Origin of the sequence: Oceaniovalibus guishaninsula JLT2003 (assembly GCF_000299575.1) — a bacterium.
In the GTDB taxonomy this organism is placed as follows: Bacteria; Pseudomonadota; Alphaproteobacteria; order Rhodobacterales; family Rhodobacteraceae; genus Palleronia; species Palleronia guishaninsula.
In genome coordinates, this window is the sequence record NZ_AMGO01000068.1 from 55,134 (window position 1) to 168,151 (window position 113,018).

Genomic DNA, 113,018 nt, shown 5'->3' on the forward strand with positions numbered 1-113,018 from the left:
CGCGCACCAGATCCATCGCCGTCATCCCGTCGAAGCCCGCCAGCGGTTCGGACCGATACCAGGCATAAGCGATGGCGGCGGTGCCGAAGCGGGGCGTGGCCAGATTGACGATCTCGACCATCTCGCGCAGGCGGCGCTGGGTGGCGGGCGAGCGGACCCTTTCGCGGCGCGAGACGGCATCGCGGCCCAGCCCCACGGTGCGCGCGATCTCGTCGCGGGTGGTCAGCAGCGTGGCGGCGATGCGTTCGGGCAGAAACACGCCGTCGGACTGGTATTCGAGGATGGCCATGGCGATACTCCGTTCCAGATGACAGATAACGCGTCAGGCGGTGTGGGGCAAGGGCGGGCCTAGTCCAGGGCCGATGCGCCCAGCGGCCCGCAGGCGGACAGGTCGGAGGCTTCGGCCGGCGGAAGCTGTTTCGCGATCTGGCGCAGGGCCGTGCGCATCCCTTCCTCCAGCGTCGGATGATAGAAGGGCATTCGCAGCATGTCGGCCACGGTCAGGCCGCGATCCAACGCCAGTGCCAGGATATGCGCCAGATGCTCGCCCTCGGGGGCGGCCATTTCGGCGCCCAGCAGGCGGCCGGTATCGGGTTCGGCATAGATCCGCAGCAGGCCGTAATTCTGCTGCATCATCCGCGCGCGGCCCTGATTGGCGAAATCGACCTCGCCGGTCAGGCGGCCGGCGTCCAGATCGGCCGCGCGCCGGCCGATTGTCGCCGTCTGCGGATCGCAGAAGCCGATGGTCAAGGGCGTGCGCCGCCGCAGCCGAAGCGGCCCGCTCTGGATGGCGTTCAGACCGGCGATATGGCCGTCATCGGCGCTTTCGTGCAGCACCGCGTCGATGCCGTTGGCGTCCCCGGCCAGATGGACCGGCGTGTCGGCAATGCGCATGGTATGCGGATCGACCGGCGGCATCCCGCGATCGTCCAGCGGCACGTCCAGCGTTTCCAGCCCCAGACCGGCGATACTGGGCCGCCGCCCGACCGCGGCCAGCACACGGTCCACCGTGACGGTGCCGCCGGGCCAGCGCATGTCGATTCCGCCATCCGTTTCGGCCAGCGTCACGTCCGCGCCGAGGTGAATGGCGAATTCCGCGCCGAGGGCGTCCCGCAGCGCGTCCGAGACCTGCGGATCGGTCAGGCCGCCGATCCTGTCGCGCTTGTTGAAGGCGTGGACGGTCAGCCCCAGCCGGGCCAGCGCCTGCGCCATTTCGATCCCCACGGCGCCCAGCCCGATCACCCCGATCCGGCGCGGCAGGTCGCGCTGTTCGAACAGGGTGTCGGTGGTCAGCACCCTGTCGCCGAGCGCGGTCCACGGATCGGGCATGACGGGGCTGGAACCGGGGGCCAGCACGATGCGCCGCGCCTTGATCCGGCGGCCGTCCACGATCAGGGCGTTCGGGCCGTCCAGCCTCGCGCGCCCGACAATACGGCGGTCGCCCAGATCGTCCGTCGCCTTCAAAACTCCGGCGACGAAATCGTCGCGCAGGGCGCGGACGCGGGCCAGCACCGCCGGGATGTCGGGCGTCAGCGCGTCGCCGCCCGCGATCCCGAAAGCGTCCAGCCGGGTGCGCGCGTGATAGGCGTTCGCGGCGGCGATCAGCGCCTTGGACGGCATGCAGCCGACGCGCGCGCAGGTGGTGCCGTGCGGCGGCGCGTCGATCAGCACGAAATCGTCGGTATGGCGCCGCACCTCGCGCAGGGCGGCCAGCCCCGCCGTGCCGGCGCCTACGATCGCGACCTCGACCCTGTCGTTCATTCCCGTCCCCTTCATGGCCCCCGGCCCAAGCTGCGGCGCGGGGCCGGCAAGTCAAGCGGCGGCCATGCGGTTCGATCGGTCGATCAGGTCGATGCCGAGCTGGTGGAAAAGATCCATGTAATCCAGCAGCACCCAGTTTTCCGCGATCCGTCCGCCGGCGCAGCGATAGAAATCCATCACCCGCAGCGTCAGCGCCCGCCCGGTCGCGGGCACGCCCAGATAGTCGCCCCGGTGGGTCATGGTCATCGACGGCCAGCCCGACACGGCGGCATAGTTCCCGTCGCCGATGCGGCAGTAATGGTTGCCGCCCTTGCGGTCGGGGAAGGCCGTCAGGAAGGGCGCGCGGTGGTCCTTGACGAAGCCCTTCCAGCGATAGTTCGACCCGATGCCGCCCGGTCCGTACCACAGCATGTCCTCGTCCCAATAGCCCGTCGCGCCGGTCTGGTCGCGGCTTTCGAAGGTGGCGGGGTCGAAGGCGTGCAGATCGGCCAGCATGCCTTCGACCACATCCAGGCTGCGGTCGCCGCCATCGGGGTCGGGCAGCACGCCGTCATGGGTGGCGGGGGCGGGAAACAGCATCTCGGTCCCCGAGACGGGGGGCAGGGGGAAGCGGCCCGCCTGACGCATCAGGTCGGGCAGGTCGAGGACGATACGCGACTGGACGATGCGCCCGTCCTCGATCCGGTGAAATTCGCCCGAACGCAGGAAGGCGAGGCGATCCGAGGGGCGCAGTCCGGCCAGCGGGGCGGCGAAGGTGCCGACGTAATGCGTCACGCTGGCGACCCATGCGCCGCCCGTCTGCCGCCGGTTCGCGCCACCGATGAAGATCTCGTCCCGCCGACGCATATGCGACAAGGCACGGCCCAGCGGGCGGATCAACCCGTCGATCGCCGCATCGCGCCCCCGGAACGTGCCGAACGGGTGAGAGGCGTCGACGACGACATCCTCGGCCAGGATATCGGCATCGATTCGGTCCGTTCCAGCCGTCCGCGCCAGGTCGATCAGTCCGTCGCGGATCGGTTTTCTGTAGTCGGGCAAGGCGCTTTCCTCCTCGGATGCAATCGTGTGCAGAAAATGCTTGCCATAACGTAAAGCAGGATTCTAGGCTTATGCAATCGAGTGCACGGGTCGCCCCGGCCTCGGCATCTGCGGGAGGGCATGGATGGCGAAGATCGAACTTCGGAACGTGTCGAAGCGCTGGGGCAGTTTCATCGGCGTGGACAGCTTCGACCTGACCATCGAGGACCGCGAGTTTCTCGTGCTGCTCGGCCCCTCGGGCTGCGGCAAGACCACGACGATGCGGATGATCGCCGGGCTCGAGGATGCGACCGAAGGCGAGATCTGGATCGGCGACCGCAAGGTGAACGACCTGGACCCCAAGGACCGCGACGTGGCGATGGTGTTCCAGTCCTACGGCCTTTACCCCAACCTCAACGTCTATGAGAACATCCGCTTCCCGCTGAGGGTGCGCAAGGTTCCCGAGGGCGAGCATGACGAACGCGTGCGCCGGGCCAGCGCGATGGTCGAGCTTGACGATTTCCTGCACCGCAAGCCCGCCGAACTGTCGGGCGGCCAGCGGCAGCGCGTGGCGCTGGCGCGCGCCATCGTGCGGCGTCCGGCAGTGTTCCTGATGGACGAGCCGCTGTCGAACCTCGACGCCAAGCTGCGCGTCAGCACCCGCGCGCAGATCAAGAACCTGTCCCACGAACTGAAGGTCACGACCGTCTATGTGACGCACGACCAGATCGAGGCGATGACCCTGGCCGACCGCGTGGTGGTGATGAAGAAGGGCGTCGTGCAGCAGGTCGGCACCCCGACCGAGATCTACGACAACCCGGCCAACACCTTCGTCGCGGGCTTCATCGGCAGTCCGGCGATGAACCTGATGGACGGCACCGTGACGGGCGGCGTGTTCCAGGGGCGCGACGTGCGGATCGGCGGGCTGGATCACGCCGACGGCGACGTGACGCTGGGCTTTCGCGCCGAGGATGCCAGCGTCGCGGGGCCGGGCGAGGAGGCGCAGATCGCCGCGAAGCTCTATACGATCGAATTGCTGGGCGATGCGGTGATGCTGACCGTGCGCGCGGGCGGCGCGCTGGTCAGCGTCAAGGCGCCCAAGGATTTCCGCGCCGAGATCGGCGAGCCGGTGGGCTTTGTCGTGCCGACCGAATGCTGCCACCTTTACGACCGCAAAAGCGGTGAACGGACCGGCGCGTGGCACCGGCCGCAGGGCGACGGCGTGCCGTCCGCATCGGATGCCGAACGCATCGCCACCACCCCGGCCGGCCCGATGTGACGGGCCGCCGCAATCGCCCGGACGAGCGGGCATCCATGACCAACAGGGAGAGACGCAGATGAGGACCACATTCGCCCTGGCCGCGACGGCCATCCTTGCGGGCAGCGCGGCGCAGGCCGATTGCGCCATCGAGAACGAGGTCGAGGTCAAGATCCTCGCCGCCGCGTTCGAGGCCTGGAAGGCCGTGACCGACGCGATGGCCGAATGCGGCAACGTGCAGGCCGAGCTGGACCAGCAGTTCCGCGTCAAGCAGCCGTCGGCCTTCGCCGCGAACCCCGCGCTCTATCAGGTGGGCGGCGTGTCGAACGGCACGATCACCCCGCTTCTGAACGAAGGCACGATCCGGCCGCTGGACGATCTGGTCGAGAAATACGGCCAGCACCTCAAGCCCAACCAGCTGATCCGCATCGACGGCAACATCATGGCCGTGGCGATGATGGTGAACACGTTCGAGCTGGCCTATCGTTCGGACCTGTTCGAGGAACACGGGATCGAGGTGCCGACCGATTACGACGCACTGATCGCCGCGGCGGAAAAGCTGCAAGGTGCCGAGGGGATCGACTATCCGCTGGGCGCGATGACCAAGTCGGGCTGGGATCTGGCGCTGGATTTCGTGAACCTTTTCCAAAGCTCGGGCAAGCCGCTGGTCAACGACGACAGCACCCCCAACGTGAACAACGAGACGGGCATCGCCACGCTGGAACTGATGAAGACGCTGAGCGGCTTCATGGACCCCGAATACCTGGTCAGCGATTCCACCTATGTCCAGCAGCAGATGCAGCAGAGCAAGATCGCGATGGCCAACATGTGGGCCAGCCGGGCGGGCGCCGTGGACGACGAGACCGAAAGCCAGGTCGTCGGCAAGGTCGAGACGGCGATGTCGCCCATCGCCCCCTTCGGCGACCGTCCGGTGGCGACGATCTGGTGGGACGGCATCGTGATCGCCAAGAACATCCCCGACGACGAGGCCGAGGCCGCGTTCCGCGTCGCCATGGAAGGCATGGATACCGAGATGGTCCAGGCCAACAACGACGCGGCGGTGTGGCTGATCGACGGTTATCAGCCGGGCCGTCTGGCGCAGGGGGCCATCGCCACGGCGACCCACGATCCCGCGCCGCTCAGCTATCCGTCCACGGTCGAGATGGGGCTGATGCACACCGCGCTCGGCAACGAGGTGTCGGCCTATCTGACCGGAAGCCGCAGCGCCGAAAGGACGCTGGAGGCGGTCGAGCAAAGCTATCTGACCGCCGCGCGCGAGGCGGGCGTTCTGAACTGACGCAGTCCGACCGGGCCGGGCGCATCGCGCGCCCGGCCGCCCCGGCCCCAACGGAAAAAGGACGAAGCCCGTGAAATTCCGCACCTTCGCCGCCTTCGTCGGCCCGTCGGTCTTCATGATGGTGGTCTTCATCGCGCTGCCTTTGATCAGCGTCTTCGTCCAGTCGTTCCAGGTGACGCAGCCGGTGATCGAGCGGATCGAAGTCGAGACATGCTCGGCCGGGTTTTTGGAACAGACCTGCACCACGCGCGTCACGACCCGCCCGCTGCTGGACGAGAACGGCCAGCCGCAGACCACGACGGAATGGGTGGGGCTGGAAAGCTATGCCAACCTGCTGCAACTCGACCGGGTGAGGAACGCCATCGCCGCGGGCGTGCCGGAGCGGATCCTGCAAATCGACTTCTGGCAGGCGTTGCGGTTCACGCTGACCTTCACGCTGCTGACGCTGCCGCTGGTGGTGGGGCTGGGGCTGGCCATCGCGCTGGCGGTCAACAACGCGGCGCGGTCGATCCGGGGGCAGGTGATCTTCGTGTCGCTGCTGCCCTTCATCATCACCCCGGTCATCGGCGCGCTGTCGATCCGCTGGCTGTTTTACGGCGACGGCATCGTGACATCGTGGCTGGAGGCGCTGATGGGCACCGACATCTCGGTCGCGGCAAACGGCTGGGCGATCGAGGCGCTGATGATGTTCTATCGCGTCTGGCACGTCGCGCCCTTCGCCTTCGTCATCTTCTATGCCGGATTGCAGACGGTGAACCAGGACACCCTGGAATCCGCGATCATCGACGGCGCGAACCGCTGGGAGCGGCTGAAATTCGTCATCGTGCCGCATCTGATGCCGCTGATCGTGTTCATCGCGCTGATTCACCTGATGGACGCCTATCGCGCGTTCGAGGAAGTGGTCGGCTTTTCCAGCCAGGCGCAGCGGATCACGCTGCAATGGCTGACCTATGACCTGCTGCAACCCGACGATGCCGGCAACCGGTCGATCAGCCGGGCCAGCGCCTCGGCCATGCTGACGATGATCGGCATCGTCATCATCCTGCTGCCGCCGCTGCGCCGCACCTGGCGCGATCACAAGGGGGTTTCGTGATGGCAACCTCGCGCGCCCTGCGCCAGCCTGCATCCCTGCGCATCGGATCGGCGGCGTTCCTGACCTTCTGGTGCCTGCTGGCGGCGTTCCCGCTGTTCTGGATCCTGGTGATGAGCTTCAAGTCGCCGGTGGATGCGTTCGACGCCAGCGCGCTGGCGGTGATCTTCGGCCCCCGCACCATCGCCGAGGGCAAGGGCCTGAGCGTCATCGACATCGCGGTGGGGCTGGTCTTTCTCTACTTTGCGGTGCGCCTGGCCTTCACGCGGCTGCCGGGGCTGGTGTGGGCGCTGACGCCGCCGGAGCTGGCGGTTCTGGGGTGGCTGATCGGGTGCCTTGCCTATGCGGCGGTGTTCGTGGTGCTGCTGTTCGGCGTGCTGCCCCCCGTCCTGGGCATCATCGACAGCGTCGCGGGGCCGCTGGGCCAGCCCGTTCTGGGGATGACGACCGAACATTACCGCGCCGTCTGGGTCGAGAACGGGTTTTACCGCAACTTCATCAACTCGATGATCGTCACCGGCGGCGTCGTCACGATCAGCCTGACGGTGGGCACGCTGGCGGGATACGGTCTGGCGCGGTCGGGGTCGAACCTGGCCTTCTGGCTGCTGATCGCGGCGCTGATCTTCCGCGCCCTGCCCCATTCGGTGCTGGTCGCGGGCTATCTGCCGGTCTTCATCAATTCGGCCGAGATCCTGCGCCCCATCCTCGGCGACGCGGCCCCCACGCTTTACGGCCAGCCCTTGGCGGTCATCATGGTGCTGGTGGCGATCAACCAGCCCTTCACGATCTGGATGCTGCGCAGTTTCTTCCAGTCCATCCCGATGGAGCTGGACGAGGCCGCGCGCGTCGATGGCTGCACCCATTTCCAGGCCTTCCGCCGCGTCATCATGCCGGTGATGTGGCCCGGCGTCATCACCACGGGGCTGTTCAGCTTCCTTCTGGGCTACAACGACTTTCTGGTGACTTCGCTGCTGCTGGATTCGCAGAACCAGACGATGGTTCCGGCCATAGCCGGCTATTTCAACCGCGAGACGACGACCACCGATCAGGTCGAGGCGATCGCTGCCGCCGTCAGCATCACCGCGCCGCTGTTCCTGCTGGTCATGGTGTTCCAGCGCCAGATCGTCAGCGGGCTGACGGCGGGCGCGGTCAAGGGATGAAAAGGGAGAGACGAATGAGATACGCAACGATCCTTGGCGCGGGGCTGATCGCCGCCGCGACGGGCGCGCAGGCGGAAACCACCATCCGCATCGGCCATGCCACGCCCGAAACGTCGCCCATCCATCAGGCGCTGACCTATTTCGAGGAGGAGCTGGAAAAGCGGTCGGACGGCGAGATGCAGGTCGAGATCTTTCCGGGCGGCCAGCTTGGCAGCGTGCAGGAGATGACCGAGCTGGTCCAGTCGGGCAACATCACCATGACCACCGGCGCGTCGGTGCTGCTGTCCTCGACCGTGGACCAGTTGGCGATCCTCGACCAGTTCCTGCTGTTCGACGATGTGGATCAGGCCCGCGCGGTGCTGGACGGCCCCGCCGGCGACGCGCTGAGCGCGGCGATGGAGGAACGCGGCCTGAAGAACATGGGCTTCATGGAGCTGGGGTTCCGCAGCTTCACCAACAGCCGCGCGCCGCTGGACAGCTATGACGCCTTCGCGGGCCTGCGGATGCGGTCCGCCGACAACCCCATCGCCATCGCCGCCTGGCGGTCCGTCGATGCGGTGCCGGTACCGCTGGCCTGGGGCGAAATCTATTCCTCGCTTCAGCAGGGGCTGATCGACGGGCAGGAAAGCGCGCTGAGTTCGATGGTGGTCGAACGGTTCTACGAGGTGCAGGATTACGTTTCGCTGACCGAACACATCTATTGGCCGGAATTGTGGCTGGCAGATCTGAACTGGTTCAACGGCCTGACCGAAGACGAACAGGCGCTGGTGATGGAGGTTGCCGCCGAGACGGTCGAGCGCCAGCGCCAGATCGCGGCCGACCTGAACGCCGCGACGCTGGAGCAGCTGAGGGCCGAGGGGGTGGAGGTCAACGAGCTGCCTGCCGAAGACAAGCAGAAGCTGGGCGAGACGATGAACGCCGCGATCGAGCCGGACATCCGCGCCAAGGTCGGCAATGCGTTCTACGACGACTTCATGTCCAACCTGAACCGCTGACGGAAGGGCGAAGCGTTGCGCGCGTTGGAAAAATGGTTCGAACCGACAGTGATCGTCGCCATGCTGGGCGCGATCATCGTGCTGGTTTTCGCCGACGTGATCGCGCGCTTCGCCTTCTCGACTTCCATCGCCGTCGCGAACGAGCTGGCGCGCCTGTCCTTCGTCTGGATGATCTATTTCGGCGTCAGCTATGCCATCCGCGAACGCCGCCACATGCGGGTGACGGTGATCCTCGACATGCTGCCCCAAGGGCTGCGGCGCTGGGTCTTCGCATTGTCCGAGGCGGTGTTCCTGATCTATTCGGTGGCGGTCTGCTGGCTGGGCATCGTCATCACCCAGCAATCGCTGGACCGGGGCAAGATCCTCAGCTCGACCGAATGGCCCACGGCGGTGCTTTACGCGGCGATCGTCTTTTCGGGCGGGCTGAGTGCCGCGCGGCTGGTCCATTCGCTGTGGCGGGTGCTGGCGCGGGGCGATCTGCGCCTCGGGCCGCAGACGGATGTCTAGGCGATGACGACCGCGATCCTTTTCGGCAGCTTCTTCCTGCTTCTGGCCATCGGGGTGCCCATCGGCATCGCGCTGGGATCGGCCAGCCTGCTGGCCATCGCCTATATCCCGTTCCTGTCCTTCGATCTTTACGCGTTGGGGCTGGTTTCGGGGATCGACAGTTTCACGTTGATCGCGGTGGTGCTGTTCACGCTGGCGGGCAGCCTGATGGCGCAGGGCGGCATTTCGCGACGGCTGGTGGCGGTGGCCGACCGCGCCTTCGGCCGCGCGCCGGGCGATCTGGGGACAGTCACGATCATGGCGTGCCTGTTCTTCGCCGCGATCTCGGGCACGGGCAGCGCCACGGTGGCGGCCATCGGTCTGGCGATGATCCCCGCCCTGGTCGAACGCGGCTATGACCGCGCCTATGCCGGGGCGATGGTGGCCAGCGCGGGCGGTCTGGGCGTGATGATCCCGCCATCGGTGGTGATGATCGTCTATGCGGTGGCGGCGGGCGTGTCGGTGACGGCACTGTTCATGGCCGGCATCGTGCCGGGCTTCGTCATCGCGCTGTCGCTGATCGCCTACAACGTCTGGAAGCGGCGCGGCATCCCCCCTTCGGACACGGTGCTGACCGCCGCCGGGGGCAGCCTGTGGTCCGCGCTGAACCAGGCCAAGCTGGCGCTGGCCATGCCCATCGTCGTGCTGGGCGGCATCTATTCGGGCATCGTGACGCCGACCGAAAGCTCGGCCGTGGCGGTCGTCTATGCGCTGATCGTCAGTTGCTTCGTCTACCGCGAATTGCCGTTCCACGCGATCCCGCGGATGATGCTGGATTCGGCGCTGCTGGTTTCGGCGGTACTGGTCATCATCGGCGCGTCGGTCGCGTTCGGGCGCATCATCGCGCTGGAGCGGATCCCCACGGAATTGGCGCAATTCGTGCTGTCGCTGACCGACAGCCGCCATGTCGTCCTGCTGGCCGCCATCGTGCTGCTGCTGATCGTCGGCACGTTTCTGGAAACGCTGGCCGCCATCGTCATCCTGACGCCGGTGCTGCTGCCGATCATGCTGAGCCTGGGGGTCGATCCGGTGCATTTCGGCATCGTGATGATCGTCGCGCTGGCCATCGGCTTCGTCACGCCGCCCCTGGGCGCCAACCTGTTCATGGCGGCGCAGGTGGGGCAGATCCCCTTCGACCGGATCGCGGCCCGCATCCTGCCCTGGGTCGTGACGATGATCGTGGCGCTGCTGGTCATCGCGTTCGTGCCGTGGCTGACGCTGGTGCTGCCGCAACTCTTTCTCGACTATGGAGGCTGACATGAAGGGCGCCCGCCCCGAACAGGCCGTGCTGACGCGCGACGCCGACCTGACCAAGACCGACGAGACGCGCCGCGTGATCGAAGGCATGGTGGACGGTCTGAACGACCACCGGATCGACGATATCGGCCAGTTCTTCGCCGACGATTTCCGCTGGATGGGCAATCAGGGCTGCGGCACCAAGACCGGCCTGCGCGAGTTTCAGGAAAACTGGCAGCGGCCCTTTCAGGCGGCGTTTTCCGACAAGGTCTGCGTGGACGAGGCGCGGCTGTTCATGGGCGAATGGGCCGCCGCCTTCGGCCGTCAGGAGGCGACCCATTCCGGCCCCTTCATGGGGCTGGCCCCCACGGGCCGGCGCGTGACGATCCGCTACATGGATTTCTGGCGCGTCGAGGACGGACGCATCGCCGACAACTGGGTGATGGTCGATTTCCCGCATGTGCTGGCCCAGCTTGGCCACGACGTCTTTGCCGGCGAGGGCTGGGAGGCCTTCGACCGCGGCGAGCGCACGCCGCCCCGGCCCGAACCCCAAGGAGAAGCGCGATGACCGTCGAATACCTCAAGCGCGGCAAGTCCGAAACCGAACGCGGCGAGGACGATGCCAAGACCCGCAAGATCGTCGAGCAGACGCTGGCCGATATCGAGGCGCGCGGCGATGCCGCCGTGCGCGCGCTGTCGAGGAAGTTCGACGATTACGAACCCGACAGCTTCCGCCTGACCGAGGCCGAGATCGAGGCGCTGATCGGCAAGCTGTCCCGGCAGGAGCTGGCCGACATCCGCTTCGCGCAGGCACAGGTCAAGGCCTTCGCCGAGGCGCAGCGCGCGTCGATGACCGATATCGAGGTCGAACCGATCCCCGGCGTGATCCTGGGCCACCGCAACATCCCGGTGCAATCGGTGGGCTGCTATGTGCCGGGCGGCAAGTTTCCGATGGTCGCCAGCGCGCATATGTCGGTGGCCACGGCGGCGGTCGCGGGCGTGCCCCGCATCGTCGCCTGCACGCCGCCCTTCCGCGGCGAGCCGAACCCCGGCGTGATCGCCGCCATGCATCTGGGCGGCGCGCACGAAATCAACGTGCTGGGCGGCATCCAGGCCATCGGCGCCATGGCCATCGGCACCGAGACGTTGGCGCCGGTGCACATGCTGGTCGGTCCCGGCAACGCCTTCGTGGCCGAGGCCAAGCGGCAGCTTTTCGGGCGGGTGGGGATCGACCTGTTCGCCGGGCCGACCGAAACCATGGTGATCGCCGACGATACCGTGGACGGCGAGATCTGCGCGACCGACCTGCTGGGGCAGGCCGAACACGGATACAATTCGCCCGCCGTCCTTGTCACCAATTCGCGCCGGCTGGCCGATGAGACGCTGGCCGAGATCGACCGCATCCTGACGATCCTGCCCACCGCCGACACCGCGTCGGTATCCTGGCGCGACTACGGCGAGGTGATCCTGTGCGACACCTATGACGAGATGCTGGCCGTCGCCGACGACATCGCGTCCGAGCATGTTCAGGTGATGACCGACCGCGACGACTGGTTCCTGGACAACATGACCAGTTACGGCGCGCTGTTCCTGGGGCCGCGCACCAACGTGGCCAACGGCGACAAGGTGATCGGCACCAACCACACGCTGCCCACCAGCAAGGCGGGGCGCTATACCGGCGGGCTGTGGGTCGGCAAGTTCCTCAAGACCCATTCCTATCAGAAGATCACCACCGACGCGGCGGCGGCGAAGATCGGCGCCTACGGCTCGCGGTTATGCATGCTGGAAGGGTTCGTCGGCCATGCCGAGCAATGCAACCTGCGCGTCCGCCGCTATGGCGGGGTGAACGTGCCCTATGGCCAGGGCGCCCCGGCGACGGAGGCGGCCGAGTGACCGACCGGCATACCCGGATGAAGGCGGCCTTCGCCCCGGTCGGGGCGGCGATGCGCGACTTCGACGAAAACGGGGTGCGCGCGGCGCTGGATGCCGTGGCGGCACCGGCCGCGGTGTTCCGGCTGGCGCATCCGTTCGGCACGGTCGAGGGCGCAGGCGCCTTCTATGACGCGGCCCTTGCGCCGCTTTTCGCGGCGTTCCCCGATCTGGAACGGCGCGACTGGATCGTCATGGCCGGGACCACGCCCGAAGGGGCGGACTGGCTGGGCTGCTGCGGCTGCTATACCGGGTTGTTCGCGCGCCCCTTCCTCGACATTCCGCCGACCGGACATTTGGCGCGGATGCGGTTTCACGAATTCTTCCGCTTCGAGGACGGGCGCGTCACCGAGATGCAGGCTGTCTGGGACATTCCCGAACTGATGATGCAAGCGGGCGCCTGGCCGATGGCGCCGTCGCTGGGGCGCGAGGGCATCGTGCCCGGCCCCGCGACGCAGGACGGGCTGGTGCCTGGTCCGCGCGACGCGGCCCGGTCGGATGCCAGCCGCGATCTGGTATTGGACATGCTGGCGCATATGATACGCCACCCGGCCCAGGGCGGACCCGAGGCGATGGAGATGCCCCGCTTCTGGCATCCGCGCCTGTCGTGGTACGGCCCGGCGGGCATCGGCACGGCGCGCGGGATCAGGGGGTTCCGCGACTGGCACCAGATCCCGTTCCTGCGGGCCATGCCCGACCGCGGGGCGGACCGCGCGGGGCTGGATTTTCACGCCTTCGGGGACGGCGATTATGCCGCCGTCACCGGCTGGCCCAACATGCGCCAGACCGTGACCGGCGACGGCTGGCTGGGCATCGCGCCCGCGGGCCAGACGGTCGCGCTGCGCAGTCTGGACTTCTGGCGGATCGAGCGCGGCCTTATCCGCGAGAACTGGGTGCTGGTCGATCTGCTGGACATGTGGCGGCAACTGGGCGTCGACGTGCTGGCGCGGATGCGCGCGTTCAACAAGGCGCGCGGCGGTTTCGACACCGAAACCGGGCGGGCTGCGGCATGACCTTGCCGCGCACACCGTCGTTCCGGCTGGACGGCCGCCGCGCGCTGGTCACGGGCGCCTCGTCGGGCATCGGGCTGGGCTGCGCCGTGGCGCTGGCCGAGGCGGGGGCGGACGTCACCTGCGTCGCCCGCCGCGACGGCCCGCTTAACGAGGCGGTGCAGGCGATGCGTGCCGAAGGCTGGCAGGCCCGCGCCCAGGCGGCCGATGTGACCGATCCCGAAGCGCTGGACGCGCTGTTCGCCCGGCCTTTCGACGTGGTGGTGAACGCGGCCGGCATGGCGCGCCACGCCCCGGCGATGGACACCGATCCCGCCGATTTCGACGCGGTGATGTCCGTGAACCTGCGCGCGGCCTATTTCCTGTCGCAACGCGCGGCGCGGACGCTGCGGGATGCGGGGCGGGGCGGGTCGATCGTGCATGTGTCCAGCCAGATGGGCCATGTCGGCGGGCTGGACCGCGCCGTCTATTGCGCGTCCAAGCACGGGGTCGAGGGCATGGTGAAGGCCATGGCGATGGAATGGGGGCCGCTGGGCATCCGCATCAACACGGTCTGTCCGACCTTCATCCGCACGCCGCTGACGGAATCCACCTTTCAGGATCCCGGCAAGCGGGCCTGGCTGGAACAGAAGATCAAGCTGGGCCGTGTCGGCCGGGTCGAGGACGTGATGGGCGCGGTGCTTTATCTCGCGTCGGATGCGTCGGCGCTGGTGACGGGATCGGCGCTGATGGTGGACGGGGGCTGGACGGCGGGATGAGGGGCGGACAGGTCACGGCAAGCGACGTGGCCCGGCAGGCGGGGGTCAGCCGGTCGGCGGTCAGCCGCACCTTCACCCCCGGTGCGCCGGTCTCGGACGCGACGGCGCAAAAGGTCCGCGCGGCGGCGGCGGCGCTGGGATACCGCCCCAACGCGCTGGCCCGGTCGCTGATCACCGGGCAAAGCCGGATCGTCGGGCTGGTCGTCGCCTATCTGGAAAACTTCTTCTATCCGCAGGCGCTGGAGAAGCTGTCGAATGCCTTGCAGGCGCAGGGCTATCACGTGCTGGTCTTCCTCGCCTCGCAGGATCGCGGGCATATCGACGACGTGGTGGACGAGATCCTGGATTATCAGGTGGCGGGCATCATCGCCGCGTCGGTGGCCATGACCTCGGATCTGGCGGTGCGGTGCCGGGCGGCGGGCGTGCCGGTGGTGCTGTTCAACCGCGGGCAGGACATCGACGGGGTGGCCAGCGTCACGTCGGACAACGCCGAAGGGGGCCGCGTGCTGGCCCGGTTCCTGGCGGCGGGCGGGCACAGGCGCATCGGCCATATCGCGGGATGGGACGGCGCCTCGACCCAGCGGGACCGCGAGGCGGGCTTTCGCGCCGGCCTGGCCGAGGTGGGGCTGGACCTTTTCGCGCGCGAGGCGGGCGAGTTCAACGCCGACGAGGCGCGCCGCGCCGCCCGTGCCATGTTCGCCGGGCAGGCCCGCCCCGACGCGGTGTTCGTCGCCAACGACCATATGGCCTTTGCGGTAATGGACGTGCTGCGGTTCGAACTGGGCCTGTCGGTGCCCGACGACGTGTCGGTGGTGGGGTTCGACGATGTGCCCCCCGCCGGCTGGCCCGCCTATGCGCTGACCACGATCCGCCAGCGCGCCAACGCGATGGTCGAAAGGACGGTCGAGATCCTGTTGCAGCAGATCGCCGCCCCGACCGCCCCCGCCACCCGCGCGATCATCGACGCGCCGCTGATCATACGCCGCTCGGCCAGGATACCGGAAGGATGGACACAATGACGATGCAGGGCTTCGACCCGAAATTCCGCGATTTTCCCGACTACATCATCGGCATCACCAAGGAGATCTGGGAAGATCGCGGGGTCGCCACGCTGCACGACTATTACGGCAAGAACATCGTCGTGCGCTCGCCCGCGTCCGTGGTGGTGGGCAACCGGGGCGTGATCGCGGCGACGCTGGCGACGCTGGCCGAGTTTCCCGACCGCACCCTTTACGGCGAGGACGTGATCTGGTGCGGCGCGCCCGAACAGGGCATGCTGAGTTCGCACCGCATCATGTCGCATGCCACGCATCTGGGCGACGGCGTATTCGGGCGCGCGACCGGCACGCGGCTGCGCTATCGGATCCTCGCCGATTGCCATGCCAGGGACAACGCCATCGACGACGAATGGCTGATCCGCGACCAGGGCGCCATCGTGCGGCAACTGGGATGGGATCCGCGCGACTTCGCCCGCGACCTGATCGCGCGCGAGGGGGGGCCGGACAATTGCGTGCGCCCCTGCACCCCCGAGACGGACATGGCCGGTCCCTACGGGGGACGCGGCAACGACGACGAATGGGGCGCGCGCTATGCCGATATCCTGACGCGCATCATGGGGGCCGACCTGACGGTAATCCCGCGCGAATACGACCGCGCCGTGCAGTCGCATTATCCCGGCGGCAGGGAGGATCATTCGCTGCAACCCGTCGATCGCTTCTGGATCGGCCTGCGCGCATCCTTTCCGTCCGCCCGGTTCGAGATCCATCACCGGATCGGACGCGAGGATGCCATGATGCCCCCCCGCGCCGCCCTGCGGTGGAGCCTGACGGGCGCCCATGACGGCTGGGGCGCGTTCGGCCGCCCGACCGGCGCGCAGGTGCATGTCATGGGCATCAGCCATGCCGAGTTCGGGCCCTGGGGCCTGCGGCGCGAATTCACGCTTTACGACGAGGTGGCGATCTGGAAGCAGATCCTGCTGGCCACCGGCGCCGCCGACGCGACCCATTCCTGACGCATAACGAGGAGAGACGACGATGACCCCGCAGGACATGAGCGCCCGGATCGTGCGCTATGGCGAATTGCAGCCCTGCAAGACCGCCTTCATCGACGCGCATACGCCCGGTTCCAACCAGAAGGAAAACTTCACCATCATCGGCGGTGGCGTGTCCGAAAGCGCCGACCAGCACGTTCACATCACTATCCCCCACGGCTTCAACATCGGGGCGGCGGGCCAGCCGCCGCGCTGCCGCAACAGCCTGCATTCGCATCGCACGGCCGAGGTGTTCTATGTGCTCAAGGGCCGCTGGCGGTTCTTTTGGGGCCGCTGGGGCGATGCGGGCGAGGTGACGCTGGAGGAAGGCGACATCATCAACATCCCCACCGGCATCTTCCGCGGGTTCGAGAATACCGGCACCGATTACGGAATGATCATGGCGGTGCTGGGCGGCGACGATGCGGGCGGCGGCGTGATCTGGGCGCCGCAGGTGATCGAGGACGCACGCGATCACGGGCTGGTGCTGGGCGAGAACGGCAAGCTTTACGACACCAAGAAGGGCCAGTCGCTGCCCGAGGGCGTCAAGCCCATGCCGGTGCTGACCGACGAGGAACTGCGCGACTTTCCCGAGCCCACCCCGGCCGAGGTGGTGCCGAACTTCGTGGCGCGGTATTGGGACATGATGAGCCTTGCCGACAAGGCGCCGGTGCAGGTCATCGGCGAAAAGGGGATGCTGCGCGACCGGCCCGGATTCGAGGTGGGATTGCTCAACCACAATTCGGCCACGTCCGACATGCACAGCCACGATCGCCCGTCGGTCCTGATGCCGATGCGCGGACATTGGCGGGTGACGTGGGAAAACGGCGAGAGGGGCGAGGCGATCCTGGCGCCCGGCGACACGATGAGCGTGCCCGAAAACCTGCGCCACACGGCCCAGCCGTCGATGACAGGCGAGGCGTCGCTGTTCCATGTCATCGCCACCGACGATCCCGCCGGCCCGACCCGGTGGACGGCCGAGAAGGACCGGCGATGATCCGCACGACGCATACAGGCTCGCTCCCCCGGTCGCAGAAGGTGGTGGATTTTCTTTTCGCGCGGGAACGGGGGCAGGATTACGACCCGCGCGCCTTCGACGCCGCCATGACGCAGGCGGTGTCGGAAACCGTCCGCCGGCAGGTCGCGGCGGGCATCGACATCGTGTCCGACGGCGAAACGTCGAAGATCAGCTATGCCACCTACGTCAAGGACCGCTATACCGGGTTCGACGGCGACAGCCCGCGCAACGCCCCCGCCGACCTCAAGCTGTTTCCGTCCTTCCTGAAGCGGATCGCCGACGAGGGCGGCACGCCGCAATACGCGCGCCCGATGTGCGTGGGCGAGGTGCGGTCGAAGGGGCAGGGCGAGCTGCAAAAGGACATCGCCAACCTTCGGGTGGCGATGGACGCGCACGGGGCCGGACGGGGCTTCATGAACGCGGCCAGTCCCGGCGTGATCTCGCTGTTCCTGCAAAACGACTTCTATCCGACGCGGGACGCCTATCTGGCGGCATTGGCGGATGCGATGCGCGACGAATACCGCGCCATCGTCGATGCGGGGCTGGATCTGCAACTGGATTGTCCCGACCTGGCGCTGTCGCGGCACATGCTGTTCGCGGATCTGTCGGACGATGCATTCCTCAAGGTCGCCGCGTCGCATGTCGAGGCGCTCAATCACGCGCTGGACGGGCTGCCGCAGGACCGCATCCGCGTGCATATCTGCTGGGGCAATTACGAAGGCCCGCATGTCTGCGACATCCCGATGGAAAAGATGTTCGACACGCTGATGTCCACCCGGTCGCGCTATGTCCTGTTCGAGACCTCCAATCCCCGGCACGGCCATGAATGGACGGTGTTCCGCGACCGCCGCGCCGACATCCCCGACGACAAGGTGCTGGTGCCGGGCGTGGTGGACACGACGACGAACTTCGTCGAGCATCCCGATCTGGTGGCCCAGCGTCTGCGCCATTTCACCGATATCGTCGGGGCCGAGCGGGTCGTCGCCGGGTCCGATTGCGGGTTCGGCACCTTCGCGGGCTTCGGCGCCGTCGATCCCGAGATCGCGTGGGCCAAGCTGTCGTCGATGGCCGAAGGGGCGGCGCGCGCGGCATGATCCCCCTTGTCCTTCTTCCCGGCATGATGTGCGACGCGCGGCTGTTCGGGCCGCAGATCGCGCGCTTCTCGCGCAACAGGGCCGTGCATGTGGCGCCGGTGACGGGCTTTGACGACATGGGCGCGCTGGCGGCCGATGTTCTGGCCAATGCGCCGCCCCGTTTCGCGCTGGCGGGCCTGTCGATGGGCGGCATCGTCGCGATGGAGGTGCTGCGCCAGGCCCCCGACCGGGTGGACCGTATCGCGCTGCTCGACACCAACCCCAAGGCCGAGCCGCCCGCCTTTGCCGAGGCGCGCGAACCCCAGATCGCCCGCGTGCAGGACGGCGATCTGGCCGCCGTCATGCGCCACGAGATGATGCCGCATTATCTGGCGGACGGATCGGTCGAGGGCGCGATCCCCGATCTCTGCCTCGACATGGCGCTGGCGCTGGGGCCGCAGGTCTTCGTCCGCCAGTCGCGCGCGCTTCAGGCCCGACCGGACCAGCAGGCGGTGCTGGCCGCCGCGCGGCTGCCCGCGCTGATCCTGTGCGGGCGCCACGACCGGCTGTGCCCGTTGCACCGGCACGAACTGATGCAGTCGCTGATGCCCCATGCGCGGCTGCGGGTGATCGAGGGGGCGGGGCATCTGCCGACGCTGGAAGCGCCCGAGGCGACCGGCGACGCGATGCAGGACTGGCTGGAGGAACGATGACGCCCGACCTACTGGACCTGCTGCGCAAGGTCGACACGCCCACCGTCTGCAACGCCATCGAGATCGTGCAGGGCCGACGCGGCTTCGACCGGTTCACCCGCGGCACGATGCTGTCGAGCGCGCCCGAAGCGGGTGCTATCGTCGGCCGCGCCCGCACCGCGCAGATCGCGGCCCTTGCCCCCAGCGACGAGCCGGCCGAGACGATCCGCGCCCGGCGCATGGCCTATTACCGCCACATGGCCGAAGGCGACGGTCCCGCTGTCGCGGTGGTCGAGGATCTGGACGGCGCGGACGCCATCGGCGCCTTCTGGGGCGAGGTCAATACATGGGTGCACAAGGCGTTCGGCCTGTCGGGCACGCTGACAAACGGCGTCATGCGCGATCTGGGCGATCTGGCCCCCGGATATACCGTCATCGCGGGGTCGGTCGGACCCAGCCACGGCTTCGTCCATGTGCGCAGCGTGGCGCAGCCGGTGACGGTGTTCGGCCTGACCGTCGCGCCCGGCGACTGGGTCCATGCCGACCGGCACGGCGCGGTCGTCATTCCCGACGACGTGCTGCCCGGCCTCAAGGACGCCATAGCGACGCTGTGGCGCACCGAAGCCATCGTTCTGGACGCCGCCCGCGACCCGCAATTCGACCTTGCCCGGTTCGAGAAGGCCTGGGCCGCGTTCGAGGCTGCGCGGACGTAAGCGCCCTTCGATCTTCCGCGCCGCGGTGCTACGGATGCGGCGATCGGGGGTGGTCGCGCGGTGGCGGTGTATCTGGGCGTCGATATGGGCGGCACCGCGTCGCGGTGGGTGGCGCTGGACGAAAGCGGCGGGGTCGCGGCGCGCGGGCAGGGGCGCGGGGCAAGCGGGCTGATCCATGACGCGCCCGGCCTTGCGGCCTTCGACGGCGCGCTGGCCGACATCCGCGCCGCGCTGCCGGACCGGGCGATCGCGGCGCATCTGGGCATCACCGGCGCGGGATTTTCGCCCCATCCGCTGATCGAGGAACGGGTCGGCGCGGTGTTCGGCCTGCCGCGCGCGCGGTTCGGCTATTCCACCGACATCGTTCTGGCCTGGCACGCGGCCTTCCCGCAGGGCGGGGGCTGTCTGGTGTCGGCCGGGACCGGATCGGTCGGCATCTTCATCGATGCGGGCGGCGCGGCGACGGTCGTGGGCGGGCGCGGCGTTCTGGTCGATGACGGCGGATCGGGCGCTTGGATCGCCCTGCGCGCCATCGCGCGGCTGTTCCGTGTCATCGACGATCACGGGCATCCCGAGGGGGCGGAACGCCTGGCCGCCGCATTGTTCACGGGCATCGGCGGCAGCGACCGCGACGCCCTGCGCGCCTTCGTTCATGGCGGGGATCGCGGCCGGATCGGAATGCTGGCGGTGCCCGTCGCCCAGGCGGCGCGGGCGGGCGATCCGCTTGCCCTTGCCGTGATCGAGGATGCGGGCGGCGAGCTGGTGCGCCTGGCGCGCGCGCTGCTGGGGCGCGGCGGCCCGGCGCCCGTCGCGTTCGTCGGCGGCGTTCTGGGGCTGCACCCCGCCATCCGCCGGCGGATCGAGCGCGACCTGGCCGGGACCGTCGCCTTCCCCCGCATCGACGCCGCGCTGCATGCGGCCCATATTGCCCGCCAGAAGGATCTGACTGCATGACCACGACCGAAACCGCCTCGTCCCGTTTCCGCGAGATCGAGACCTGGGACAGTGCCGAGATGATGGATGCCATGATCGAGGGGCAGCTTGCCGCCATCGCCGCCGTCCGGTCGCAGGCGGCGATCATGGCGCAGGCGGTTGATGCGGCGGCAGCGCGGCTGGAACAAGGCGGCCGGCTGATCTATCTGGGCGCGGGAACGTCGGGGCGCATCGCCACGCTGGATGCCGCCGAATTGCTGCCGACCTTCGCCTGGCCGCCCGAACGGGCCGTGTCGCTGATGGCCGGCGGCAGCGCGGCCTATACCCAATCCATCGAAGGGGCCGAGGACGACACCGAGGCGCCGGTCGAACGCCTTGCCGCGTTGGGGCTGACCGGCGACGACGTGGTGATCGGCGTCGCCGCGTCCGGGCGCACCCCGTTCGTGCGCGCCGGTCTTGCCCATGCGCGGGCGCAGGGCGCGCTGACCGTCGCGGTTGTGAACAACGCGGGCACCGCGGTGGCGGGCGCGGCCGAGATCGCCATCGTTCCCGAAACCGGCCCCGAAGTTCTGGCCGGATCGACCCGGATGAAGGCCGGAACCGCGCAGAAGGCCGTGCTGACCTGCCTTTCGACCGGCATCTTCCTGAAGATGGGCTATGTGTATCGGGGCCGGATGGTGGAAATGGCGCCCTCGAACGCGAAGCTGCGCGAACGCGCGGTCGAGATGATCGCCGACCTTGCCGATGTCGCGCCGGACATCGCGGAAGCGGCGCTGCGCGACGGCGGCGATTCGATCAAGCGCGCGGTGGTGATGCTGAAACGCGGCGTCACGCCCGACGAGGCGGACGCGCTTTTGGTGGATGCCGGCGGGCGGCTTCATCGGGCGATCGCGCCGGGGTTTCAGGCCCAGTCGGCATCGGACGCATAGACCGGAAGGTCGAACGGATCGAGCACGGCGCGGAGGCGCGCGATGTCGCGGTCGCTGAACGCCGTTTTCCAGCTTCGGATGCGGTCGGACGATTTGCGGATCGTGGCCGTGGCGGGGGCATCCGACCTTGTCCGTTCGCCGATCCAGCGTTCGGTCCCGGCGCTCCATTCCAGGCCGAGGGCGTCGTAAAGCATGCGAAACTCTGTCACGGGATTGCCGGCCAGGTCTTCGTAGCGGATCACGCGCCAGTCGGGATGGCGCTGGCGGCGCGCCTGCATCACCGTGCGGGTGCGGATCGCCCAGCTTGCGGCGATGGCCCCCAGCGGATCGTCGATGCCGGCCAGGTGGTCATGCAGATCCGCCAGCGGACCGGCCCGAAGGTACGGATCGGCGCGCAGGCGCTGAAAGCGCGTCATCTCCTGGCGGTTCTGGTCCATCGCCTGCACCGACGCGGCATAGGCGGCGGGATGGCGCAGGATGATCAGAACCTCGGGATCCCAGCGGGCGACGACCCATTCCAGCGAGACGAAGCTGGCCACTTCCTTAATCAGGATCCGGGGACGCGTCACCGTGCGGCGCAGGATCGTGCCGGGCTTCAGGCCGCTGCCGTGCCAGGCATGGCCGCGAAAGGCGGCGTCGAGCCGCTGTTCGAAATAGGGGTCTCGTCCGTCCGGCGGCAGGTAACGGGACCAGATCGGGTCGATGCGGTCGGGCGGCATCCTGTTGCGCTCGGGATGGCAGGGTTCGCGGTAGTAAAGAAGGCCCGGCGCGCGGGCCAGCGTCTCGCCCAGCCAGGTCGTGCCGGAACGCCCGTTGCCGGTCACGAAGATCGGCCGCCCCGTTATCCGGCCCCCGCCGACGACGCCGTTGGAAACCCTGCATCCCAGGGAATAGAGGGCCGACGATGTGTTCATGCCATCCTTTCGGGTGCGCGTTGGGCCGTTTCCTAGCACAGAACCCGGCGCCACGCATCGCGGAACCTTTCGGGCGTGAATCGGGTGATCGCCTGCGAAAGGTCGCTGCGCCGCCGGGCCTTTTCCGCCGCGGTCATCGCGGCAAGCGCCGACATCTGCCGCGCGATCCCCGCTTCGTCGCCGGGATCGGCCGTCAGCGCCGCCGGGCCTGCAACTTCTTCCAGCACGCCACCGGCGGAGATGAGCGGCACCAGATCGCGCGCGATGGCTTCGGCCACCGGCATTCCGAACCCTTCCAGCCGGCTGACCAGCACGAATCCGGCCGCGTTGTCGTAAAGCCATGCAAGAACCTCGTCGCTGACATGGTCGAGCAGGACCACCCCCGGCGTCGCGGCCGCCGCCTTCGCCACATCCTCGCAACCGGGTTCGCGGCTGCCGCATAGGACGTAGCCGACGCCCCGGCCCGCAAGACCCGATGCGGCATAGGCACGGATCGTCGCCGCCTGGTTCTTGCGCGCGCCGATACTGCCCACGGTCAGCAGGAAGGGCCGTCCGACACCGCGCGGGGGATCGGGGGGATCGCCGGCCGGCCCCCCGCTTGGAAAGCGGATCGGAGGATAGATGATGTCCGACCGTCGAAGCGGGCCATAGACGTCCCGATACGCGCGGCGCGACGCTTCGCTGACGAAGATCGTGCGGGGGCCGATATCGGCAATCGTCGCAAAGGCCCGCCGGTAGAGGCTCACGACTTGGGGGGTGAAAAGGCCGGGATGGGTGATCGGCCCCATATCGTGACAAAGCACCATGTCGTCCGGCGTCAGCGCGTGGATCGTGACCGTGAACGGGTCGAGATGCAGAACCGGACGCCCGGTGCGGATGCGGGCGGGCGCGGCAAGGCGCGGGTCGGCGCGAAGGCGGATCTCGGTCTGAAGAAGCTTGCCGATAACCCGCGCCCGGAGGCCCGAAGGGATATCGGCGGCGGCCAGGCGCCAGTAATATGTCCTGGCGATCAGGTCGGCATGGTCGGCGAGAATGGCGCGGCCGATCTGGTACTTGCCGGTGCGATTGTGCAGCGCCAGCGAGAATTCGACGTTCCACAGCGTCACGGCGGCTGATCTCCTGCGCTGTCGTGGATGAGGCCGTGGGTCGTCAAGAGGCCTGCCCTTCCGATGACGCTGCCGGCCCTACCCTTCGGCAACTGGCACCCGGCGAACCCCCGAGGGAGTGTGATCGGTCGAAGGCGCTTCGCCAAGCCCCTTACCGGATGACGTGTCATGTGCGACAAAGGATGCAGGGCGCGGACCCGCCGGGTTTCGGGCCTGCACGGGCGCGTTCCAGCGAAGAAGGTCATGATCCTGCCCCCGATCCGTCGAAAACAAGCAGGGCAAAGTCGGTCATGGCGATGAAGATCGTCCAGTTCGGTGTCGCCTTTAGCCCCAACATGGGCGACGGAATCATCTCGGATTGTCTTGAATTCGCCTTGAAACGTCTTGTGCCGGATCTGGACTTCGCGCGGATCGACCTTTCGGGCCGCACCGCGCCGGGGGATGTCGCTGTCGGCAACCGCCTGCTGATGCTGCGGATCCTGGCCCTGATGCCCGGCACGCTGCGGCAGCGGGTCGTCTCGCTGCGGTTGCGGCAGCTTCTGGATGCGGCCACCCCGCGATGGCGCGCGACGCTCGACCGGGCCGATCTGGCAGTCTTCGGCGGCGGTCAGATCTTTTCGGACGCCGATCTGAATTTCTGCCTCAAGATCGCGCGCGCAAGCGATCTGGCCGTCGAGGCGGGCGTGCCCACGGTCGTTCATGCCGCGGGGGTGGCGCGGAACTGGTCGCCACGGGGCCGCGTGCTGTTTTCCCGCGTGCTGGAGACGGATCTGAGGATGATCGGGCTGCGCGACGACCGCTCGATCGCCGCTTGGAACGATCAGATGCCCGCCGGGCAGAACGCGCCCGCGCCGGTGCTGACGCGGGATCCGGGGCTTCTGGCGGCCGCCTGTTACGGCGCCGTCGCGACGACGGGCGAGATCGGCATCGGCGTGACAGCGCCCGAAATCCTGGCCTACCATGCCAACATTGCGGTTCGCAGCGATGGCGGGGCACTGTTCGCCGCCGCGGCGGCGGCCCTTTGCGCGCGCGGTCATCGCGTCGCGCTGTTCTGCAACGGCGCGGCGGAAGACGAGGCGCTGCTGCGGCGTCTGGGCAGGCGCGCGAACCTCGCCGGACACGTGGCGGACGGTCTCCTGCGGCTGGCGGCCAGGCCCGACAGCCCGGCCGCGCTGGCCCGCCTGATCGGCGGTTTCGACGCAATCGTGGCGCACCGGCTTCATGCCTGCATCGTCGGCTATGCCTATGCGAGGCCGGTGGTGGGTCTGGGATGGGACCGCAAGGTCGAGAGTTTTTTCGCGTCGATCGACGGTGCCGACCGTTTTCTGGGCGCGGACGCCGTTTCAGCCGACGCAATTGTCGCGGCGGTCGAGCGCGGGTTGGCGGCAGATATCGACCCGGCGACCCATGCGCGCGTCCTGGACGAGACATGGCGCGGCGTGGGGCGAATGCTGGCCAGCGTCGCGGACGGCACCGACCTGACCTGAAGAACGTCACGTCCCACCGTGACCCGACAAATTCTCGCCGGTTCTCGATCGGATTCCTAGCGAGAATTTGCCGACAAAGGCCGGTCCTGCCTGCAACAGTGCGATAATCGGCCGCAAATCGGCAATGTCGGGCAGGCGAATAGGCTTCTGTCATCGGCCTGTCGAACCTGCGCCGCCCGCTCTGGAATGACAGCAAGCTTCTGGATCCCAATCCATTCCCGGCCAGCGGGGGGCGTTCGCTAAGGGCCGATGGCGCGCCGACAGGGTCCGGCGCTTCCGCATTTCCGCGCGTTTGCGGTTAACGAATTATTAACCTAAGCGGACGACTGACCACCACGCGCGGAAAGAATTGCCCTGAACCGGGTCGGCAGGCGTCCTGCCGGACAGGCTGTCAGGTGATTGCCCCGCGCGTTCACTGCGTCGGTCTGAAACGATTTTATGGATGTCAGAACAAGGATAGCGGATATGGGAAATGGAACGGACGCCCACGATATTGGAAACGCGATCTGGTCCCATGGCCGGCAAAGCGGCAAGGCGGCTGTATTGGACCACGATGCCGGCTGGAATATTTCGCAAGGCACGGTCGCGCTGAATTTCACCACCGCCGATGCCTCGTCCCGGCAGGGTCTTCTTTCAAGGGATGCCAGGCAATTCGGGGATGGCGGACATATGACGATCATGATCGAGAAGGGCCATGTGGTGGCCCGCCTGCAATCGGAGGACGGATCGCACACGGTCGCGGGCGGCCGGGTCCAGAATGGCCGGGTACACGACATCGCGCTGACATTCGGGGATGACGGCATGACGCTGTGGTTCGACGGCGACGAGGTCGACAGCAACGGCTATCGGGGCGGACTTGACGGCAATGACGAGAAGATCGTCGTCGGGGCCAACAACTGGGCGTCCCCTTCGGGAACGACGGGCCGTCTGAAGCATGATCTCGACGGATCGGTTGAAAACGTCCGGCTGTTCGATACCGCCCTGCCCGATGAAAGCATCCGCGCCCTGCATGGCGGCGCGCCGGACAAGGCCCAACCCGAGCCCGCACCGACGCCGACCGTCCCCGGCAACAGCGCCCCCGAAGCCCTTATCGACGGGCGCGGCCTGTCCATGGCGGAAGGGCAGCGCAAGGGAATGGAACTGAGCCGCTACTTTTCGGACGCCGACCGGGACACGCTGGTGTTCAAGTTCGAGGACGATCCGTCATGGGCGACGATCGCAGGCAACAAGATCAAGTTCGCCCCCGGCGCGGATGACAGCGGCAGCCATACCTTGCGGGTCAAGGCATTCGATGGCCAAGCGTTCAGCGATTACATCGACATCCAGGTGGACATTGCAGACGTTCTTGGCGGGAGCGGTGGCGGTGACGATGCCGGGGGCGGCAACGGTCACGGGGCCAGCGGGAAGGGCGACAGCAACACCGGCGGTCCGGGCGGACACGACGGCGGCGCCAGCAGCGGCGGCAGCGGCAACGACAGCGGCAGCGGCGGGTCGCCTGGCAAGACGGTCACACTGGTGGCCGGGCAGGGCGTCCTTTCGGGCCCGGTGGGCAACCAGACATGGGGCGATGGCGTGACGCTTGTCGGCTACAACCTCAAGGGTCGGCCGGCCGAGGTGGCGTGGGGCAACCAGCACCGCGACGACAGCTTCGGGATCAAGGGCGGACGCTGGGACGGCCAGATCGACTTTTACGAAGGCGACGGGGGCAAGAGCGAGAAGCTGGTCATCGACTTCGGCGGCGCGGTGACGGACGTGGTGCTGGACGTGGCGCTGATGGGCATTCACGAAGGCCCCCGCATCAAGGGCGAAAAGGGATCCGAGACGGGCAAGTGGACCGCCCTCGACGATCAGGGCCGGATCGTGGATTCGGGGCTGATCGGCCCCGAGCTGAGCATGCTGGGCCGCGACAAGGCGGCGGCGGGCAGCTACGGCACCTATCCCATCGACATCGACGCGGATGCCTATTTCTCGCAACTGGTGATCGAGGCGACGCAATTCGAGCATGGCCGCGGCCATTCGACCGAGCGGTCTTACGGCGAAAACAACTCGGACATCGCCATCGCCGAAGTGACCTATACCCGCATCGACGATTTCGACTTCGGGTGATCGCGCGTCCCGCCGCAAGGCGGGACCGCATGACACGGCCCCGATGAACGAAAAGACCCGGCCCCGACCATGCGTCCTGCATGCGGGCCTTCCCTTGCAGCGCGACGACAGGAGATGACGGATTGCAACTTGGCGCGGTAACTCACTTCAATCAGGGCTGGCCGATCTCGATCCTGCCCTTTGCCAAGGATATCGGTATCGACCTGGTGCGCGACGGCGTAAGCTGGAGCAACATCGAGGTCAGGGCCGGCATCTACGAGTTCGACCGAGGCTCGATGCGTTATCCCGACAAGCTGGCGGAGGCGGGCGTGCCGCAGATCATGGTGTTCGGCCGCCCGAAGGCGCATGTGGACGGGGGGCGCACGCCCTATACGGACGCCGGGCGCGAAGCGTTCGCAGATTTCGTCGCCGCCATGCTGGACGAGTTTCCCAGCATCGGCGTGATCGAGATCGGCAACGAATTCAACGGCCAGAACTTCGTCAGCGGCCCGGTGAGACGGGCCCGGCTGGACGACCGCGCGGATTATTACGTCGATCTGCTGAAGGCGGTGCATGACCGGCTGGAAGACGACCATCCCGACGTCACGATCCTGGGCGGCGCGACCCATTCCATCCCGGTCGGCTATCTGAGCGCGACGTTCGATCGGGGCGCGCTGGACTATTCCGACGGTCTAGCCATCCATCCCTACACCTCCCGGCCCGAGCATGTGGGCGACCACCTGGATATTCTCAGGCAAGCGATGGGCGACAGGGTGCAGCCGATCCATGCGACCGAATTCGGCGCGAACTTCGCCGCGCCGGACGAGGCGCCGGGTTATCTGGTGCGCATGGTCTCGGCCATGGCCGGGGCCGGGGTCGAGACCGCCACCTGGTATGCCCTGCGCAAGCAGAAGGCATATCCGCATATGGAACTGATGGACGAAAAGGGCGTCCTGACCCCTGGCGGAGACGCGTTCGAGATCATGGCGACGGTTCTCGACCGCGGGGAGGCCCGCGATGTCAGCCCCGATGCGCTGACCTTCGCGTATGGTTTCGGCAGCACCGCCATGGTGCTTTGGGGCGCCGCGCGCGATGTCACGCTGGCCCGAGGCGTCACCGCCTATGACGCGCGCGGAAACAGGATCGACGGCACGGTGCGCATCGACGACGACGCGCCGGTGATCCTGATGTCCGACCATGCGATCGCGCTGGGGGACGAGGTGATGCTGGAGGACACGCGTCTGGCGGGCGACAGCTATCTCGAATTCGCCGTGACCAACTCGGCCGACGGGTCGATGACCTTCGAGGGAAACTGGTCCTGGTACGACGTGCGCGGCGACGGCAAGATGGCGCAGATGGTCATGGCGCCGGGTCAGGAACGGTCCGGCACCGTCTGGCGGCCGTATCTGGAAGGCACGAAAAAGCCGGTCATGGCGACCGAGGACAACCTGCGGCCGGCCGAGTTTGCCGATGGCAGCAATCCCAAGACCGGCCGTGCCGTGATGGAGCGCTTTACCGCTCCCGAAACCATGGATTTCTCGGTCGAGGCATGGTGGGACGTTCAGGATACCAGCAAGGACGGCATCGACGTCACCATCCGCATCGACGGCAAGGAGGTCTGGAGCCGGGTGATCGCGGACCGCTATGAACTCGATCTGCCGGGCCTGCATGTCGAGGCGGGACAGACCGTCGATTTCATCGTCGGATCGAACCGCAACGGCAAGAACGACCTGACCGAGCGGCGGATCAGGATCTGGAAGGACGAGGCCGCGGCGGACGACGACGGCTCGGCGGTGGCGGTTGTGGATGTGAGCGTCGGTGATCTTCTGTCGCCGGTGACGGCGGGGCTGGTGGCGCATTACGAATCGGACGTGAACGTGACGCTTTCGGGCGGCAACGTGGCGGGCTGGCTCGACGGGTCGGGGCTGGGCAACGATCTGACCGCGCGGGGCGATCCGGTGCTGACGCCCGGCGCCACGCCCACCGGCGAGCGGGCGATCGTGCTCGACGGGGCCGGCGATCTGCGGGATCGTCATGGCGGTGGGGTATCTGATCGGAAGCATCGGGATGCTGGTCTGGCGGCTGCTGGAATTGCCCGAAGCGACGGGACGCCGCGCGGATGCTCTGCGCCTTGGCGTCATTCTTCCCATGGTTGCCCTTGTCGCATGGAACACGATCCATGTAAGCGAATGGCAAAGTTCCGTCCGGCTGGCCGTCGGCATGCCCCCGGTCGAGGGGGCGCACGCGATCCGCACGCTTCTGATCGCGGTCGCGATCTTCGCGGCATTGCTGGTGACGGGTCGCGCCATCGGCCTGATGTTCGACTGGCTGCGCGCGCGCCTTGTCCCGTTCATGCCGCGCCGTGTCGCCAACCTGGCGGGCGGCCTGATCGCGGCGGCGATCCTGCTGGTCGTGACGCGCGACGGGATCGTCAACGCCGCATTCGGGGCGGTGGATCGCAGCCTTGCGCGTGCGGCCCATTTCTTCGAACCCGACGGGCCGCCGCCCTCCGATCCCCGCGCGTCGGGCGGGCCGGGATCGCTGATCGACTGGGGCGAGATGGGCGCGCAGGGGCGCGACTTCGTGCTGCGGGGGCCGGTCCAGGCCGAAATCGCGGCGTTCACCGGCCGGCAGGCGACGGCGCCCCTGCGGATCTATGTCGGGCTGGAGGCCGCACAGACGCCCGAGGATCGCGCCGCCATCGCCGTGGCCGAGATGGAGCGCGTGGGCGCGTTCGACCGTGCCAACCTGATCGTCGCGATGCCCACCGGCACGGGATGGCTCGACCCCGGCTCGCACGGGCCGGTCGAATATCTGCTTGATGGGGATGTGGCGACGGTCGCGGTGCAGTATTCCTATCTGACCTCGCCGCTCGCCCTGGTATTCGAGACGGAGCGCGGACTGGACCAGTCGCTCGCCCTGATGCGCGCCGTCACCGAACGCTGGGACCAGATGCCCGAGGATGCCCGGCCCCGGCTTTATCTGCACGGCCTGTCGCTGGGCGCGTGGTCGTCCATGTATGCGGTGGACCTGTTTCAATTGGTCAACAACCCCATCGACGGCGCGCTTTGGGCGGGGCCGCCCTTTCCGTCCGATCTGTGGCGGCGGGCGACCGCGCGACGCGACCCCGACAGCCCCTATGTGCTGCCGCGGGTCGGAAACGGGCGTCTTGTGCGGTTCGCCGACCAGCGGACGCGGATCGCGCCGGGGGGATGGGGGCGAATGCGCATCGTGTTCCTGCAATACGCGTCGGATCCCATCGTCTTCTACGAACCCGCTGCCGCATGGCGTCGTCCCCAGTGGATGCGCGAACCGCCGGCCTTCGACGTGTCGGATGAGCTGAGCTGGATGCCGGTCGTGACGATGCTGCAACTTGCACTGGACATGGCGCTCGCCACCGATGTGGCGCCGGGTTACGGGCACAACTACGTCGCCGAGGACTATATCCCCGCATGGGCCGCGGTGCTGGGCCTCGATTGGCCCCGATCCGAGATCGCGCGCCTTCAGGCGCATTGCGGATCGGATCGAAGCCCCGGTTGCCGACCGCCCGCCGGCGGGGCCTTCGTCGATGCGGGATCGCGCCTGTGAACATGAACGCCTTTCGCACCGCCATGGCGATCATCGGCGTTCTGGTCCTGCTGATCCTGCTCGGCCAGCTTCTGATCGTGCTGCTGCTGGTCTTCGCCGCCATCCTGCTGGCCATCCTGTTGCGCAACCTCGGCCTTCTGATCGCGTCCCGGACACCGCTGTCGCCCAATGCCGGGGTCGGGGTGGTATGCCTGCTGCTGGTCGCCGGCCTGGCTGGGTTCTTCATGTCGGAAGGGCCGCGCATGGCCGCCCGGCTGGGCGAGGTGATCGAGGTTCTGCCCGACGCCGCGGCGCAACTGCGCGTCGCGATCGCGGGGACGGATTGGGGCGCCTATGTGCTGGACAACACGCCGAACCTGACGGGCGGCGGCGACTTTTCGGTGACGGGCGCGCTTGGCGGAACGCTGTCGCGGGCCGTGGGCGTGGTGGCCAACACGGTCGTCGTGCTGTCGGTCGGCATCTATCTGGCCCTCGATCCGCGCCTCTATCGCCGGGGGCTGCTGCATCTGGTGCCAACCCGCCGGCGCAGGCGCGCGGCCGAGGTGCTGGACGCGGTCGAGAAGGGGCTGTGGAAATGGCTGATCGGCCAGTTCGTCGACATGGTCGCGGTGGGGCTGATGATCGGTGTGGGCCTCTGGGCGCTCGGGATACCGCTGCCCATCGCGCTGGGGCTGATCGCGGGGCTGACGAACTTCATCCCCATCCTCGGCCCCTTCCTGGGCGGTGCCGCCGCCGTTCTGATCGCCTTCGCGCAAAGCCCGGTCGATGCGCTTTACGTGGTGATCCTGATTGTCGTCGTCCAGCAGATCGACGGCCAGGTCCTGATGCCGCTCATCCAGCAGCGCGCCACCGCCCTGCCGCCCGCGCTGACGGTTCTGGCCGTGGTGGTGGGCGGCATCCTGTTCGGATTTATCGGCGTCCTTCTGGCCACGCCCATGCTGCTTGTCATTCTGATCGCGTCGCGCATGATCTATGTGAACGACCTGCTGGACGGGGACGCGCGCGACGGCCCCTGACGCCCGATCATTCCCGCAACGACGCAAGCGCCTTCTTGATCCTCTTGAGCAGATCGGCGCTCACCTCGCCGCCCATGCCTTCGCCCGATGCGCGCAGATAGGCGGTCTTGTCGTCGCGCCATTGCTCCAGCATGCGGATCTTGTCCTCGCGGCCAAGGTCGTCGTCCTTCAGGATGTCCTCGGGCGCCTCGTATTTTCCGTGATATGCCATCGTTCGTTCCTCGTTCGCGGATGGGGGGAAAGGATAGGTTTCTTCTCCGCCGGAAACAGACATGCAGAGCGGCGCGTCGTCCATCCCCGTTTTCGATCTGTCATTTTGCGGGTGACACCGGGACGTTGGAAGGTCAACATGATCTTGTTGCACACGGCCGAAGACCCAGGGAGAACGAAGATGTTGCTCAGCATGCACGAACAAGAGCGGCTGATGGTTTACACCGCCGGCAAACTTGCGCTGGAGCGGCGGGAGCGCGGTCTGAAGCTGAACCTGCCCGAAGCGACGGCGCTGCTGACATCCTATCTTCTCGAAGGCGCGCGGGACGGCGAGACCGTGACGGACCTGATGGAATCGGGCCGCAACCTGCTGAGCCGCGACGACGTCATGGAAGGCGTTCCCGAGATGCTGGCCCAGGTCCAGGTCGAGGCGACCTTCCCCGACGGCACCAAGCTTGTCACCGTGACGGAGCCGATCCGATGACCCTGAAACCCAATCCCTTCGCCGCGCTGTTGTCCGAAAATGCAGGCGGCGGCGTGGCGCGGCATCCGACCGACGATCCCGGACGCGACTACGACCGGACCAGTTCCGAGGCGCCCGAACAGACCCGGTCCTCCGGCGTCAGCGCGCCCAGTGAACCGCGCCGTCCCGGCGGCGGCACACGCCAGGCGCCGCGCCGCAAATCGGACGCGCCGCTGGACGACGAGGCCGAGCCGCTGGTTCCCGGCGAGATCCTTTATGCCGACGGCGACGTGATCATCAACGAGGGGCTCGAGGTCACGACGCTGCGGGTCGCCAACACGTCGGACCGCCCGATCCAGATCGGATCGCACTACCATTTCGCCGAGGTGAACGCGGCACTGGAATTCGACCGCGACGCGGCCTGGGGCAAGCGTCTTGCCGTGCTGTCGGGCGGCGCCGAACGGTTCGAACCCGGCGCGGTCGAGGAGGTGGAGCTTGTCCCGATCGGGGGACGGCGCATCGTGTTGGGACTGCGTGGACTTTGCCGTGGGGGGCTGGACGATGCAAAGAATTGACCGGCGCGAATACGTCGCGTCCTACGGGCCGACCAAGGGCGACCGGATCCGCCTGGCCGATACCTGCCTGACCATCGAGGTCGAGGAGGATCGTTCGGGCGGCGGCGACGAATCCGTCTTCGGCGGCGGCAAGTCGATCCGCGAATCGATGGGCCAGTCCGCCGCGACGCGCGCCGAGGGCACGCCCGACCTCGTCATCACCGGCGCCGTGATCCTCGACCACTGGGGCGTCATCAAGGCCGATATCGGCGTGCGCGACGGGCGCATCGTCGGCATCGGCAAGTCCGGCAACCCCGACACGATGGACGGCATCGACCCCGCCCTCGTCATCGGCCCCTCGACCGAGATCATGTCGGGCAATGGCCTGATCGCCACGGCCGGCGCGGTGGATACGCATGTCCACTTCGTCGGGCCGCAGATGCTGCAACTGGCGCTCGCCTCGGGCGTCACCACCGTCACCGGCGGCGGCACGGGCCCGACGGAAGGGTCGAAGGCCACGCTGGCGACGCCGGGCGCCTGGTGGATGGCGCGGATGCTGGAGGGGTTCGATCCCTGGCCGGTCAACGTGCTGTTCCTCGGGCGCGGCAACACCATGTCGAAGGAAGCGATGTGGGAGCAGTTGCGCGGCGGCGTCGGCGGCTTCAAGGTGCACGAGGACTGGGGTTCGACCCCCGCCGTGATCGACGCCTGCCTGTCGGTGGCCGAGGAATCGGGCGTGCAGGTCGCGATCCATTCCGACACGCTGAACGAGGCGGGTTTTGTCGAGGATCTGCTCAAGGCCGTCGCCGGGCGCACCTTCCACGCCTTCCACACCGAGGGCGCGGGCGGCGGGCATGCGCCCGACATCATCTCCATCGCCGGGGAGCGCAACGTGCTGCCCGCCTCCACCAACCCCACGCGGCCCTTCACGCGCAACACGGTGGCCGAGCATCTCGACATGGTGATGGTCGCCCACCACCTGAACCCGCAGGTGCCGAACGACCTGGCTTTCGCCGAAAGCCGCGTGCGCGCGGGCACCATCGCGGCCGAGGACATCCTTCAGGATATGGGCGCAATTTCCATCATGTCCTCGGACGCGCAGGCCATGGGTCGTATCGGCGAGACGGTGATGCGCACGTGGCAAACCGCGCACCAGATGAAGAAGCTGCGCGGATCGCTGCCGGGAGACGACCGTGCCGACAACCATCGCGCGCGGCGCTATGTGGCGAAATATACGATCTGCCCGGCCGTGGCGCACGGGCTGGAACGCGAGATCGGGTCGATCGAGGTCGGCAAGAAGGCCGATATCGTAATGTGGCAGCCCGCACTTTTCGGGGTCCGGCCGCATACCGTCTTTACCGGCGGCATGGTGGCGAGCGCGGCGTTGGGCGATCCCAACGCTTCGATCCCGACGCCGCAGCCGGTGATGCCGCGGGTCGGCTATAACGTCCATTCGCCCGCCGCCGGGGCCACCGGGGTCGCCTTCGTCTCGCAGGCGGCGATGGATGACGGCCTGCCGGACAGGATCAACACCAGCCGCCGCTTCGTCGCCATCGAAAGCACGCGCGGCCGCACCAAGGAAGACATGCCGGAAAACACCGCGCTGCCGCGCATCGAGGTCGATCCCGACACCTATTCGGTAAGGATCGACGGCGAGATCGCCGACCACGAACCGGCGGATGTGGTGCCGATGGCGCAACGCTACTTCCTGTTCTGACCGTGCGGGACGGGGGGGGATCGGCGGCGCTGCTGCTGCTTGCGGATGGCCGCCTGCCCGCCGGAAGCTATGCCCATTCGGGCGGGCTGGAACCTGCCGTCGCGTCGGGTCGGGTTGTCGATATGGCCGGTCTGGAACGGTTCCTGATCGGGCGCGCCGAAACGGCGGGGTTGATCGTCGCCGCCTTCGCCGCCGCCGCCTGCGCCTGCGCGGCCCGCGATGACATCACCGCGATGGCCGGCCTGGAAACCGAGCTCGACGCGCGCATCCCGTCGGCGGAACTGCGCAAGGTCTCGCGTGATCTGGGGCGGCAGTTGCGCCGCGCGATGGGCGCGGTCCATCCGCATCCGCACTATGCCGCCCTTGGCGCGGCCCCTCATCACCCCGTCGTGCTGGGCGTGGTCGCGGCGGCGTTGGGTCTGGACCCCAGGGACGCCGCATTGGCGATCCTGCACGAAAACAACGCAGGCGCCGCCGCCGCGGCCGCGAAGGTGATGCGGGTGGATCCGTTCGATGTTCACGCCATCATCGCGCGCATGGCCGGACGGCTGGACCAGCTGGCGGGGATTGCCGCGAACGCGGCGGCGGGTCCGGCCGCCGATCTGCCGTCGCCCGGTTCGCCCTTGGCCGACATCGCCGCCGAGCATCACCGGAGGAGCGATGTTCGTCTCTTCGCTTCCTGAACCTGCCGCCGCGAACAGGATGGTGGCGCGGGCCGCGCTGGCCAGCGAGCGGTCCGCCGATGGCCGCACCAGCCGCATCCGCACGCTGCGTTCGGACGGGCCGCTGGTGCTGCGCCCCTCCAACCCCAAGGGGGCCGAGCCGCTGACCCACCGCCGCCACGATGTCGCCCGCATCTCGCTGGCGGCGGGAACGGCCGGGCCGCTCGGCGGGGACGATTACGCGCTCGACATTCATGTCGGGGCCGGCAGCACGCTGGTGTTGCAGGAAGTGGCGGCGATGCTGGTGCTGCCGGGCGCGACCGGCGGCCGATCGCGCATGTCCATCGACATCCGCATCGAACGGGACGCCACCTTCGTCTGGTGGCCCGAACCCATCATCGCCGCCGGCCGCTGCGACCATTGCCATAACGTGCGCATCGCGATGGACCCCGCGGCGCGATTGGTCCTGCGCGAGGAAACGATCCTGGGCCGTCACGGCGAGGCGCCGGGCGCTTTCGCCAGCCGTCTGCGCATCACCCGCGCGGGCGCGGCGCTATACGATCAGCGGCTGTCCTTTGGCCCGGCTTCGACCGGCTGGAACGGCGCGGCGGTGCTGGGCAATGCCAAGGCGGTGGGGTCGGTCGTGGCGGTCGATCCCGGCTGGGGGGATGCGCCGCCATCGGCCGCGCCCTTCGACCGCGACGCGGCGCTGACGCCGTTGGCCGGACCGGGCATCGCCATCGGTGCCGTGGCGGCCGACAGCCTGACGCTGCGCCGCCTGCTGATCCGTGGATTGAACGAACTCGGCTCGCCCTGGGCGATCTGACATGAAGGAGGACGACACGTGACCGACCAGACGACAAACGACCGCCGCGCCCTGCGCCTCGGCGTCGCGGGCCCGGTGGGCACCGGCAAAAGCTCGGTGATCGCCACGCTTTGCCGGCATCTGCGCGACGAGTTCGCCATCGGCGTCATCACCAACGACATCTATACCGACGAGGATGCGCGCTTTCTGAAATCCGCGGGCGTCCTGCCCGAAGAACGCATCCGCGCCGTCGAGACGGGCGCCTGCCCGCATACCGCGATCCGCGACGATGTGACGATGAACCTGATGGCGGTCGAGGATATGGAACGCGATTTCGCCCCCCTCGACATCGTGTTGATCGAAAGTGGCGGCGACAACCTGACGGCGACATTCTCGCCCGCCCTGGTGGACGCGCAGCTTTTCGTGCTGGACGTTGCCGGCGGCGGCGACGTGGCGCGCAAGGGCGGACCGGGAATCGGGCGCGCCGATCTGCTGGTCATCAACAAGATCGACCTCGGCCCGCATGTGGATGTGGACGTGGAGCAGATGGTCGCCGATGCGGAAAGGGCCCGCGACGGCGCGCCGGTCCTGGCGCTGTCGCGCAAGCGCCCCGAGACGGTGGACAAACTTTGCGACTGGGTGCGCGGGCTGCACGAATCCTTTGCCGCAGGCGGTCACGTTCCCATCGACCCCGGCCCGATGGCCCCGCACCACCATGCGCATGACGACGGCCATCACCACCACCACGGGCACGGTCATCGGCACGATCACACCCACACACCGGCGCACCACCACGCGCATGAGTGACCCCTACATGCCTTCACCTCTCCATCGAGAAAGGATCCCCCCGATGAAACGCCTTCTTCCTATCGTCTGCCTCGGCCTTGCAGCGACGCCAGCTGCGGCGCATGTCCCGGCCGGCGCCTATGGTTCCTTTGCCGCAGGCTTCACCCATCCGCTCTTCGGTCTCGATCATCTGCTTGCCATGGTCACGGTTGGGCTTTGGGCCGGCCTGCTTGGCGGGCGCGCGGTCTGGGCGGTGCCGACCGCCTTTGTAGCCGTGATGATTGCAGGCTTTGCACTGGCTTTAAGCGGTGCTTCTTTGCCCGTGGTCGAGCCGATGATCCTTGCTTCCACGGTCGTGCTTGGACTTGCCGTCGCCTTTGCGGTGCGCGTCGATCTGCGGGTTTGCGCTGTGGTCGTCGGTGTCTTCGCGCTGTTCCATGGCTTTGCCCACGGCACGGAACTTGGCGGCGCGGGTGCCTTGCGGTTCGGCGCGGGCTTTGTCCTGGCGACCGTGCTGCTTCATGCCTTGGGGGTAGCGATCGGCCTTCTTGCAGGTCGGATTGCAGGCCGGAACGGCGGTCGCTGGCACATCGTGACGCGCGGGTTGGGCACGGGCGTCGCGGTCGCAGGCGTCGTGCTCGCCTTCGGATGAACCGGCATGTCGGGGACAGGCAACCTGCCTGCCCCCGACTGAAAGTGTGCCTGGGCGCGGCCTTGATCACCCGGCCAATCGGCCCGCAGGCCATGGCGATAAGGCTTTCACGGAACGTCCAGTCTTGAGACGCCTGATGCGATGATGACGTTCCGTGCGACCTCGCTAGACGTGGATCGACTTGCGTTCCAGTTCCGCTTTACATGTGATGGAGCGGGGTCGGTCCACCCTTTCCCGAGCCGGGGTAGTGTCTTGGCTGAAGATGCTGAAGACGAATGCGCGCGGCGATGAGAAAGTTGTTCAACCGCCATGGATGGTGGGCGGTTCACGCGATCCGCATGGTTGTTGCCGGCGTCGCTACGCTTGCGATTGTCTATGCATTCGGGCTGCCGGTGGAACTTTCGGCTGTCATCAGCGCCATAGCGGTGACGCAAAGCAACATCGGCAGTTCGCTTGGCAAGGCGTTCGAGCAGGGAGCGGGGTCGGTTCTCGGGGGGGCCGTCGCCGTCATCGTTGCCCTTGCTCTCAAGCCGGACGATCCCTCCTCGACCGCTTTGGCCCTTGCGCTTGCCCTCGCGCCGTTATCTGTGCTGACGGCGTTTTCGGTCGGGTTCCTGATCGCGCCGATCACCGCCACCGTGGTTTTGCTGGGATCACCGGGCTTCGAGGTCGGAGCCGAGATCCTGGCCGTCGAGCGTTTGCTTGGCGTGGCGCTTGGTTGCGTTGTCGGACTTGTGACAGGCGCGCTGGTGCTTCCCGCGCGGGCCTCGCGCCTGGTCGTCCTGAAGGCGGCGCGGGTGGTGGGACTGCTCGGCGCTCAGCTGCGCGCCATGGCTCCGGGTGATGACACGGGCCGGGACGCCCTTGCGGCGCGCGCATCCGAAATCCGCCGCGGTTTGTCCGAGTTGGAAATTCATGCAACAGAAGCGGCGCGGGAACGGCGACTTGCCATCGGCCGCACGCCCGATCCCGAACGTGCGCTGCGCGCTCTGCGACGGGTGCGTCACGATGTCGACATGCTGCGCCGCGCTGCCCGCGGTGCAGGCGACGACATGTTGACGGGCCCGCTTGCCGATCCTTGGCGTCGTGCGGCTAACGGTGCCGCCGGGGCGCTGGCCCATATCGAAGCACTGCTGCTTGGGCGTCCCATCGCCGGCCCGATCGTGCCGCTGGAGCCGATCGTGCGCGACTATCGTGCGGCGCTGGACGAGATGCGGCAGCAGGGCCTGACGTCAGCCATGCCGACCCCCGATCTGGCGCGCCTCTTCGGAACCAAGTTCGCCCTCCGTCAGCTCGCACGCGATCTCGCCGATCTCGATACGGTCGCGCAAGATCTTGCCGCGCCTCGACGAGGGCAGCGGCCCTAGGCTTCTGTCGCGCCGGAATACTACCGGGCGGTCAGGTCTCTATCGAGATGGAACGGCCAAGTCTTCGAAACGCGAGGCACGCGGCGATCAGTCTTCGGACGCGTACCGACCTCAATCGCACGTTTGCGCCATCAGACATTCGGGCTAGGCTTGCCTACGGCCCGACGGCGGGGTGAGGACACGAAAGCGGCCCATGGCACATGCCCTCAGCAGCCTTCTGCGTCCCGTCGGCGCCCTTCTCGGCGGAACGATAGCGTTCAATGCGGGAAACAGCCTTCTGGGTGTGGTTCTGCCTTTGCGGATGGAGGCGGCCGGCCATCCCGTCTGGCTGACCGGGGTTGTGATGGCCGCTTTCTATCTGGGGCTGGCGCTGGGTGGTCTGCGGGCGAAACGCGTCATTCTTCGGATCGGGCATATCCGGGCTTTCGCCGCTTTCGCGGCAATAACAGCGGCAAGCTGCCTTGCCTATGGCCTTTCGCCGTCCCCGCTTTGGTGGATGATGCTGCGGATCGTGGGCGGCTTCTGTATCGCCGGCATGACGACCGCGATCGAAAGCTGGCTCAACGAACGCAGCGCCAACGAGACGCGCGGGCGGGTGCTGGGGTTCTACATGCTGACCTTCTACCTGGCCGTCGCGGCAGGGCAGACGATGGTGAACCTCGCGCCGGTGGGCGGGGAGGGGCATCTGATGATCGCCGCGGCGCTGATCGGCCTTTCGCTGGTTCCGGTCGCCCTGACACGGCTGGGCGAACCGAGCCTGCGCGAAGTCCGGGTATTGGATGTGGCCGCCCTGTTTTCGGTGTCGCGAACAGGGGTGGCGGGGGCGGGCGTCGCCGGAATGATCGTCGGCTCGTTCTATTCGCTGGGCATCGTCTTTGCCCGGCAATCGGGGTTCGGCGTCCCCGAGGCGGCGCTTCTGGTCAGCACGGTCGTGATGGGCGGGCTGGCGTTCCAGGTGCCCGTGGGCCTGCTGGCCGACCGGATCGACCGGCATGTCCTGCTGGCCGGCCTTCTTCTGGCGGTCGGGGCGACCTGGGGGCTTCTGTCCTTCTCGATCTGGCAAGGCGCACCCTACGTCGTCACGGGCGGTCTGGCCCTCGTGTTCGGGGGCGCCATCAGCAGTCTTTATCCGCTTTGCGTGGCGCAGACCTTCGACCGGATGGACAGGCGCTATTACGTTGCCGCTTCGGGGCGGCTGCTCATGGTCTATTCGATCGGGGCGGTGATCGGACCGGTTCTGGCATCGGCCGCGATGTCCGCCTTCGGGACGGCATCCTTCTTCGTGCTGGAATCCTCCATAGCGATGGCTTTCGCGATCGCCGTCCTCTGGCGCGCGCGCAACGGCCGCGCCCGGCCCACGCAAAACCGCAGGCCCTTCGTTCCGTTTCCCGACGGCGCGCCGGTGGCGACCGGCCTCGATCCGCGCACCGATCCCGGTGAATCGGACGACATGACCCGCGACATGGGACGCAACGCCGGGTTCGGCCGCCGCGCCGATTGAAATATGCGGTCGCAGGCATACCCTTGAGAGGAGCGGTCTGGATAAAGTCAGTCACTGACGCGAAAGGGCAGGCCTTTCGTCCAGCCGACCGAAAGGACACTGCAATGTTCACGAAATCCGATCTCTTTGCCCTCATGAACGCCACGCCGGATATGGGCGTCTCCATCTTCATGCCCACCCATGTGCGCGGCGCGGAGATCCGGCAGGGGCCGATCCGCCTCAAGAACCTGTTGTCGGAAGCGCGCGACCGGCTTGCGGCAAGAGGGATGCGGGGTGCCGAAATCGACGCGCTACTAAAGCCGGCCACGGCCCGGATGGACGATTATTCCTTCTGGCAGCATCAGAACGAAGGACTGGCGCTCTTTCTCGGGGCCGAAGCGCCGTACGAATATCGCGTGCCGCTTTCCTTCGATGAACGCGTCGTGATCGGTTCGGGGTTTCACGTGAAGCCGCTGCTGCCGCTTCTTGCGGCCGATGGCGCCTTCCATGTCCTGACGATCACAGCCGAACGGGTACGCCTTTACGATGCGTCGCGCTTCGGCATGCACCGGGTGGATCTGGACGACGCGCCCGACGATCTTGCCGAGGTGATGGGTCGCGCCGATTACGAGAACCCTCTGCAAGGGCCGCCGGCGACGCGGCCTCGCGCGGGCGGACCGGCAGCGGGTGGTCAGACGATCTCGAAATCGGAGGTCATGGGCGACAGCCCCGAGGATTGGCGCAAGGACCGTCTTGTCGAATACATACGCCGTGTCGCGTCGGCGGTGGAAGACCGGCTCGCCTCCGACGCCGTTCCGGTCGTGCTGGTGGCCGATGCCGAGACGGGCGGACATTTCCGCAAGCATTCCGCCCTTGGGCCATTACTGGCCGAGGTGGTAGAGCGCAATCCGGGCTCCATGGATGACGACGCGCTGCACGCCGCGGCCTACGAGGCGATGCGACCGCATTTCGAAGCGGGGCGGCAGGAGGCGGTGGACCGGTTCGCATCCTTGCACGGAAGCGGCGACGCGCGCGCGGCGGTCGGCCTCGACGGTGTGAGCGATGCCGCCGCAGAGGGCCGGATCGACACGCTTTTGATGGCAGAGGACGTCTTTTCGCATCAGCCCGGCACGGAAACGGGTGCGGATGGTGGGGATGCGATGCGCGACCGTCTGGACGAAGCGGCGGTCGGCACCTTGCAGCAGGGCGGCACGCTTTACATCGTCCCCAACGCGGACTTGCCCGAAAATGCGTCCGTCGCCGCCATTCTGAGATACTGATCTCAAGAACCGCCCACGGGGGCGCGTCAGGCGAAAGACCGCCCCCGGTTCTGACGCGCGGAACCCCCCACCATCAGCGCCGTTAAGAAGGTTAACCCTTAGCAACCAAGGCGCATCGGCGCGCTGGGGATCTTGTCTCATGTCATCGACCATCGCCAGCAGGCCCCGCGCGGGACAAACCTTTTCGTGGTTCATCTTCGGCCTGATGTCGAGCGTGACCTTCGTCGGCATCCTGTCGGAACTCGTGCCCTCGGGCATCCTGCCGCAGATGGCGGCCGATCTGGGGATCGACGAGGGCGACGTGGGCTTTCTGGTCGGCGTTTACGCACTGGCTTCGGCGGTCTTCGCGATCCCGCTGGTCAGCGCGACGCTGTCCGTCAACCGCAAGCTGATGTTGCAGCTTCTGCTGGCGGGTTTCGCCGTCTCGAACCTCGTGGTGGCCTTCGCTTCGTCCTATACACTCATCGTTGCATGCCGGATCCTTGGCGGCATCTGCGCGGGCGTGATGTGGCCGATGATCGCCGCCTATGGCACGCGCCTTGTGCCCGAGAACCTGCATGGCCGCGCCATTACTGTCATCATGGCGGGCAATACGCTGGGTATCAGCATCGGCTTGCCGCTGATGACGACGATCGGCGTGACCTTCGGCTGGCGATCGGCTTTCGCCGTGCTGGGGCTGGTCGTGGTCGTCATCGGGGTGCTGGTTCAGGTCTTTCTGCCTTCCGTCGAAGGCCAGCGGATGAGCAAGGCCAACTCGCCCTTGGCCATCGTCCGCATGCCCACGATCCTGATCGTGCTGCTGCTGACCTTTCTGTCGGTCATCGCCCATTATGGCGTCTACACCTACATCACGCTTCTGGTGGCGCGGCTGAACCTGCCCGGCGGCATTGGACTGGCGCTTCTGATCTTCGGCATAGGCTCGGTGATCTCGGTGATCCTCTCGGCGCGCTATATCGACGCCTATCTTCGCCCCCTTATTGTCACGGCGCTGGTCGCGGGTGGCGCGGCGATGGCGCTATTTCTGGCCTTCCCCGCCAGCACGATCATGTCCATCGCGGGCTTTTTCCTGTGGGGGCTGGCCTTCGGGCCGCTGGTGACGATGTACCAGACCGCCGTCAGCCGTCAGATCGACGAGGCCAAGGACGTCGCCACCTCGGTGCAGTCGAGCGTGTTCAACCTGTCGATCATGGTCGGCACCTGGATCGGCGGGCTGCTGCTCGACGGCTTTCTTGGCTCGTCGAACGTCTCGGGCGTGGTCTGGCTGTCGCTCGGCTGCTTCGCTCTCGCCACCATCGTCGCGTTTCTGTCCAGAACGACTTTGCGCCCGGCCTGATCGGCCGCCTTCGGCCATGACCCTTCCGCCCTGTAAAGGAGACCGTCCATGAAAAAGTTCACCAACGCCCGCATTTATGGCCAGCACGACGGAATCTGCGAAATCACCGTGGATGATGGCGTCATCAAAGAAATCGGACCGGATCTGGCGCCGGCTGACGATACTATCGACCTGAAGGGACGTCTTGTCGTTCCGCCTTACGTCGATCCGCACCTGCATCTCGATTACGTCTATACTGGCAGCGGACCGGGTGCCGCCAACGAAAGCGGCACGCTGTTCGAAGGCATTGCCCGCTGGCACGACGTCAAGAAAAGCCAGACCAAGGAGGACGCCCGCGAGCGCGCCCTGCGCGGCATCCGCGAGGAGATGTCCCACGGCGTGCAGTTCATCCGTACCCATATCGACGTCTGCGACCCGAACCTGACCGGCCTCAAGGCCTTGCTGGATCTGCGCGAGGAGCTGGCCGACAAGATCACCATCCAGATCGTCGCGTTCCCGCAGGAGGGGATGTACGCCTATGAGGGCGGCGACGAGATGGTCGAGGAGGCGCTGCGCATGGGTGCCGACTGCGTCGGCTCCATCCCGCATTTCGAATGGGCTTACGAGATCGGCGAGAAGTCGGTCCACCGCACCGTCGAGCTGGCGATGAAATACGACAAGCTGATCGACGTGCATTGCGACGAGACCGACGATCCCCAAAGCCGGCATGTGCAGCTTCTCAACGCACTGGCGATGACGGAAGGGATCGGCCGGCGCACCACCGCAAGCCACACCTGTTCCTTCGGCTCGGCCGACGACGCCTATGCCTTCCGCATGATGGGCCTGTTCCAGAAGTCGGGCATGAACTTCATCTCGCTGCCGACCGAGAACGCCTATCTCCAGGGCCGGCAGGACAGCTATCCCAAGCGCCGCGGCCTGACCCGCGTCAAGGAGTTCTGGGAAAGCGGCATCAACGTCTGCTTTGGGCAGGATTCGATCAACGATCCCTGGTATCCGGTGGGCAACGGCAACCTGATGAACATCCTCGACAACGGCATTCACCTGGCCCAGACGATGTCCATGGACCAATTGAGCCGCTGCCTCGACCTCATCACGGTCAACGGCGCAAGGACCATGAACATCCAGGACAGCTACGGGATCGAGACCGGCAAGCCCGCCAACTTCCTCGTGCTCGACGCCGAAACCCCCTTCGAGGCCGTGCGCACGCGCGCCGGCGTCCTCGCCTCCATCCGAAACGGCGAATACCTCTTCAAACGCCCCGACCCGAGCTTCGAAACCGAACTCGACCTGACCCAGTGACGCAGGCCAGCGGAAAGGACAGAACCATGAAGGACCACACCGCCATCGTCACCGGGGGCGCCGCCGGCATCGGCCACGCCATCACAACAGAACTCGCCCGACGGGGCACCCGCGTCCTCGCCGTTGACATCGACGCCGAGGCCGGCAAGGCGCTCGCCGCCATGGACCCGGACCGGATCGCCTTCATGGAGGGCGACATCTCGAAGGAGGAGGTGGCGCGCGCAGCCGTGGCGCGCGCCGTCTCGACCTTCGGCAAACTCACCGGGCTCGTCAACAACGCCCACGCCTCGCGGCAGAAGCCGCTGCTGGAGCTGGCGCCCGATGACTGGGCCCTGTCCTTCGACACCGGGTTTCGGGGCACGCTGAACTTCATGAAGGCCGCGCATCCCGAATTGCTCAAGACCGAAGGCGCCATCGTCAATTTCGGATCGGGCGCAGCGTTGAACGGGCAGCCGAACCAGGCCGCCTACGCCGCGGCCAAGGAGGCGATCCGCGGTCTGAGCCGGGTGGCCGCCAACGAATGGGCGACGGACGGCATCCGCATCAACGTCGTCTGCCCGCTCGCCCTGACCGAAGGGGTGGCCAAGTGGAAGGAGGCCCATCCCGACCAGTACGACGAAATCGCGGCCAAGGTCCCCCTCGGCCGGCTGGGCGATCCGCAAAAGGACATTGCGCCGGTCGTCGCCTTCCTGCTGAGCGACGACAGTCGCTACATGACAGGACAGACACTGATGGCGGATGGCGGCGGCACGATGCTGCGGTAAGCCGCGACATCACGAAACGGAGCTATGGAACGGCTGTACCTGCGCGCCTAGCAAGACGAAGCTTGTCTTCTTCGACACAGGCCAGCCAGCGCGATATTTCGGCGAAGACCTCGCCAACTTGGCATGTTGAACAAACCTTGGCGAGATATGCTTTTTCAGATCCATGCACGCGTTACGACAGGCGGCCGTGCTGAGTACGATGCCTTTCTCGAGGTAATACCTGATTGCAGAAGCATTCTACCATCGGATATTAGCAGAATGTTACATAATACGACTTAACGGACAGTGAGTTATGCTGATCTTGAGGCGGCTTACGTCCTTCTTTGAATGCCCCAAGAGGTTCGCCCGACCTTGATCCGTTGACTCCGCCTCGGAGGCGTCCGATCGGTGCGTCGACCAATGTCTCTGCGGGCTCATATGTTTCCGCACGATAGCCCGGTTGGGGCTGCGACACCTGCTTTGACAAGAAAGCCTATGCTGCCTGACATCCTGTCCCCGCTGATCGATTGCGCTTTCACATCCTGGTCGCCGGGCATCGGAGATCCGAATCTGGCGGGATGGGCAATCGTCGGCGCCTATCTTGGCGCCGCCTTCCTTTCCCTTCGGCTTGCAATCGGCCGGGATGGCCATACCGCCGAGCGGATATTCTGGGCGGTTGCGGGGGTCGGCCTTCTGTTTCTGGCGGTGAACAAGCAGCTCGACCTTCAAAGTTTCCTGACGGCCGTCGGGCGCTGCGCGGCCAAGCAACAAGGCTGGTACGACATGCGACGGGCCGTGCAGGCCGGATTTATCGGCGTTCTGATCGCCACGACCCTCGTCGGAGGAGGCGCCGTTCTTTGGGCCCTGCGCCATACGGCGCGCCGGACCGGCATCGCCCTGCTCGGCCTTGTCTGGATCACTGCGTTCGTCCTCGTCCGCGCCGTCGGCTTTCACCATTTCGACCGGCTGATCGGCCTCCGGCTGGCGGGCTTCCGCCTGAACTGGGCCTTCGAACTGAGCGGGATCGCCATCTTTGCCCTCGGCTGCCTGCTTGCGCTATTCGTTGCACAACGAAAGCGACCCGATCATCGCCAGGTACCTAAAGAATGATCTCTGCCGGGGTCGGCAGACGGTCGCGACCATCGGCGAATGCCAATTTGTAGCAGGTTTCTATTGCCGTCGAACCGATTCGCCCTCACCGTTAACGAATATTAACGGGGATCGCGCTGTGCGGCGCCTGAATTGAGGATGAAACATGCGCGAACTATCGCTTGTCCGTGCGGTGGGTGTGGTCGGATTGCTGACCTTGGCGACCACAAGCGGGATGGCGCAGGACGCCGAGGCGCCCGACAGTCTGAAAATCTACTTCCAGACCGGCAGCGATCGGGTATCGTCGGATGGCGTCGCTGTCCTCGACAGTGCGGCGCGGCTTTACCGAGAAGGCACGCCAATCGTGATGATCGTCGCCGGTGTGGCCGACACCGTAGGCAGTCCCGTCAACAATCTGGCCCTGTCCATTCGGCGGGCGCGAGCTGTGGCAGACGGATTGGCGGCGCGGGGCATCCCGGCTGAACGCCTTCAGGTTCTAGGGCGGGGCAACAGTGAACTTGAGGTGCCGACCGATGACGGCGTGCCCGAGCGGGAGAACCGCGTGGTCGAGATCACCTGGCGCTGAGAGTTTGCACATTCTTGTCCCCGCCGCCATCTTCGCGGCGCTGGTTTGGGCCACCGCGACGGGCGCGCAGCCGGCGACGGGCAATGCGGCCTTTGCCGAGGCCGACTACGATACCGCTTTTGCGCTCTGGCAGACCGAGGCGCTGAAAGGATCGTCCGAGGCGGCCTTCGGGCTTGGACTGCTGCACGATCTGGGGCTCGGCAGGCGCCGCGATCCTGTCCAGGCGCTGCAATGGTATCGGCTGGCGGCGGTCAGGGGATTGGCGGATGCCCAGTTCAATGTCGCCGTGATGCTGGACTCGGGCGGCGTCGGGCCTCCGGATCCCCAACTGGCGGCGTTATGGTACGCGCGGGCAGCGGCGTCGGGGCATGTGCGGGCACAATACAATCTGGGCTTGCTATACGAGCAGGGCAGCGGGGTCCCTCGGAATGCTGATCTGGCCCGCCACTGGTTCGACCGCGCCGCCTCTGCCATCCCTCAGGCCGCCGCGAAGCTTACGGCTTTGACGAATGCCGTGAAGGGACGCGGCGTCCTGGATGCGCCGCTGATGCCGACGGGTGTTTTGATCAGAAAGGACGATACGGTTTTCGCCGAACTGGTCTGGACAGCTCGCCCCGGCCCCGACGCTACCTCTTATCTGGTCGAATTGGCAGACGGTGGCGATATAATTGCCAGCAAAACGACTGCCGGTTCGGCGGCAATCCTGCCGGTTGCGGTGCGGCAGGGTAATCTGCGCTGGCGAGTGACGGCTCTTGGGGCGGACGGCAACGAGGCGCCCGCGCCATGGCAACCGCTGATCGAAGCGGCGCCCGTTCGAATCGTCGTTGGGACGCAGGATAAAGACGCGGACATGCTGGCGGCCGACCTTGCGGCGGCGCTGGATAGGGCGGGCATCGCGGCCGTCACCGAAAAAACGGATCGTGATGCGGACCGAAGCAGCATCGTCCACGGACCGGACGACGATGCGGCGGGATTGGCCCAGGCGATCGCCGCCTATTTGCCGCCTGGGGTGTCGTCGACGACCGGGGCCGTCGTGGCAGATTGGATCGTCACCGTCCGTCTGGTCGGCGGTCCAATCCCGACCCGCTGAATGCCGGGGCCGTCAGCAGGATATCGACCGTCCCCGGAGGCGGCAGCGGGCGAAAAGACGCGAAGTCCTGCGCCTGCCCGCCGAGCGTACGCGCCAGACTTTCGGATGCCGCCCGGTCGCGCGGGTGATAGAAGCGCACGCTGGTCCGCGTCGGTGCCAGCCGTCCTTCGATGACGTGTTCCAGCCTGGCCCCGATCGCCGCCACCGCCGCGACAGCCTCAATATCCGTGCCGTTTGCCGGAACGTGCAGCGTCACACTCAGCTTCCCGGCGGTCGACGGCGGTTCCGATTGAACCGATGGATCGGCCGCGGCTGCGGGCTGCGACGGCCGCGCGGCAGTCGCGGTCATGGTGACGTCGAAGACAGGCGGCAGGGAAGGCGCCCGGTCGAACGCCAGCGACCGACGCAATCGCGCGACCTGCGTAGCGGTGGCTATGGCCGCCGGGGGACGGGAGTCGATGCCGGGTATGTCGCCGCCTGGACCGGAGGCCGCCAGCGGGGGAACGCGGTTCGGGTGCGAGGCTCGCGGACGAGTCGGAAGAACCGGCAAGGGTGCCAGTTTGCCCGGTTGAGGCAATTGCACCGTGTTCGGGAACGCGACGGGGTTTTTCGGCCATGATTGTGGCGCGCCCCAGATTGCCATTCCGAACAGGATCAGTCCGGTTGCCAATGCTGCACCCGCCGCAAGGCCGCCCGCGCTAGGCTGCGTGCCGTGGCGGGCGCCCTGTTGACGGACGACCGGTGCGGCGGCCAATCTATCGGCGCGTGCGGCCATCGCCTTTTCGCGTTGGCGACGGGCCTCGGCCAGTCGCCGTTCCCATTCCGGCGACGAAAGAAGGGCGTGCATTACATCGTTCGGGGCCTGACCCCGATCTGCGATCTTCCGGCTTACCAACGACTCGCTTCGGACTGCCATGGCCGCAGCATACCATCCTTTCGACGCTAATCTCGCATGATCACAGAAGTTTGGAACAGGTCGAGCATCATCTTCCCAACGCGCGATTTGGTGGGGGTCAGGATAGAGACGCCGCAAGTCCGACTGTTGTTGCCTCCGAATGATCGGACAGAGTCAGATTGGAATTTGATCGGCGTTGCGCGCCGCAATGGCATCGCGCCGAACTTGCTGTATCATTGGCGGCGTCTGATGTTGGGGGAAGCACTGGACCTGGAGTCTGAGACTTATGAACTAGCTGGAGCCGTCGCACCGGGGTGGGACATCCGGCGTCTTGAACAGGAGTGGCGCAACTGGATGATGGAACCTTCACGCGATCCCGACCGCGCATTTGCCGGTTTCTGCCGCAAGTGGTTCGAGAAGCGGGGACGCCCGTAGGTTCGGGAGCGGCCCCCTGCGGATTGGCACCGCGAAGGCGGTGACGAGCTCCGGCATGGTTGGCAGGACCTAAAGACAATCGCCGTGAGCATCAGATAACCCCAGGGCTTACAGGGGGGCTTTCGGGAATGCAGGTTCGGCTGTGATGAGTGTGACGATGCTCGCCGGGTCGGGCATGCGAGGGAACCCCGAGCGGATGTCGCAATCGGCGTATGCAGACGGCGGGCTTCAGCGATAAAACCTCAGGCCTTTTCGGCCGTACCGATCCGGCGGCCGTTCCGGATTGAGCAACACATGACCATCCTTGATGGTCGCGCCGTTTTTAGTTGTTTCGCTTGGGCGACCGACATGTACAAATTGACCTACGTCCGGTTCGCCACCAGGCAAGGTGCGCGTGTCTGTCATCACATCGATACGAATAGGATTATCCAATGACCGCGCTTCAGGAAAGCCAAGTGACGCATGAAGGCACGCTCGATCCGTCTGGCAACGTCCTCAATCCAGTGCGCGCGGACGAGAAGACCTGGGGCTGGTTCGCGATCTTCAACGTCTGGGCGAACGACATCCAATCGCTCTTCGGCTACTCGCTTGTGGCCTCGCTTTTCATCTCCTACGGCGTAGGAGGCTGGACGGCCTTCGCCGCGCTGATCACCGCCGGACTCTTCACGATGTGGATGGTCAATCTGTCAGGCGCTCCGGGCGAGCGATACGGGATCCCCTACCCTGTCCTGGCCCGTGCCAGCCTTGGCACCCAAGGGGCCAAGCTGCCCGCCATCCTGCGCGCCGTGGTCGCCGTATTCTGGTACGGTGTCCAGGTCTACTTCGCCTCGACGGCCGTGGCGCTTCTGATCCATTCGGTGACGGGTATGGAAGGGGGCACTCCGATCATGGGCCTGACCGGGGTCGACTGGGTTTCGTTCCTGATCGTCTGGGGACTTCACATCGTCATTTTCTGGCGGGGCATGAACTGGATCGAGACGTTCCTCAACGTCGCCGGACCGTTCGTCTATCTTGTGATGGTCGGCCTTGTCATCGTGCTCTGGCAACGCTCGGACGGTCAACTTCTGCAGGCTGCGGCCACCATCTTCGCAAATCCCGAGGGCACTTTAGCGACCGAAATCGCCGGCTTCATTGCTATCGTCGGTACGATGGTCGCCTATTTCGCGGCGGTGATGATCAACTTTTCGGACTTTTCACGCTTCGCGCGGGACAAGCGCGCGATGAAGACGGGCAACCTTGCCGGCCTGCCATTCAACATGATCCTGTTTTCGGCGCTGGCCCTTCTGACCACCGCAGGGGCCGCCGTCGTCTATGGTGAAGAGATGATCAACCCGGCCGAAATCGTCGAACGCACCGACAGCGTGCTTCTGGGCGTGATCGCGGCGATTACCTTCCTCGCCGCCACGGTCGGCATCAACCTCGTGGCCAACTTCATTCCGGCGGTCAACGGTATCGCCAACCTCGCCCCCGAGAAGATCAGCTTCCGCAAGGCGGGACTCATCACGTCGGCCTTCGCGCTGGTGATCGGCGGGTTCTGGAACAGCTTTATCAGCCAGGTCGGGATCGGCGGCTTCGTCAATACCCTGGGCGCGGTTCTGGCCCCGGTCTTCGGAATCATGATCGTGGACTACTACGTTCACCGGCGGCAGGAGCTTCGGCTCGCCGATCTTTACGACACGGACGGCGGGCTCTACCACTATGGCAACGGCTGGAACGGCGCGGCGGTCAAGGCGTTCGCGGTGGCCGCGATCTTCTCGGTGATGACGGTCTGGGTGCCGAACCTGAGCTTCCTGTCCGGCTATGCCTGGATAATCGGCGCCATTCTCGGGGGCATCCTGTTTCACGCCTTCGCAAAGCGCCAAGCGACCGCCTGACCAATCCAACCTGCTTGAATACCATGGTCGGCAAACGGGCTGGGTCTTGTCTTGCGCGACACGATCTTCTATCTAGTCAGACAGGTGGTCAGGAGTTCGATCGTGTGGACACTTCAGGATGCAAAGGCCCGGTTCAGCGCGGTCGTCGAGGCGGCATTGGCGGGCGAGCCGCAGGAGGTGACGCGCCGGGGGAAGCCTGCTGTCGTGGTTGTCGGCGCGGATGACTGGGCGCGGATGACGGGCGCGGCGCGGGCAGCGGGCTTCGGCGCACATCTGGCGGCGATCCCCAAAGGCAGGGACAGTGTCGATCCGTTCCAGCGTCCATCGCTGGAAGCGCGCGACGTCGATCTCTGACATGTACCTGATCGACACCGATGTCCTATCGCTCCTGCGCCGGCCTGATCGTGCGCCGGCGATAACCCGGTGGATGGCGGCGCAGTCGGATACGGCCCTCTTCCTCTCGGCCGTGACCTTGGGAGAAGTGACACGCGGAATCGAGTTGCAGCGGCCGCGCGATCCCGGTTTCGCAGCGGATCTCGACGCGTGGCTCGCGGTAATCTCGACGCGCTATGCCGACCGTGTACTGCCCTTCGGCGCGGCAGAGGCCGCGCTTTGGGGCCGCCTTTGCGCGTCGGTCGGTCATGTCTCCATCGATCTCATGATCGCCGCGACGGCACGGTCGCGCGGCCTCACGGTGGTCACGCGAAACCTGCGCCACTACGCCGGCACGGACGTTCCGACCCTGGATCCAGGAAGCGGCGGGTAGGACTGGCTGCCAACGACTTCGGACAGACCGGATCTTGTTGGCGCTGAGACGTGTCCGACGATCCCGGCGATCTAGCGGCCCGCCTCGTTCTGTAGCCGACGGACATCCTGGCATTGCCGGTGGGGGAAGGCAGAAGGCCGGGCTCCGACCCGGTCCGGGCGACAACCCAAAAAAGCCGTTTTATTCCTGCAAGCCGCCATGTAGGCGATCTGCAAGGAGGCTAATGTCCTTTTCGATCCGTTCCGTAATGATGGACGAATAAGCGAGGCGAAAGAACGGGACCGGACCCTTTGGCAAGTCGTAGAACGGCGTTCCGGGTTCAATGAGCACCCCGCTTTTTCGCGCTGCATTCGCGAGCCGCAACGCATCGAGACCGTCGGGGCCGCGAACCCACAGGTTGGTTCCGCCAATGGTCGCTGCGCCGCTGACTTCGAGTCCGACCCGTTCGATGGCGCGGGCAGCGATTGTGGGCCGTTCGGCGAAGGCGATCCGCATGTCGCGGACAAGCTGGTCGTAATGACCAAGCGCCAGAAAATATGCCGTGGTGCGCTGCATGTGACCAGGCGGATGGCGCAGGATCAGCAATCGCAGCCGTCGCGCTTCGGCGATGAACGGAGCCGGAGCAACGAGATGGCCGATGCGGAGACCGGGAAACAGTGCCTTGGAAAAGCTGCCGACATAGATGACCCGGCCGGTCTGATCGAGCGATTTCAGCGACGGGCTGGGAGCGTGCAGAAAGCTCATCTCGAAGTCGTAGTCGTCTTCGACGATAAGAAAGTCGCGCTCTTGTGCCGTGGCGAGCAGCTGCCGGCGCCGTTCCATCGGCATGGTGACGCCGGTCGGCACCTGATGACTCGGCGTCACAAAGACCGCGTCGTTTGGGGACAATGATGTCATGAGCAATCGCGCCGTTCGGCAAATGGAAGACCGCATCCGCGAGGTGGAACGCCAGCTCGGGCGCGGGATGCTGAAAGTCGAGATTCTGAAGGAACCACTCGATAAGTCACGCTAAGAAAACTGAAGTGGCATGTGCAGTCGCAGCCGAAGGACGGTTCCCAATGAGCGTCGTAGCCGAGACCCTGGGCGGCGCCAGATCGACCGACCGCACCCACGACGAAGGTCGGGACGCTGCGCTCAAACCTGCGCTGGTGCAGTGATGGCTTCGTTCACTTGCTGGAACGGCGACATCGTGCGCGGGGCCTTCATCATCGACGCGCATGACCGCGAGATCATATCCTGGTGCGCCGTCGTAAACGCAGGTATTGGCGGATCGGACGTGCGTGACACGATGCTGGCGGCGATCGAGGCGCGATTCGGCGGCTATCGCGCGCCGCACCAAGTCGAGATGCTCAACGACAACGGCTCGCCCTACATCGACAAGGACACCCGCATCTTCGCCCGGCAACTCCGCCTGAAGCCCTGCTGCACGCCGGCAAAGAACCCGCAGAGCATTGGTGTATCAGAGGCCTTCGCCAACACGCTTAAGCGGGATTACGTGGACATCACGCCGCTGCCAGATGCCGCCACCATGCTTGAATTGATTGCCGGGTGGTTCGAGGACAATAACGACAATTACCCGCATTCAGGGCTGAAGATCCGTTCACCGCGGGAGTTCATCGCAGCTCAAACCGCAACCGCCTGAATGTCCGGTGAAGCGGGCGCAAGATCACCAGGTTCTTGCGCCAACCGCATCTTGGATTCGGTCCGGATACCGCCCTGCGATGTCCCAAGGTCGGTCGAACCGTCCCGCTTCCGGCGTTCCGGGCTTGTGCGCTTAGGCGAAAAACCACACACTTCCCTTGTAATGATACGGAAATCTGCGGGCGCAATGAATCGCGAAGACCAGGAGCCGCCTCGGCCTGTGAGGGAACGATGATCGGGGCAATTCCGTTTCCCTTCACCCTGCTGCATGTCGATCCCCACCGGCTGGAGCGGTATGTCGATGAGCCGCACCAGAACTGGTATCTGTGGTCGGCACAGCACCTGCCCCGCTTCCTGCATCGGAATGCGGTCGTCAGGGTGAAATACCTGTTGGGCCGCAAGGGCGTTTTCGGGGGGAACTGGGATCTGGAAAGCCGCCTTCTGCCGGAACTGCCCAGCTATCGGTTGGTCGAAGACCTGCATCGGGTTCTGCCGGATTTCCGGAAGTCCCTGTGGTATGCGCGGGGACTGGAGGCGCTGGATCGCGGAAGGCCGTTCGTTCACAAGACCCTGACCGCCAGAACGGTGCCGGAACTCGACCGCATTTTCGTCGAGAACCTGGTCGCATTGATCGAAACCATGAAAAAGGACGGCTATCGTCAGGTGCAGGGCGCGGATCTTCCGGGGGGCATGATCGGGCGCGACGGCGCATTGCTGAAAGGCAATCGCGGCAGGCACCGGCTGGCGGCCGCGCAGGTCACCGGCGCTTCGGGGCTCTATCCGATAGAAGTGACCGGCGTGCATCGCCTGTGGCTGGCCGGCCGCCAGAGAAGAAACGGCGAAAGCCGCAACGCAATGCTCGTCCGCGAATTCGCGCAGGTGGAGAAGCGATATTCCGGGTCCTGACATCCGCGATCGGGAACCGCGCGGCCGGGCGGATGCGGACCGCCCGCGCCGGGCCGTCCCTTCGGGCCGTTCGGAAAGCCGCATGACGCCGGCCGCCGAAACCGGCATGGCCGCTGTCGCGAAAGAGGCCTCGGATCGCCTCGGGGGCCTTCTTCGCCCCGACACGACCCGGCCGATCGAAAGCGGGCCGTTCAAGGACGTGGTGGTGGATTCGACCCAGGCCTTTTTCGTGGACGGCGTGTCGCGACGGAAAAACTATGTGATGATCGTTTCGAACCCCATATTTCCGGGTTTCGTCGATCGCGCGGTCGGGAAATCCTTCGAGGCGCGGTCGGTCCTGGGCCCCGCGCTTGGAAAGGCGATCTGCACGCCGCTTCTGGCCGGGGCGTGGAACGGCCGGTCCTATGCCTTGTACGAACGGCTGATCGGATATTCGGAAAACAGGTATCTCAGGCGGCTTCAGACCCTTCGTTCGGGCGGCCGGGTGATCTCCTGGCTGGCGGCCGTCTTTCGCAAGACAGCGGTCGTCTCGGCCGGCCCGGACGACCGGGAACGCCGCTTTCTTGTCCCCCTGCGCGCCCTTTCGTCCGACAGAAATCTGGACGATACCGTCCGGAAGGCCGCTCTGGCGATGGAATCCGCCCTGGATCGCGGCCGGTTGCGGACGTTCAGCTGCCTCGAACACGGGGATTTCTGGACCGAGAACATCCTGTTCGCGGATGGCGGGAACGCAGTCCTGCCGGTCCGGCGGGACTTCCGGGTCATCGACTGGGGCGGCAGCAATCCGGCCGGCTATCCCGGCATAGATGCGCTGCGATTTTCCCTGTCCGCATTTGGCCGGGGCAGGCTGGCCGCAGACAGGCTCGGTCTTTATTGCAGACTGACGGGATTGACCGGGGAAGAGCTGGGCTTTTCGTGCCTCTGTGCCCTGGGCAGGCTTTCCCTCAATCTCGACCAGTTCCCGAAACACCGGTTCGATCGGCTGGCCGCGCATACGACCGGCTTCCTGGGAAGGCACGGTTACGTCGCGATGGACGGGGCCTGAGGGGGGCCTGAACGGGGCTTGCCGTTCGATGCCGGGATCGGCAGGATCCGCCGTGCCCGCCCCTTGCGGGCCGAAGCCGCGCGTCGCGCTTGCCCGAGGAAAGACCCCATGAACGACGACGACCCGCCGCGGGTGACATACTGGCATCTTCACGTGGACGAGGACGGGATCAGCCGTCAGGTCGAATGCGCGATGACGAAGTTCGAGCTTGCCTCGATCCAGCCGGAGGCCGCGCCGCAATGGCAGGGGCAAAAGCACCGTGACGGCATGACGGTGATGGTGACCGTCATGCCCGTCGGCTGGGTCGGCGAATGGCACGAGAACCCGGCGCCGCAATGGATCATCCCGCTTGACGGCAGGTGGTCGGTCGAGGCGATGGACGGGACGGTGCGCGAATTCGGGCCGGGCGAGATCTCTTTCGGCGAGGATCAGGGCTGCCGGGAGGTGGACGGCTGCAAGGGCCACAAATCCGCCACCGTCGGGGACCGGCCCGCGACGCTGATGATCGTGCAGTTGGACACCGCGCGCGACACGACCCCGCCCTGCCGCTTCTCGTGAGGCCGCGATGACCGACGCCGATGCCGGCCCCTTCGAGATCGTCGATCCGGCGTTCGCGGGCTATCTGCTGGGAAACGCGCCGCTCGAGACGCTGGCCTTCGGATTCCGCTGGATCGAGGGGCTGGTATGGATGGGGGACTGGAACTGCCTGCTGTTCCAGGATCTGCCGCGCAACCGGACGATGCGCTGGTCCGAGGATCTGGGCCAGTCGATCTATCGCGCCCCTTCGGGTTACGCGAACGGACAGACCCGCGACCGGCAGGGCCGGCTGATCGCCTGCTCGCACGAGGCGCGATCCGTCACCCGGACCGAGCATGACGGCCGCGTCGTCACCTTGGTGGACCAGCATGCCGGCAAGCGGCTGAATTCGCCCAACGACGTGGTCGTCAAGTCGGACGGGACGATCTGGTTCTCGGATCCGCTTTACGGGATCTCGAACGATTACGAAGGCGGCCGCCAGGCGTCCGAACAGCCCGCGGCCCTTTACCGGCTCGATCCGGCGAGCGGAGAGATCGCGATCGCAGCGGGCGATTTCGCGGGGCCGAACGGCCTGGCATTCTCGCCCGACGAGCGGCGTCTTTATGTGGCCGAGACCGGCGACCAGACCCGCCCCGATCCCGAGCAATTCATCCGTGTCTTCGATGTCGATGCCGACAACCGGCTGTCGGGCGGGGACGTCTTCCACACGATTTCGCCCGGTTACTGCGACGGCATGACCGTGGACGAGGACGGCAACCTGTGGTCCAGCGCGGGCGACGGCGTGCATTGCCTGGCGCCCGACGGGCATCTGATGGGCAAGATCCGCATCCCCTGCCCCGTTTCGAACCTGACCTTCGGAGAGTTGCGCCGCAACCGCCTGTTCATCGGCGGATCCCACACGCTTTACGGATTGTTCCTGAACCGCCGCGGCCTGCCCTTTCCCTGACCGTATGGCGGAACGTCTGAGACGCCGGCAAGACATGCGGCCGACCGGTCCGAATCCCGCGCGGGTATTCGCAACCGTCAGACGCCGATGTTATGCCCTCTCGGGCGCCGCGATCGGACCCTTGTGGCGCTGCTTGGCTGCGTCAATGCCTTCGGGCATGGCATTGTGATCCGGTCACCGGGAAAGACTGGCCAGAGCCGCACGAACAAGACGGGGGATCGTCCGCTGAAGGGCTGTCCGTTTCCTTGTCAACGAAGTTTTTCTCGCCTCCTGCCGCGTGCCGCGACAAGCCGGTTCACCCAGGCCAGCCCGGCAAGGCTGAGGCCGAGGATCAGGAACGAGCCTGCCCGCACAAGGCCGTCGAGCCCCGACACATCGACGAGGAAGACCTTGGCGATGGCCGCAAGAAGCAGACTGTTGGCCACCATCCGCAGCGGCCGCGAGCCGCCGATCAGCGATGCGCCGAATAGCGCCGCCCCCGTCAGCAGAAGGACCGCGGTCATTGTCCAGAGTTCGCCCGCCCCCATCGACGCGGCGGCCAAATCCGGCCCGCGCCAGCCATGGGCGATCGCAAGCCAAGCCCAATGCGCCACAAGGATGCCGCCAAGCGCCGTCCCCGCCAGACGCGGCCATCGCCCCAGTCCGGGCAGTCGCAGCGCGCAGCCCAGCACGATCGTCGCGGGCAGCAGATAGCCCGGCACCAGCGTGTTGAAAAGGACCGGCCCGGCGACCCGCTGCCCCCCGGCAAGCGGATGGACGAAGATCAGACCGCCTGCCATCAGCGCCAGCGCCACAAGAAGCGCCACGGATGCAGATGTGTAGCGGATCGCCTGCCCGAAGCGATGGCGCAGGGACGGCGTCGCTTCGCCCCGCGCTTGCCGGGCAAGGGCGGCGCCGCGGATGGAGGCCGCCGCCGAAAGCAGCCAGACCGATGCAAGCAGCCCGGCCAACCAATGCGCGCCCACATCCCATAATGCGGGTCGGTCGTCGGCAAGGCGCAGCAGCCAGACGCTTGCCGCGATCCCCGCCAGCACTATACCGCCCCCTTCGAGCGAGGCGCGCGCGCCGGGTCGGTCCGCGCCCCGCATCAGCAGCCATGCCGCGCCGACCAGGATCGCCGGCACCCCGTGCAGCAGCATCGCTTCCAGGGCGGGATCCTCGATCCCTGCTGCCAGGCCCGGATCGACCAGCCCCCGCCAGATCAGCACCGCCACGCCCACCTGCACGAAAGGCGACAGCGCGGGCAGGTCGAACCGGTCGTCGAGCGCCGCCGCGCCCAGCACCAACACCCCCAGCGCCAGGCTGAGCGCGCCTGCCGACACGGTAACGAAAAGCGCCAGCGCGAGGGCCGACATCGCCACAAGAGCGGCAAGTGCCGTGCGGACCCTGTCGTCGCCATCCCTTCGCGCCGCCCGCACCGCCAGCCCCGTGGCCGTCGCGGCAAGCGTCATCGCAAGGGCCGCGCGCGCACCCGTGCCGGGCATCGCCCATGCGGGCCAAAGAAGTTCCATCAACGCCGGCACTCCCGGCCCAACGATCGCCGCCGCGAAGGCCCAGGCACGTCCCTGCCAACCCGAGGCGGCGGCGCTGCGGATCACGGCAGCGGCGGCCATCGCCAGCGCGGCGCCCGCCAGCGCCGCATAGACCGCATAGGCCCCAGGCTCCACCTCCTCCGCCCCGTCCACCAGGATGCCGGCGGGAATCCACGAAGGCTGCGCCTGCCACGTCAGGACAAACAGTGCCGCCGCGACAATTGCGGCCATGTCGAGTGCCGCGTCCCAGCGTCGCGACCAGAGCGCCGCCACCGCGAAAAGCCAGGCCAGCCCCAAGGCCGCCGCGGGGGCGAGGCCGGGCGCGCGGGCCGTGGCGTCCAGCACGGCCAGCCCGGCCACCCCCCAGACGACGAGGGCGCGGATCGACGCGCCTGTCGGCGTTCCGCGCGCCCGGACCCGCGCCAAGATCGGGCCCGGCCCCGGCACATCCGGCATGACCGTGCCGTGCATCAGAACGATGGCCACGGGGGCGAGGGTGAGCGCCAGCGCAAGAAACGCGCCCTCGCCGCCCGCAAGCGCCATCACCGCCCAGGCGGCGCAAAAAGGGGTCGCAAGCGAGAGAGCGTCGATCCCGCGCCAGCGCCGCAGGACGTTCACCGTCAGCCCGGCAATCGCTACCATGCCGAAATAGCCTTGCAGCAGCGCCGCCTGCCCTGTTTCGCCGCCGATCAGGAAAGGCGCGCCCGAGGCGCCGAGGATTCCGATCGCGGCAAGGGCAGGCCCGTGAAACCAGCCGAGCGCCACCGCCAGCGCGGCCACCGCGACCAGCCCCGCAAGCGCGGTGTCGGGGCCGATCATGGCATAGAGCATCCGCGCCGCGAGCACCGCACCGAACACCGTCACGACCCCCGCCCCCGCGAAGACCGCGGCGAGCGGCCCCGCCGCGATGCCGCGCCGGCCGGTCGCGCGGCGTCGGATCGCGTCGCCAGCCACGACGAAGGCCACGCCGAGCGCCATCGCAACGGCCACGCGCAGACCGGGCGACAGCATTCCGCGCTCGGCGGCATATTGTGTAGCGAACAGCCCGGCCAGCGAGAGCGAAAGCGCCGAGACCGCAAGCACCCCGTTCGCCCGCAGCCACGCGGCACCGCGCGCCAGAACACCGAAGCGCGAGGCGAAGGATTGTTCCGCCGGACGCGAAACGACGGGACCGCTTGCGCCGTCCGCCGCACGGGGCGCATCCGGCAGCTCCATCGGGTCCGCCGGCGGCGCGACGGCAGGCAACTGCGCCGCAAGACGTTCCAGCGCCGAGATGCGCCGCCCCAGCCGGCGGTTCGCGATAACCAGCCACAGGACCGCAAGCGGAACCAGCACGTTCAAAAGGGGCGCCAGATCGTTCATTGCGGGCTCCGTATCGGCCGTTTGGCCCGCTCTATACGCCCGCCGGGTCGCGCGCATCCTTGCTCTTTGCGGGAAAGTCGCGTCGCGTTCGTCGGCGTCAGACTCCGCGTTGCGCCGGACCTTCCGGCTTGCCCGGACACCCCCCGGTCGGGCCTGGCCGTCAGCCTCGCCCGCTGAGACCCGTCACACCCCCAGCCAGCGATCCGTCATCTCGTCTGTCAGGTCTTGCACCGGGCCGGCCCAGACGGTCTCGCCCCGCTCCAGCACGACGGCGCGGTCGGCCAAGGCTTTGAGTTCGCGCAGCGACTTGTCCACCAGCAGGATCGCCAGGCCTTCGGTCTTCAGCTCGCGGATGGCGGACCAGATTTCCTGACGCACGACAGGCGCCAGACCTTCGGTCGCCTCGTCGAGGATCAGCAATCGCGGGTTGGTCATCAGCGCGCGGGCGATGGCCAACATCTGCTGCTCGCCCCCCGACAGGGTCCGGGCGGGCTGGCGGCGGCGTTCGGTCAGGCGCGGAAACAGACGACCGATGCGGGCGGCATCCCACGGGCCGGGGCGCGCGGCGACGGTCAGGTTCTCGGCCACGGTCAGGGGCGCGAAGCAGCGCCGCCCCTCGGGCACCAGTCCCAGCCCCAGCCGCGCGGCCCGGTGCGGCGGCAGGGACAGCAGGTCGCGCCCGTCGAAGCGCAGCGTGCCCGCCGCGGGCAGCAGGCGCATGACGGCGCCGATCGTGGTGGTCTTGCCCATGCCGTTGCGCCCCATCAGCGCGACCACCTCGCCTTCCGTCACCGTCAGATCGACGCCGAACAGCGCCTGAACCGGGCCGTAGCCCGCCGTCAGGCCCGCGACCTCCAGCAGCGGGGTCATGCGTCGTCCCCGCCCAGATAGGACCGCCGCACCTCGGGGTCGGCGCGGATTTCGTCCACGGTCCCGGTCGCGACGATGCGGCCATAGACCAGCACCGAAACGCGGTCGGCCAGCGCAAAGACCGCGTCCATGTCATGCTCGACCAGCAGGATCGGCGCCTCGGTCCGCAGGTCGGACAGCAGCGCGACCAGCGTTCTCGCCCCTTCCGCGCCCATCCCCGCCATCGGTTCGTCCAGCAGGAAGGCGCGGGGGCGCAGGGCAAGGGCCATTGCGATTTCCAGCTTGCGGCGTTCGCCGTGGCTGAGGGCGGCGGCCGGCGTATCGGTTCGTTCGGAAAGGCCCGCCTGGCGGATGTGAAACAGCGCAGGTTCGGTCAGCGCCGGATCCTTCAGCACCGGGCGCAGGAAGCGGAAACTGGCCCCCGATGCCCCCTGCACGGCAAGGACGACGTTTTGCAGCACCGTGAAATCGGCGATGACCGAACTGACCTGAAAGCTGCGCGCAAGACCCAGACGCGCGCGCGCGGCGGCGTCGAGGCGGTCGATGCGCTGCCCCTCGAACCGGATTTGCCCGGCATCCTGCCGCAATTCGCCGACGATCTGCTTGATGAGGGTCGATTTGCCCGCGCCGTTCGGACCGATCAGCGCGTGGATTTCGCCCGGATGCAAGGTCAGGTCCACATCGTCGGTCGCCGTCAGCGCGCCGAAGGATTTGCGCAGGCGGCTGACATGCAGGATCGGGTCAGACACGCCGCCGCCCCCCGGTCAGGATGCCGACAATGCCGCCAGGCGCGAACAGCACGATCCCCAGCAGCACCAGCCCCAGCAGCGCGGGCCAATATTCGCTGACGCCACCCAGAAGATGCTCCATCGCCACGAACAGCATCGCGCCCGCCACCGGGCCCGTCAGCCGCCCGACCCCGCCAAGGATGACGAAAACCATGATTTCGCCCGACATGTGCCAGTTCAGCATAGCCGGCGACACGAAACGGTTGAGGTCGGCATAAAGCGATCCGGCCAGCCCGGTGATCATCGCCGACAGCACGAAGGCGGTCAGGCGGATGCCGAACGGCCTGATCCCGACCGCCACCGTCCGTTGCGGATTGCGTCGCGCCGCCTGCAAGGCCAGCCCGAACCGCGCCCGCATCACCGTCGCCGTAAAGACCAGCGCCAGCAGCAGCAGCCCGGTGCAGATCGCGAACCATGTCAGCGGCTGCATCGAGTTCACGCCGGGAAAGACGTTGCGGACATAGAAGGACAGCCCGTCCTCGCCGCCATAGCGGGGCCAGCCGACAGCGAACCAGTAGATCATCTGCGCGAAGGCCAGCGTCACCATGATGAAATAGACGCCCGATGTCCGCAGGCTGAGGGCGCCGATGGCCAGCGCCGCCAGCCCGCAGACCAGCATCGCCATCGGCCAGATCGCCAGCATCTCGTTGGTGCCGTTCATCGTGTAGGGCAGCGTCGTCAGCGGTTCGCCCGACATCGCGTGACTGGCCAGGATGCCGGTGACATAGCCGCCCAGACCGAAGAACGCCGCGTGGCCGAAACTGATCAGGCCGCCGTATCCCAGCGCGAAGTTCAGCCCGACGCCCGCCAGCGCGAAGATCGCGGCCTTGGTGGCAAGCGTGACGACGAACAGCTCGCCCGCCAGATGCGCGGCGATGGCGCCGCCGATCAGCACCGCCAGAAGCGCCGCGTTCACCGTGCCCGCGCGGCTCATCCGCGGACGCCGAAAAGGCCGGTGGGCCGCCAGACCAGCACCGCCGCCATCAGGATATAGACCAGCATCGACGCAAGCGATGCCGCCACCGCCGTCGCCGAAGCCTGCGGCATGATCGTGGCCAGCGCGGCAGGCAGCAGGGCACGGCCCAGCGTGTCGGTCATCCCGACCAGCAACGCCCCCGCCAGCGCGCCGCCGATGGACCCGATGCCGCCGATCACGATGACGACGAAGGCCAGGATCAGCACCGGCTCGCCCATGCCGACCTGCACCGACTGCACCGCGCCGACCAGCGCCCCCGCCAGCCCCGCCAGCCCCGCCCCCAGCGCGAAGACGACGGTATAGAGGCTGCGGATGTCCACGCCGAGCGCGCCGATCATCTCGCGGTCGGCCTCGCCCGCGCGGATGCGGATGCCCAGCCGGGTGCCGCGCATCAGCCAGAACAAGAACACGGCGATGGCAAGGCCCAGCCCGATGACGGCAAGGCGGAAGCTGGGATAGACTAGCCCGCCCAGCGACACCGTGCCCGACAGCGACGGCGGCAGCGACAGGTAAAGCGGGAACGATCCGAACACCCAGCGCGTGCCTTCGGACGCGATCAGGATCAGCGCGAATGTCGCCAGAACCTGGTCCAGGTGGTCGCGGTGGTAAAGGCGGCGGATCACCGCCAGTTCGATCAGCGCCCCCGCCGCGGCCGCCGCGGCAAGGCTGGCGCCCACCCCCAGCCAGAACGATCCGGTGGCCTGGGCGACAGCGGCGCAGGCGAAGGCCCCGATCATGTAAAGCGATCCGTGGGCAAGGTTGATCAACCCCATGACGCCAAAGACCAGCGTCAGTCCCGCCGCCATCAGAAACAGCGTCATGCCGTATTGCAGCCCGTTCAGAAACTGCTCGAAGATCAGCATCGGGGTGCCCTTCCGCGGGCGGGGGCGGTGCGCCCCCGCGCCGGCATCAGTTCGTGCAATCGGCCGCGTAGGCGTCGCCGCGGTCGGTCATGGCGGTGTCCACGATCCGGTTCGTCAGGGTGCCATCGTCCAGCCTGACCACCTCGCGCAGATAGAGATCCTGGATCGGATGCCGGTTCGGCCCGAAGCGGAACTTGCCGCGCACGGTGGGAAAGTCCGCCGCCATCAGCGCGTCGCGGAATGCATCGCGGTCGGCGATATCGGCCGTGGCGACGGCCGACAGGATCAGGTTGGCGGTGTCGTAACCCTGCGCGGCATAGACCGAGGGCAGACGCCCGTATTCCGCCTTGAACGCATCCACGAAGGTCTTGTTGGCCTCGTTGTCGAGGTCGGGCGACCAGCTTGCCGTGTTCCTGATGCCAAGGGCCGCATCGCCCGCTGCGGGCAGGATGTCCTGGCTGAAGCTGAAGGCGGGGCCGATCAGCGGCGTGGTCACGCCCGACCCCGAATACTGCTTGAGAAAGCTGATCCCCATGCCGCCCGGCAGGAAGAAGAACACCGCGTCGGCATCCGCGTCGCGGATCTGCGCGATCTCGGCGGCATAGTCGGTCTGTCCGACCTGGGTAAAGATTTCGGACGCGACCTCGCCCTCGTAGAAGCGCTTGAAGCCGGTCAGCGCGTCCTTTCCGGCCGGATAGTTCGGCGCCATGATGACCATGTTTTCGTAACCGGCATCGGTCGCCGCCTGGCCCGCGGCCTCGTGAAAGTTGTCGTTTTGATAGCTGAGCGAGAAGTAATCCTCGTGACACTGCGCGCCTGCCAGCGCCGAGGGGGCCGCGTTGGTGGACAGATAGAACTTGCCCTGCTGGACCGCGGCCGGAACCACCGCCATGGCAAGGTTCGACCAGACGATCCCGGTCAGGATGTCCACCTCCTCCGACTGGATCATCCGGTCGGCGATCTGCACGGCGACATCGGGTTTCTGCTGATCGTCCTCGGTGATGACGGTGATGTCGACGGCGGCGTCGCCCGCCAGCTTCATCGCCAGATCGAAGCCGTCGCGCGTATCGACGCCAAGGCCCGCGCCGCCGCCCGACAGCGTGGTGATCATGCCGACCTTGATCGGGTCGGCCATCGCGGGCGCCGCCAGCAGCGCCGCCATGGCAAGGGTCAGGGTGTATCTCATGGATCGTCCTCCTTGTTGGGCCATCATGGGCCGTTCGTGTCGCGGCGGCCTTGCGCGGCCGTCTTGTCGTGAAGTCCGGTTCGTCGCCGTCATGCCCCGTCCTTCAGGCGGAAGCGCTGGTTCTTGCCGCTTTCGGTCTTGGGCAGCGCGTCGGTGAAGACGACGCTGCGCGGATACTTGAACGGCGCTATCGTGCGCTTCACATGGTTTTGCAGGTCATGGACCATCGCGCGGTCGCGTTCGTGTCCGGGTTGCAGGACGACATGCGCCTGCACGATATGCCCGCGTTCGGCGTCCGGCGCGGCGATGACCGCGCATTCCGCGACCGCCGGATGCGACAGCAGCGCGGCCTCGACCTCGGGTCCGGCGATGTTGTAGCCCGCCGACAGGATCATCCCGTCGGTGCGCGCGGCGAAGTGAAAGCGCCCGTTCTCGTCCTGGCTGAACACGTCGCCGGTCAGGTTCCAGCCGTCGCGCACATAGTCGCGCTGCCGGTCCTCGTCGGCCAGATAGCGGCAGCCGACCGGCCCCTTGACCGCCAGCCGCCCGACGGTGCCGCGCGGCACCTCGTGCATGTCGTCGTCGACGATGCGCGCCTCGTATCCGGCAAGCGTGCGGCCCGTGCAGGCGGGATGGTGGTCGTCGAAACGGTTAGTGATGAAGATGTGCAGCATTTCGGTCGAACCGATGCCGTCCAGCATCGGCCGCCCGGTCTTGGCGCGCCAATCCTCGTAGACCGGCGCGGGCAGCGTTTCGCCCGCGGAAACGGCCGCGCGCAGGCTGCCCAGATCGGCGCCCGCCTCCATCGCGTTGAGCATCGCGCGATAGGCGGTGGGGGCGGTGAAGCAGATCGTGGCGCGATACTTCTGGATGATCTCGACCATGTTTGGGGGCGTGGCGTTTTCCAGCAGGCAGGCGGCGGCGCCGAAGCGCAATGGAAACACCGCCAGCCCGCCCAGTCCGAAGGTGAAGGCCAGCGGCGGGCTGCCCACGAACACGTCGTCGGGCCGCACGTCCAGAACCTCGCGCGCATAGGCGTCGGCGATGATCAGGATGTCGCGGTGAAAGTGCATGGTGGCCTTGGGCGTGCCCGTGGTGCCGCTGGTGAAGCCCAGCAGCGCCACGTCGTCGCGCCCGGTGCGGGCCGCCTCGAACCGCACCGGCTTGCCCAGGGCCGCGCGGTCCAGCTCGGCGTCGTGGTTGGCGGACCCGTCGAAGCCCACCACCGTGTCGAGGATGCCGGATGCCTGCGCGCAGGCCGTCATCTCCTCCGTCAGCCGCGTATCGCACAGCGCCAGCGTCACCTGCGCCTTGTCCACGATCCTGCCCAGCTCGCCCGCGCGCAGCATCGGCATGGTGTTGACCACCACCGCCCCCGCCTTGGTCGCGGCCAGCCAGCAGGCCACCATGGCGGGGTTGTTGGCCGATCGGATCAGCACGCGGTTGCCGGGCCTGACGCCGTAATCCTCGACCAGGGCATGGGCGATGCGGTTGGTCCAGTCCGACAGTTCCTTGTAGGTGCGCTGCCGCCCGTTGCCGATCAGCGCGACGTTGTCCCCGAAACCCCGCGCGACCATCGCATCGGTCAGCTCGTGCCCCACGTTCAGCCATTCGGGATAACGGAAGGTGCCCAGCCGCAATTCGGGCCACAGACCCGCGGGGGGCAGGTTGTCGCGGGCGAAGCTGTCGATGTGCCCCGAAGGGCCCAGGGCGTCGTTCACTGGCCCCGCTCCTCTGCCGGGATGACGGCCGTGGCCTCGATCTCGACCTTGGCGCGATCTTCCAGCAGGTCGGCGACCTGCACTAGCGCCATCGCCGGAAAGTGCTTGCCCAGATGCCTGCGATAGGCGCGCCCGATTTCGCGCGCGTTGGCCAGGTAATCGCGCTTGTCGACGATATACCACGTCAGCCGAACCAGATGTTCGGGCCTGCCGCCCGCCTCGGCCAGAAGCGTGACGATACTGGCGAGGATGCGGTCCACCTGACCCACCAGATCGTCGGTCTGCCATTGCTGCTGCGCGTCCCAGCCGACCAGCCCGCCCAGAAACACCTGCCGCCCCTCAGCGACGACGCCGTTCGCATAGCCGATGGCGGAGGCCCAGCCGTCGGGTTGCAGGATGTCGTGGGGGGTGCCGCTCATCCGTCGTCCTCCTCTATGCTCTCGGTCAGCCTGTCGCGGATGCGGTCGGGCCAGGGGGCGGCGCGCTTGTCGGGTCCGATCCAGACGATGCGCTTGGCCGCCCTGAAACGCAGGTCGTCCGCCGGGCCGCGTCCGGCCACCGTCAGATCCAGACTGGATCGCCCCACGGCCGTCACCCGCAAGGTCAGCGTCAACCGCTCGCCCAGCCGGGACGGCGCGCGAAAATCCACCTCCAGCCGGACGGTGGGGCAGCCGTTGCCGTCGGCGATCATTTGGGCATAGCCATGACCCACAACATCGGCGAAGAAGTTTTCCGCCATGTGGTTCACCATTTCCAGATAGCGCGGATAGAAGACGATCCCTGCCGGGTCGCAATGGTTGAACTCGATCCCGAAGGGGCGGCTATAGGGCATCAGGCACCGGCCCCCGCCTTGTCTGAATCCGTCATCGCCCCGTCCCTTCCGCCGCTTCCAGCACCGCGCGCGCGATCACCACGCGCTGCACGTCGCTGGCCCCTTCATAGATGCGCAGCGCGCGCACCTCGCGATAGAGGCTTTCGACGATCTCGCCCGTTTTCACGCCGTCGCCGCCATGAAGCTGCACCGCCAGATCGACAACCTGCTGCGCGGCCTCGGTCGCGTAAAGCTTGGCCATCGCCGCCTCGCGGCTGACGCGGGGGGCGCCGCGGTCCTTGGTCCAGGCGGCGCGATAAACCAGCAGTGCCGCCGCATCGACCTTCAGCGCCATGTCGGCCAGATGCCCCTGCACCATCTGCAACCGCGCAAGCGTGCCGCCATCCGCGCGCGGCCGCTGCACGCGCACCAGCGCCTCGTCCAGCGCGCGGCGCGCGAATCCCAGCGCCGCCGCCCCGACCGTCGCGCGGAACACGTCCAGCACCGACATGGCGATCCTGAAGCCCCCGCCCGCCTGTCCGATCAGCGCGTCGGCGGGCAGGCGCACCCCTGTCAACCGCAGATGCGCCAGGGGATGCGGGGCCATGACCTCGATCCGGGCGGCGACCTCCAGCCCCGGCGTGTCGGCAGGCAGCAGGAAGGCCGACAACCCCTTCGCACCCGGCGCCTCGCCCGTGCGGGCGATGATCGTATAGATGTCGGCGATGCCGCCGTTCGAGATATAGGTCTTCTCGCCGTCCAGCACCCAGTCGCCGCCGTCGCGCCGGGCCGTGGTGGCGGTCGCGGCCACGTCCGATCCGGCCCCCGGTTCCGTCAGCGCGAACCCCGCGATGGCCCGACCGGCCCGCGTCCGCGCCAGCCATTCGCGTTGCGACGCGCTGCCGAATAGGCTGACCGCGCCCATCCCCAGCCCCTGCATCGCAAAGGCGAAATCGGCCAGCCCGTCATGGCGCGCCAGCGTTTCGCGGATCAGGCACAGGCTGCGCACGTCCAGCGCCTCGCCCTCGGCCGCGCCGGTATGGCGCAGCCAGCCGCCCTGCCCCAGCCGCGCCACCAGATCGCGGCAGGCGGTATCGGTGTCGGCGTGATCGACATGGCGCAGTTCCGTCCCGGCCCAATCGTCCAGCGCCGCCGCCAGGTCGCGGTGGCGGTCCTCGAAGAAGGGCCAGTGCAGGAAGGTGTGATCCATAGGCGCGTCGCAATCCCCGTTCGTCGTTCAGTCGCCGGAGAAAACCGGCCGTTCCTTCGCCACGAAGGCGTTGTAGGCGCGTTCGAAATCGCGGGTCTGCATGCAGATGGCCTGCGCCTGCGCCTCGGCCTCGATCGCCTGTTCCAGACCCATGTTCCATTCCTGGTTCAACTGCGTCTTGGTGATGCCATGCGCGAAGGTCGGCCCGTCGGCGATCCGCCGTGCCAGCACCATCGCCGCGTCCTCAAGTTCGCCGGCGGGATGCAGCGCGTTCCAGAACCCCCAGGCCGCCCCTTCCTCGGCGCGCATGCTGCGCCCGGTATAAAGCAGCTCGGCCGCGCGGCCCTGCCCGACGATGCGCGGCAGCATCGCGCAGGCGCCCATGTCGCATCCCGCAAGGCCCACGCGCGTGAACAGGAAGGCGCAGGTCGCGTCATGGCTGGCCAGCCGCAAATCGGACGCCATGGCCATGATCGCCCCCGCGCCCACGCAGACCCCGTCCACCGCGGCGACGATGGGCTTGCCGCAGCCGATCATCGCCTTGACCAGATCGCCGGTCATCCGGGTGAAGGCCAGCAGATCCTTCATGTCCATCCCGACCAGCGGTCCGATGATGTCGTGCACGTCCCCGCCCGACGAAAAATTGCCGCCGTTCGAGGCCAGCACCACCGCGTCCACATCCGCGGCATAGGCCAGCGCGCGGAACGTGTCGCGCAGTTCGGCATAGCTGTCGAAGGTCAGCGGGTTCTTGCGCTCGGGTCGGTTCAGTCGGATCGTGGCGATCCCGTCCGCCGCGTGCCACAGGAAATGCCGCGGCGTCAGGTCCGCCATGCGCGTCGCGTTCAGACTCATGCCCTCGCCTCCCGTTTCGGGCCGACCTTGCGCAGCCCGTCGCGCATCGCATCCAGATCGCCTTCGTCCAGCGCGCCCAGCATCCGGTTCAGTTCCCGTTCGTGCCCCGCCGCCATGGTTTCGAAAGTCGCGCGGCCCCGGTCGGTCAGCGCCACCCGCACCGTCCGGCGGTCGCGGTCGCAGGGGCTTCGGACGACCAGCCCCTCGCCTTCCAGTCGGCCCACCACGTCGGTGGCGTTGCCGTTCGACACCAGCAGCATGCGGCTCAGCTCGCCCATCGCCACCGGCACCCCGCGCCGCCAAAGCGCCGCCATCACGTCGAAACGCGGCAACGAGGTGCCGTGTTCGCGCCGCAGGTAATCCCGCAATCCCGCCTCGACGAAACGCGTGACGCCCAGCATGCGGATCCACAGCCGCAGACGGCGCTTGGCGATGGCGTCGCTCATATCTCGCCCCCTGCTATGGCGATGGCCTGTCCGTTGATGCCTTCCGATCCCGGCGCGCAAAGCCACAAGGCCGCCGCCGTGACCTCGGCCGGGGCGATCAGCCGCCGCTGCGGGTTCGCCGCTTTCAGCGCCTCCAGCGCCTCGGACGGGGATCGGCCCGTCGTTTCGGCGATGGTGGCTACCGAGCGGTCGGTCATGTCGGTGTCCAGAAACCCCGGACACAGCGCGTTCGCCGTCACCGGACGGCGGGCGACTTCCAGCGCAAGGCTTCGGATCAGCCCGACCGCGCCGTGTTTGGCCGCAGCATAGGGCGCGGCATAGGCATAGCCCTTCAGCCCGGCGGTCGAGGCGACGGCGATCAGACGCCCCCAGCCATCCATCCGCCGCAGCCCTTCGCGAAAGGTCAGGAACACGCCGGTCAGGTTCACCGCCAGCATGGCGTTCCACTGGGCAAGGCCGGTCCTGGTCAGCAGCGCGCTGTCCGACGCGCCCGCATTGGCCACGACGATATCGACAGGCCCGGCGGCGTCGAACAGCGCCGCGACGGACCCCTCGTCGGTCACGTCCGCGACGACGGGCATGGCGCCGATGCGCGCGGCCACATCCTCCAGCGGGGCGCGCCTGCGCCCGGCGATGACGACGCGCGCGCCTGCTTCGGCGAAACCGCGCGCCAGGTCCGCGCCCGCCCCGGTGCCGCCGCCGGTGACAAGCACCGTATGCCCCGCCAGATCAGGCACGGATCGTCTCCTGCTCGCGCTCGCGCAGACGCCTCGCCTGATCGCCGCCGGCGGCATAGGGTTTGGGCCATTGCGTGCCCTCGTCGCCGAGCGCCGTCGCGGCATGCAGCGTCCAGTAAGGGTCCGCCAGATGCGGCCGGGCCAGGCAGACCAGATCCGCCCGCCCTGCCATCAGGATCGAATTGACGTGGTCGGGTTCATAGATGTTGCCCACGGCCATGGTCGGAACGTGCAGCTCGTTGCGGATGCGGTCGCTGAACGGCGTCTGGAACATGCGGCCATAGACGGGTCTGGCCTCGGGGCTGGTCTGTCCGGCGGACACGTCGATGATGTCGGCGCCCGCTTCGTGGAAGGCGCGCGCGATCTCGACGGCCTCCTGCGGGGTGACGCCGTTCGCGTCCAGCCAGTCATGGGCGCTGATCCGCACCGACATCGGCTTGCCCGCTGGCCAGACGGCGCGCATGGCACGGAACACCTCGAGCGGCCAGCGCAGCCGATTTTCAAGAGAACCGCCATAATCGTCACCGCGGATGTTGGTGGCGGGCGACAGGAAGCTGGCGATCAGATAGCCGTGGGCGGCGTGCAGCTCGATCATGTCGAAGCCGCAGCGCGCGGCCATCTCGGTTGCCGCGACGAACTGCTCGCGCACCGTATCCATGTCGGCACGGTCCATCGCCCTGGGCGTATCGCTGCCCTCGGCCCAGGGGATCGCGCTGGCGGACATGAGCGGCCAGTTGCCCCGCGCCAGCGGCTTGTCCATCCCTTCCCAGCCGATATTCGTGCTGCCCTTGCGGCCCGAATGGCCGATCTGGCAGCACACCCTGGCGTCCGTCTCGGCATGGATGAAATTCACGATCCGCGTCCAGGCGGCTTCGTGTTCGGGCGCATAGAGGCCCGGACAGCCCGGCGTGATCCGGCCCTCGGGCGAAACGCAGGTCATCTCGGTATAGACCAGACCCGCGCCGCCCTTGGCGCGTTCGCCGTAATGGACCAGATGCCAATCGGTCGGGGTGCCGTCCACGGCCTTGTATTGCGCCATGGGCGAGACGACGATGCGGTTCTTCAGGCGCATGTCGCCCAAGGTGAAGGGCGCGAACATCGGCGCGCGGCCCGGCCGGCCGCCCGCCTGTTCCTGAAACCAGTCCTCGGCCCGGCGCAGCCAGTCGGGGTCGCGCAGGCGCAGATTCTCGTGGCCGATGCGCTGGCTGCGGGTCAGCAGGGAATAGTTGAACTGCACCGGATCGAAGCCGAGGTAACGCTCCACCTCCTCGAACCATTCCAGACTGTTGCGCGCCGCCGATTGCAGGCGCAGAACCTCGAGCCGCCGTTCGTCCTGATACCGCTGGAACGCCTGCTCCAGCGTCGGTTCGCTGTGCAGATAGTCGGCCAGCGCGATGGCGCTGTCGATGGCCAGCCGCGTGCCCGACCCGATGGAAAAATGCCCCGTGGCCGCGGCGTCGCCCATCAGCACGATATTGTCGTGATACCATCGTTCGCAGATCACGCGGGGGAAATTCATCCAGACCGCCGATCCGCGCAGATGCGCCGCGTTCGACATCAGGTCGTGGCCGCCCAGGTGACGCTCGAACACCTTGCGGCAGGTCTCGACCGTCTCGGACTTGGTCATCCGCGCGAACCCCATGCGGTCCCAGACCTGCTGCGTGGTCTCGACGATGAAGGTCGCGGTGTTTTCGTCGAACTGATAGACATGCGCCCAGAGCCAGCCGGCATCCGTCTTCTCGAAGATGAAGGTGAAGGCGTCGTCGAACTTCTGATGCGTGCCCAGCCAGACGAACTTGCACAGCCGCGTGTCGATATCGGGCTTGAAGACATCGGCGTATTCGGTGCGCACGCGGCTGTTGATGCCGTCGGCGGCGACCACAAGGTCATGGTCGCGGCGATAGGCTTCGGTGCTGTCGAACTCGGTCTCGAAACGCAGATCGACGCCCAGCTCCGCCGCGCGGTCTTGCAGCAGCGTCAGCATCCGCTTGCGTCCGATCCCGGCAAAGCCGTGCCCGCCCGATACGGTGCGCACCCCGTCCTTGACGACGGCGATGTCGTCCCAATAGCTGAAGCTGGCGCGGATCGCTTCGGTCGAAACGGGATCGTTGGTCTGCATCCGCCCCAGCGCGTCGTCCGACAGCACCACCCCCCAGCCAAAGGTGTCGGCGGCCCTGTTCCGCTCGACCAGCGTGACCTGGTGGGACGGATCGCGCAGCTTCATCGAAATGGCGAAATAAAGACCCGCAGGACCACCGCCGAGACAGACGACCTTCATCCAGACCCTTCCCTGACGCGCCTTTCCCGACAAGCGGGATCAGCGAACGGTGGCATGGAAGCCCCAATGCTTCAAGCTTGAAATTCGGCGCATACGCATTTTCAGGACCGGCCTGCGGCGGATGTCAGGGTGCCGCCTGCTGGATCGCGCGGATGGCGGGATAGGCGTGCCGGAAGGCCGCATAAGCATCGTCGAACGCTGCGGACTTCGTCGGATCGGGGTCGATCCGTTCGCGTATCTTGGGCCGGGTCAGGACGGTGCCCGGATCGTCGCCGGTCGCGGCAAGGATGCCCAGCCGCGCGGCCCCAAGGGCTGCGCCGAACGCGCCGTCCGCCGGCAGGTCGAGAGGGGTGTCCAGCACCGTCGCGATCAGCCGCAGCCAATAGCGCGACCGGGTGCCGCCGCCGATGGCGGTCAGGCGGGACAGGGTCGCGCCGGTAGCCTTCAGCGCCTCGTGACTGTCCCGCAGCCCGAAGGCGACGCCTTCCAGCACGGCGCGGGTCAGGTCGGCGCGGCCGGTATCGCGTCCCAGCCCGGTAAAGCTGGCGCGGATCGCGGCATCGTTATGCGGCGTCCGCTCGCCTGACAGATAGGGCAGGAACCGCACCCGGCCCGGCGCGATCAGGGTTTCGCCCAGGCTTGCGACAAGATCGGGGGGCTGCACGCCTGCGATGGCCGCCAGCCAGTTCAGGTTGTCCGTCGCCGAAAGCATGACGCCCATCTGATACCACCGTCCGGGCACGGCGTGGCAGAAGGTGTGCAAAGCCGAACCGGGATCCGGCCGATACGCATCGCGGGCCGCCAGAAGAACGCCGGACGTGCCCAGCGACAGAAACCCCTGCCCCTCGCCAAGCGCCCCGATGCCGCAGGCCGCGGCCGCGTTGTCGCCGGCGCCGCCCGCCACGATCACGGTCCCCGCGATGCCCCAGCGCTGCCGAAGATCGGCCCGCAGATCGCCGGCCTTGTCGCATCCCTCGACAAGGCGCGGCATCTGTTCGCGCCGCATGTGACCGGCTGCGAGAAGCGCATCCGACCAGTCGCGCCCGCCGACATCCAGCCAGGCCGTGCCGGCGCTGTCGGACATGTCGGCGACATGCCGGCCGGTCAGATACAGGTTGAGGAAGGCGGCAGGCAGCAGAACCTTGGCGATGCGGCGGAAATGTTCGGATTCGTGGCGGCGGACCCAGACCAGCTTGGGCGCGGTGAAGCCGGGAAAGACGATGTTGCCCGACACCTGCCGCACGCCGTCCATCGCATCGAGTTCGGCGGCTTCGACATGCGACCGGGTGTCGTTCCACAGGATGCAGGGCCGGATCACCCGATCGGCAGCATCGAGCAGCGTCGCGCCGTGCAGGTGCCCCGCCACGCCGATGCCCTTGAGGCCCGCAAAGGCGCGATAGGCGTGCCGCAGATCCGCGACCGCCCCCTCCAACGCGGCGATCCAGTCGGCGGGATCCTGTTTGCTCCATCCCGAATGGGGGTGATGCGCCGTGTATTGCCTTTCGGCAGCCCCGATCGGCCTGCCATCGTCGCCCACCAGAAGCGCGCGCAGCCCCGACGTTCCCAGATCGATGCCCAGATAGCTCATGTCCCGGCGGCTCCTGTCTGCGGGGCGGCTGCGACTTCAGGCCGGAGCTTCCAGATAGCCCCGGATCGCAGCAGCGCTGCCATCGCACCAGATCGTCCGCAGCCAGCGCGAAAAGCTTTGCTCGAAGCGCGGCGCGTCCGCCAGGTCGCCATACACCTCGTCCTGCGCCAGCCAGATCTGCGGGTGGGTCCGGGCCGCTTCTGCGTTGCGGTGGCGGGCGTCCCAATGCGGATCGTTCGGCTCTATCGCCGTTCCGTCCTCGCGGGTGCCGGCGCACATCCGCGCCCAAAGCGCCTCGGTCAGGGCCAGCCCGTCCAGCGGCGCGCCGGCCGCAAGCGCGTCGCGGATCGTCGGCAGAACGAAGGTGGCATGCCGCGCGGTGCCGTCGAAGGCGACGCGGCGCACGGTATCGTGAATCAGCGGATTGGCGAAACGGCCCGAGATCAGATCGAGGTATTGCTGGGGCGTCCGGCCGGGCACCGGCGCGACATGGGGGGCCACCTCGCGGGACAGAACGGTGCGCAACAGCGCCGCGACATCTCGGTGCGCCATGCAATCCGCGATACTGTCGAGCGACAGAAGCTCGCCGGCATTGGCGAGGATCTGGTGCCCTGCGTTCAGCAGCCGGATCTTCATCGTCTCGTAGGCATGAACGTCGTCGGCAAGCGTCGCGCCCGCGGCTTCCCATTCGGGGCGGCCCGTCGGAAAGCGGTCCTCGATCACCCATTGGCGGAAGCGTTCGTGCGTCACCGGGGCCGCGTCGTCGATGCCGGCCGCCGCCGCCATCGCCCGTTCGCGCGGGCCGGTGGCAGGCACGATGCAATCCACCATGGAATTGGGAAAGGCCGTGTTGGCGGCGATCCAGTCGGCAAGGGCGGGATCCTGCATGCGGGCCAGCCCGAGGACCGCGCCCTGCAACACGTCGCCGTTGCCCTGAAGGTTGTCGCAGCTCAGGCAGGTGAAGCCCGCGTCACCGGCCGCGCGGCGGCGGCGCAAGGCGGCGATCATGGCCCCGAAGGCGGTGCGCGGCGTGTCGAGATGCGCGGCGTCGTGGCGGATGTCGGGATGATCCGCATTCAGCGCGCCGCCGGCATCGCGGTAATATCCGCCTTCGGTCACGGTCAATGACACGATGCGGATGCGCGGATCGGCCATCGCGGCGACCAGCGGTGCGTGCCCCGTCTCGGCCACCTCGGCGAAGGCGATCATGCTTCCCGTGACCTCGACGCGGCCTTCGTCGGGGTCGAGCTGGATCAGCGTCGTCAGGTTGTCCTGCGCGGCAAGCCGTGCGCGCATTCCCGCATCGGCGGCGCGCACCCCGCCGCCAACGATGCCCCAGTCCAGCGCCTTGCCGTCCTGCATCAGCCGGTGCAGATACCACGCCTGATGGGCGCGATGGAAATTGCCGACGCCGACATGGACGATGCCGGGGCCGATGGCTGCGCGGTCGTAGCGGGGCCGCAGCACGCCGTCTGGCAATCGCGCAAGCGTGGCGTTCGAAAGCGGCGCGAGCGTCAGCTCATCCATTGGCCGCCATCCACGTTATAGCATTGCGCGACCACATAGTCGGATTCGGCCGAGGCCAGAAAGATCGCCATGCCGGTCAGATCGTCCGCGCGCGCCATCCGGCCGAAGGGGACGCCCGCCCCGACGGCGGCCTTCTTCTGGCCGGGCGCCAGACCTTCCAGCCGGGCGAATTCGGCATCGACGCCTTCCCAATGCTCGCCCTCCACGACACCCGGCGCGATGGCGTTCACGTTGATGCCGTGTGCGATCAGGTTCAGCCCCGCCGACTGGGTAAGCGAGATGACCGCCGCCTTGCTGGCGCAATAGACCGCGACCAGCGGTTCGCCCCGACGCCCCGCCTGCGAGGCCATGTTGATGATCTTGCCGCCCCGGCCGCGCGCGATCATGCCCCGCGCCACGGCCTGCATGGTGAACAGCGTGCCCGCGACATTGACGGCGAAGACGCTGTCGTAATCAGCGCGGCTTATGTCCACGATGGCATCGGCGGTGAAGATGGCCGCATTGTTGACGAGGATGTCGATACCGCCCGACGCCTCGTCCGCGGCGGCGATGCCCGCGTCGATGCTGCCTTGGTCGGTCACGTCCATGACGACGGGGATGGCGCCGATGTCGCGGGCGGTGGCGGAAAGGCCGGCCTCGTCGATATCGGCCACGACGACGCGCGCGCCTTCGCGGATATACGCCTCGGCGAAGGCGCGGCCGATCCCGCGCGCGGCCCCCGTGACCAGCGCGGTCTTGCCCTGAAGCCTCATAGCCTTGATCCTTCTGCGTCGAAACGATGAATACGGTCGGGGTTCGGCGTCAGCCCCACGCGGTCGCCATGCCGCAGCGGCACCTCGCCGTCGGCGCGGACGGTGACGGTTTCCGCCAGCCCGGTTCCGTGAACGTAAAGGAACGTGTCCGACCCCAGATGCTCGGACAATCCCACGGTGCCGACCCAGGGCGCGCCGTCCGGGCTGCCCGACGCGATGTGTTCGGGGCGCACCCCGATGGTGCGGGCGCCGTGCCGCTCGGCCTCGGCGCCGCCGATCAGGTTCATGGTGGGCGACCCGATGAACCCCGCGACGAACAGGTTGTGCGGGGTGCGGTAAAGCTCCAGCGGGGTGCCGACCTGCTCGATCCGGCCGGCGCGCAGAACGACGATCTTGTCGGCCATTGTCATCGCCTCGACCTGATCGTGGGTGACATAGACCATCGTCGTCGCCAGCGACTTGTGCAGTTCGCCGATCTCCATGCGCATCCCGACGCGCAGCGCCGCGTCGAGGTTCGACAGCGGCTCGTCGAACAGGAACGCCGAGGGTTCGCGCACGATGGCCCGGCCGATGGCGACGCGCTGGCGTTGGCCGCCCGAAAGCTGGCCCGGCCGGCGGTCCAGATAGTCGGTGAGGTTCAGCGCCTTAGCCGCCGCCTCGATCCGGCGCTTCTGCTCGCCCTCGGGCAGGCCCGCCATGCGCATCGGAAAGGCGATGTTCTTGCGGACCGACATGTGCGGGTAAAGCGCATAGGATTGAAAGACCATCGCAAGGCCCCGCTTGGCGGGGGGCAGTTCGGTCGCGTCGCGCCCGTCGATCGAGATTTCGCCGCCGGTCACGTCCTCGAGCCCGGCGATCAAACGCAGAAGTGTGGACTTGCCGCAGCCGGACGGGCCGACGAAGACCACGAATTCGCCGTCCTCGATGGTCAGGTCGAGCGGCGGGATCACCTCGACCTCGCCAAAGGCCTTTCGCACGCCGTTCAGAACGATGCGTCCCATGTCTTTCCCCTATTTCACGGCGCCGAAGGTCAGGCCCCGGACCAGTTGCTTCTGGCTGAACCACCCGATGATCAGGATCGGCGCGATCGCCATGGTCGAGGCCGCCGACAGCTTGGCGTAGAACAGCCCTTCGGGACTGGAATAGCTGGCGATGAACGCGGTCAGCGGCGCGGCATTGGCGGCCGTCAGGTTCAGCGTCCAGAACGCCTCGTTCCACGCCAGAATGACGTTGAGCAGCAACGTCGAGGCGATGCCCGGCACGGCCATCGGCGTCAGCACATGGATGATCTCGTTCCGCAGGCTGGCGCCGTCCATCCGCGCGGCTTCAAGGATCTCGCCCGGAATCTCGCGGAAATACGTGTAAAGCATCCAGACGATGATCGGCAGGTTGATCAGCGTCAGCACGATCACCAGACCCGTGCGGGTATCGAGAAGGCCGAAATCGCGGAAGATCAGATAGATCGGCACCAGCACCCCGACCGGCGGCAGCATCTTGGTCGACAGCATCCACATCAACACGTTCCTGGTCTGCCTGCCCGGCACGAAGGCCATCGCCCAGGCCGCGGGCACGGCAATGATCAGGCCGATCACCGTCGAGCCGATCGAGATCACCACCGAGTTCATGAAGTGCCGGAAATAGTTCGAGCGTTCCTGCACGGCGCCGTAATTCTCCAGCGTCCAGTCGAAGAACAGGAACGCGGGCGGCGACGAGATCGCTTCGGCCTCGGTCTTGAAGCTGGTCAGGAACGTCCAGAGGATCGGGAAGAAGATCAAAAGCCCGATCGTCCAGGCGATCGCGGTGTTCACCGCCTTGCGTCTTGTCGTGACTGCGCGTGCCATCCGCTTCTCCTCAGGCGTCGAGGTTCTTGCCGATCATCCGCATCAGGAAGATGGCGACGATGTTGGCAAGGACGATGGCGACCACGCCGCCTGCCGATCCCAGACCGACATCGAACTGCAAAAGCGACTGGATATAGACGAGGTAGGTCAGGTTGGTCGATGCCACCCCCGGCCCGCCGCCGGTCGTCACCAGGATCTCGGCGAAGATCGACAGAAGAAAGATCGTCTGGATCAGGATGACCACGGTGATCGCCCGCGCCAGATGCGGCAGGATGATCCACAGGAACTTGCTGCCGAACCCCGCGCCGTCCATCTCGGCGGCCTCCAGTTGCTCGCTCGACAGGGACTGGATCGCGGTCAGCAGGATCAGCGTGGCGAACGGCAGCCATTGCCACGACACGATCAGGATGATCGAGAAAAGCGGCGCCGCCGTCAGCCATTCGAACGGCTGCGCCCCGAAGGCCCGTGCAATATAGCCGAAAAGGCCGTTCACGGGGTCCATGAACATGTTCTTCCAGACCAGCGCCGAAACGGTGGGCATGACGAAGAACGGCGCGATCACCAGCAGACGGACGATGCCCTGCCCGAACATTTCCTGATCCAGCAGCAGCGCCAGCGCGATGCCGCCGCCGACAGTGATCACCAGCACGCCGCCCACCAGCAGCAGCGTATTGACCAGCGCCGTGGTGAAGGCGGGATCGGTGAAGAAATAGCGATAATTCTCCAGACCGACGAAGGGGTTCGCCCCCGGCATCAGCAGATTGTAGCGCAGGGTCGAGAAGTAGAGCGTCAGCGCCAGCGGCACGATCATCCACAGCAGCAGCACGACCACGGCCGGCGAGATCATCAGGCGGGCCGCGGCGCGCGAATGCTGGGTCGCCATCTTGCTTCTCCCTCTGCGGTCCGGGTTTGTCGCGGTTGGGGTTTGTCGCGGGCCGGATTGCCGGCCCGCGACAGGTCAGGTCACTGGATGTAACCGGCACGCTGCATTTCGCGCTGGGTCAGTTGCTGGGCGTTCTGCAACGCCTGATCGGCGTCCATCTGCCCCGCCAGCGCGGCCGAGAAGACCTGTCCGACCGCCGTGCCGATGCCTTGGAATTCGGGGATCGCGACGACCTGACCGCCGGTATAGGGCGTTTCCTGCGCCGAAGGCGTGTCTGGCGTCGCAGCTTCCATCGCCTTCAACGTCATTTCGGCAAAGGGCGCGGCCGCCTGATAGTCGGCATTCTGGTAAAGCGACGTGCGCGTGCCCGGAGGGGCGGCGCGCCAGCCGTCCCGGTCGGCGACAAGCTGCGTGTAATCCCGGCCGGTCGCCCATGCCACGAACTGCTTGGCGGCGTCCTTGGCGTCGGACGATTCGGGTATCGCCAGGCTCCATGCCCACAGCCAGTTGCCGCGATTGTCGACGCCGTCCTTGCTGGGAAACATCGCATAGCCGACGCTGTCGGCCACGGCGGAATCGTCCGGGTTGGTAACGAACGACGCGGCGACGGTGGCGTCGATCCACATGCCGCACTTGCCCTGCTGGAACAGCGCCAGATTTTCGTTGAACCCGTTGGCCGACGCGCCTGGAGGGCCGTATTCGGTCATCATCGTGATGTAGTCGCTGACCGCCGCCTGCCATTCGGAACTGTCGAATTGCGGCTGCCAATCCATGTCGAACCACCGCGCGCCATAGCTGTTGGCCATCGCCGTCAGGAACGCCATGTTCTCGCCCCAGCCGGGCTTGCCGCGCAGGCAGATGCCATAGACCTCGTTCTCACGGTCGGTCATCGCCTCGGCGGCGGCCATGATGTCCTGCCAGGTCGGTTCTGCCGGAATCTCGACGCCCGCCTCTTGGGCAAGGTCGGTGCGATACATGACCATCGCCGATTCGCCGTAGAACGGCGCGGCATAGAGCGTGTCCTCATAGGTCAGCGCCGTGCGGATCGACGGCGTCAGGTCGTCGACGTCATACTCGGCCGGCAGGTCCGACAGCGGTTCCAGCCACCCCTGCGCCGCCCAGATCGGAACCTCGTAGGTGCCGATCGTCATCACGTCGTACTGCCCGCCCTGCGTGGCGATGTCGGTGGTGACGCGCTGGCGCAGCACGTTCTCCTCCAGCACCACCCAGTCGAGCGCGATGCCGGGGTGCCGGCTGGTGAAATCGTCCGCCAGCGCCTGCATGCGGATCATGTCGCCGTTATTCACGGTGGCGATGGTTAGCGTGGTATCCTGGGCCGTCGCGGCCCCGGCGGCGATGCAGACGGACAGGGCGGTCGCCCCACGAAGTGCGGTTTTCAGATGCATCGTTTCCTCCCTGATGCTTTCCGGCGTCATCACCGCATGAACGCCCCATACCTGTCAACGAATTTCTTTACGCGCGTAAAGCTATGCCGACGCGCGCAGCACCATCCGGCCTTCGAAGGTCAGCTCCTCGCGGACCCCGGCGCTTTCCGTATCCTCGACAGCCGCCAGCAGGGCATCGACGCTGCTGGCGGCGATGCGGTCGTAATCCTGCGCGATGGTGGTGAGCGACGGACAGGTGTAGCGGGCGAAAGGGTGATCGTCGATCCCGGCGACCCGCATCGCGCATCCGTCGCCGATCCCCACCCGCAGGCCCCGCTGATAGGCCGCCGCCAGAAACCCGATGGCCAGACGGTCGTTGCTGCACAGCACCGTTTCGGAAGGCAGCGCCTTGCGCGTCAACAGCGCCGTACCCTCGCGATGGCCGATTTCCTCGAAATTCCAGCCCTTTCCGGCGACCGGAATCACCATGGGCGCGTGACCGAGCGCCCCCATTGCCGCCTCATAGGCGGCGCGACGGCGGCGGGCATTGGGGTTTGGCGGATCGGCCATCTCGAACAGGCACGGTGGCTCGCCGCTGGCGCACAGATACTCGACCATAAGACGAACGGACGCCTCGACGTCGAGGCCGACGAACGCGGCCCCCACGCCCGGAAAGTTGCTGTCGAACAGCACCGTGGGCACTTCCGCCGCAAACTCCGCCACCGCCTGCCTGTCGGACATCCGGCCAAGCGGCGCAATCAGCGCGCCCGCCGGTTTCAACGATCGAAGCGTCTCCAGATTCTCGATCTCGCGCTCACGCTCTCCGTTCGAACTCAGCAAGATGGGGCGAAAGCCCGCGCCGCCGCACAGATCCTCGATGGTGCGGGCGATCTTGCCGAAGAACGGGTCGGCCAGCAGCGGCACGACGATGCCGATATTCTTGGTCAGACGCCGGTTCTGGTTGATGGCATAGATGTTGGGGCGGTATTCCAACCGCTCCAAGGCGTCCTCGATCCGCATGCGCGTCGCGGGCCGGACGCTGGCGGGATCCTGGAAATACTTGGACACCGTCGGCCGCGAGATCCCGCTGGCCGCCGCAAACTCTTCCATCGTGCGAACCCGTCTCACCTGCATCGCCGCCCCGATCAGCTTTACGCGCGATAACTCTAAGGGGGGTTTGCAGGACGGTCAAACGAAGGATGGTTTTCCCGCCGGGCCGTCCCCCGTCTCAGAACACCGCTGCCTTGGGAAATCGCCGACACCATTACCTTGGTTGTCGGGCCCGGATGCGCAAGGTGGCGGGCCGACAGGGCACCGCGTTATGGGGGCCGCTGCGGACCGCCCCCGCGTCGGGGCGGTCCGTCTGGTCTTATTCAGCAGCCTTGAGCTGTCCGCGGACTTCCCCGTCGGGATACTGCGCGGTGTGGACATTCACATAAAGCAGGCCGTCCTGAAGCTGGCCGATCTGCTCTTCGGTGATGTCGGCGCTGCCTTCCATCAGGTTGTCCGACATGTCGATGACGGGCGGCGCGTTCTCGCCCTCTTCGGCGGGTCCGTGCATGTGCGCGGCGACCGGATCGCCTGTCAGCCCCTCGACCGTCGTCGTCCAGGACACCGTCATCGCGTCGGTATCGACGGTGACATCGGCACTGCCGCTGCCCGAACTGTCGGTCGGCGGAACCTCGGCGCCTGGCGTCAGGTCGGCGGTGAACATCATCTGCTCGGCAAAGGCAGGCGCGGCCAGCATCGCGATCGCGGCGGCCATGGTGGTGAGTTTCGGCAGGGACATTTGCGGCACTCCTTGTGCAACCGGCATGTGAGCGATCGAACAGGCACTGCGGCGGAAAGTTCCCCGCCTGCGCTGCGATCCGCACCGTCACGGAACGGGCGGCTACTTCCGGTTGACGTGGCGATAGCAACGCCCCACCCTGCCGGAGACAGGATATGGAGGGGCGACCAAATGGCGATCCGTGGCTTTGCACTGGCGGGAACGGCACTTTTCACGGCGACGATGGCATCCGCCGGCGAGGTGACGATCAAACGCGACGGATACGGCGCCGCGCATATCTATGCCGACAACACATACGATCTTTTTTACGGCTACGGCCATGCCATCGCGCAGGACCGTCTCTTTTCGCTCGACATGGCGCGACGGACCGGGACGGGGGAAGTGGCAGCGGTACTCGGCCCCGACTTTGTGGAGTTCGACGAGCAAATCCGCAGCAACTACTGGCCGTGGTTTGTCCAGGATCAGATCGCCGACGCCAGCGCCGAGACGCGCGATCTGCTTGAAGGATACGCTGCCGGGATCAACGCCTGGATCGCCGAGGTCAGGGCCGATCCGGCGGCGTTGATGCCGCTGGAATATACCGTCCACGACGCCGAGCCCGAGGAATGGACGGCCCATGACGTGGCGATGGTGTTCATCGGGTCGATGATCTACCGCTTCGGCGATTTCAACACCGAGATCGAGAATGCGCGCATCCGGCAGGGCCTGATCGACATGCACGGCGAGGACGAAGGCGCGCGGATCTTCGATGCGTTGCTTGCCCGGTCCGTCAATGGCGCACCCACCACCATCCCGGCCGGCGACTGGGATCCGGCCCTTCGCGACAGCCCCGATGCCGACCTTCGTCCGATCCGGCAAGGCGCGATCAGCGACGAGGTTCTGCGCCAGGCAGCGCCCCCGCCGCCCGAATTTGCCGGTATCGACGGGACGGTGCCGCGTCGCGACTGGCGTGCGGCCAATCTGCGCGCGCTTCGCGAAGGCGGGCCGGCCGCCCTTCGGCTCGAAGCGGCGTCTAACCTTGCCATCCTGGGGCCGGAACGGCTGGACGGTGCGCGTGCGGTGTTGATCAACGGGCCGCAATTCGGCTGGTATCGACCGGCCTATACCTGGTCCGTCGGTCTGCACGGCGCGGGCTTCGACGTGGCCGGCAATACCGCCTTCGGCTATCCCGGTGTCATGTTCGCCCATAACGGACAGATCGCCTGGGGCTCGACCTGGGCCGCGGGCGATCAGGTCGATATCTTCATCGAAACGCTCAATCCCGACGACCCGACGCAATATCGCCACGACGGCGCCTGGAAAGACATGGAGACCAGCGAACAGACCATCGCCGTGAACGGGGGCGAGCCTGTCACGATCACCGCCTATCGCACGGTGCACGGTCCGGTCGTGGCGCGTGACGAGGATGCCAACCTGGCCTACGCCCAGCAACGCGCCTGGAGCGGCAACGAACTGGGCACGCTGACTGCCTGGGTCGAGCTGATGAAGGCACAGGATTTCGACGCCTTCCGGGCGGCGGTCGCGAACTCGGCCGTGAACGTGAACCACTACTATGCGGATGCTCAGGGCAATATCGGCTATGTCTTTGGCGGCTTCTATCCCAAGCGCGCCGACGGGCATGACGGACGCCTGCCCGTATCGGGCGAGGGGGACATGGACTGGCTGGGCATCATGCCGTTCGAAACCAATCCCCAGGTCCTAAACCCCTCGACGCACCGGATCCTCAACTGGAACAACCGCCCGGCCGAGGGTTTTCCGAACCCGGATCAATACTGGTATTCGTGGATGCCAGCCGACCGGGTCAGCGTGCTGGACCGCGCATTCGACGGCAGCGACACCTTCACACCGCAGCAGGCATGGGAAGTGGTGAGCGATCGCGCCTCTTTCGAGGACGTGAATGCCGGCCCGATGATCCCCTTCCTGCAACAGGCGGTCGCGGACCTGTCCGATGACGATCCGCGCCGCGCGATGGCCGACGCGGTGGCGGACTGGAACAGGATGCTCGAGGATCGCGACGGCGACGGGCGCTACGATCATCCCGGCGCCGCCATAATGCAGGCTTGGCTCGGCGCCTTGCTGGAACAGGCGTTCAGCGACACGCTGCCCGAACCCTACGCGACGATCTTCGCCCAGGCGGGCTATCCCAACCCCGACACGTTCACGGGGTCAGGCCAGAATATCCAAGTGGGCACGAAGGTGGTGCATCACGCGCTGTCGGGCGACGGGCCCGACCTATTCGGCGGCGATTCGACCGGCGCCGTGCTGCGCGCGCTCGATACCGCGCGCGAACGGCTGACGGACGCGCACGGACCGGAATTGGCGGATTGGCTGGGCAAGGTTGCCGGCATCCGTTTCAACTACAAGAACTTCCGCGGCATCCCGCAGACGCTGCCCCGGATGCAGGTCACAAGCCCGGTCGCCATGAATCGCGGGACCGAGAACAACATGATCGTCTTCACCCCAGGCGGCGTCGAGGCTTGGGAGACAGTGCCGCCCGGCCAAAGCGGCTTCATCGCCCCTGACGGCACGACGCCATCGACCTATGGCGACCAGCTTGCCGAATATCAGGCGCTGGCCCGCAAGCGCGTCTGGTTCACCGAAGCCGAAGTCGATGCGAACACCGTCACGACCCGGACGCTGACCGTGGAAAGGTAAAACCCATCAGCCACGATCAAGGCCGGCCCGACGCCCGCGAAGGCACTGGCGGCTATTCGGCCGCCAGCGGGCGGGGCTGGGTGTCGATCCGGGCGCGGTCCAGCAGGCCCGTCAGATCGGCGGGCGGCTCGGGCATGGCCAGCGGATCGCGGGGCGACAGGCGATGGTTCAGCACCGTACGCGCAAGCGTCGCGCGGTCGGCCGCGATCTGCGGGAAGCGGGCGGCCAAGTGCGCCGATTCCCATGCGAGGAAGGTCGCGGACGTCACATGATAGAGCGCCGACGCCGCGCGGCGCACCTCGTCGGGGCGATCGGCGACAGCGGCCATCAGCGCCTCGGCCCGATCCAGCGCCAGGCGGATTTCGACATCCAAGGGCGCGCCGATATCGTCCAGCAATCCGCGAAGATAGCCGCCAAGCGCCGCCAGCGACCCGGCCCGGATGGCGGCGCGGGCGACATCCAGCGCGACGATGTTGCTGGTGCCTTCCCAGATCGACCCCAGATGCGCGTCGCGCAGGATGCGGGCATCCGAGAATTCCTCGATATAGCCGCAGCCGCCCCGCACCTCCATCCCGTCCCCGGCGGCCTGGCGGGCGTCGCGGCAGGTGCGGAACTTGATCAGCGGCGTCAGGATACGCAGCACCCGCGCGGCGGTGGCGTCGCCCGAATCCGCGGCATGCAGGATGCGGGCGGTGTGAAAGACCATGCTGCGCCCCTGCTCGGCGGGCAGGACCAGCTTGGCAAGCTGGCGTCGCATCAGCGGCATGTCCATCAGCCGCTGACCGAAAGCCCGGCGATGCCGCGCGATATACAGCGCCTCGGACGCGGCGCGGCGCATCAGACCGGCGCTGCGGACGCCGTTCGCCAGACGGGACATGTTGATCATGTCCGTCATCTGCTTGAACCCCTGCCCCGCCTCCCCGACCAGCCAGGCCTCGGCGCCCTCCAGCACGATCTCGCCCGACGCCATCGACCGCGTGCCCAGCTTGTCCTTCAGCCGAACGATCCGACAGGCGTTGCGGCTGCCGTCGGGCAGGTCGCGCGGCAGGAGGAACAGCGACAGGCCGCGCGTGCCGTCCTGCTGCCCCTCGGGCCGGGCAAGGACCATGGCAAGCCCGGCATCCGGGTTGGAACAGAACCACTTGTCGCCGTAAAGGCGCCAGCGACCGTCCCGTTCGCGCGCGATCGTCGTCGTCGCCCCGACATCCGATCCGGCGGCCTGTTCGGTCATGAACATCGCGCCCTGGCACAGATCGTCCATGTCCTGACTGGTCAGCGCGTCGAGATGACGCGCCTTCAGATCGTCGGATCCGAACTTCGTCAAGGTCCGCGTCAGCGAATCCGTCATGCTGAGGGGGCAGCAAAGGCCGAATTCCGCCTGTACGAACAAGTAGACCAGCGCGTATTTCGCCATCGGATGCAGACGGTCGGGATGACCGAAGACGCCGGCGCGATGCGACATCGCGGCAAGCCCGAACTGCCCGAAGGCGATGCGCTCCATTTCTTCGTAAGCGGGGTGCTTTTCGACATGCGGGGCATCGGCGCCGGTGCGGGTGCGCGGGTGAAGGACCGGGGGATTGCCGTCGGCGGTCAGCGCCAGCCGCTCCAGCCGGTCGCCCACCAGCGCGCCCATCGTATCGAGTTGCGGCAGGATCGTGCCTTGCAGATCGTCCGGAAGATAGATCGTCATCAGCGCGGCGAAAGCCGGATCCGACCGGAAGGCATTGGTCCCGCGGCTGTCGGGTATGTCGCTCATATCGCTCCTCCCTGCGCTCACGGCTTGGCGCTTTTGGCTGCCGGGCCGTTGTTCTTCAGGATTTCCTCTTCGGTGCGCTGCCACAGCTCGAACGCGATGGGATCGGTGCGTTCTTCCAGAAGGTGCCCCACCAGCCCGATGGCGCGCGCCATCACGCCGAACCCGCGGACGATCTGCCAGGGAAATCCGAACTCGCAGCAGATCGCGCCGATGGCGCCTGTCGCGTTGATCGGCAGCGGCTTGCCGCGCCGTTCCTCGGCCCGGACCTGGATGCGCTGGATTAGATCGACATAGGCCCCGGACTTGCCGTTCTCGGCGGCGATCTGGAACAGGCGCGGCGTGCGGGGATCGACGGGTTTGTGAAGCGGATGGCCCAGACCGGGAACGATCTGGCCGCGCGCCGCGAAGTCCGCCACCGTGCGGTCGGCGATCCCGTCCAGATCGGCGTCGCCGCTTGCCGGTTCGGGCAGGGCTTCGTAAAGCATCTTCGCCGCGCCCTCCATCGAGCCGACGAAGACCGTCCCCAGCCCGCAAAGCCCCGCCGCCACGGCCGCCTGCAACGCTTCGGGCGCGCCCATATAGGTCAGCCGGGCGGCCATCGCCGAAGGGGTGATCCCGTGTTCCACCAGCGTCACCACGATGGCGTTGAAGACCGTCGATTCCTCGGGCGTGGGCCGGCGATGGGCGGTCAGCAGAAACGCCATGTCGCCCAGGTTCATGTGCCCCAGGATCTCGGACGGCAGGTCCAGACCGCGCACCGAGATGCGGTCTGGCGTGCTCCAGCCGATATCCGATGTCAGGTCGTCCTTGCGCTTGGGCATGCGGCCCCCTTTCGGTCAGGTGTGGATGGTCGCGCCGGTGACGGCCTGCACATCGGCCAGGTCGTTGCCGGGCGTGAGATCGACAAGGCGGAAGCCGTCCGGCGTCACGTCCAGAACGGCCAGATCGGTGAAGACGCGGTTGACGACGCCCAGCCCGGTCAGCGGAAACGTGCAGCGTTCCAGCAGCTTGGGGCTGCCGTCGCGGTTCTGGTGCCGCATCATCACGAAGATGGTCGGAACGCCGACGACCAGGTCCATGGCCCCGCCGACCGCGGGCGGATAGCGTTCGTCGTCGGTGGCCCAGTTCGCCAGATCGCCGTTCTGCGCGACCTGATAGGCACCCAGCACGGCGATGTCGATGTGCCCCCCGCGCATCATTGCGAAACTGTCGCAATGCTCGAAGAAGGCGGCGCCGGGCGCGACGGTGATGAACCGCTTCGACGCGTCGATCATCTCGGGGTCTTCCTGCCCCTCGGGCGGGACCGGCCCGACGCCGATGATCCCGTTCTCGGAATGATAGATCACCTCGCGTCCTTCGGGAACGTGGCCCGAAACATGCGTGGGCTTGCCGATGCCCAGGTTCACATAGGCCCCGTCGGGAATGTCCCGCGCCACGCGCGCGGCAAGGTCGGCGTCGCCGAGGCGTCTCATGGGCGCACCCCGTATTCCGTGACCGACTGCACGAAGATGCCGGGCGTTACTACCGTTTCGGGATCGAGCGGCGCATCCGAAAGCACGCGCACCTCGGCGATGGAATGGGCGGCGCCCATCGCCATGACCGGATTGAAGTTGCGCGCCGTTCCGTGGAAGGACAGGTTGCCCCACCGATCGCCCCTGGCCGCCCGCAACAGCGCGAAATCGGCCCGAAGCGGATGCTCGAACACATAGCCCTTGCCGTCGATCACCCGCGTCTCCTTTCCTTCGGCAAGCAGCGTGCCATAGCCCGTCGGCGTCAGGAACCCGCCAAGGCCGGCCCCGGCGGCGCGGATACGTTCGGCCAGCGTTCCTTGCGGAACGACCTCCAGCGCGATTTCGCCCGCCTCATAGCGCCTTTCGAACCATATCGAACCGGGCGAGCGGGGATAGGAACAGATCACCCTGGCCACCTGCCCCGCCTTCAGCAGCTTGGCGATGCCCGTCTCGCCCGCGCCTGCATTGTTCGAGATGACCGTCAGCCCGCCGGTTCCCTGGTCCAGCAGCGCGTCGATCAGCCCGAAGGGGATGCCCGACGATCCGAAACCGCCGATCATCACGCTTGCCCCTTCGGTGATCGGCGCAACCGCATCGCGCAATGTCTTGACCCTCTTGTCCATTCTCAGCCTCCGGTCGGGGACAGCTTGCGGCGCTGGCGGAACAGGTTATAGCCGATCACCGCCAGCAGCACGGCCGCGCCGCCGATCGAGGTTGCCGGTTCGGGCACGATGATCAGGATGCCGCCGATGCCGAACGAAAGACGGCTGACCGCGCCGATCCGCCCGACCCTGTAAACCCACGCCTCGAACGCCGACGTGATCGCCCAGAGCGCCACCAGCGTCACGAGGATGCGCTTGACGATCTCGAAGCCGCTTCCGACCATGATCAGCGCCGGATCGTAGACGAAGATGAAGGGCAGCACGAACAGCGGCAGCCCCAGCCGCATGGCCTGAAATCCCGTTTCCATCGGCTTCGATCCCGCGACGTTCGCGGCGGTGATCGCGGCCAGGGCGACGGGGGGCGTGATATAGGACAGCATCCCCCAATAGAGGATGAACAGATGGCTTGCGATCGGGTGAAGGCCCGCCTGCACCAGCGCCGGGGCAAGCAGGATCGACAGGAAGATATAGCAGGCCGTGACGGTCATCCCCATGCCCAGCACGAAGCTGGTGATCGCCCCGGCAATCAGCATCAGCGCCGTGTTGCCGCCCGCATAAAGCAGAAGCTCGCGCGAGAAGGCTCCGGCGACGCCGGTATAGGACAGGCCGCCCACGACCAGCCCGATGCCGGCCAGCACCGCGACCAGGCTGGCGATGTTCGACGACGCATCGAGCAGCAGCGCGCGCGCGCGGCGCGGCGTCAGCCGGGTTTCCTTGCGGAAGGACGTGGCCACGATCATCACCGCCGACGCGTAATAGGGCGACCGCGCTTCCATCCGCAGGACCATCAGGACATAGATCAGGACCGCCAGGCTCAGAAGATAGGGCCAGCCCTTCAGCAGCACCGGACCGATCTTCGGAAGTTCGGCGCGCGGCAGGCCTTCCAGCCCCTTGCGCGCGGCATACATGTCCACCTGGAACAGCAGCGCGACATAGAAAAGCAGCGCGGGGATCACCGCCGCGACGACGATGGCGGAATACTGCACCCCGAGGAACGAGGCCATGACGAAGGCCACCGTGCCCATGACCGGCGGCATCAGCGTCGCCCCTGTCGAGGCGCAGCTTTCGATCGCGGCGGCATATTTCGCCGAATAGCCCACCCGCTTCATCGTCGGGATCGAGAACGGCCCCGATGTCAGGATGTTCGAGATCACCGATCCCGAGAGCGATCCCAAGATCCCCGAACCCAGAACCGCCACCTTGGCCGGTCCGCCCCGGCTGTGACCGAGCAGGGCCGAAGCCAGTTCCATGAAGAAGTCGCTGCCCCTGGTGATGACGAGGACGGATCCGAAGATCACGAAGCCGATGACCAGATCGGCCACGACCTGCATCGGGATGCCGATGATGCTTTCGACGCCCAGCACATGCGCGCGGATCGTTTCGAGCCAGGAAAACTGCGTCCCCCATAAAAAGCCCGGCATATGGCCCGCATAAAGCGGGAAGGTGCCGAACAGAAGCGCCGTGACCAGCAGGATCGTCCCGCCCGCGCGGCGCACGCCTTCCAGCGTCAGAACGATCAGGATCGTCGCCATGATGTCGGCCGTCAGCGGCGCGTCGTATTCCCAGCCGCGATTGATGATTTCCAGCCCGTGCAGCCCCAGCCAGCCGCCGCTGACCAGCGCGGCCGCCGCCAGGATCGGATCGACCCACCCCCATCGCCGGCCGAGGCCCTGCGCGATGGGCAGGTTCAGGAACGCGACCGCCAGAAAGATGCCGATCAGGTAATAGAGATACGCGTTCCCCAGCGGCTGAAACCCGGCGACGTTCAGCAGGAACTGCTGGTTGACCGCCAGAAGGATCCCGATGCCCCCCAGCCCGAGGATCAGCCACCGCGACCATGCAGCGCCCGTCCGCCTGCCCGGTTCGGGATCGGCGGGCCGGGCCGGGATGTCGTCTCGGGGGGTATCGTCAGTCATCCGACCGCCTTGCTGGCGCCAAGGAACCTTCCGGCGCGCGGCGGGCGCGCGCCGGATGCGACACGGCGAAGCGTCAGTCCAGCGATGCGACGACCTCGTTCCGCCGGTTCATCCACGCTTCGGAAAAGGCCGCCTCGTCCATTTCCGCATTCTCGGCGCGAAACTCGTCCCATGCGGCGACGAGAGCGTCCATGCGGGCCTGGCGGCGGTCGTTCCAGGCCTGATCCTCGTCGGTCCAGATGCCCTTTTCCGTCAGATAGCGGATGGCGCCTTCGTGGAACGGAATGTCGATCGCGGGCTTGCCCGACCTGTCCAGCGACCAGCGCGACATGGTCGCCGTGCCGTCCTTGTAAAGGTCGAAGGTTTCGTCCAGCGCCTTGATGAAGGCATAGACCTCGTCGGCCGGTTTGTCGGCGGTCGTGGTGATGACGGGATAGCGATAGGCGGCCATCTTGGCGGTTTCACCCTCGGGCAGACCGGCGGCCACATCCTCGTCCGAGGGACTCATGATCGGCAGGACGGTCAGAAGCTGGTCCCACCCGGCATCGTTGCCGGGTTCCAGCGGCGCATAGGCGATGCCGCGCGGACTTTCGGCCAGCTCGTAAAGCTGGCTGGTGGTCGGCGTGGTGCAGGTCGCATCGGCCTCGTTGCGGGTCATCGACGACATGGCCGCGGCATAGGTCGGGAAGGTGATCACCTCGACATCGTCCAAGGTCAGGCCGCCGAAGGCCAGGATCGCCTCGCACTTCACATTGACCGACGGATTGCCCGCGACGAAGGCGATGCGCTTGCCGCGCGCGTCCTCGACCGTCGCGATGCCCGCATCGCCGGCGGCGATCAGCGTGATGCCCGCGGGCCGGCCCGCGACCGCGCGCAGTTGCGTGGGGCCCCATTCGGGGGTGGCGAAGTCATAGGCCCCCTCGCCCAGAAAGAACGCCTCGGTCGCGAGAAAGGCGTAATCGGCCCGGCCCTGCAACAGCGGCTGAAGCCGCCCGATCCCGGACCCCGACGGCTGAATCCGCACGCGGGTTCCGTATTCGCGTCCGAACGCATCCGCGATGGCCGACGCTTCGGCATAACCCGCCGAGCCGACATCGTAGGCCGTCCAGACCATCGTGTCGGGCAGGTCGGGCGCGGACTGCGCCCATGCGGCAAGGCCGGTGCAAGCCAATACCGATGCGGCACCGAAAACGGCAAGTTTCTTCATGGTCCCCTCCCAAGGCTCGTTGGCGTCGTTTCCCCCGACCCGCCCCTTGGGAATAGGATCCTCGGATGCCGACTGCTTCTCGTCGCTCGACGGTCGGTCAGCGGGGGCCGCGTTGCAAGTATTTTGTCGCGCGAACGCCCGGCCGCGTCCGATCCCGCTCAACCGGCCCAGTCGATCGCCAGATGGGTCTGCGTCGTAACCGCCACGACCTTGCCGTCGTCGCGGGTCATCGTGATCTGGAACACCATCGTCTGCCGTCCGGCATGGATCGGTATGCACCGCGCGGTGACGGTATCGCCCATCTTCACGCCCCGGATGAAGTTCGTCTTGGCCTCGACGGTGGTGTTCGACCGCTCGGGCGGCAGCAGGATGAAGGCCGCGCTGCCGGCCGCGCTGTCGGCCAGCGTCATGATCGCGCCGCCATGCAGCGCCCCGTTCCGATTGGCCAGCTCGGGCGTGACCGGCATCCGGCAGACGACCTCGTCGGCCGTCACCGACACCACCTCGATCCCGGCCAGCCGGGCGAAGGACGACTGGTCGGGCATCTGGTCCAGGCTGCGGCCCTGCTTCACCGCGCCGCCCTTTGCCCGAGCGTCTGGCGCGCGATCACGATCTGCTGGATCTGGCTGGTGCCCTCGTAGATCCGCAAAAGCCGCACGTCGCGGTAGAACCGCTCGATATCGTATTCGGCCATGTATCCCGCCCCGCCATGCACCTGCAACGCGCGGTCGGCGATGCGCCCCACGGCCTCGGTGCAGAAATACTTGGCGCAGGATGCCTCGAGGATCGCCTTGCCCTCGCGGTCGAAGGTTTCGGCCGTGCGCCGCACCAGCGCGCGCATCGCCTGAAGCTCGGCCTGGCTGTCGGCCAGCAGACCCTGGACAAGCTGATGCTCGCCGATGGGCTTGCCGAACTGCCTGCGCTCCAGCGCGTAATCGGTGGCGATGTCCAGCATCCGCTGTCCCTGCCCCACCGCCATCGCGGCCACATGGATCCGCCCCCGGTCGAGCGCCTTCATCGCCGTGCGAAAGCCGAGGTTCAGCCGGTCGCGGCCGCCGATGATCGCACTGGCGGGAACGCGCACATCGTCGAGGATCACGTCCGATGTCTTGGTCCCGCGCTGGCCCATCTTGCGGTCGGGTCCGGCGACGGTGATGCCGGGCGTGTCCGCGGGCACGATGAAGGCGGTCACGCCGTCCGCGCCGGCCTTGTCGGGGTCGGTTCGCGCGAAGACGGTGAAGACGCCCGCGCGCACCGCGTTGGTGATATAGCGCTTCGTCCCGTTGATGACGAAATCGTCCCCGTCTGCCCGCGCCGACGTGCGGATGCCGCCCGCATCCGATCCGTGATCGGGTTCGGTCAATGCGAACGACGCGATGGTTTCGCCGCTGGCGATGCCGGGCAGCCACCTGTCCTTCTGCGCGTCGGTGCCGTCCATGACGATGCCCTGGCTGCCGATGCCGACATTCGTCCCGATCAGCGACCGGAACGTCAGCGACGCATAGCACAGCGTCTCGACCAGTTCGGCCTCCTGCGTCGCCGACACGCCAATGCCGCCGTATTCTTCAGGCGTCGAAAGGCCGAAAAGCCCCATCCGCTTCATTTCGGCGACGATGGCTTCGGGTATTTCCGCCTCGTCCTCGACCTGCCTTTCGGCGGGAATCAGACGCTCGCGCACGAACCTGTCCACCGTCTGCACCAGTTGCCCGAACACGTCCGGCTCGACACCCTTGGCCATCTTCCCCCCTGACTTCCCGTCGCAAGACTGCAATCGCCCGCCGCACCCCCGGCCCGTCGCCCGGAAAGGTGCCGGGATCCCCGCCAGTCCCCCCGTCCCGGTTCACACGCCCGTCATTCGCCACGCGGCGGCCAGGGCGTTCGGGGCAGACCGGTCATCGGCTCTCCGAGCAGGGGCGAAGTCAGAGCATAGACACCGTCGATGGCGAAAGCCCAGATGATATTGCGGTCGTATTCGGTGAACACCGCGAAGACCGCGTTGTCGTTCACCCAGTCCGGCACTTCGTCGGGTGTGGGGAAACGGGGCACGTAATAGCCCGCGATCTTCGGGTTCGCCGGATCTTCGACATCGAAGATCTGGATGCCCGCGTTGTAGAACGCATAGACGACGATGCCGTCGCGCCCGTATCCCGGCTGATCGCCCCGTCCCGCCCGCTTGGGACCGAAGCTGCCGCGCCGCTGGCAATAATCGGTGAACCCCGCTTCCGCCGGGGGGGTCGGTCGCGGAAACGTGGCCGCGATCACCGGGTTCGCCGGATCGCTGACATCGATCGAATAGATGTCCTTGTAGGGCTCGTAACAGTTGGAATTCATCGGGTAGCCGTTCGAGAACACATGCCCCGTCCGCTCGAACTGGCTGAGATCGACATTGTCGAACTCGGTGCCGGCAAAGCTCGGCTCGACCTGAAGGTTGCCGAGGGGGGCGGGATCGGCCGGGTCGCTGACATCGAACGTCCAGAACCCCAGGCCACCCATGCCGCCGAAGCCGATCCTTCCGCCATCCTCGATCGGGGTCGGCAGGGCAAGCGGGTTGCGCGACCCCATCCACGACGTCCGGTTCCCGGCGCGCGGGTTGTCCAGATAGGCCGCGACATCCTCCGGATCGTCGATGTCCTGTCCGGGCACCGCAAGCTGGCTGACGAATTGCGGATCGGCGGGATCGGACATGTCCCAGATCTGGAACCCCGGCGAATGCAGGTAATCGGGATATTCGGTCAGGGCGAAGCTGTCGTCGGGCGCGGCGGACAGCACCATGTATCGCCCCCCCGTCCAGGCCGGCGCGTCGAGCGAGCCCGATCCCTGCTGCTGCCCGATGGGCGCGTCAGGGTTCGCACGGTCGGTCGTCCGCTCGGCGATCAGCGTCCAGTCGTCGGGTGTCGGGCCGTCCATCGTATAGACGCGGAAACCTTTCAGCGACGGATAGTTGCGCACCAGATCGACGCCTTCGGGATCTTCGGTCTTGCGCCCCATGACGCCGAAACGGCCGACTTCGTAAGACGCGACAAGCACGTTCTTTTGCAGCCCTTCGTGCCAGGCGATTGTCATCCCGCCGAAATAATCGGTGACGTTGCGGCTGTCGAAATCCTCGCTCGATCCGTCGGGTCCCCAGACGCCGCCATCGCTATAGACCTCGACCGCGTTGGCCGGATCCGTGACGTCCAGCACACGGATATAGTCGCGGTCATGGGCATAGAGATACCGCTTGCCGTCCATGTCGACGACATTCGCCCAGGCGTGCCAGGGCGATGTGACCGTCGGATAGAACGCCAGCACCTCGACATTCCGGGCATAGGCGTTTTGGTCCCAACCGTCGAGCTGGCCCGGAAAGCCGGGGGCATCCTCGACCAGCGGCGTGGCGACGGGGGCGACGAAGGCGCCGCCCTCGCCGATCATGCCGTAATCCACACCCGGTTCGGGCGCTTCGGGCGGATTGTGAGGGGTCGCGTCGAACCAGCGTTGAAGCACGGGATCGCGGATGTCGATCGTACCGGCCCCGCCCCCGTCGGCCGCCACGACAGGCGCCGCAGAACACAGCAGCGCCGTCAGGATCAGCGGCCCTCGGATGTGGGAATTGACGGACATGAAGAGGCTCCGTTCGACAGACCGCCGACAGCGCGGCGCGGGATACGCGACCGACGCTGCCGGTCATGCCGAAGCCTAGATACCGGCCCGCAGGCTCACAACGGGAAATCTCCGCAACCGGCTGACAAGATGACGGATACCTGCCGTGTCCCGTCACCGGGCGGCCGTTCCGTCGATTGCGGCGGCACCGCGGGCGGTATCGCGCGCCGCGCGGTGCCTTGGCGCTGGGATCGGATCAGCGCAGCCGCATTTCCAGAAACTCGGTCAGGCCGGCCCACGATGCCAGGTCGGCGTCCAGATCGTAATCTTCCGAGCCGAATACCGTGAAGGCATGGCGCGCGCCGCCATAGATGTTGGCGCTGTGTTCGATTCCGGCCTGCTCGAGTTCGGTCAACGTCTCGACCAGGGCCACGGGGCTGGCGACGGGATCGGCCGTGCCGTGGAAGAACACGATGGGGGCCGGGGTGGCGGACCAGTCCTGCCCCCCGGCCGTGCCGAGTCCGGGGTGGAAGGCGGCAAAGCCGTCCATATCGGCACCGGCCCGCGCGGCTTCCAGCACTGCGGACCCGCCGAAGCAATAGCCGATGAGAACGCGGTTCTCGGTAGCGCCGGGGATGGACCCGGCCTCGGTCATCGCGCCCAGAAGACGCTCGCGATAGGCGTCGCGGTCGGCGTAAAGCTCGCTCGTGAACTGGCGGTTCTCCTCGACGCTCTGCGGGCGGCGGCCGGCACCGAACATGTCGATCGCGAAGGCCGTATAGCCCAGTTCGGCCAGCATCTCGGCACGGCGACGCTCGTAATCGGTCAGCCCGTCCCAGTCGTGCACGATCACCACCGTACCGCGCGATTCCTCCAGCGCGGTGTTGCGGGCGACATAACCTTCGTAGGTCGCGCCGCCAATGTCATAGCTATGCGGCTCGGCGACGATCTCGGCGGCCACGGGCGTGGCGAGCAGGCCGGCGAGGGGGGCGATACGGGCGATGACGGGCAATGCCATGTCGGGTCTCCTGATTTGTGTGGCCATGGGAGGAGCTAGGGCAAACGGCCCACGCGGCGAGGCGTTCAGCCGATCCAATCCGCAGGCAAGCCTTATCGGCTTGCAATGGTCACCGGTTCGACCTGACCGTCTCTTGTGCTAGGATCCGCCTGAAACCCAACGGATCGGAACAGACATGAATGCCCTCGGAACGAAGACGCTCGCTTTCTGCCTCGCCCTGGCAATCGCGCCCGCATCGGCGCAGGACGCGGCCGACCAGGCGGCGCTGGATACCATGCTGGCCAGGATGACGCAGGCGCTGGAAGCCGGCGACATGGCCGTCACCATGGAAGTGCTTCCGCCCACCATGCTGGACCGGATGGCCGAGCAGTCCGGCCTGGACCGGGACCGGCTGCTGGAAGTCACCCGTGCCCAGATCGAGGCGGCGGGCGATACCGTGACGTTTTCAGAGGTGGATTTCGGCGGTGACGGCATCGACTGGAAAACGACGGAGGCGGGCGCCGATTATGCGCTGGTTCCCAGCGAATCCGTCATCGAGGTCAGGGATCCCGCATCCGACGCGACCATGCGGATGAGACAGACAGCCACCTTCATCGCCATCCCCGATGCGGGCCAATGGTATATGGTCGATATCTCCAGCCCCGAACAGCAGGCGATCTTCGCCGATGCCTACCCGGATTACGCTGGCATCACCGTTCCGCCCGCCGCCGTGGAAGTGGCGCCGTAGCGGGGCGGGAAACCGGATTGCAGGAGTGCTGACGCGTCGGTAAGTCAGCCGCCACCCTGGCCGGGCGGAGGGATCGTCGGCTGCAGGGCCGTTTCAAAAGCGCCACCGCCCGCATGACAGCAGGATTCATCGGCGATCCGCGGACGCGCCCGCGCCCGGAACCGGACCGAGGCGGGTCCGTTCTGCGAAGACCGGCAGCGTCCGGTCCGGTCCGGCACCCGATGGAGGCACGTCATGAGCGACACCGTCAGCGACTTCGTGGTCGAAAGGCTTGCGGCATGGGGCGTCGAGGTCATCTTCGGCTATCCCGGCGACGGCATCAACGGAGTGATCGGCGCGCTGGACCGTGCCGACGGGCGGATCAGGTTCGTTCAGGTCCGGCACGAGGAAATGGCCGCCTTCATGGCGTCCGCCTATGCCAAGTTCAAAGGCGAGCTGGGCGTCTGCCTGGCCACGTCGGGGCCGGGCGCCGCGCATCTGGTGACGGGGCTTTACGATGCCAAGGCCGATCATATGCCGGTTCTGGCCATCGCCGGCCAGCATCCGCGCACCGCGCTGGGATCGCACGATCAGCAGGAAATCGACCTGACCGCGCTGTTCAAGGATGTGGCGTCGTCCTTCGTCCAACAGGCGGCCGTGCCGCAGCAGGTCCGGCATCTGGTGGACCGGGCGATCCGCACCGCGGTGGGCGAACGGGCGGTCACGGCGCTGATCCTTCCCGCCGACTTGCAGGATATGCAGTATCGGTCCCCGACCCATGCCCACGGGATGCAGCATTCGGGCATCGGCTATTCCGTTCCGCGGACGATCCCCCATGACGCCGACCTGCAACGCGCGGCGAAGGTGCTGAACGAGGGTCGGAAGGTCGCGCTGCTGGTGGGCGCGGGTGCGCTTGGCGCGCGGGACGAGGTCGTCGCGGTCGCCGACAGGCTTCAGGCCGGCGCGGCCAAGGCGCTGCTGGGCAAGTCGCTTCTGGCCGACGATCTGCCGTGGGTCACGGGCTGCATCGGGCTGCTGGGCACGCAGCCCAGTTCGGACATGATGCGCGATTGCGACACGCTGCTGATGATCGGCTGCGGCTTCCCCTGGTCCGAGTTCCTGCCCGAGGAAGGACAGGCGCGCGGCGTGCAGATCGACCTCAAGCCCGACATGCTGTCGCTGCGCTATCCGATGGAAGTGAACCTTTGCGGCGACGCCGCCGAAACGCTGCGCGCGCTGCTGCCGCTGATCGAACAGAAGACCGATACGGCCTGGCGCGACACCATCGCCGCCAAACTCGAGGCGTGGTGGGCGCTGCTGGAAGAACGCGCGATGGTCCCCGCGCACCCCGTGAACCCGCAGCGCGTCGTCTGGGAGATGTCGCCGCGCCTGCCCGCCGATGTCGTCGTCACCTCGGACAGCGGATCGTGCGCCAACTGGTATGCGCGGGATTTCAGGATCCGCGACGGGATGATGTGCTCGCTTTCGGGGGGGCTGGCGTCGATGGGGGCGGCCGTTCCCTATGCCATCGCGGCGAAGTTCGCGCATCCCGACCGTCCCGTTGTGGCCCTTGTGGGCGACGGGGCCATGCAGATGAACAACATGGCCGAGCTGATCACCGCCGCGAAATACTGGAAGGACTGGTCGAACCCCCATTTCGTCGTCTGCGTCTTCAACAACCAGGATCTGAACGAGGTGACATGGGAGCAGCGCGTGATGGAAGGCAATCCGAAATTCGCCGCCAGCCAGACCCTGCCCAACGTTCCCTATCACAAGTTCGCCGAGCTGATCGGCCTCAAGGGCATCTTCGTGGACGATCCCGAAAGGCTGGGCCCCGCCTGGGACGAGGCGCTGGCCCATCCGGGTCCGGTCGTGCTGGAGGTCAGGACAGACCCCGAAGTGCCGCCCCTGCCCCCGCATATCGAGGTCGGTCAGGCCGTCAATTACATGAAGGCCGTGATCAAGGGCGATCCCGAGGAACGCCGGATGATCCGCGGTTCGGCCCGTCAGGTTCTTGCCGGGATGCTGCCGGGCAAGGGCTGAGGGGCGTCCGCCTGCCCCTTGCCGCCGACACGGCTTCGCCCGTTGCGCCCTGCCCCGATGGACGCATAGGGTTGCGGCACGCAAGGCGCGACGATGCGCCCCGCAATCGTGCCATTCAGGGAGAGACGATGATCGAACGCCATCACACGGGGCCCCGCATGAGCCGGATCGTCAGGCACAACGGCAACGTCTATCTGTGCGGACAGGTCGGCAGCGGCGCGGACGTGACGGCGCAGACGAAGGACTGCCTCGCCCGTGTCGAGGCGCTGCTGGACGAGGCCGGATCGTCGAAGGCGCACATCCTGCAAGCCATCGTCTGGCTTGCCGATATGGGCGATTTCGAGGCGATGAACGCCGTCTGGGACGCCTGGGTGCCCGAAGACCATGCGCCCGCCCGCGCCTGCGGCGAGGCGCGGCTGGCCAGGCCCGACCTGCTGGTCGAGGTCATCGTCACCGCGGCCGTCGCGGAAGCGGCGCGATGACCGCGCGCACCTGCATCCTGGTCGGCGCCGGCATGGATTGCGGCAAGCGGCGGCGGGGCTGCGTCATGGGGCCGGACGCCTATCGCACCGCCGGCATCGCCGAAACGCTGGCCGAACTGGGCTGGCAGGTCGAGGATCGCGGCAATCTCGACGGTCCCGTATGGGTGGCCGACGCGCCGGCGGGCCGGATTCACGCCCGCGAGGAAACCATCGCCTGGACGCGGATGCTGACCGACGCCGCAGGCGACGCGATGAAAGCGGGCTTTCCGGTCTTCATGGGCGGCGACCATGCGCTGTCGCTGGGCAGCGTGGCCGGCGTCGCGGCCCATGCCGCCACGCTGGACCGCCCGCTTTTCGTTTTGTGGCTGGACGCGCATCCCGACATCAACACGCCGCACACGACGACATCGGGCAACCTGCACGGCACGCCCATCGCCTATGTCACCGGGCAGCCCGGTTTCGACGGCTTTCCGCCCCCGGCGGCGACGGTCCCGCCCGAAAACGTCTGCTTCATCGGCTTGCGTTCCGTCGATCGCCCCGAACGCGAGGCGATTACCGCGCGCGGCATGACCGCCATCGACATGCGCCAGATCGACGAACGCGGCATCGCGGCGCCGCTGGCCGAGTTTCTGGGCCGGGTCGAACGCGCCGGCGGCATGCTGCACGTCTCGCTCGACGTGGATTTCCTCGACCCGTCCATCGCGCCCGCCGTCGGCACCACCGTTCCGGGCGGCGCCACCTTCCGCGAGGCGCATCTGACGATGGAGATGCTGCATGACAGCGGCCTCGTCACGTCGCTGGATTTGGTCGAACTGAACCCGTTTCTCGACGATCGCGGGCGCACCGCGTCGCTGATGGTCGATCTTGCGGCGTCGCTGTTCGGGCGCAGCGTCTTCGACCGCCCGACGCACAGCCATTCGTGAGACCGCCCATGTCCGACTTCAGGCCCGCGCCCGCCCCGTCCGACCTGGCCTTCATCCGCTTCGTCAGCGTCGCGAACATGATGAAGCTGATCCACCGTATCGGCGTCGAGACGATGCTGGCCGATCTTGTCCGCTATATCGAGGACGATTTCCGCCGCTGGCCCCTTTTTGACAAGACCCCGCGCGTCGCCAGCCATTCGGCCGTGGGCGTGATCGAACTGATGCCCACCTCGGACGGCGAGGTCTATGGCTTCAAATACGTCAACGGCCATCCCAAGAACACGCGCGAGGGATTGCAGACCGTCACCGCCTTCGGCCTGCTGGCGCGCGTCGATACCGGCTATCCGGTGCTGTTGTCGGAAATGACGATGCTGACCGCTTTGCGCACCGCGGCGACCAGCGCGATGGTGGCCCGCCACCTTGCGCCGAAAGGATCGCGGACGATGGCGATGATCGGCAACGGCGCGCAGTCCGAATTTCAGGCGCTGGCCATGCGCAAGGTCTGCGGCATCGAGGAACTGCGCCTTTACGACATCGACGCCCGCGCCACGGAAAAGACCGTCGCCAACCTGCGCGACCGCGGTTTCGTCCTGACGCCCTGCAAGACCGCCGAACAGGCCATCGAGGGCGCGCAGATCGTCACCACCTGCACGGCCGACAAGCAATATGCGACGATCCTGACCGACAACATGGTCGGCAGCGGCGTGCATATCAACGCCATCGGCGGCGACTGTCCCGGCAAGACCGAGCTGCACCGCGACATCCTGGCCCGGTCCGACGTCTTCGTCGAGTACACGCCCCAGACCCGGATCGAGGGCGAGATCCAGCAGATGCCCGACGATTTTCCCGTGACCGAGATGTGGCAGGTGCTGACCGGCGCGGCACCGGGCCGCACGTCCGACCGGCAGATCACCCTTTTCGACGGCGTGGGTTTCGCGATCGAGGATTTCTCGGCGCTGCGCTATGTCCGCGACCGGCTGGACGATACCGGCGATTACGAATGCCTCGACATCATCGCCGATCCCGACGACGCGCGCGACCTTTTCGGGATGCTGGAACGCGCCCGCCCCGGCAACGGCAAATCCTGACCGGCGAAAGGACGTCATGCGCCCCGATTTTCCCCGCCGCCTGCAACGCGCGACCGACAGCATCCGCGCCCGGACGGATGCCCGGCCCGTGCTGGGCCTCGTCGCCGGCACCGGCCTTGCGCCGTTCCTGAACGAAATCGAGACCGCGGCGCGGATCCCCTATGGCGAGATCGCGGATTTTCCCGTCTCGACCGCGCCGGGCCATGCGGGGGAATTGCTGCTGGGCCATCTGCGCGGGCGGCCCGTCGCCGGGCTCAGCGGACGCCTGCATGCCTATGAGGGCTGGCATCCCGACGACATCGTGCTGCCCGTCTATGTCCTGCGTGCCTTGGGATGCGAAACGCTGGTGGTCACGAACGCCGCCGGGGGCCTGAACCCCGCCTTTCCCGTCCCCGCGCTCATGGCCATCGCGGATCACATCAACCTGACGGGGCTGAACCCGCTGGCCGGTCCGAACGATCCGGCACTCGGGCTGCGCTTTCCCGATCTCAGCCGCGCCTATGACCCGGACCTGCTGCGCGCCGTGCAAGGGGCCGCGCGAGCATTGGGGATCGACCTTCGGACGGGCGTCTATGCGGGCTGTCACGGCCCCGCGCTGGAAACCAGCGCCGAGCGGCGGTTCATGCGCCTTGTCGGCGGCGACGCGGTGGGCATGTCCACCGTACTGGAGGTGGTGGCCGCGAACCATGCGGGGATGCGCGTGCTGGGACTGTCGGCCATCGCCAATGCCGCGACCGGCGGGCCGGACCAGCAGCCCGACACCGTCGAGCAGATCGTCGCCGCCACCGAAGCCATCGCCGGCACCATCGGCACGCTGATCGCGCGGATGCTGGACAGCGGCGATCTGTGACCCTAGGCTTTGCCGCCGTATGGCGGACGGGCCGCACCGCCAGCAGGACCGGAGTTGTTCGATGATACTTGACCGATGCATCGCCGCCGCCACGCTGACGGCGGGGCTGGGCGTTGCCGGCGCCTTCGCGCAGGACCGGACGTTCTATTACGTCTCGCCCGATCCTATCGGCCTGAACCCCTTCCTTCAGATGGGCGAGGCCGGGATCCGCGCCGCCGCCGATGCCCATGACGCCGGCGCGGTCGTCATCGAAAGCGACACGCCGCAATCGCGTCTGGAAAACGTCAGCGCCGCGGCCAATGACGGGGCCGACATCGTGGTGGTGCTGGGGTTCGAGTTTTCGGACATCCTGCGCGACATCGCGCCGCTCTATCCCGACACCCAGTTCCTGATCGTCGATCAGTGCATCTGGGACGACCGGCCCGACAACATCAGCTGCGCCGTCTTTCGTGAACACGAATCCGCCTTTCTGATGGGGGCCGTGGCGGGGCTTGCATCGCAGGCGGACAAGGTCGCCGTGGTCTCGGCCATAGATATCCCGTTCCTGCACCGCTATACCGACGCCTTCGCGGCCGGGGCCCGCCACGTCGCCCCCGACACGCAGTCCGAGGTGCGATGGGTCGGCGGCCAGAACCCCTTCGCCGATCCGGTGCGCGCCAAGGAACAGGCGCTGGCGCTGGCCGCGGGCGGGGCCGACGTGATCTTCTCGGCCACGGCGGGCGGCGATTTCGGCGTGTTCGAGGCGGCGCAGGAACAGGGCTTCACCGTCACGACGGTGGATGTGAACCATTGTCCAGCGGCGCCCGGCCGCATCCTCGACGGCACACTCAAGCGGGTGGACGAGGTGATCGGGACATCCATCGACCGCATCCTCGCGGGCGAGCGGTCGTTCGTCGCCACCTACGGTCTGGCCGAGGGCGGCATGGGCGCGATTTCGCTGCTGCCCGACGCGGAACTGGCCGAAAGCGGCTGTCTGGTCGCCGACAGGCCCGAGATCGTGGCGCAGGTGCGCGATCTGGCGGCGCAGATCGTGGACGGCAGCCTGACGGTCGCCGATCCGATGGCCGCGGACTGACCCTTGCCGGGTGACGGCCTGCCGGGGGCGGTCTGCCGCCTGCGCGGCATCGACAAGCGGTTCGGCGACACCCATGCGCTGCGCGACGTTTCGCTCGACCTGATTCCGGGCGAGGTTCTGGCGCTGGTGGGCGAGAACGGCGCGGGCAAGACGACGCTGATGAATGTGCTTTTCGGCCTGCTGCGTGCGGAGGCCGGGCGGCTCGACCATGATGCGGGCACGGGGTTCTTCGCCGATGCGGCCGACGCCATCGCCCACGGCTTCGGCATGGTGCATCAGCATTTCATGCTGTTCGACGACCTTACCGTTCTGGAAAACGTGATCGTCGGCGCCGAGGGTCCGGGGCGGCTGGGGCGCATCGAGCTTGCGGCGCGGGCGGGCGAAGTGGCGGCGGTGATGGCGCGGTTCGGCTTTGCCCTGCCGCTGGATGTCCGCGTGCGCGATCTGCCCGTCGCCACGCGCCAGCAGATCGAGATCGTCAAGCTGCTGTACCGTCAGGCCCGCGTCGTGATCCTGGACGAACCGACCGCCGTGCTGACCCCGCAGGAGGCCGGCGCGCTGTTCGCCATGCTGCGCGGGCTGGCCGACGAAGGGCGCGCGGTCGTCGTCATCACCCATAAGCTGCCCGAGGTGACGGCCCATGCCGACCGCGTGGTGGTCATGCGCGGCGGCGCGGTGGTGGCCGACCGCGCGGTGGCGGACACGTCGGCGGCGGAAATCGCCCGCCTGATGGTCGGGCACGACATCGCCCCGGTCGCCAAGCGCAACCATGCCGGGGCGGGCGTGCGGCTGGCGCTGCGCGATCTGCATTGCGCGCCCCGCGCGGGCGAGCGGCCGGTCGGCCCCGTCGATCTGGACCTGCGGCCCGGCGAGATCCTGGGCATCGCCGGCGTGGCCGGCAGCGGGCAGGGGCCGCTGGTCGAAACGCTGGTGGGTCTGCGCCCGGCGGCAAGCGGCCAGATCGCGATGGACGGCATCGACATCACCCGCGCGGATGTGGCCGCGCGGCGTGCGGCGGGTCTGGCCTATATGGCCGAGGACCGGATGCGCGCCGGACTGGCCGTCGATGCCAGCCTGGCCGAGAACGCCGTCGCCGGACGCGAGGCGCAGCCGCCTTTCGCGCGCGGCCCGTTCCGGCGGCTGACCGCCGTGGCCGCGTTCGGACGCGACCTGATCGCGCGCTACGACATCCGCGCCACCGGCCCCGCGCAACGCGCCGCGGACCTGTCGGGCGGCAACAAGCAGAAGATCGTCGTCGCCCGCGAACTGGCCGGGCAACCGCGGCTGATCGTGGCGCACAATCCCTGCTGGGGCGTCGATATCGGCGCGATCCGCTTCATCCAAGACCGTCTTCTCGAGGCCGCGCGGTCGGGCGCGGCGGTGGTATTCGTCAGCTCCGAGCTGGACGAGCTTTTCGCCCTGTCGGACCGTCTGGCGGTGCTTCACGATGGCCGAATGCAGGCGCTTCTCGACCGGGCCGATCTGGACATCGCCCGCGTCGGCCGGGCGATGGCGGGGGCCGCGTGACGCGCCGGGGCTGGATCGTGCCGCTTGCGGCCCTCGCGCTGATCGCGCTGGTGCCCGGCCTGCGCGCCGTCGCCCTGGGGTTTCTGGACGGGGCGTTCGGGGGGCGCAACCTGTTCAATCTGTGGTCCACGCTGTCGCGCGCGTCGATCCTGCTGGGAATGGCCATCGCCGTGCTGGTGGCGTTCCGGGCCGGCCTGATCAATCTGGGCGGCGAGGGGCAGTTGGTGCTGGGGGCGCTGGCGGCGGCGCTGGTCGGCATATACGCGCCGCTGCCCGGCTGGGCCGTCGCATCCGCCGCGCTGCTGGCGGCGACGGTCGCGGGCGGGCTTTGGGGGATGCTGGCGCTGTGGCTCGACCGGGGGCTGAGGGTGCCGCTGCTGGTCGGATCGCTGCTGCTGAACTATCCGGCGGTGCAGTTCGCATCCTGGCTGGCCTCGCATCCCCTGCGCGACGTGGCTTCGGGCAGCGCGCAGACCCACCGTATCGACGGCGCGGCGCGGCTGCCGCGCTTCGACGGCACGATTTTGGATTACGGCATCTTCCTGACGGTCGCCGTGGCGCTGCTGGCGATCCTTGCCGACCGCTACACCGTCTTCGGCTATCGTCTGCGGATGCAGGGGCTGGCGCCGGATTTTGCCCGCGCGCAGGGTATGCCGACGCGGCGGTTGGGCTATCAGGCGCTGTTTCTCAGCGGGGCCATTGCCGGGCTGACCGGGTTCACCGCGGTCTTCGGCTTCGCGCAGCGCTATGTGGACGGGATGCTGACCCAGCCGCTCTATGCCTGGACGGGGATCGTCGCGGTGCTTCTGGCCGGAATGGTGCCGTGGCGCGTCCCCGTCGCGGCGCTGATCTTCGCGGTGCTGGCGACCGGGGCCGGCGGAATGGAACGCGTGGCCGGCATTCCGCGCGAATCCGCGCAGATCGTCATCGCGCTGGCGATCCTGTGGCTGGCGGGGTCGGGCCGGTCGCCGATGCCGGGGCGCGGCCGATGATCTGGGACGCCACGTTCTTCGAATCCGTCCCGCGCTTCGTCACGCCGCTGCTGCTGGCGTCCCTCGGCGGTGCGCTGTGCCACCGGGCGGGGGTGTTCAACATCGCGCTGGAGGGAATGATGCTGATCGGCGCGTTCTTCGCGGTGGTGGGCAGCTATTTCACCGCGCACTGGCTGGGCGGCCTCGGCGCGGCCGTGGCTTCGGGGCTGGCGGCGGGGGCGCTCTATGCCTGGGTGGGGGTGCGCCGGGGCGGCGACGACATCGTCGTGTCGATCGGGCTGAACATCCTGGCCGCCGGGCTGACGGCGTTTCTGCTGCGCGCCATCTTCGACCAGCGCGGCCAGTTCGACGATCCGGCCATCGCCACCCTGCCGCGCATCGCGCTGCCGGGCATCGACGCGGTTGCGAGCCTCGGTCCGCTGCTGTCGGGGCAATCGGTGCTGTTCTGGGCGGCGCTGGCGCTGGTGCCGCTGCTGGCCTGGGGCCTGACGCGGCACCGTCTGGGGCTGCGCATGCGGGCGGCCGGCGACAATCCCGCGGCCTTGCGGACGTTGGGCGTGGCGCCCGAACGGATCCGCACGGTCGCGGTTCTGGGCAGCGGCGCGCTTTGCGCCCTGGCGGGGGCGCAATTGTCGATCTCGAACGTTTCGCTTTTCACCGAAGGGATGAGCGCGGGGCGCGGCTGGATCGCGGTGGTCATCGTGATGATGTGCGCCGGGCGCCCCGTCTGGATCCTGCCCGCCGCGCTGTTTTTCGGCCTGATCGACGCGCTGGCCGTGCGCGCGCAGGTCTTCGGCTTGCCGCAGCAACTGACCGAGGCCCTGCCCTACGGTCTGGCGATCGCGGTGATGGCCGTGGCGCTGCGCCGGGCGGCCTTCCGGGTGCGGACCTGACGGCCGGGCGGCGTCACTTTTCAAGCCGGGCGCGCAGACGGGCTATGGCATCGCCCATGCGGTCCCCTTCGCGCAGCAGGCTGCCCCCCAGCAGGAAGGCCGCGTCGTCGCCATACATCGCGCGCATCTCGTCGGCCCGGTCCAGGGTCATGCCGCCGCCGGGACCGGGCAGGATCGGCCGGCCGATCCCTTCGGGCGCGCGGCAGGCCAACGCGATGTCGGCGCATTCCGCCGCCGAGAACCCGAAACGCCCGCCGACATTGGGAAACACCGAAATGTCGGCCCCGGCCAGCCGCTGCAATGTGCCGAACATCATCGCGTGGCTGAACCCGGTATCGGACGACAGGACGTAAGGCCCCAGAAAGCTGGGATGCGTCATCACCGGCAGCGGCCGCTTTCGTCGTGCCAGCCGCCGCACAAGCCCGAAGCCGAACAGCCCCGGCATCGCCAGAAACCCGTCCACACCCGCATCTTCGGCGAAATCCGCCAGCGCCTCCAGATCCTCGGGATGGCCGGCGATGTTGGGGAAATAGAGCGTCCGGCCCCCCCTCGCCGCATTGGCGCGGGCCACGGCATCGGCGATGCGCCGCACCCGGTCGCGGAAGGGGGCGCAGGGCTGATCGGTCAGGCCGTGGTCTTCCTTGACGATATGCGCGCCGCCCCGCGCGCAAAGCTCCGCGATCCCGGCCAGCCGTTCGGGCGTCGATCCCTGCGGCTTGAGCACCGGCACGATCAGCGGGCCGCGCGCGCCCGTCAGATCGCGCAGCCCCTCCATGCCGAAATTCGCCCCCGGATGGGCGCGTGCCAGCGGGCCCAGATCCAGCGCCGTCACCTTCAGCCCCTTCTGGATCGACGAATTGCCGAAGATGACGTTCAAAAGCTGCGGCAGCTCCTCGCCGCAGCTCTCAAGGCTGTAGCTGATGCGCGCGACGAAGGCGCCGTCCTCGGGCGCCACATCCTCGACCCGGCCGAGGATCGTATCCTCGACAAAGCCGGGCGGCACCGCGTCGCGCGGGATCTCGACCGTCTGTTCCAGCGCGATGGCCTCGGCCCGCGCCCGCGCCTCGGGCTCGGTTCCGGCCAGGATGCGATAGGTGACGGCGAAGCGGTCGGTCAAAGCGCCTCGGCCTTGACGTCGGAATGCACGGCGTCGATGCGCGCGGCGTCCAGATCCCGCTCGGCGATGCCGAACTCCTCTCCGACCAGCCCCTCGATCCCGCGCACCAGCGCCAGCGCGTCCAGTCCGTAATACCGCATCAGATAGGCGCGCGATCCGCCATGCGCATAGGTGTCGCGCAGCCCCAGCCGCACCAGCCGCTTGCCGATCCCGGCATCGGCCATCGTCTCGGCCACCAGCGATCCGATCCCGCCCTCGGTCACATGGTTTTCCAGCGTGACGACGCCGTGCCGGACCGATCCGATATGGTCGAGAAGAGCCGCCGCGTCGAAGGGCTTGATCGTGTTCAGATGCAGGTGCCGCACCGACAGCCCGGCCCGGTCCAGCGCGGCACGGGCGCGCATGGCTTCTTCGGTCGCGATGCCGGCGGTCACGACCAGAACGTCGCCGCCATGGGCAAGCTCGCGCATCTTTCCCACCTCGATGGGCGTGTCGAACAGGCGCGGCACCGATCCGCGCAGCACGCGCGCATAGACCGGCCCGTCGATGCTGTCGGCGGCGGCGCAGATACTTTCCACCTCGGTCGCGTCGCCGGTTTCCAGCACCGTCATGTTGGGGATCGACCGCATGACCGATATGTCCTCGATCGCCTGATGCGTCATGCCGCCAGGGGTGGTCACGCCCGGCAGAAACCCCATCAGCCGGACCTTGCGGCGGGGATAGGCGATGGACGCCACAAGCTGATCGTAGGGACGCCGGTAGAGAAAGACGCCGAACGTGTGCAGGAACGGCCGGAACCCCGCCAGCCCCAGACCGCCCGCGAAGCTGAGCATGTTCTGCTCGGCCATGCCGAGGCTGAGGAAACGATCGGGATGGTTGTCGCGGAAGCGGTCGATCTCGCACGACGAGGTGAGATCCGCCGACAGGCACAGCACGTCGGGGTTGGCCAGCGCATGCGCCTCGAACGCGGCCTCGTAGGGGCGGTTGACCATTTCGGGCATCAGGCATCCTCCAGCGAAACGGGGTCCGTTCCCAGCGCCTCGGCGATCTCGCGGTTCATCCGCGCGCGTTCCTCGGCGGACTTGAAGCGCACGTAATGCAGGCGCGGAAAGCGGGCCATCAGCGGCGGCATCCCCCGCGCGGGGTCGGTGCGCGCCAGAAGGATCAGTGGTCTGCCTTCGTGCGGGATGGCCACGGCGCGGCGCATGGCGTCCGGGTCGTGCCCGTCGATCCAGACGGCCACGCCGCCGAACGCCTCGATCTTGGCCTTGATGTCGCGCACGTCCATGACGCTGGACATGGCGCCGTCGCATTGCTGGTCGTTCACGTCCATGATGGCGTAAAGGCTGTCGATGCGGTGATGGGCGGCGGCCTGGATCGCTTCCCATGTCTGGCCTTCCTGCACCTCGCCGTCCGACATGAACACCCAGGTGCGGCCCGTGTCGCCGCGCCGCGCGCGGCCCCAGGCCAGGCCGGCGGCGGTCGAAAGGCCGATGCCCAGCGTGCCGTTGTGCACCTCCATGCCCGGCGAATGTTCCGCGCCGATCATCTCGACGCTGGAACCGTCGCGGTTGAACATCTCCAGCCCCTCGGGGGCCATGCGCCCGGTCTCGATCAGCGTCGCATAGGCGACCAGCGCGTAATGCGCGGGCGCGATGAACAGCCGGTCGTATTGCGGCGCCGCCGGGCCGTTATAGCCCGCGCCGGTCCGATAACCGGCATTGTCCGCCGACGGCACGCCGCCGAAGGGTTCGGGGATCATCGGCAGCGTCGGCGGCCCCAACCGCAATTCGTCGTGATAGAGCCATGCCAACTGCTCGGCCGCCGAACAGGCCTGGCTGAGATAGCCGCCGTTGTTGCGGATCGTATGCTCGAACACGCGGCGGCGAATGCCGTGGGCCACGTCCTCGACCGTTCTTTCGTTCTGCCATGCGGTCATCGTGGTTCCTTGCGGATCGAGTCTTGCGTCCGTTACGTCTGGGGCAGACGATGGCGTGATCTGACGACAAAGGACACCGCATGAAGGTTGACGGCAAGCCCTTCCGCTCGATCTGGGACGAAGACGGCGCGGTGCGGATCATCGACCAGCGATGGCTGCCCCACGATTTCCGCATCGCCCGGATCGAGACGCTGGACGATTTCGCCACGGCGATCCGCAACATGTGGGTGCGCGGCGCGCCGCTGATCGGCGCCACCGCCGCCTATGGCGTGGCAAGGCAGATGGCGCGCGATCCGTCCGATGCGGCCCTGTCGGAAGCCTGCGCCGTGCTGAACGCCACCCGCCCCACGGCGATCAACCTCGCATGGGCGCTGGACCGTTGCCGCGCGGCCGTGGCCCCGCTGCCAGCGGGCGACCGGGCGGATGCCGCGCTGACGCTGGCGCGCCGGATCGCCGACGACGACGTGGAATGCAACCGCCTGATCGGCGTGCACGGGCTGAACCTGATCCGCCGCATCGCCGCCCGCAAGCCCAGGGGCGAACCCGTTCGCCTTCTGACCCATTGCAACGCGGGCTGGATCGCCACGGTGGATTGGGGCACCGCCACCAGCCCGATGTATCAGGCCGCCGATGCGGGCATCCCCCTGCATGTCTGGGTGGACGAGACGCGGCCGCGCAGCCAGGGCGCGCTGACCGCCTGGGAACTGGGCGCGCACGGCATCCCGCATACCTTCGTCACCGACAATGCCGGCGGGCACCTGATGCAGAAGGGGCTGGTGGACATGGTCATCACCGGCACCGACCGCACGACCGCGCGGGGCGATGTCTGCAACAAGATCGGCACCTATCTCAAGGCGCTGGCGGCGGGGGACAACGATGTGCCGTTCTATGTCGCGCTGCCGTCCTCGACGATCGACTGGACGATGACGGACGGGCTGCGCGACATCCCGATCGAGGATCGCGACCCGCGCGAGGTGACGCATGTGCAGGGCGCGCTGGACGACGGCACGCTCGGCCGCGTGCGCGTCACCCCCGAAGGCACCCCGGCGGGCAATCCCGCCTTCGACGTGACGCCGGCGCGGCTCGTCACCGGGCTGATCACCGAACGCGGGCTGTGCGACGCGTCGGCCGAAGGGCTGGCGGGGCTTTTCCCGGCGCGCGGCGCGGCCTGATCGCGGATCGCGCGGCCTTGCCGGATTGACAGGGGGCGCCCTTCGGCGGATTTCGGATGTGACCCGCACCGCCCGCCCGAAGGAGCCGCCATGCCACCCGTCATCCCGACCGACTTCACCCCCTGGGCCGCGCTGGCGGGCGGCGTGCTGATCGGGCTGTCCGCCGTCATGGTCATGGCGCTGTTCGGCCGGATCGCGGGGATCGTCGGCATCACCGCCGGGTCCGTCGCGGGGCCCGATCGCGGCTGGCGGATCGCCTTCATCGGTGGCCTTCTGGCGGCGCCGCTGGCATGGATTGTGGCGACGGGCAGCCTGCCGCAGCAGACGGTCGGCGACAACCTTGCGGGCATGGCGCTGGCCGGGCTGCTTGTCGGCATCGGCACGGCACTGGGATCGGGCTGCACCTCGGGGCACGGCGTCTGCGGGCTGGCGCGGCTGTCGCCCCGGTCGCTGGCGGCGGTGGCGACGTTCATGGCCTTCGCGGCGGCGACCGTCTTCGTGCTGCGGCACGGGACGGGGGCGGCGTGATGCGGACCGTCTTCGGCTTCCTGTCGGGTCTGGTCTTCGGCACGGGCCTGATCCTGTCGGGCATGGCGGATCCGGCCAAGGTGCTGAACTTTCTCGACATCGCGGGCGCGTGGGATCCCAGTCTGGCCTTCGTGATGGGCGGCGCGGTGCTGACGGCGTTCATCGGCTATCGGCTGGCCTGGCGCAGGGACCGGCCAGTTCTGCTGGACCGCTTCGATCTGCCTGCCGCGCGGTCCATCGACGCCGGGCTTCTGGGCGGCGCGGCCTTGTTCGGCATCGGCTGGGGCATCGGCGGCTTCTGCCCCGGCCCCGCCTGGACGGCGCTGCCGCTGGCCGCGCCCGGAACGCTGGTCTTCGTTCCCGCGATGCTGGCGGGCATCGGGCTGGGCCGCCTGACACGGACAAGACGGCCGACCTTGCCGTGACATGAGCATCGTCCTTGTCACCGCGGTCATCGCCGCGCTGTTCCTCGTCATCGGCGCGGCCGAACCGCTGGCCGCGCGATTGCGCCTGCCCTTCACGGTGATCCTTGCGGTGGTGGGGCTGCTGATCGGATCGGGGGCGATCTTCTTCTTGCGCACCGATCTGACCGACGCGCTGAACCCCGTGGCCGAGGTGATCCTGGCCCTGCCGATCCGGTCGGACGTGTTCCTCTACGTCTTTCTGCCGACGCTGCTGTTTCAGGTCACGCTGGAAATGAACCTGCGGCGGATGCTGGACGACTGGGTGCCGATCCTGGTGCTGGCGGTGGTCGCGGTGGTCGCGGCCACATTCAGCATCGGCTATGCGCTGTCCTGGGCGGGCGCGCTGCCGCTGGCCGTCTGCCTGCTGGTCGGGTCGATCGTGTCCACGACCGATCCTTCGGCGGTCGTGTCGATCTTCCGGTCCATCTCGGCGCCGCGCAGGCTGGCGCGCATCATCGAGGGCGAAAGCCTGCTGAACGACGCCGCGGCCATCGCGCTTTTCGGGGTGTTCATGGGCTTCGTCGCCATCGGGATGCCCGCCCCGCAACTGGGCGAGGCGCTGGCCCGGTTTCCGTTCCTGATCTTCGGCGGCGCGGCGATGGGCTGGCTTTCGGCGCGGCTTGCCGTCTGGGTGATGGCGCTGTTCGGCCGGCACGATCTGGCGCTGATCTCGGTCTCGGTCGCGCTGCCCTATCTGGTCTATATCGCCGCCGAACA

Annotated in this window: 108 protein-coding genes and 1 pseudogene (2 of these 109 cut by a window edge); 63 read left to right on the forward strand and 46 right to left on the reverse strand. The window is 67.4% G+C overall.

Translation table 11 applies throughout. The features are described 5' to 3' along the window. The 3 genes in view from OCGS_RS13740 to OCGS_RS13750 are tightly spaced (at most 59 nt apart) and all read right to left on the reverse strand, a layout consistent with a single transcriptional unit that may run on beyond the window. On the reverse strand, window positions 1-289 hold the 5' portion of the coding sequence (locus OCGS_RS13740) for an MbcA/ParS/Xre antitoxin family protein (protein WP_007427854.1). 62 nt of this gene lie to the left of the window's left edge; only the first 289 of its 351 coding nucleotides appear in the window; the start codon lies at window positions 287-289; its stop codon lies beyond the left edge, outside the window. A 59-nt stretch (window positions 290-348) separates the two neighbouring features. Continuing rightward, window positions 349-1,761: a dihydrolipoyl dehydrogenase gene (locus OCGS_RS13745; protein WP_007427855.1), complete on the reverse strand. Its 1,413-nt coding sequence runs from the start codon at window positions 1,759-1,761 to the stop codon at window positions 349-351. Window positions 1,762-1,812: 51 nt separating this feature from the next. After that, window positions 1,813-2,799 (reverse strand): nuclear transport factor 2 family protein, encoded by a 987-nt coding sequence (locus OCGS_RS13750; RefSeq protein ID WP_007427856.1) that lies wholly within the window; start codon window positions 2,797-2,799, stop codon window positions 1,813-1,815. A gap of 124 nt (window positions 2,800-2,923) precedes the next feature. Here OCGS_RS13750 and OCGS_RS13755 point away from each other — a divergent pair, with 124 nt between their 5' ends. From OCGS_RS13755 to OCGS_RS13845, 19 genes are all read left to right on the forward strand, one after another. After that, the gene (locus tag OCGS_RS13755) at window positions 2,924-4,057 is read left to right on the forward strand and encodes an ABC transporter ATP-binding protein (protein ID WP_007427857.1); all 1,134 of its coding nucleotides are present in this window, start codon (window positions 2,924-2,926) and stop codon (window positions 4,055-4,057) included. Between the two features lie 58 nt (window positions 4,058-4,115). Beyond that, window positions 4,116-5,333: an ABC transporter substrate-binding protein gene (locus OCGS_RS13760; protein WP_007427858.1), complete on the forward strand. Its 1,218-nt coding sequence runs from the start codon at window positions 4,116-4,118 to the stop codon at window positions 5,331-5,333. 70 nt (window positions 5,334-5,403) lie between these two features. Further along, a complete protein-coding gene (locus OCGS_RS13765) occupies window positions 5,404-6,426 on the forward strand; it encodes a carbohydrate ABC transporter permease (RefSeq protein WP_007427859.1) in 1,023 nt (340 codons plus the stop codon). Beyond that, the gene (locus tag OCGS_RS13770) at window positions 6,426-7,583 is read left to right on the forward strand and encodes a carbohydrate ABC transporter permease (RefSeq protein ID WP_007427860.1); all 1,158 of its coding nucleotides are present in this window, start codon (window positions 6,426-6,428) and stop codon (window positions 7,581-7,583) included. The genes OCGS_RS13765 and OCGS_RS13770 overlap by 1 nt, the downstream gene beginning before the upstream one ends. Before the next feature lie 14 nt (window positions 7,584-7,597). Beyond that, window positions 7,598-8,578: a TRAP transporter substrate-binding protein gene (locus tag OCGS_RS13775; protein ID WP_007427861.1), complete on the forward strand. Its 981-nt coding sequence runs from the start codon at window positions 7,598-7,600 to the stop codon at window positions 8,576-8,578. Window positions 8,579-8,593: 15 nt separating this feature from the next. Beyond that, window positions 8,594-9,085 (forward strand): TRAP transporter small permease, encoded by a 492-nt coding sequence (locus OCGS_RS13780; RefSeq protein WP_007427862.1) that lies wholly within the window; start codon window positions 8,594-8,596, stop codon window positions 9,083-9,085. Window positions 9,086-9,088: 3 nt separating this feature from the next. Then, on the forward strand, window positions 9,089-10,381 hold the full coding sequence (locus OCGS_RS13785; protein ID WP_007427863.1) for a TRAP transporter large permease: 1,293 nt from the start codon (window positions 9,089-9,091) through the stop codon (window positions 10,379-10,381). Between the two features lies 1 nt (window position 10,382). Then, window positions 10,383-10,928, forward strand: coding sequence for an ester cyclase (locus OCGS_RS13790; RefSeq protein WP_007427864.1), 546 nt, complete (start codon window positions 10,383-10,385; stop codon window positions 10,926-10,928). Further along, window positions 10,925-12,253, forward strand: a complete 1,329-nt coding sequence (gene hisD / locus OCGS_RS13795) for a histidinol dehydrogenase (protein ID WP_007427865.1) — start codon at window positions 10,925-10,927, stop codon at window positions 12,251-12,253. The genes OCGS_RS13790 and hisD overlap by 4 nt, the downstream gene beginning before the upstream one ends. Continuing rightward, window positions 12,250-13,302, forward strand: a complete 1,053-nt coding sequence (locus tag OCGS_RS13800; protein ID WP_007427866.1) for an ester cyclase — start codon at window positions 12,250-12,252, stop codon at window positions 13,300-13,302. The genes hisD and OCGS_RS13800 overlap by 4 nt, the downstream gene beginning before the upstream one ends. Next, complete coding sequence (locus OCGS_RS13805; RefSeq protein WP_007427867.1) at window positions 13,299-14,057, forward strand: SDR family NAD(P)-dependent oxidoreductase; 759 nt, start codon at window positions 13,299-13,301, stop codon at window positions 14,055-14,057. Before OCGS_RS13800 ends, OCGS_RS13805 begins: the two co-directional genes overlap by 4 nt. Continuing rightward, window positions 14,054-15,076 carry a LacI family DNA-binding transcriptional regulator gene (locus tag OCGS_RS13810; RefSeq protein WP_007427868.1) on the forward strand — a complete coding sequence of 341 codons (1,023 nt, stop codon included), beginning with the start codon at window positions 14,054-14,056 and terminating at the stop codon, window positions 15,074-15,076. The genes OCGS_RS13805 and OCGS_RS13810 overlap by 4 nt, the downstream gene beginning before the upstream one ends. Window positions 15,077-15,078: 2 nt before the next feature. Beyond that, complete coding sequence (locus OCGS_RS13815; RefSeq protein WP_040611109.1) at window positions 15,079-16,068, forward strand: nuclear transport factor 2 family protein; 990 nt, start codon at window positions 15,079-15,081, stop codon at window positions 16,066-16,068. A 22-nt stretch (window positions 16,069-16,090) separates the two neighbouring features. Beyond that, window positions 16,091-17,083 carry a cupin domain-containing protein gene (locus OCGS_RS13820; protein ID WP_007427870.1) on the forward strand — a complete coding sequence of 331 codons (993 nt, stop codon included), beginning with the start codon at window positions 16,091-16,093 and terminating at the stop codon, window positions 17,081-17,083. Next, on the forward strand, window positions 17,080-18,198 hold the full coding sequence (locus OCGS_RS13825) for a cobalamin-independent methionine synthase II family protein (RefSeq protein ID WP_007427871.1): 1,119 nt from the start codon (window positions 17,080-17,082) through the stop codon (window positions 18,196-18,198). The genes OCGS_RS13820 and OCGS_RS13825 overlap by 4 nt, the downstream gene beginning before the upstream one ends. Further along, window positions 18,195-18,890 (forward strand): alpha/beta fold hydrolase, encoded by a 696-nt coding sequence (locus OCGS_RS13830; RefSeq protein WP_007427872.1) that lies wholly within the window; start codon window positions 18,195-18,197, stop codon window positions 18,888-18,890. Before OCGS_RS13825 ends, OCGS_RS13830 begins: the two co-directional genes overlap by 4 nt. Then, a complete protein-coding gene (locus tag OCGS_RS13835) occupies window positions 18,887-19,582 on the forward strand; it encodes an RraA family protein (RefSeq protein WP_007427873.1) in 696 nt (231 codons plus the stop codon). Before OCGS_RS13830 ends, OCGS_RS13835 begins: the two co-directional genes overlap by 4 nt. A gap of 60 nt (window positions 19,583-19,642) precedes the next feature. Beyond that, the gene (locus tag OCGS_RS13840; RefSeq protein ID WP_238538265.1) at window positions 19,643-20,536 is read left to right on the forward strand and encodes an N-acetylglucosamine kinase; all 894 of its coding nucleotides are present in this window, start codon (window positions 19,643-19,645) and stop codon (window positions 20,534-20,536) included. Further along, window positions 20,533-21,444, forward strand: a complete 912-nt coding sequence (locus OCGS_RS13845) for an N-acetylmuramic acid 6-phosphate etherase (protein ID WP_007427875.1) — start codon at window positions 20,533-20,535, stop codon at window positions 21,442-21,444. The genes OCGS_RS13840 and OCGS_RS13845 overlap by 4 nt, the downstream gene beginning before the upstream one ends. Here OCGS_RS13845 and OCGS_RS13850 read toward each other — a convergent pair. Together OCGS_RS13850 and OCGS_RS14635 are read right to left on the reverse strand one after the other, a co-directional pair. Beyond that, complete coding sequence (locus tag OCGS_RS13850) at window positions 21,417-22,358, reverse strand: sulfotransferase family protein (protein WP_007427876.1); 942 nt, start codon at window positions 22,356-22,358, stop codon at window positions 21,417-21,419. The genes OCGS_RS13845 and OCGS_RS13850 overlap by 28 nt on opposite strands. Before the next feature lie 32 nt (window positions 22,359-22,390). Next, window positions 22,391-23,464 carry a glycosyltransferase gene (locus tag OCGS_RS14635; RefSeq protein WP_007427877.1) on the reverse strand — a complete coding sequence of 358 codons (1,074 nt, stop codon included), beginning with the start codon at window positions 23,462-23,464 and terminating at the stop codon, window positions 22,391-22,393. A 290-nt stretch (window positions 23,465-23,754) separates the two neighbouring features. Between OCGS_RS14635 and OCGS_RS13860 the strand changes: the two genes are divergently transcribed. Together OCGS_RS13860 and OCGS_RS13865 are read left to right on the forward strand one after the other, a co-directional pair. After that, a complete protein-coding gene (locus OCGS_RS13860) occupies window positions 23,755-24,951 on the forward strand; it encodes a polysaccharide pyruvyl transferase family protein (protein WP_007427878.1) in 1,197 nt (398 codons plus the stop codon). Between the two features lie 465 nt (window positions 24,952-25,416). Then, window positions 25,417-27,057, forward strand: coding sequence for a LamG-like jellyroll fold domain-containing protein (locus OCGS_RS13865; RefSeq protein WP_040611089.1), 1,641 nt, complete (start codon window positions 25,417-25,419; stop codon window positions 27,055-27,057). Here OCGS_RS13865 and OCGS_RS15150 read toward each other — a convergent pair. After that, a complete protein-coding gene (locus OCGS_RS15150; RefSeq protein WP_156801070.1) occupies window positions 27,024-27,665 on the reverse strand; it encodes a hypothetical protein in 642 nt (213 codons plus the stop codon). The two genes, OCGS_RS13865 and OCGS_RS15150, sit on opposite strands and share 34 nt — an antisense overlap. Window positions 27,666-27,728: 63 nt before the next feature. Next, on the reverse strand, window positions 27,729-29,072 hold the full coding sequence (locus OCGS_RS13870; RefSeq protein ID WP_007427880.1) for a hypothetical protein: 1,344 nt from the start codon (window positions 29,070-29,072) through the stop codon (window positions 27,729-27,731). Between the two features lie 31 nt (window positions 29,073-29,103). Here OCGS_RS13870 and OCGS_RS13875 point away from each other — a divergent pair, with 31 nt between their 5' ends. Further along, window positions 29,104-30,624, forward strand: a complete 1,521-nt coding sequence (locus OCGS_RS13875; protein WP_238538268.1) for an alpha/beta hydrolase — start codon at window positions 29,104-29,106, stop codon at window positions 30,622-30,624. 2 nt (window positions 30,625-30,626) lie between these two features. Beyond that, on the forward strand, window positions 30,627-31,640 hold the full coding sequence (locus OCGS_RS13880) for an AI-2E family transporter (protein ID WP_052026198.1): 1,014 nt from the start codon (window positions 30,627-30,629) through the stop codon (window positions 31,638-31,640). Window positions 31,641-31,647: 7 nt separating this feature from the next. On the opposite strand, the gene OCGS_RS13885 is transcribed toward OCGS_RS13880, so the two are convergent. After that, complete coding sequence (locus OCGS_RS13885) at window positions 31,648-31,851, reverse strand: hypothetical protein (RefSeq protein ID WP_007427883.1); 204 nt, start codon at window positions 31,849-31,851, stop codon at window positions 31,648-31,650. Window positions 31,852-32,031: 180 nt separating this feature from the next. Between OCGS_RS13885 and OCGS_RS13890 the strand changes: the two genes are divergently transcribed. From OCGS_RS13890 to OCGS_RS14640, 16 genes are all read left to right on the forward strand, one after another. Continuing rightward, window positions 32,032-32,334 carry an urease subunit gamma gene (locus OCGS_RS13890; RefSeq protein WP_007427884.1) on the forward strand — a complete coding sequence of 101 codons (303 nt, stop codon included), beginning with the start codon at window positions 32,032-32,034 and terminating at the stop codon, window positions 32,332-32,334. Window positions 32,335-32,567: 233 nt separating this feature from the next. Next, window positions 32,568-32,888, forward strand: a complete 321-nt coding sequence (locus OCGS_RS15155; protein ID WP_040611114.1) for an urease subunit beta — start codon at window positions 32,568-32,570, stop codon at window positions 32,886-32,888. Continuing rightward, a complete protein-coding gene (locus tag OCGS_RS13900) occupies window positions 32,875-34,584 on the forward strand; it encodes an urease subunit alpha (RefSeq protein WP_007427886.1) in 1,710 nt (569 codons plus the stop codon). Before OCGS_RS15155 ends, OCGS_RS13900 begins: the two co-directional genes overlap by 14 nt. A gap of 2 nt (window positions 34,585-34,586) precedes the next feature. After that, window positions 34,587-35,267, forward strand: a complete 681-nt coding sequence (locus OCGS_RS13905; RefSeq protein WP_007427887.1) for an urease accessory protein UreF — start codon at window positions 34,587-34,589, stop codon at window positions 35,265-35,267. Further along, window positions 35,245-36,072: an urease accessory protein UreD gene (locus OCGS_RS13910; protein ID WP_007427888.1), complete on the forward strand. Its 828-nt coding sequence runs from the start codon at window positions 35,245-35,247 to the stop codon at window positions 36,070-36,072. The genes OCGS_RS13905 and OCGS_RS13910 overlap by 23 nt, the downstream gene beginning before the upstream one ends. 18 nt (window positions 36,073-36,090) lie before the next feature. Next, the gene (gene ureG / locus OCGS_RS13915; protein WP_007427889.1) at window positions 36,091-36,858 is read left to right on the forward strand and encodes an urease accessory protein UreG; all 768 of its coding nucleotides are present in this window, start codon (window positions 36,091-36,093) and stop codon (window positions 36,856-36,858) included. 43 nt (window positions 36,859-36,901) lie between these two features. Beyond that, the gene (locus OCGS_RS13920; protein ID WP_007427890.1) at window positions 36,902-37,489 is read left to right on the forward strand and encodes a HupE/UreJ family protein; all 588 of its coding nucleotides are present in this window, start codon (window positions 36,902-36,904) and stop codon (window positions 37,487-37,489) included. A 287-nt stretch (window positions 37,490-37,776) separates the two neighbouring features. Then, window positions 37,777-38,856: an FUSC family protein gene (locus OCGS_RS13925; protein WP_162136616.1), complete on the forward strand. Its 1,080-nt coding sequence runs from the start codon at window positions 37,777-37,779 to the stop codon at window positions 38,854-38,856. 193 nt (window positions 38,857-39,049) lie between these two features. Then, window positions 39,050-40,357 (forward strand): MFS transporter, encoded by a 1,308-nt coding sequence (locus OCGS_RS13930; protein ID WP_007427892.1) that lies wholly within the window; start codon window positions 39,050-39,052, stop codon window positions 40,355-40,357. A gap of 104 nt (window positions 40,358-40,461) precedes the next feature. Further along, the gene (locus tag OCGS_RS13935; protein ID WP_007427893.1) at window positions 40,462-41,616 is read left to right on the forward strand and encodes a baeRF3 domain-containing protein; all 1,155 of its coding nucleotides are present in this window, start codon (window positions 40,462-40,464) and stop codon (window positions 41,614-41,616) included. A gap of 139 nt (window positions 41,617-41,755) precedes the next feature. Continuing rightward, on the forward strand, window positions 41,756-42,949 hold the full coding sequence (locus OCGS_RS13940; protein WP_007427894.1) for an MFS transporter: 1,194 nt from the start codon (window positions 41,756-41,758) through the stop codon (window positions 42,947-42,949). Between the two features lie 48 nt (window positions 42,950-42,997). Then, a complete protein-coding gene (gene codA / locus OCGS_RS13945; RefSeq protein WP_007427895.1) occupies window positions 42,998-44,248 on the forward strand; it encodes a cytosine deaminase in 1,251 nt (416 codons plus the stop codon). A 26-nt stretch (window positions 44,249-44,274) separates the two neighbouring features. Continuing rightward, entirely contained in the window at window positions 44,275-45,012 is a 738-nt protein-coding gene (locus tag OCGS_RS13950; RefSeq protein ID WP_007427896.1) for an SDR family NAD(P)-dependent oxidoreductase, read from the forward strand. Between the two features lie 417 nt (window positions 45,013-45,429). Further along, window positions 45,430-46,101 (forward strand): isopropylmalate isomerase, encoded by a 672-nt coding sequence (locus OCGS_RS13955; protein ID WP_156801072.1) that lies wholly within the window; start codon window positions 45,430-45,432, stop codon window positions 46,099-46,101. 145 nt (window positions 46,102-46,246) lie between these two features. Continuing rightward, window positions 46,247-46,666, forward strand: coding sequence for an OmpA family protein (locus OCGS_RS13960; protein WP_007427898.1), 420 nt, complete (start codon window positions 46,247-46,249; stop codon window positions 46,664-46,666). 4 nt (window positions 46,667-46,670) lie between these two features. Further along, window positions 46,671-47,756, forward strand: a complete 1,086-nt coding sequence (locus OCGS_RS14640; RefSeq protein ID WP_007427899.1) for a tetratricopeptide repeat protein — start codon at window positions 46,671-46,673, stop codon at window positions 47,754-47,756. Here the strand turns inward: OCGS_RS14640 and OCGS_RS15160 are convergent. Further along, the gene (locus tag OCGS_RS15160; protein WP_156801073.1) at window positions 47,716-48,603 is read right to left on the reverse strand and encodes a hypothetical protein; all 888 of its coding nucleotides are present in this window, start codon (window positions 48,601-48,603) and stop codon (window positions 47,716-47,718) included. The genes OCGS_RS14640 and OCGS_RS15160 overlap by 41 nt on opposite strands. Window positions 48,604-48,708: 105 nt before the next feature. On the opposite strand from OCGS_RS15160, the gene OCGS_RS15165 reads away from it, so the two are divergent. From OCGS_RS15165 to OCGS_RS13985, 4 genes are all read left to right on the forward strand, one after another. Next, window positions 48,709-49,086, forward strand: a complete 378-nt coding sequence (locus OCGS_RS15165; protein WP_156801074.1) for a transposase — start codon at window positions 48,709-48,711, stop codon at window positions 49,084-49,086. Window positions 49,087-49,517: 431 nt separating this feature from the next. Beyond that, on the forward strand, window positions 49,518-50,960 hold the full coding sequence (locus OCGS_RS13975; protein WP_007427901.1) for an NCS1 family nucleobase:cation symporter-1: 1,443 nt from the start codon (window positions 49,518-49,520) through the stop codon (window positions 50,958-50,960). A gap of 51 nt (window positions 50,961-51,011) precedes the next feature. Continuing rightward, complete coding sequence (locus OCGS_RS13980; RefSeq protein WP_338009677.1) at window positions 51,012-51,314, forward strand: type II toxin-antitoxin system Phd/YefM family antitoxin; 303 nt, start codon at window positions 51,012-51,014, stop codon at window positions 51,312-51,314. After that, entirely contained in the window at window positions 51,262-51,726 is a 465-nt protein-coding gene (locus OCGS_RS13985) for a type II toxin-antitoxin system VapC family toxin (RefSeq protein ID WP_238538266.1), read from the forward strand. The genes OCGS_RS13980 and OCGS_RS13985 overlap by 53 nt, the downstream gene beginning before the upstream one ends. A gap of 180 nt (window positions 51,727-51,906) precedes the next feature. On the opposite strand, the gene OCGS_RS13990 is transcribed toward OCGS_RS13985, so the two are convergent. Further along, entirely contained in the window at window positions 51,907-52,659 is a 753-nt protein-coding gene (locus OCGS_RS13990) for an aminotransferase class I/II-fold pyridoxal phosphate-dependent enzyme (RefSeq protein WP_083848281.1), read from the reverse strand. On the opposite strand from OCGS_RS13990, the pseudogene OCGS_RS13995 reads away from it, so the two are divergent. The 5 genes and pseudogenes from OCGS_RS13995 to OCGS_RS14015 all read left to right on the forward strand — a co-directional run. Beyond that, window positions 52,610-53,368 (forward strand): annotated as a pseudogene (locus tag OCGS_RS13995) (DDE-type integrase/transposase/recombinase); the annotation flags it as partial. The gene OCGS_RS13990 and the pseudogene OCGS_RS13995 overlap by 50 nt on opposite strands. Before the next feature lie 35 nt (window positions 53,369-53,403). Continuing rightward, the gene (locus OCGS_RS14000) at window positions 53,404-54,273 is read left to right on the forward strand and encodes a hypothetical protein (protein ID WP_156801075.1); all 870 of its coding nucleotides are present in this window, start codon (window positions 53,404-53,406) and stop codon (window positions 54,271-54,273) included. Between the two features lie 82 nt (window positions 54,274-54,355). Continuing rightward, entirely contained in the window at window positions 54,356-55,318 is a 963-nt protein-coding gene (locus tag OCGS_RS14005; protein WP_007427908.1) for a phosphotransferase family protein, read from the forward strand. A gap of 108 nt (window positions 55,319-55,426) precedes the next feature. Next, the gene (locus OCGS_RS14010) at window positions 55,427-55,876 is read left to right on the forward strand and encodes a cupin domain-containing protein (protein WP_007427909.1); all 450 of its coding nucleotides are present in this window, start codon (window positions 55,427-55,429) and stop codon (window positions 55,874-55,876) included. Between the two features lie 7 nt (window positions 55,877-55,883). Then, window positions 55,884-56,801, forward strand: a complete 918-nt coding sequence (locus OCGS_RS14015) for an SMP-30/gluconolactonase/LRE family protein (protein WP_007427910.1) — start codon at window positions 55,884-55,886, stop codon at window positions 56,799-56,801. 248 nt (window positions 56,802-57,049) lie between these two features. Here OCGS_RS14015 and OCGS_RS14020 read toward each other — a convergent pair whose 3' ends face one another. The 23 genes from OCGS_RS14020 to OCGS_RS14130 all read right to left on the reverse strand — a co-directional run bounded on the left by OCGS_RS14020 (window position 57,050) and on the right by OCGS_RS14130 (window position 82,198). Next, window positions 57,050-59,695, reverse strand: a complete 2,646-nt coding sequence (locus OCGS_RS14020) for a DUF2339 domain-containing protein (RefSeq protein ID WP_007427911.1) — start codon at window positions 59,693-59,695, stop codon at window positions 57,050-57,052. A gap of 183 nt (window positions 59,696-59,878) precedes the next feature. After that, on the reverse strand, window positions 59,879-60,565 hold the full coding sequence (locus OCGS_RS14025) for an ABC transporter ATP-binding protein (RefSeq protein WP_007427913.1): 687 nt from the start codon (window positions 60,563-60,565) through the stop codon (window positions 59,879-59,881). Further along, window positions 60,562-61,314 carry an ABC transporter ATP-binding protein gene (locus OCGS_RS14030; protein WP_007427914.1) on the reverse strand — a complete coding sequence of 251 codons (753 nt, stop codon included), beginning with the start codon at window positions 61,312-61,314 and terminating at the stop codon, window positions 60,562-60,564. Before OCGS_RS14030 ends, OCGS_RS14025 begins: the two co-directional genes overlap by 4 nt. Further along, entirely contained in the window at window positions 61,307-62,287 is a 981-nt protein-coding gene (locus OCGS_RS14035; protein WP_007427915.1) for a branched-chain amino acid ABC transporter permease, read from the reverse strand. The genes OCGS_RS14030 and OCGS_RS14035 overlap by 8 nt, the downstream gene beginning before the upstream one ends. Continuing rightward, window positions 62,284-63,192: a branched-chain amino acid ABC transporter permease gene (locus OCGS_RS14040; protein WP_007427916.1), complete on the reverse strand. Its 909-nt coding sequence runs from the start codon at window positions 63,190-63,192 to the stop codon at window positions 62,284-62,286. The genes OCGS_RS14035 and OCGS_RS14040 overlap by 4 nt, the downstream gene beginning before the upstream one ends. A gap of 46 nt (window positions 63,193-63,238) precedes the next feature. Then, window positions 63,239-64,378 carry an ABC transporter substrate-binding protein gene (locus tag OCGS_RS14045; protein WP_007427917.1) on the reverse strand — a complete coding sequence of 380 codons (1,140 nt, stop codon included), beginning with the start codon at window positions 64,376-64,378 and terminating at the stop codon, window positions 63,239-63,241. 89 nt (window positions 64,379-64,467) lie between these two features. After that, window positions 64,468-66,099 (reverse strand): AMP-binding protein, encoded by a 1,632-nt coding sequence (locus OCGS_RS14050; RefSeq protein WP_007427918.1) that lies wholly within the window; start codon window positions 66,097-66,099, stop codon window positions 64,468-64,470. Continuing rightward, window positions 66,096-66,518 carry a RidA family protein gene (locus OCGS_RS14055; protein ID WP_007427919.1) on the reverse strand — a complete coding sequence of 141 codons (423 nt, stop codon included), beginning with the start codon at window positions 66,516-66,518 and terminating at the stop codon, window positions 66,096-66,098. Before OCGS_RS14055 ends, OCGS_RS14050 begins: the two co-directional genes overlap by 4 nt. After that, window positions 66,515-66,931 carry an acyl-CoA thioesterase gene (locus OCGS_RS14060; protein ID WP_007427920.1) on the reverse strand — a complete coding sequence of 139 codons (417 nt, stop codon included), beginning with the start codon at window positions 66,929-66,931 and terminating at the stop codon, window positions 66,515-66,517. Before OCGS_RS14060 ends, OCGS_RS14055 begins: the two co-directional genes overlap by 4 nt. A 31-nt stretch (window positions 66,932-66,962) precedes the next feature. Further along, on the reverse strand, window positions 66,963-68,120 hold the full coding sequence (locus OCGS_RS14065; protein WP_007427921.1) for an acyl-CoA dehydrogenase family protein: 1,158 nt from the start codon (window positions 68,118-68,120) through the stop codon (window positions 66,963-66,965). Between the two features lie 27 nt (window positions 68,121-68,147). Then, window positions 68,148-68,972, reverse strand: coding sequence for an enoyl-CoA hydratase family protein (locus OCGS_RS14070; RefSeq protein ID WP_007427922.1), 825 nt, complete (start codon window positions 68,970-68,972; stop codon window positions 68,148-68,150). Then, window positions 68,969-69,418, reverse strand: coding sequence for a MarR family winged helix-turn-helix transcriptional regulator (locus tag OCGS_RS14075; protein WP_007427923.1), 450 nt, complete (start codon window positions 69,416-69,418; stop codon window positions 68,969-68,971). The genes OCGS_RS14070 and OCGS_RS14075 overlap by 4 nt, the downstream gene beginning before the upstream one ends. Continuing rightward, complete coding sequence (locus OCGS_RS14080) at window positions 69,415-70,155, reverse strand: SDR family NAD(P)-dependent oxidoreductase (RefSeq protein WP_007427924.1); 741 nt, start codon at window positions 70,153-70,155, stop codon at window positions 69,415-69,417. Before OCGS_RS14080 ends, OCGS_RS14075 begins: the two co-directional genes overlap by 4 nt. Further along, on the reverse strand, window positions 70,148-72,433 hold the full coding sequence (locus OCGS_RS14085) for a bifunctional salicylyl-CoA 5-hydroxylase/oxidoreductase (RefSeq protein WP_007427925.1): 2,286 nt from the start codon (window positions 72,431-72,433) through the stop codon (window positions 70,148-70,150). Before OCGS_RS14085 ends, OCGS_RS14080 begins: the two co-directional genes overlap by 8 nt. Before the next feature lie 124 nt (window positions 72,434-72,557). Then, window positions 72,558-74,021 carry a xylulokinase gene (gene xylB / locus OCGS_RS14090; RefSeq protein WP_007427926.1) on the reverse strand — a complete coding sequence of 488 codons (1,464 nt, stop codon included), beginning with the start codon at window positions 74,019-74,021 and terminating at the stop codon, window positions 72,558-72,560. Between the two features lie 36 nt (window positions 74,022-74,057). Beyond that, the gene (locus OCGS_RS14095) at window positions 74,058-75,548 is read right to left on the reverse strand and encodes a mannitol dehydrogenase family protein (protein WP_007427927.1); all 1,491 of its coding nucleotides are present in this window, start codon (window positions 75,546-75,548) and stop codon (window positions 74,058-74,060) included. Continuing rightward, entirely contained in the window at window positions 75,536-76,300 is a 765-nt protein-coding gene (locus tag OCGS_RS14100; RefSeq protein WP_007427928.1) for an L-iditol 2-dehydrogenase, read from the reverse strand. Before OCGS_RS14100 ends, OCGS_RS14095 begins: the two co-directional genes overlap by 13 nt. After that, window positions 76,297-77,301: an ABC transporter ATP-binding protein gene (locus OCGS_RS14105; RefSeq protein ID WP_007427929.1), complete on the reverse strand. Its 1,005-nt coding sequence runs from the start codon at window positions 77,299-77,301 to the stop codon at window positions 76,297-76,299. Before OCGS_RS14105 ends, OCGS_RS14100 begins: the two co-directional genes overlap by 4 nt. Window positions 77,302-77,310: 9 nt before the next feature. Continuing rightward, window positions 77,311-78,141 (reverse strand): carbohydrate ABC transporter permease, encoded by an 831-nt coding sequence (locus OCGS_RS14110; RefSeq protein WP_007427930.1) that lies wholly within the window; start codon window positions 78,139-78,141, stop codon window positions 77,311-77,313. A 10-nt stretch (window positions 78,142-78,151) separates the two neighbouring features. After that, entirely contained in the window at window positions 78,152-79,024 is an 873-nt protein-coding gene (locus OCGS_RS14115; protein WP_007427931.1) for a carbohydrate ABC transporter permease, read from the reverse strand. Between the two features lie 80 nt (window positions 79,025-79,104). After that, entirely contained in the window at window positions 79,105-80,430 is a 1,326-nt protein-coding gene (locus OCGS_RS14120) for an ABC transporter substrate-binding protein (RefSeq protein WP_007427932.1), read from the reverse strand. Window positions 80,431-80,511: 81 nt separating this feature from the next. Beyond that, complete coding sequence (locus OCGS_RS14125; RefSeq protein ID WP_007427933.1) at window positions 80,512-81,519, reverse strand: LacI family DNA-binding transcriptional regulator; 1,008 nt, start codon at window positions 81,517-81,519, stop codon at window positions 80,512-80,514. A gap of 259 nt (window positions 81,520-81,778) precedes the next feature. Next, window positions 81,779-82,198 (reverse strand): CHRD domain-containing protein, encoded by a 420-nt coding sequence (locus OCGS_RS14130; RefSeq protein ID WP_007427934.1) that lies wholly within the window; start codon window positions 82,196-82,198, stop codon window positions 81,779-81,781. 171 nt (window positions 82,199-82,369) lie between these two features. On the opposite strand from OCGS_RS14130, the gene OCGS_RS14135 reads away from it, so the two are divergent. Then, window positions 82,370-84,853 (forward strand): penicillin acylase family protein, encoded by a 2,484-nt coding sequence (locus OCGS_RS14135; RefSeq protein WP_007427935.1) that lies wholly within the window; start codon window positions 82,370-82,372, stop codon window positions 84,851-84,853. A gap of 52 nt (window positions 84,854-84,905) precedes the next feature. On the opposite strand, the gene OCGS_RS14140 is transcribed toward OCGS_RS14135, so the two are convergent. The 10 genes from OCGS_RS14140 to OCGS_RS14185 all read right to left on the reverse strand — a co-directional run bounded on the left by OCGS_RS14140 (window position 84,906) and on the right by OCGS_RS14185 (window position 96,502). Next, entirely contained in the window at window positions 84,906-86,609 is a 1,704-nt protein-coding gene (locus tag OCGS_RS14140; protein WP_007427936.1) for an acyl-CoA dehydrogenase family protein, read from the reverse strand. Between the two features lie 17 nt (window positions 86,610-86,626). Beyond that, window positions 86,627-87,430, reverse strand: coding sequence for a citryl-CoA lyase (locus OCGS_RS14145; protein ID WP_007427937.1), 804 nt, complete (start codon window positions 87,428-87,430; stop codon window positions 86,627-86,629). Window positions 87,431-87,445: 15 nt separating this feature from the next. Then, window positions 87,446-88,081: a 3-oxoacid CoA-transferase subunit B gene (locus OCGS_RS14150; protein ID WP_007427938.1), complete on the reverse strand. Its 636-nt coding sequence runs from the start codon at window positions 88,079-88,081 to the stop codon at window positions 87,446-87,448. After that, window positions 88,078-88,743, reverse strand: coding sequence for a 3-oxoacid CoA-transferase subunit A (locus tag OCGS_RS14155; protein WP_007427939.1), 666 nt, complete (start codon window positions 88,741-88,743; stop codon window positions 88,078-88,080). Before OCGS_RS14155 ends, OCGS_RS14150 begins: the two co-directional genes overlap by 4 nt. A gap of 2 nt (window positions 88,744-88,745) precedes the next feature. Beyond that, window positions 88,746-90,698 carry a TRAP transporter permease gene (locus OCGS_RS14160; protein ID WP_007427940.1) on the reverse strand — a complete coding sequence of 651 codons (1,953 nt, stop codon included), beginning with the start codon at window positions 90,696-90,698 and terminating at the stop codon, window positions 88,746-88,748. A 73-nt stretch (window positions 90,699-90,771) separates the two neighbouring features. Then, entirely contained in the window at window positions 90,772-91,905 is a 1,134-nt protein-coding gene (locus tag OCGS_RS14165) for a TAXI family TRAP transporter solute-binding subunit (protein WP_007427941.1), read from the reverse strand. A 158-nt stretch (window positions 91,906-92,063) separates the two neighbouring features. Then, entirely contained in the window at window positions 92,064-92,477 is a 414-nt protein-coding gene (locus OCGS_RS14170) for a PaaI family thioesterase (protein WP_007427942.1), read from the reverse strand. Then, window positions 92,474-93,643 carry an acyl-CoA dehydrogenase family protein gene (locus OCGS_RS14175; protein WP_007427943.1) on the reverse strand — a complete coding sequence of 390 codons (1,170 nt, stop codon included), beginning with the start codon at window positions 93,641-93,643 and terminating at the stop codon, window positions 92,474-92,476. The genes OCGS_RS14170 and OCGS_RS14175 overlap by 4 nt, the downstream gene beginning before the upstream one ends. Window positions 93,644-93,756: 113 nt before the next feature. Further along, on the reverse strand, window positions 93,757-95,505 hold the full coding sequence (locus OCGS_RS14180; protein WP_007427944.1) for an LVIVD repeat-containing protein: 1,749 nt from the start codon (window positions 95,503-95,505) through the stop codon (window positions 93,757-93,759). A 235-nt stretch (window positions 95,506-95,740) separates the two neighbouring features. Beyond that, window positions 95,741-96,502, reverse strand: coding sequence for a dienelactone hydrolase family protein (locus OCGS_RS14185; RefSeq protein WP_007427945.1), 762 nt, complete (start codon window positions 96,500-96,502; stop codon window positions 95,741-95,743). A gap of 175 nt (window positions 96,503-96,677) precedes the next feature. On the opposite strand from OCGS_RS14185, the gene OCGS_RS14190 reads away from it, so the two are divergent. From OCGS_RS14190 to OCGS_RS14235, 10 genes are all read left to right on the forward strand, one after another. Next, window positions 96,678-97,229 carry a hypothetical protein gene (locus OCGS_RS14190; protein WP_007427946.1) on the forward strand — a complete coding sequence of 184 codons (552 nt, stop codon included), beginning with the start codon at window positions 96,678-96,680 and terminating at the stop codon, window positions 97,227-97,229. A 234-nt stretch (window positions 97,230-97,463) separates the two neighbouring features. Then, complete coding sequence (locus OCGS_RS14195) at window positions 97,464-99,251, forward strand: thiamine pyrophosphate-requiring protein (protein ID WP_007427947.1); 1,788 nt, start codon at window positions 97,464-97,466, stop codon at window positions 99,249-99,251. Window positions 99,252-99,379: 128 nt separating this feature from the next. Next, complete coding sequence (locus OCGS_RS14200; protein WP_007427948.1) at window positions 99,380-99,733, forward strand: RidA family protein; 354 nt, start codon at window positions 99,380-99,382, stop codon at window positions 99,731-99,733. Continuing rightward, on the forward strand, window positions 99,730-100,656 hold the full coding sequence (gene rocF, locus OCGS_RS14205) for an arginase (RefSeq protein ID WP_007427949.1): 927 nt from the start codon (window positions 99,730-99,732) through the stop codon (window positions 100,654-100,656). The genes OCGS_RS14200 and rocF overlap by 4 nt, the downstream gene beginning before the upstream one ends. An 8-nt stretch (window positions 100,657-100,664) precedes the next feature. Next, entirely contained in the window at window positions 100,665-101,744 is a 1,080-nt protein-coding gene (locus tag OCGS_RS14210) for an ornithine cyclodeaminase (RefSeq protein ID WP_007427950.1), read from the forward strand. A 16-nt stretch (window positions 101,745-101,760) separates the two neighbouring features. Then, window positions 101,761-102,594, forward strand: coding sequence for a purine-nucleoside phosphorylase (locus OCGS_RS14215; protein ID WP_007427951.1), 834 nt, complete (start codon window positions 101,761-101,763; stop codon window positions 102,592-102,594). Window positions 102,595-102,655: 61 nt separating this feature from the next. Next, complete coding sequence (locus OCGS_RS14220) at window positions 102,656-103,669, forward strand: BMP family ABC transporter substrate-binding protein (RefSeq protein ID WP_007427952.1); 1,014 nt, start codon at window positions 102,656-102,658, stop codon at window positions 103,667-103,669. A gap of 3 nt (window positions 103,670-103,672) precedes the next feature. Beyond that, on the forward strand, window positions 103,673-105,196 hold the full coding sequence (locus OCGS_RS14225; RefSeq protein ID WP_007427953.1) for an ABC transporter ATP-binding protein: 1,524 nt from the start codon (window positions 103,673-103,675) through the stop codon (window positions 105,194-105,196). Further along, window positions 105,193-106,188, forward strand: a complete 996-nt coding sequence (locus OCGS_RS14230; RefSeq protein ID WP_007427954.1) for an ABC transporter permease — start codon at window positions 105,193-105,195, stop codon at window positions 106,186-106,188. The genes OCGS_RS14225 and OCGS_RS14230 overlap by 4 nt, the downstream gene beginning before the upstream one ends. Next, window positions 106,185-107,081: an ABC transporter permease gene (locus OCGS_RS14235; RefSeq protein WP_040611119.1), complete on the forward strand. Its 897-nt coding sequence runs from the start codon at window positions 106,185-106,187 to the stop codon at window positions 107,079-107,081. Before OCGS_RS14230 ends, OCGS_RS14235 begins: the two co-directional genes overlap by 4 nt. A gap of 13 nt (window positions 107,082-107,094) precedes the next feature. Here the strand turns inward: OCGS_RS14235 and OCGS_RS14240 are convergent, their stop codons facing one another. The 3 genes from OCGS_RS14240 to OCGS_RS14250 are packed head-to-tail and all read right to left on the reverse strand — an operon-like array spanning window position 107,095 to window position 110,137. Beyond that, entirely contained in the window at window positions 107,095-108,198 is a 1,104-nt protein-coding gene (locus OCGS_RS14240; RefSeq protein ID WP_007427956.1) for a RuBisCO large subunit C-terminal-like domain-containing protein, read from the reverse strand. Beyond that, entirely contained in the window at window positions 108,195-109,199 is a 1,005-nt protein-coding gene (locus OCGS_RS14245) for a transketolase family protein (RefSeq protein WP_007427957.1), read from the reverse strand. Before OCGS_RS14245 ends, OCGS_RS14240 begins: the two co-directional genes overlap by 4 nt. Beyond that, window positions 109,199-110,137 (reverse strand): transketolase, encoded by a 939-nt coding sequence (locus OCGS_RS14250; RefSeq protein WP_007427958.1) that lies wholly within the window; start codon window positions 110,135-110,137, stop codon window positions 109,199-109,201. Before OCGS_RS14250 ends, OCGS_RS14245 begins: the two co-directional genes overlap by 1 nt. A gap of 80 nt (window positions 110,138-110,217) precedes the next feature. Here OCGS_RS14250 and mtnA point away from each other — a divergent pair, with 80 nt between their 5' ends. The 4 genes from mtnA to OCGS_RS14270 all read left to right on the forward strand — a co-directional run. Next, the gene (mtnA, locus tag OCGS_RS14255; RefSeq protein WP_007427959.1) at window positions 110,218-111,309 is read left to right on the forward strand and encodes an S-methyl-5-thioribose-1-phosphate isomerase; all 1,092 of its coding nucleotides are present in this window, start codon (window positions 110,218-110,220) and stop codon (window positions 111,307-111,309) included. A 90-nt stretch (window positions 111,310-111,399) separates the two neighbouring features. Further along, the gene (locus tag OCGS_RS14260) at window positions 111,400-111,837 is read left to right on the forward strand and encodes a YeeE/YedE family protein (RefSeq protein ID WP_007427960.1); all 438 of its coding nucleotides are present in this window, start codon (window positions 111,400-111,402) and stop codon (window positions 111,835-111,837) included. Then, window positions 111,837-112,262 carry a DUF6691 family protein gene (locus OCGS_RS14265; RefSeq protein ID WP_040611096.1) on the forward strand — a complete coding sequence of 142 codons (426 nt, stop codon included), beginning with the start codon at window positions 111,837-111,839 and terminating at the stop codon, window positions 112,260-112,262. Before OCGS_RS14260 ends, OCGS_RS14265 begins: the two co-directional genes overlap by 1 nt. Window position 112,263: 1 nt before the next feature. Beyond that, window positions 112,264-113,018, forward strand: the start of a protein-coding gene (locus tag OCGS_RS14270) for a cation:proton antiporter (protein WP_007427962.1). The gene runs 1,756 nt beyond the window's last position; the window shows 755 of its 2,511 coding nt (coding positions 1-755); it begins with the start codon at window positions 112,264-112,266; the stop codon falls past the right edge of the window.

What these genes read in the sequence shown, in the direction of transcription:
- OCGS_RS14175 (WP_007427943.1), bottom strand. Translation starts at nt 93,643, where the DNA reads ATGGCCAAGGGTGTCGAGCCGGACGTGTTCGGGCAACTGGTGCAGACG.
- OCGS_RS14115 (WP_007427931.1), bottom strand. Translation starts at nt 79,024, where the DNA reads ATGGCGACCCAGCATTCGCGCGCCGCGGCCCGCCTGATGATCTCGCCG.
- OCGS_RS14195 (WP_007427947.1), top strand. Translation starts at nt 97,464, where the DNA reads ATGAGCGACACCGTCAGCGACTTCGTGGTCGAAAGGCTTGCGGCATGG.
- OCGS_RS13955 (WP_156801072.1), top strand. Translation starts at nt 45,430, where the DNA reads ATGTTTCCGCACGATAGCCCGGTTGGGGCTGCGACACCTGCTTTGACA.
- OCGS_RS13755 (WP_007427857.1), top strand. Translation starts at nt 2,924, where the DNA reads ATGGCGAAGATCGAACTTCGGAACGTGTCGAAGCGCTGGGGCAGTTTC.
- OCGS_RS13890 (WP_007427884.1), top strand. Translation starts at nt 32,032, where the DNA reads ATGTTGCTCAGCATGCACGAACAAGAGCGGCTGATGGTTTACACCGCC.
- OCGS_RS14040 (WP_007427916.1), bottom strand. Translation starts at nt 63,192, where the DNA reads ATGCTGATCTTCGAGCAGTTTCTGAACGGGCTGCAATACGGCATGACG.
- OCGS_RS13960 (WP_007427898.1), top strand. Translation starts at nt 46,247, where the DNA reads ATGCGCGAACTATCGCTTGTCCGTGCGGTGGGTGTGGTCGGATTGCTG.
- OCGS_RS13990 (WP_083848281.1), bottom strand. Translation starts at nt 52,659, where the DNA reads ATGCGGTCTTCCATTTGCCGAACGGCGCGATTGCTCATGACATCATTG.
- OCGS_RS14130 (WP_007427934.1), bottom strand. Translation starts at nt 82,198, where the DNA reads ATGTCCCTGCCGAAACTCACCACCATGGCCGCCGCGATCGCGATGCTG.
- OCGS_RS14245 (WP_007427957.1), bottom strand. Translation starts at nt 109,199, where the DNA reads ATGCCCGAAATGGTCAACCGCCCCTACGAGGCCGCGTTCGAGGCGCAT.
- OCGS_RS13900 (WP_007427886.1), top strand. Translation starts at nt 32,875, where the DNA reads ATGCAAAGAATTGACCGGCGCGAATACGTCGCGTCCTACGGGCCGACC.
- OCGS_RS14010 (WP_007427909.1), top strand. Translation starts at nt 55,427, where the DNA reads ATGAACGACGACGACCCGCCGCGGGTGACATACTGGCATCTTCACGTG.
- OCGS_RS14120 (WP_007427932.1), bottom strand. Translation starts at nt 80,430, where the DNA reads ATGCATCTGAAAACCGCACTTCGTGGGGCGACCGCCCTGTCCGTCTGC.
- OCGS_RS13835 (WP_007427873.1), top strand. Translation starts at nt 18,887, where the DNA reads ATGACGCCCGACCTACTGGACCTGCTGCGCAAGGTCGACACGCCCACC.
- OCGS_RS15150 (WP_156801070.1), bottom strand. Translation starts at nt 27,665, where the DNA reads ATGGGTCGCGCCGCCCAGGATCGTGACGTCGGGATGGTCGTCTTCCAG.
- OCGS_RS14185 (WP_007427945.1), bottom strand. Translation starts at nt 96,502, where the DNA reads ATGGCATTGCCCGTCATCGCCCGTATCGCCCCCCTCGCCGGCCTGCTC.
- OCGS_RS13745 (WP_007427855.1), bottom strand. Translation starts at nt 1,761, where the DNA reads ATGAACGACAGGGTCGAGGTCGCGATCGTAGGCGCCGGCACGGCGGGG.
- OCGS_RS14020 (WP_007427911.1), bottom strand. Translation starts at nt 59,695, where the DNA reads ATGAACGATCTGGCGCCCCTTTTGAACGTGCTGGTTCCGCTTGCGGTC.
- OCGS_RS13935 (WP_007427893.1), top strand. Translation starts at nt 40,462, where the DNA reads ATGTTCACGAAATCCGATCTCTTTGCCCTCATGAACGCCACGCCGGAT.
- OCGS_RS13930 (WP_007427892.1), top strand. Translation starts at nt 39,050, where the DNA reads ATGGCACATGCCCTCAGCAGCCTTCTGCGTCCCGTCGGCGCCCTTCTC.
- OCGS_RS14210 (WP_007427950.1), top strand. Translation starts at nt 100,665, where the DNA reads ATGTCCGACTTCAGGCCCGCGCCCGCCCCGTCCGACCTGGCCTTCATC.
- OCGS_RS14200 (WP_007427948.1), top strand. Translation starts at nt 99,380, where the DNA reads ATGATCGAACGCCATCACACGGGGCCCCGCATGAGCCGGATCGTCAGG.
- OCGS_RS13885 (WP_007427883.1), bottom strand. Translation starts at nt 31,851, where the DNA reads ATGGCATATCACGGAAAATACGAGGCGCCCGAGGACATCCTGAAGGAC.
- OCGS_RS14065 (WP_007427921.1), bottom strand. Translation starts at nt 68,120, where the DNA reads ATGGATCACACCTTCCTGCACTGGCCCTTCTTCGAGGACCGCCACCGC.
- OCGS_RS13875 (WP_238538268.1), top strand. Translation starts at nt 29,104, where the DNA reads ATGCTGGTCTGGCGGCTGCTGGAATTGCCCGAAGCGACGGGACGCCGC.
- OCGS_RS13805 (WP_007427867.1), top strand. Translation starts at nt 13,299, where the DNA reads ATGACCTTGCCGCGCACACCGTCGTTCCGGCTGGACGGCCGCCGCGCG.
- OCGS_RS14265 (WP_040611096.1), top strand. Translation starts at nt 111,837, where the DNA reads ATGCGGACCGTCTTCGGCTTCCTGTCGGGTCTGGTCTTCGGCACGGGC.
- OCGS_RS13825 (WP_007427871.1), top strand. Translation starts at nt 17,080, where the DNA reads ATGATCCGCACGACGCATACAGGCTCGCTCCCCCGGTCGCAGAAGGTG.
- OCGS_RS14100 (WP_007427928.1), bottom strand. Translation starts at nt 76,300, where the DNA reads ATGAGGCTTCAGGGCAAGACCGCGCTGGTCACGGGGGCCGCGCGCGGG.
- OCGS_RS15165 (WP_156801074.1), top strand. Translation starts at nt 48,709, where the DNA reads ATGATCACAGAAGTTTGGAACAGGTCGAGCATCATCTTCCCAACGCGC.
- rocF (WP_007427949.1), top strand. Translation starts at nt 99,730, where the DNA reads ATGACCGCGCGCACCTGCATCCTGGTCGGCGCCGGCATGGATTGCGGC.
- OCGS_RS13910 (WP_007427888.1), top strand. Translation starts at nt 35,245, where the DNA reads ATGTTCGTCTCTTCGCTTCCTGAACCTGCCGCCGCGAACAGGATGGTG.
- hisD (WP_007427865.1), top strand. Translation starts at nt 10,925, where the DNA reads ATGACCGTCGAATACCTCAAGCGCGGCAAGTCCGAAACCGAACGCGGC.
- OCGS_RS14145 (WP_007427937.1), bottom strand. Translation starts at nt 87,430, where the DNA reads ATGCCCAAGCGCAAGGACGACCTGACATCGGATATCGGCTGGAGCACG.
- OCGS_RS14070 (WP_007427922.1), bottom strand. Translation starts at nt 68,972, where the DNA reads ATGAGTCTGAACGCGACGCGCATGGCGGACCTGACGCCGCGGCATTTC.
- OCGS_RS14110 (WP_007427930.1), bottom strand. Translation starts at nt 78,141, where the DNA reads ATGGCACGCGCAGTCACGACAAGACGCAAGGCGGTGAACACCGCGATC.
- OCGS_RS14160 (WP_007427940.1), bottom strand. Translation starts at nt 90,698, where the DNA reads ATGACTGACGATACCCCCCGAGACGACATCCCGGCCCGGCCCGCCGAT.
- xylB (WP_007427926.1), bottom strand. Translation starts at nt 74,021, where the DNA reads ATGAGCTATCTGGGCATCGATCTGGGAACGTCGGGGCTGCGCGCGCTT.
- OCGS_RS13790 (WP_007427864.1), top strand. Translation starts at nt 10,383, where the DNA reads ATGAAGGGCGCCCGCCCCGAACAGGCCGTGCTGACGCGCGACGCCGAC.
- codA (WP_007427895.1), top strand. Translation starts at nt 42,998, where the DNA reads ATGAAAAAGTTCACCAACGCCCGCATTTATGGCCAGCACGACGGAATC.
- OCGS_RS13860 (WP_007427878.1), top strand. Translation starts at nt 23,755, where the DNA reads ATGGCGATGAAGATCGTCCAGTTCGGTGTCGCCTTTAGCCCCAACATG.
- OCGS_RS14135 (WP_007427935.1), top strand. Translation starts at nt 82,370, where the DNA reads ATGGCGATCCGTGGCTTTGCACTGGCGGGAACGGCACTTTTCACGGCG.
- OCGS_RS13785 (WP_007427863.1), top strand. Translation starts at nt 9,089, where the DNA reads ATGACGACCGCGATCCTTTTCGGCAGCTTCTTCCTGCTTCTGGCCATC.
- OCGS_RS14180 (WP_007427944.1), bottom strand. Translation starts at nt 95,505, where the DNA reads ATGTCCGTCAATTCCCACATCCGAGGGCCGCTGATCCTGACGGCGCTG.
- OCGS_RS13850 (WP_007427876.1), bottom strand. Translation starts at nt 22,358, where the DNA reads ATGAACACATCGTCGGCCCTCTATTCCCTGGGATGCAGGGTTTCCAAC.
- OCGS_RS14085 (WP_007427925.1), bottom strand. Translation starts at nt 72,433, where the DNA reads ATGAAGGTCGTCTGTCTCGGCGGTGGTCCTGCGGGTCTTTATTTCGCC.
- OCGS_RS14095 (WP_007427927.1), bottom strand. Translation starts at nt 75,548, where the DNA reads ATGGATGAGCTGACGCTCGCGCCGCTTTCGAACGCCACGCTTGCGCGA.
- OCGS_RS13810 (WP_007427868.1), top strand. Translation starts at nt 14,054, where the DNA reads ATGAGGGGCGGACAGGTCACGGCAAGCGACGTGGCCCGGCAGGCGGGG.
- OCGS_RS13975 (WP_007427901.1), top strand. Translation starts at nt 49,518, where the DNA reads ATGACCGCGCTTCAGGAAAGCCAAGTGACGCATGAAGGCACGCTCGAT.
- OCGS_RS14190 (WP_007427946.1), top strand. Translation starts at nt 96,678, where the DNA reads ATGAATGCCCTCGGAACGAAGACGCTCGCTTTCTGCCTCGCCCTGGCA.
- OCGS_RS14015 (WP_007427910.1), top strand. Translation starts at nt 55,884, where the DNA reads ATGACCGACGCCGATGCCGGCCCCTTCGAGATCGTCGATCCGGCGTTC.
- OCGS_RS13950 (WP_007427896.1), top strand. Translation starts at nt 44,275, where the DNA reads ATGAAGGACCACACCGCCATCGTCACCGGGGGCGCCGCCGGCATCGGC.
- OCGS_RS14035 (WP_007427915.1), bottom strand. Translation starts at nt 62,287, where the DNA reads ATGAGCCGCGCGGGCACGGTGAACGCGGCGCTTCTGGCGGTGCTGATC.
- OCGS_RS13760 (WP_007427858.1), top strand. Translation starts at nt 4,116, where the DNA reads ATGAGGACCACATTCGCCCTGGCCGCGACGGCCATCCTTGCGGGCAGC.
- OCGS_RS14250 (WP_007427958.1), bottom strand. Translation starts at nt 110,137, where the DNA reads ATGACCGCATGGCAGAACGAAAGAACGGTCGAGGACGTGGCCCACGGC.
- OCGS_RS13870 (WP_007427880.1), bottom strand. Translation starts at nt 29,072, where the DNA reads ATGACGATCCCGCAGATCGCCGGCCCCGTCGAGCACGATCGCCCGCTC.
- OCGS_RS14165 (WP_007427941.1), bottom strand. Translation starts at nt 91,905, where the DNA reads ATGAAGAAACTTGCCGTTTTCGGTGCCGCATCGGTATTGGCTTGCACC.
- mtnA (WP_007427959.1), top strand. Translation starts at nt 110,218, where the DNA reads ATGAAGGTTGACGGCAAGCCCTTCCGCTCGATCTGGGACGAAGACGGC.
- OCGS_RS14220 (WP_007427952.1), top strand. Translation starts at nt 102,656, where the DNA reads ATGATACTTGACCGATGCATCGCCGCCGCCACGCTGACGGCGGGGCTG.
- OCGS_RS14125 (WP_007427933.1), bottom strand. Translation starts at nt 81,519, where the DNA reads ATGGAAGAGTTTGCGGCGGCCAGCGGGATCTCGCGGCCGACGGTGTCC.
- OCGS_RS14150 (WP_007427938.1), bottom strand. Translation starts at nt 88,081, where the DNA reads ATGAGACGCCTCGGCGACGCCGACCTTGCCGCGCGCGTGGCGCGGGAC.
- OCGS_RS14235 (WP_040611119.1), top strand. Translation starts at nt 106,185, where the DNA reads ATGATCTGGGACGCCACGTTCTTCGAATCCGTCCCGCGCTTCGTCACG.
- OCGS_RS13830 (WP_007427872.1), top strand. Translation starts at nt 18,195, where the DNA reads ATGATCCCCCTTGTCCTTCTTCCCGGCATGATGTGCGACGCGCGGCTG.
- OCGS_RS13775 (WP_007427861.1), top strand. Translation starts at nt 7,598, where the DNA reads ATGAGATACGCAACGATCCTTGGCGCGGGGCTGATCGCCGCCGCGACG.
- OCGS_RS13925 (WP_162136616.1), top strand. Translation starts at nt 37,777, where the DNA reads ATGAGAAAGTTGTTCAACCGCCATGGATGGTGGGCGGTTCACGCGATC.
- OCGS_RS13880 (WP_052026198.1), top strand. Translation starts at nt 30,627, where the DNA reads ATGAACGCCTTTCGCACCGCCATGGCGATCATCGGCGTTCTGGTCCTG.
- OCGS_RS14055 (WP_007427919.1), bottom strand. Translation starts at nt 66,518, where the DNA reads ATGAGCGGCACCCCCCACGACATCCTGCAACCCGACGGCTGGGCCTCC.
- OCGS_RS14140 (WP_007427936.1), bottom strand. Translation starts at nt 86,609, where the DNA reads ATGAGCGACATACCCGACAGCCGCGGGACCAATGCCTTCCGGTCGGAT.
- OCGS_RS13770 (WP_007427860.1), top strand. Translation starts at nt 6,426, where the DNA reads ATGGCAACCTCGCGCGCCCTGCGCCAGCCTGCATCCCTGCGCATCGGA.
- OCGS_RS14005 (WP_007427908.1), top strand. Translation starts at nt 54,356, where the DNA reads ATGACGCCGGCCGCCGAAACCGGCATGGCCGCTGTCGCGAAAGAGGCC.
- OCGS_RS14215 (WP_007427951.1), top strand. Translation starts at nt 101,761, where the DNA reads ATGCGCCCCGATTTTCCCCGCCGCCTGCAACGCGCGACCGACAGCATC.
- OCGS_RS14155 (WP_007427939.1), bottom strand. Translation starts at nt 88,743, where the DNA reads ATGGACAAGAGGGTCAAGACATTGCGCGATGCGGTTGCGCCGATCACC.
- OCGS_RS14045 (WP_007427917.1), bottom strand. Translation starts at nt 64,378, where the DNA reads ATGAGATACACCCTGACCCTTGCCATGGCGGCGCTGCTGGCGGCGCCC.
- OCGS_RS13865 (WP_040611089.1), top strand. Translation starts at nt 25,417, where the DNA reads ATGGGAAATGGAACGGACGCCCACGATATTGGAAACGCGATCTGGTCC.
- OCGS_RS13920 (WP_007427890.1), top strand. Translation starts at nt 36,902, where the DNA reads ATGAAACGCCTTCTTCCTATCGTCTGCCTCGGCCTTGCAGCGACGCCA.
- OCGS_RS14105 (WP_007427929.1), bottom strand. Translation starts at nt 77,301, where the DNA reads ATGGGACGCATCGTTCTGAACGGCGTGCGAAAGGCCTTTGGCGAGGTC.
- OCGS_RS13815 (WP_040611109.1), top strand. Translation starts at nt 15,079, where the DNA reads ATGCAGGGCTTCGACCCGAAATTCCGCGATTTTCCCGACTACATCATC.
- OCGS_RS13940 (WP_007427894.1), top strand. Translation starts at nt 41,756, where the DNA reads ATGTCATCGACCATCGCCAGCAGGCCCCGCGCGGGACAAACCTTTTCG.
- OCGS_RS14025 (WP_007427913.1), bottom strand. Translation starts at nt 60,565, where the DNA reads ATGACCCCGCTGCTGGAGGTCGCGGGCCTGACGGCGGGCTACGGCCCG.
- OCGS_RS14260 (WP_007427960.1), top strand. Translation starts at nt 111,400, where the DNA reads ATGCCACCCGTCATCCCGACCGACTTCACCCCCTGGGCCGCGCTGGCG.
- OCGS_RS13820 (WP_007427870.1), top strand. Translation starts at nt 16,091, where the DNA reads ATGACCCCGCAGGACATGAGCGCCCGGATCGTGCGCTATGGCGAATTG.
- OCGS_RS14075 (WP_007427923.1), bottom strand. Translation starts at nt 69,418, where the DNA reads ATGAGCGACGCCATCGCCAAGCGCCGTCTGCGGCTGTGGATCCGCATG.
- OCGS_RS15160 (WP_156801073.1), bottom strand. Translation starts at nt 48,603, where the DNA reads ATGCACGCCCTTCTTTCGTCGCCGGAATGGGAACGGCGACTGGCCGAG.
- OCGS_RS14060 (WP_007427920.1), bottom strand. Translation starts at nt 66,931, where the DNA reads ATGCCCTATAGCCGCCCCTTCGGGATCGAGTTCAACCATTGCGACCCG.
- OCGS_RS13845 (WP_007427875.1), top strand. Translation starts at nt 20,533, where the DNA reads ATGACCACGACCGAAACCGCCTCGTCCCGTTTCCGCGAGATCGAGACC.